This is a genomic window from Phyllobacterium sp. CL33Tsu (assembly GCF_900113985.1).
GTDB classification, from domain to species: Bacteria; Pseudomonadota; Alphaproteobacteria; order Rhizobiales; family Rhizobiaceae; genus Phyllobacterium; species Phyllobacterium pellucidum.
Map to the genome: position 1 here is coordinate 1 of NZ_FORJ01000005.1, position 115343 is coordinate 115343.

General features: G+C 58.9%; 104 protein-coding genes, 1 tRNA gene, 1 pseudogene and 1 riboswitch. Of the genes and pseudogenes, 51 read left to right on the forward strand and 55 right to left on the reverse strand.

Annotated elements, in window-relative coordinates:
- Window positions 1-1821 precede the first annotated feature (1821 nt).
- A complete protein-coding gene (locus tag BM074_RS22810; protein WP_139217686.1) occupies window positions 1822-2052 on the reverse strand; it encodes a DUF6894 family protein in 231 nt (76 codons plus the stop codon).
- A gap of 123 nt (window positions 2053-2175) precedes the next feature.
- On the opposite strand from BM074_RS22810, the gene BM074_RS16950 reads away from it, so the two are divergent.
- Window positions 2176-2499, forward strand: coding sequence for a DUF982 domain-containing protein (locus BM074_RS16950; RefSeq protein WP_091923605.1), 324 nt, complete (start codon window positions 2176-2178; stop codon window positions 2497-2499).
- 63 nt (window positions 2500-2562) lie between these two features.
- Here the strand turns inward: BM074_RS16950 and BM074_RS16955 are convergent.
- Together BM074_RS16955 and BM074_RS16960 are read right to left on the reverse strand one after the other, a co-directional pair.
- Window positions 2563-3658, reverse strand: a pseudogene (locus tag BM074_RS16955) (porin).
- 142 nt (window positions 3659-3800) lie between these two features.
- Window positions 3801-4835 carry a hypothetical protein gene (locus BM074_RS16960; protein ID WP_091923606.1) on the reverse strand — a complete coding sequence of 345 codons (1035 nt, stop codon included), beginning with the start codon at window positions 4833-4835 and terminating at the stop codon, window positions 3801-3803.
- Between the two features lie 1396 nt (window positions 4836-6231).
- Here BM074_RS16960 and BM074_RS16965 point away from each other — a divergent pair.
- Window positions 6232-6786: a phage terminase small subunit P27 family gene (locus tag BM074_RS16965; protein WP_175499056.1), complete on the forward strand. Its 555-nt coding sequence runs from the start codon at window positions 6232-6234 to the stop codon at window positions 6784-6786.
- 696 nt (window positions 6787-7482) lie between these two features.
- On the opposite strand, the gene BM074_RS16970 is transcribed toward BM074_RS16965, so the two are convergent.
- From BM074_RS16970 to BM074_RS16995, 6 genes are all read right to left on the reverse strand, one after another.
- Window positions 7483-8790, reverse strand: a complete 1308-nt coding sequence (locus BM074_RS16970) for a hypothetical protein (RefSeq protein ID WP_091923610.1) — start codon at window positions 8788-8790, stop codon at window positions 7483-7485.
- Window positions 8780-9466 (reverse strand): ParB/RepB/Spo0J family partition protein, encoded by a 687-nt coding sequence (locus tag BM074_RS16975; RefSeq protein WP_175499057.1) that lies wholly within the window; start codon window positions 9464-9466, stop codon window positions 8780-8782. Before BM074_RS16975 ends, BM074_RS16970 begins: the two co-directional genes overlap by 11 nt.
- Window positions 9467-9629: 163 nt before the next feature.
- Window positions 9630-9815, reverse strand: a complete 186-nt coding sequence (locus tag BM074_RS16980; protein WP_091923614.1) for a hypothetical protein — start codon at window positions 9813-9815, stop codon at window positions 9630-9632.
- Between the two features lie 15 nt (window positions 9816-9830).
- Entirely contained in the window at window positions 9831-10286 is a 456-nt protein-coding gene (locus BM074_RS16985) for a hypothetical protein (RefSeq protein ID WP_091923616.1), read from the reverse strand.
- A gap of 16 nt (window positions 10287-10302) precedes the next feature.
- Window positions 10303-11463, reverse strand: coding sequence for a helix-turn-helix domain-containing protein (locus tag BM074_RS16990; protein ID WP_139217688.1), 1161 nt, complete (start codon window positions 11461-11463; stop codon window positions 10303-10305).
- Between the two features lie 248 nt (window positions 11464-11711).
- Window positions 11712-11921: a helix-turn-helix domain-containing protein gene (locus BM074_RS16995; protein ID WP_175499058.1), complete on the reverse strand. Its 210-nt coding sequence runs from the start codon at window positions 11919-11921 to the stop codon at window positions 11712-11714.
- A 139-nt stretch (window positions 11922-12060) separates the two neighbouring features.
- Between BM074_RS16995 and BM074_RS17000 the strand changes: the two genes are divergently transcribed.
- From BM074_RS17000 to BM074_RS17015, 4 genes are all read left to right on the forward strand, one after another.
- Window positions 12061-12738, forward strand: a complete 678-nt coding sequence (locus tag BM074_RS17000; RefSeq protein WP_091923631.1) for a hypothetical protein — start codon at window positions 12061-12063, stop codon at window positions 12736-12738.
- A 1-nt stretch (window position 12739) separates the two neighbouring features.
- Entirely contained in the window at window positions 12740-13966 is a 1227-nt protein-coding gene (locus tag BM074_RS17005) for a tyrosine-type recombinase/integrase (RefSeq protein WP_091923633.1), read from the forward strand.
- Between the two features lie 209 nt (window positions 13967-14175).
- The gene (locus BM074_RS17010) at window positions 14176-14994 is read left to right on the forward strand and encodes a glycoside hydrolase family 25 protein (RefSeq protein WP_091923989.1); all 819 of its coding nucleotides are present in this window, start codon (window positions 14176-14178) and stop codon (window positions 14992-14994) included.
- Window positions 14995-15109: 115 nt separating this feature from the next.
- Window positions 15110-16327: a lytic murein transglycosylase gene (locus BM074_RS17015; protein WP_091923636.1), complete on the forward strand. Its 1218-nt coding sequence runs from the start codon at window positions 15110-15112 to the stop codon at window positions 16325-16327.
- 9 nt (window positions 16328-16336) lie between these two features.
- Here BM074_RS17015 and BM074_RS17020 read toward each other — a convergent pair whose 3' ends face one another.
- Window positions 16337-17563 (reverse strand): type III PLP-dependent enzyme domain-containing protein, encoded by a 1227-nt coding sequence (locus BM074_RS17020; RefSeq protein ID WP_091923991.1) that lies wholly within the window; start codon window positions 17561-17563, stop codon window positions 16337-16339.
- Between the two features lie 180 nt (window positions 17564-17743).
- On the opposite strand from BM074_RS17020, the gene BM074_RS17025 reads away from it, so the two are divergent.
- The gene (locus BM074_RS17025) at window positions 17744-18634 is read left to right on the forward strand and encodes a DMT family transporter (protein ID WP_091923638.1); all 891 of its coding nucleotides are present in this window, start codon (window positions 17744-17746) and stop codon (window positions 18632-18634) included.
- Window positions 18635-19129: 495 nt separating this feature from the next.
- On the opposite strand, the gene metF is transcribed toward BM074_RS17025, so the two are convergent.
- Both metF and BM074_RS17035 read right to left on the reverse strand, forming a co-directional pair.
- Window positions 19130-20056 carry a methylenetetrahydrofolate reductase [NAD(P)H] gene (metF, locus tag BM074_RS17030; RefSeq protein WP_091923640.1) on the reverse strand — a complete coding sequence of 309 codons (927 nt, stop codon included), beginning with the start codon at window positions 20054-20056 and terminating at the stop codon, window positions 19130-19132.
- On the reverse strand, window positions 20056-21063 hold the full coding sequence (locus BM074_RS17035; RefSeq protein WP_091923642.1) for an ArsR/SmtB family transcription factor: 1008 nt from the start codon (window positions 21061-21063) through the stop codon (window positions 20056-20058). Before BM074_RS17035 ends, metF begins: the two co-directional genes overlap by 1 nt.
- Window positions 21064-21190: 127 nt before the next feature.
- Here BM074_RS17035 and BM074_RS17040 point away from each other — a divergent pair, with 127 nt between their 5' ends.
- Window positions 21191-21508, forward strand: a complete 318-nt coding sequence (locus BM074_RS17040) for a DUF2293 domain-containing protein (protein WP_091923644.1) — start codon at window positions 21191-21193, stop codon at window positions 21506-21508.
- Here BM074_RS17040 and bluB read toward each other — a convergent pair.
- A complete protein-coding gene (bluB, locus tag BM074_RS17045) occupies window positions 21441-22202 on the reverse strand; it encodes a 5,6-dimethylbenzimidazole synthase (protein ID WP_091923646.1) in 762 nt (253 codons plus the stop codon). The genes BM074_RS17040 and bluB overlap by 68 nt on opposite strands.
- A gap of 45 nt (window positions 22203-22247) precedes the next feature.
- Window positions 22248-22429, reverse strand: a riboswitch (cobalamin riboswitch).
- 27 nt (window positions 22430-22456) lie between these two features.
- Window positions 22457-23065 (reverse strand): MOSC domain-containing protein, encoded by a 609-nt coding sequence (locus BM074_RS17050; protein WP_091923648.1) that lies wholly within the window; start codon window positions 23063-23065, stop codon window positions 22457-22459.
- 237 nt (window positions 23066-23302) lie between these two features.
- On the opposite strand from BM074_RS17050, the gene BM074_RS17055 reads away from it, so the two are divergent.
- Window positions 23303-23947 carry an MT-A70 family methyltransferase gene (locus BM074_RS17055; protein ID WP_228017962.1) on the forward strand — a complete coding sequence of 215 codons (645 nt, stop codon included), beginning with the start codon at window positions 23303-23305 and terminating at the stop codon, window positions 23945-23947.
- Here the strand turns inward: BM074_RS17055 and BM074_RS17060 are convergent.
- Window positions 23917-24699 (reverse strand): BglII/BstYI family type II restriction endonuclease, encoded by a 783-nt coding sequence (locus BM074_RS17060; protein ID WP_091923651.1) that lies wholly within the window; start codon window positions 24697-24699, stop codon window positions 23917-23919. The two genes, BM074_RS17055 and BM074_RS17060, sit on opposite strands and share 31 nt — an antisense overlap.
- Before the next feature lie 6 nt (window positions 24700-24705).
- Window positions 24706-26355 (reverse strand): energy-dependent translational throttle protein EttA, encoded by a 1650-nt coding sequence (gene ettA / locus BM074_RS17065; protein ID WP_091923653.1) that lies wholly within the window; start codon window positions 26353-26355, stop codon window positions 24706-24708.
- Window positions 26356-26838: 483 nt separating this feature from the next.
- Here ettA and BM074_RS17075 point away from each other — a divergent pair, with 483 nt between their 5' ends.
- The 9 genes from BM074_RS17075 (at window position 26839) to BM074_RS17115 (ending at window position 36041) form a co-directional block, all read left to right on the forward strand.
- Window positions 26839-27795, forward strand: coding sequence for an alpha/beta hydrolase (locus tag BM074_RS17075; RefSeq protein WP_091923657.1), 957 nt, complete (start codon window positions 26839-26841; stop codon window positions 27793-27795).
- A 2-nt stretch (window positions 27796-27797) separates the two neighbouring features.
- Window positions 27798-28985 (forward strand): CaiB/BaiF CoA transferase family protein, encoded by a 1188-nt coding sequence (locus BM074_RS17080; RefSeq protein WP_091923659.1) that lies wholly within the window; start codon window positions 27798-27800, stop codon window positions 28983-28985.
- Window positions 28969-30618, forward strand: coding sequence for a thiamine pyrophosphate-binding protein (locus tag BM074_RS17085; RefSeq protein ID WP_091923661.1), 1650 nt, complete (start codon window positions 28969-28971; stop codon window positions 30616-30618). The genes BM074_RS17080 and BM074_RS17085 overlap by 17 nt, the downstream gene beginning before the upstream one ends.
- Before the next feature lie 92 nt (window positions 30619-30710).
- Window positions 30711-31442 (forward strand): glycosyltransferase family 2 protein, encoded by a 732-nt coding sequence (locus BM074_RS17090; RefSeq protein ID WP_027231937.1) that lies wholly within the window; start codon window positions 30711-30713, stop codon window positions 31440-31442.
- A complete protein-coding gene (locus tag BM074_RS17095; protein WP_027231938.1) occupies window positions 31435-31755 on the forward strand; it encodes a lipid-A-disaccharide synthase N-terminal domain-containing protein in 321 nt (106 codons plus the stop codon). The genes BM074_RS17090 and BM074_RS17095 overlap by 8 nt, the downstream gene beginning before the upstream one ends.
- Complete coding sequence (locus tag BM074_RS17100) at window positions 31752-33455, forward strand: ArnT family glycosyltransferase (RefSeq protein ID WP_244532931.1); 1704 nt, start codon at window positions 31752-31754, stop codon at window positions 33453-33455. The genes BM074_RS17095 and BM074_RS17100 overlap by 4 nt, the downstream gene beginning before the upstream one ends.
- A gap of 150 nt (window positions 33456-33605) precedes the next feature.
- A complete protein-coding gene (locus BM074_RS17105; RefSeq protein WP_139217689.1) occupies window positions 33606-34232 on the forward strand; it encodes a hypothetical protein in 627 nt (208 codons plus the stop codon).
- A gap of 358 nt (window positions 34233-34590) precedes the next feature.
- Window positions 34591-35373 carry a hypothetical protein gene (locus BM074_RS17110; RefSeq protein WP_027231941.1) on the forward strand — a complete coding sequence of 261 codons (783 nt, stop codon included), beginning with the start codon at window positions 34591-34593 and terminating at the stop codon, window positions 35371-35373.
- 38 nt (window positions 35374-35411) lie between these two features.
- The gene (locus tag BM074_RS17115) at window positions 35412-36041 is read left to right on the forward strand and encodes a hypothetical protein (protein ID WP_139217690.1); all 630 of its coding nucleotides are present in this window, start codon (window positions 35412-35414) and stop codon (window positions 36039-36041) included.
- A 13-nt stretch (window positions 36042-36054) separates the two neighbouring features.
- Here BM074_RS17115 and BM074_RS17120 read toward each other — a convergent pair whose 3' ends face one another.
- The 8 genes from BM074_RS17120 to BM074_RS17155 all read right to left on the reverse strand — a co-directional run bounded on the left by BM074_RS17120 (window position 36055) and on the right by BM074_RS17155 (window position 44950).
- Window positions 36055-37374 (reverse strand): UDP-glucose dehydrogenase family protein, encoded by a 1320-nt coding sequence (locus tag BM074_RS17120; RefSeq protein WP_091923667.1) that lies wholly within the window; start codon window positions 37372-37374, stop codon window positions 36055-36057.
- Between the two features lie 107 nt (window positions 37375-37481).
- Entirely contained in the window at window positions 37482-38543 is a 1062-nt protein-coding gene (gene mgrA, locus BM074_RS17125) for an L-glyceraldehyde 3-phosphate reductase (protein ID WP_091923669.1), read from the reverse strand.
- Between the two features lie 147 nt (window positions 38544-38690).
- Window positions 38691-39692, reverse strand: a complete 1002-nt coding sequence (locus BM074_RS17130) for an ABC transporter ATP-binding protein (RefSeq protein ID WP_027231945.1) — start codon at window positions 39690-39692, stop codon at window positions 38691-38693.
- A gap of 28 nt (window positions 39693-39720) precedes the next feature.
- Complete coding sequence (locus BM074_RS17135) at window positions 39721-40782, reverse strand: Gfo/Idh/MocA family protein (RefSeq protein ID WP_091923671.1); 1062 nt, start codon at window positions 40780-40782, stop codon at window positions 39721-39723.
- Window positions 40779-41618 (reverse strand): carbohydrate ABC transporter permease, encoded by an 840-nt coding sequence (locus tag BM074_RS17140; protein WP_027231947.1) that lies wholly within the window; start codon window positions 41616-41618, stop codon window positions 40779-40781. Before BM074_RS17140 ends, BM074_RS17135 begins: the two co-directional genes overlap by 4 nt.
- Window positions 41619-41631: 13 nt before the next feature.
- A complete protein-coding gene (locus tag BM074_RS17145; RefSeq protein ID WP_036814461.1) occupies window positions 41632-42582 on the reverse strand; it encodes a carbohydrate ABC transporter permease in 951 nt (316 codons plus the stop codon).
- Window positions 42583-42727: 145 nt separating this feature from the next.
- Window positions 42728-43987 (reverse strand): ABC transporter substrate-binding protein, encoded by a 1260-nt coding sequence (locus BM074_RS17150; RefSeq protein WP_027231949.1) that lies wholly within the window; start codon window positions 43985-43987, stop codon window positions 42728-42730.
- A gap of 36 nt (window positions 43988-44023) precedes the next feature.
- Complete coding sequence (locus tag BM074_RS17155; protein WP_091923673.1) at window positions 44024-44950, reverse strand: N-acetylmuramic acid 6-phosphate etherase; 927 nt, start codon at window positions 44948-44950, stop codon at window positions 44024-44026.
- A 198-nt stretch (window positions 44951-45148) separates the two neighbouring features.
- Between BM074_RS17155 and BM074_RS17160 the strand changes: the two genes are divergently transcribed.
- The 9 genes from BM074_RS17160 (at window position 45149) to BM074_RS17200 (ending at window position 54055) form a co-directional block, all read left to right on the forward strand.
- Window positions 45149-46036 carry a glucosamine kinase nucleotide-binding domain-containing protein gene (locus tag BM074_RS17160; protein WP_091923675.1) on the forward strand — a complete coding sequence of 296 codons (888 nt, stop codon included), beginning with the start codon at window positions 45149-45151 and terminating at the stop codon, window positions 46034-46036.
- Window positions 46029-46814: a GntR family transcriptional regulator gene (locus BM074_RS17165; protein WP_091923677.1), complete on the forward strand. Its 786-nt coding sequence runs from the start codon at window positions 46029-46031 to the stop codon at window positions 46812-46814. The genes BM074_RS17160 and BM074_RS17165 overlap by 8 nt, the downstream gene beginning before the upstream one ends.
- 20 nt (window positions 46815-46834) lie before the next feature.
- Window positions 46835-47845, forward strand: coding sequence for an SIS domain-containing protein (locus tag BM074_RS17170; protein WP_091923995.1), 1011 nt, complete (start codon window positions 46835-46837; stop codon window positions 47843-47845).
- Complete coding sequence (gene nagA, locus BM074_RS17175) at window positions 47842-48999, forward strand: N-acetylglucosamine-6-phosphate deacetylase (protein ID WP_091923679.1); 1158 nt, start codon at window positions 47842-47844, stop codon at window positions 48997-48999. Before BM074_RS17170 ends, nagA begins: the two co-directional genes overlap by 4 nt.
- 54 nt (window positions 49000-49053) lie before the next feature.
- The gene (pncA, locus tag BM074_RS17180) at window positions 49054-49653 is read left to right on the forward strand and encodes a bifunctional nicotinamidase/pyrazinamidase (RefSeq protein WP_027231955.1); all 600 of its coding nucleotides are present in this window, start codon (window positions 49054-49056) and stop codon (window positions 49651-49653) included.
- Window positions 49654-49860: 207 nt separating this feature from the next.
- Window positions 49861-51171, forward strand: coding sequence for a sn-glycerol-3-phosphate ABC transporter substrate-binding protein UgpB (ugpB, locus tag BM074_RS17185; RefSeq protein WP_091923681.1), 1311 nt, complete (start codon window positions 49861-49863; stop codon window positions 51169-51171).
- Window positions 51172-51236: 65 nt separating this feature from the next.
- Window positions 51237-52127, forward strand: coding sequence for a sn-glycerol-3-phosphate ABC transporter permease UgpA (ugpA, locus tag BM074_RS17190; RefSeq protein ID WP_027231957.1), 891 nt, complete (start codon window positions 51237-51239; stop codon window positions 52125-52127).
- A 7-nt stretch (window positions 52128-52134) separates the two neighbouring features.
- The gene (gene ugpE, locus BM074_RS17195; RefSeq protein ID WP_091923996.1) at window positions 52135-52983 is read left to right on the forward strand and encodes a sn-glycerol-3-phosphate ABC transporter permease UgpE; all 849 of its coding nucleotides are present in this window, start codon (window positions 52135-52137) and stop codon (window positions 52981-52983) included.
- Window position 52984: 1 nt separating this feature from the next.
- The gene (locus tag BM074_RS17200) at window positions 52985-54055 is read left to right on the forward strand and encodes a sn-glycerol-3-phosphate import ATP-binding protein UgpC (protein WP_091923683.1); all 1071 of its coding nucleotides are present in this window, start codon (window positions 52985-52987) and stop codon (window positions 54053-54055) included.
- Window positions 54056-54094: 39 nt separating this feature from the next.
- Here the strand turns inward: BM074_RS17200 and BM074_RS17205 are convergent, their stop codons facing one another.
- The 4 genes from BM074_RS17205 to BM074_RS17220 form a co-directional block, all read right to left on the reverse strand.
- A complete protein-coding gene (locus tag BM074_RS17205) occupies window positions 54095-54877 on the reverse strand; it encodes a MetQ/NlpA family ABC transporter substrate-binding protein (RefSeq protein WP_091923685.1) in 783 nt (260 codons plus the stop codon).
- Window positions 54878-54909: 32 nt separating this feature from the next.
- Window positions 54910-55575 (reverse strand): methionine ABC transporter permease, encoded by a 666-nt coding sequence (locus BM074_RS17210; protein ID WP_027231961.1) that lies wholly within the window; start codon window positions 55573-55575, stop codon window positions 54910-54912.
- On the reverse strand, window positions 55565-56605 hold the full coding sequence (locus BM074_RS17215) for a methionine ABC transporter ATP-binding protein (RefSeq protein ID WP_027231962.1): 1041 nt from the start codon (window positions 56603-56605) through the stop codon (window positions 55565-55567). Before BM074_RS17215 ends, BM074_RS17210 begins: the two co-directional genes overlap by 11 nt.
- Before the next feature lie 581 nt (window positions 56606-57186).
- Entirely contained in the window at window positions 57187-58284 is a 1098-nt protein-coding gene (locus BM074_RS17220) for an NADH:flavin oxidoreductase/NADH oxidase (RefSeq protein ID WP_027231963.1), read from the reverse strand.
- Window positions 58285-58379: 95 nt separating this feature from the next.
- Here BM074_RS17220 and BM074_RS17225 point away from each other — a divergent pair, with 95 nt between their 5' ends.
- Both BM074_RS17225 and BM074_RS17230 read left to right on the forward strand, forming a co-directional pair.
- Window positions 58380-58682 carry an ArsR/SmtB family transcription factor gene (locus BM074_RS17225; RefSeq protein ID WP_027231964.1) on the forward strand — a complete coding sequence of 101 codons (303 nt, stop codon included), beginning with the start codon at window positions 58380-58382 and terminating at the stop codon, window positions 58680-58682.
- A gap of 434 nt (window positions 58683-59116) precedes the next feature.
- Window positions 59117-61456, forward strand: a complete 2340-nt coding sequence (locus tag BM074_RS17230) for a putative bifunctional diguanylate cyclase/phosphodiesterase (RefSeq protein ID WP_036814465.1) — start codon at window positions 59117-59119, stop codon at window positions 61454-61456.
- A gap of 305 nt (window positions 61457-61761) precedes the next feature.
- On the opposite strand, the gene BM074_RS17235 is transcribed toward BM074_RS17230, so the two are convergent.
- The 5 genes from BM074_RS17235 to BM074_RS17255 form a co-directional block, all read right to left on the reverse strand.
- A complete protein-coding gene (locus tag BM074_RS17235; protein ID WP_091923688.1) occupies window positions 61762-63585 on the reverse strand; it encodes an acyl-CoA thioesterase in 1824 nt (607 codons plus the stop codon).
- Between the two features lie 258 nt (window positions 63586-63843).
- Window positions 63844-64644: an inositol monophosphatase family protein gene (locus tag BM074_RS17240; RefSeq protein WP_027231967.1), complete on the reverse strand. Its 801-nt coding sequence runs from the start codon at window positions 64642-64644 to the stop codon at window positions 63844-63846.
- 21 nt (window positions 64645-64665) lie between these two features.
- Complete coding sequence (locus BM074_RS17245; RefSeq protein ID WP_027231968.1) at window positions 64666-65724, reverse strand: ABC transporter ATP-binding protein; 1059 nt, start codon at window positions 65722-65724, stop codon at window positions 64666-64668.
- A complete protein-coding gene (locus BM074_RS17250) occupies window positions 65721-67949 on the reverse strand; it encodes an ABC transporter permease (RefSeq protein WP_091923690.1) in 2229 nt (742 codons plus the stop codon). The genes BM074_RS17245 and BM074_RS17250 overlap by 4 nt, the downstream gene beginning before the upstream one ends.
- An 87-nt stretch (window positions 67950-68036) precedes the next feature.
- Window positions 68037-69065: an ABC transporter substrate-binding protein gene (locus BM074_RS17255; protein ID WP_091923692.1), complete on the reverse strand. Its 1029-nt coding sequence runs from the start codon at window positions 69063-69065 to the stop codon at window positions 68037-68039.
- 194 nt (window positions 69066-69259) lie between these two features.
- On the opposite strand from BM074_RS17255, the gene BM074_RS17260 reads away from it, so the two are divergent.
- The gene (locus BM074_RS17260; protein WP_091923694.1) at window positions 69260-70273 is read left to right on the forward strand and encodes a LacI family DNA-binding transcriptional regulator; all 1014 of its coding nucleotides are present in this window, start codon (window positions 69260-69262) and stop codon (window positions 70271-70273) included.
- Window positions 70274-70286: 13 nt separating this feature from the next.
- Here BM074_RS17260 and BM074_RS17265 read toward each other — a convergent pair whose 3' ends face one another.
- Window positions 70287-71681, reverse strand: coding sequence for a sensor domain-containing diguanylate cyclase (locus tag BM074_RS17265; protein ID WP_091923695.1), 1395 nt, complete (start codon window positions 71679-71681; stop codon window positions 70287-70289).
- 170 nt (window positions 71682-71851) lie between these two features.
- Between BM074_RS17265 and BM074_RS17270 the strand changes: the two genes are divergently transcribed.
- Window positions 71852-72334 (forward strand): cupin domain-containing protein, encoded by a 483-nt coding sequence (locus BM074_RS17270; protein ID WP_091923697.1) that lies wholly within the window; start codon window positions 71852-71854, stop codon window positions 72332-72334.
- A 9-nt stretch (window positions 72335-72343) separates the two neighbouring features.
- Here the strand turns inward: BM074_RS17270 and BM074_RS17275 are convergent, their stop codons facing one another.
- Window positions 72344-72835: a peptide deformylase gene (locus BM074_RS17275; protein ID WP_091923699.1), complete on the reverse strand. Its 492-nt coding sequence runs from the start codon at window positions 72833-72835 to the stop codon at window positions 72344-72346.
- A 158-nt stretch (window positions 72836-72993) separates the two neighbouring features.
- Between BM074_RS17275 and BM074_RS17280 the strand changes: the two genes are divergently transcribed.
- The 3 genes from BM074_RS17280 (at window position 72994) to BM074_RS17290 (ending at window position 77725) form a co-directional block, all read left to right on the forward strand.
- Window positions 72994-75183, forward strand: a complete 2190-nt coding sequence (locus BM074_RS17280; protein ID WP_091923701.1) for a sensor histidine kinase — start codon at window positions 72994-72996, stop codon at window positions 75181-75183.
- Window positions 75184-75839: 656 nt separating this feature from the next.
- A complete protein-coding gene (locus BM074_RS17285) occupies window positions 75840-77237 on the forward strand; it encodes a PAS domain S-box protein (protein WP_091923703.1) in 1398 nt (465 codons plus the stop codon).
- A 92-nt stretch (window positions 77238-77329) separates the two neighbouring features.
- On the forward strand, window positions 77330-77725 hold the full coding sequence (locus tag BM074_RS17290) for a hypothetical protein (protein ID WP_027231976.1): 396 nt from the start codon (window positions 77330-77332) through the stop codon (window positions 77723-77725).
- Between the two features lie 16 nt (window positions 77726-77741).
- On the opposite strand, the gene BM074_RS17295 is transcribed toward BM074_RS17290, so the two are convergent.
- Window positions 77742-78251, reverse strand: a complete 510-nt coding sequence (locus BM074_RS17295) for an arsenate-mycothiol transferase ArsC (RefSeq protein ID WP_091923705.1) — start codon at window positions 78249-78251, stop codon at window positions 77742-77744.
- A gap of 272 nt (window positions 78252-78523) precedes the next feature.
- Between BM074_RS17295 and BM074_RS17300 the strand changes: the two genes are divergently transcribed.
- The 10 genes from BM074_RS17300 to BM074_RS17340 all read left to right on the forward strand — a co-directional run bounded on the left by BM074_RS17300 (window position 78524) and on the right by BM074_RS17340 (window position 87164).
- Window positions 78524-80164: a phosphoethanolamine transferase gene (locus tag BM074_RS17300; protein ID WP_091923707.1), complete on the forward strand. Its 1641-nt coding sequence runs from the start codon at window positions 78524-78526 to the stop codon at window positions 80162-80164.
- A gap of 90 nt (window positions 80165-80254) precedes the next feature.
- Entirely contained in the window at window positions 80255-80917 is a 663-nt protein-coding gene (locus BM074_RS17305; RefSeq protein WP_091923998.1) for a response regulator, read from the forward strand.
- Window positions 80914-82263, forward strand: a complete 1350-nt coding sequence (locus BM074_RS17310) for a sensor histidine kinase (RefSeq protein WP_091923708.1) — start codon at window positions 80914-80916, stop codon at window positions 82261-82263. Before BM074_RS17305 ends, BM074_RS17310 begins: the two co-directional genes overlap by 4 nt.
- Before the next feature lie 124 nt (window positions 82264-82387).
- Window positions 82388-82972: a L,D-transpeptidase gene (locus BM074_RS17315; protein WP_091924000.1), complete on the forward strand. Its 585-nt coding sequence runs from the start codon at window positions 82388-82390 to the stop codon at window positions 82970-82972.
- A gap of 217 nt (window positions 82973-83189) precedes the next feature.
- A complete protein-coding gene (locus tag BM074_RS23365) occupies window positions 83190-83312 on the forward strand; it encodes an ABC transporter (protein WP_113282376.1) in 123 nt (40 codons plus the stop codon).
- Window positions 83313-83471: 159 nt separating this feature from the next.
- Window positions 83472-84122, forward strand: coding sequence for a hypothetical protein (locus BM074_RS17320; RefSeq protein ID WP_051614985.1), 651 nt, complete (start codon window positions 83472-83474; stop codon window positions 84120-84122).
- Window positions 84123-84241: 119 nt separating this feature from the next.
- Window positions 84242-84829 carry a protein-S-isoprenylcysteine O-methyltransferase gene (locus tag BM074_RS17325; protein ID WP_027231982.1) on the forward strand — a complete coding sequence of 196 codons (588 nt, stop codon included), beginning with the start codon at window positions 84242-84244 and terminating at the stop codon, window positions 84827-84829.
- Between the two features lie 10 nt (window positions 84830-84839).
- Complete coding sequence (locus BM074_RS17330) at window positions 84840-85622, forward strand: lipoamide acyltransferase component of branched-chain alpha-keto acid dehydrogenase complex (RefSeq protein WP_027231983.1); 783 nt, start codon at window positions 84840-84842, stop codon at window positions 85620-85622.
- Between the two features lie 91 nt (window positions 85623-85713).
- The gene (locus BM074_RS17335) at window positions 85714-86571 is read left to right on the forward strand and encodes an SDR family NAD(P)-dependent oxidoreductase (protein ID WP_091923710.1); all 858 of its coding nucleotides are present in this window, start codon (window positions 85714-85716) and stop codon (window positions 86569-86571) included.
- A 185-nt stretch (window positions 86572-86756) separates the two neighbouring features.
- On the forward strand, window positions 86757-87164 hold the full coding sequence (locus BM074_RS17340; RefSeq protein WP_228017943.1) for a DUF2147 domain-containing protein: 408 nt from the start codon (window positions 86757-86759) through the stop codon (window positions 87162-87164).
- A gap of 14 nt (window positions 87165-87178) precedes the next feature.
- Here the strand turns inward: BM074_RS17340 and BM074_RS17345 are convergent, their stop codons facing one another.
- The 3 genes from BM074_RS17345 to BM074_RS17355 all read right to left on the reverse strand — a co-directional run bounded on the left by BM074_RS17345 (window position 87179) and on the right by BM074_RS17355 (window position 91312).
- On the reverse strand, window positions 87179-88135 hold the full coding sequence (locus BM074_RS17345; RefSeq protein ID WP_027231986.1) for a S1C family serine protease: 957 nt from the start codon (window positions 88133-88135) through the stop codon (window positions 87179-87181).
- Between the two features lie 149 nt (window positions 88136-88284).
- Window positions 88285-89787, reverse strand: a complete 1503-nt coding sequence (locus BM074_RS17350) for a DUF1254 domain-containing protein (protein WP_244532933.1) — start codon at window positions 89785-89787, stop codon at window positions 88285-88287.
- 73 nt (window positions 89788-89860) lie between these two features.
- The gene (locus tag BM074_RS17355) at window positions 89861-91312 is read right to left on the reverse strand and encodes a DUF1254 domain-containing protein (RefSeq protein ID WP_244532935.1); all 1452 of its coding nucleotides are present in this window, start codon (window positions 91310-91312) and stop codon (window positions 89861-89863) included.
- A gap of 402 nt (window positions 91313-91714) precedes the next feature.
- Between BM074_RS17355 and BM074_RS17360 the strand changes: the two genes are divergently transcribed.
- Window positions 91715-92062: a DUF1344 domain-containing protein gene (locus BM074_RS17360; protein WP_027231989.1), complete on the forward strand. Its 348-nt coding sequence runs from the start codon at window positions 91715-91717 to the stop codon at window positions 92060-92062.
- Window positions 92063-92147: 85 nt separating this feature from the next.
- On the opposite strand, the gene BM074_RS17365 is transcribed toward BM074_RS17360, so the two are convergent.
- Window positions 92148-92224: transfer RNA gene (locus tag BM074_RS17365), tRNA-Ile, on the reverse strand.
- Between the two features lie 144 nt (window positions 92225-92368).
- Complete coding sequence (locus BM074_RS17370) at window positions 92369-93310, reverse strand: sugar-binding transcriptional regulator (RefSeq protein ID WP_091924002.1); 942 nt, start codon at window positions 93308-93310, stop codon at window positions 92369-92371.
- A 328-nt stretch (window positions 93311-93638) separates the two neighbouring features.
- Here BM074_RS17370 and BM074_RS17375 point away from each other — a divergent pair, with 328 nt between their 5' ends.
- Complete coding sequence (locus tag BM074_RS17375; protein WP_027231991.1) at window positions 93639-94391, forward strand: hypothetical protein; 753 nt, start codon at window positions 93639-93641, stop codon at window positions 94389-94391.
- Window positions 94392-94415: 24 nt separating this feature from the next.
- Here the strand turns inward: BM074_RS17375 and ptsP are convergent, their stop codons facing one another.
- The 5 genes from ptsP to BM074_RS17400 are packed head-to-tail and all read right to left on the reverse strand — an operon-like array spanning window position 94416 to window position 99126.
- Window positions 94416-96386, reverse strand: a complete 1971-nt coding sequence (gene ptsP, locus BM074_RS17380) for a phosphoenolpyruvate--protein phosphotransferase (protein ID WP_091923714.1) — start codon at window positions 96384-96386, stop codon at window positions 94416-94418.
- A 45-nt stretch (window positions 96387-96431) separates the two neighbouring features.
- Window positions 96432-96809, reverse strand: coding sequence for a PTS glucitol/sorbitol transporter subunit IIA (locus BM074_RS17385; protein WP_027231993.1), 378 nt, complete (start codon window positions 96807-96809; stop codon window positions 96432-96434).
- Window positions 96810-96839: 30 nt separating this feature from the next.
- The gene (locus BM074_RS17390; protein ID WP_027231994.1) at window positions 96840-97871 is read right to left on the reverse strand and encodes a PTS glucitol/sorbitol transporter subunit IIB; all 1032 of its coding nucleotides are present in this window, start codon (window positions 97869-97871) and stop codon (window positions 96840-96842) included.
- A gap of 20 nt (window positions 97872-97891) precedes the next feature.
- A complete protein-coding gene (locus BM074_RS17395) occupies window positions 97892-98650 on the reverse strand; it encodes a PTS glucitol/sorbitol transporter subunit IIC (protein WP_091923716.1) in 759 nt (252 codons plus the stop codon).
- Between the two features lie 41 nt (window positions 98651-98691).
- Entirely contained in the window at window positions 98692-99126 is a 435-nt protein-coding gene (locus BM074_RS17400; protein ID WP_091923717.1) for a transcriptional regulator GutM, read from the reverse strand.
- Between the two features lie 172 nt (window positions 99127-99298).
- Between BM074_RS17400 and BM074_RS17405 the strand changes: the two genes are divergently transcribed.
- Entirely contained in the window at window positions 99299-99934 is a 636-nt protein-coding gene (locus BM074_RS17405; protein ID WP_027231997.1) for a hypothetical protein, read from the forward strand.
- Between the two features lie 9 nt (window positions 99935-99943).
- Here BM074_RS17405 and BM074_RS17410 read toward each other — a convergent pair whose 3' ends face one another.
- From BM074_RS17410 to BM074_RS17425, 4 genes are read right to left on the reverse strand one after another with little or no spacing between them, the layout of a single operon-like run.
- Complete coding sequence (locus tag BM074_RS17410) at window positions 99944-101296, reverse strand: acetoin dehydrogenase dihydrolipoyllysine-residue acetyltransferase subunit (protein ID WP_091923719.1); 1353 nt, start codon at window positions 101294-101296, stop codon at window positions 99944-99946.
- Window positions 101297-101298: 2 nt separating this feature from the next.
- Window positions 101299-102297 (reverse strand): alpha-ketoacid dehydrogenase subunit beta, encoded by a 999-nt coding sequence (locus tag BM074_RS17415; protein WP_091923721.1) that lies wholly within the window; start codon window positions 102295-102297, stop codon window positions 101299-101301.
- Entirely contained in the window at window positions 102294-103334 is a 1041-nt protein-coding gene (pdhA, locus tag BM074_RS17420; RefSeq protein WP_027232000.1) for a pyruvate dehydrogenase (acetyl-transferring) E1 component subunit alpha, read from the reverse strand. The genes BM074_RS17415 and pdhA overlap by 4 nt, the downstream gene beginning before the upstream one ends.
- 53 nt (window positions 103335-103387) lie before the next feature.
- A complete protein-coding gene (locus BM074_RS17425) occupies window positions 103388-104707 on the reverse strand; it encodes an NAD(P)H-dependent oxidoreductase (protein WP_091923723.1) in 1320 nt (439 codons plus the stop codon).
- A 159-nt stretch (window positions 104708-104866) separates the two neighbouring features.
- Here BM074_RS17425 and BM074_RS17430 point away from each other — a divergent pair, with 159 nt between their 5' ends.
- Window positions 104867-105532 (forward strand): HAD family hydrolase, encoded by a 666-nt coding sequence (locus BM074_RS17430; RefSeq protein WP_091924004.1) that lies wholly within the window; start codon window positions 104867-104869, stop codon window positions 105530-105532.
- Here BM074_RS17430 and BM074_RS17435 read toward each other — a convergent pair.
- Window positions 105522-105812 (reverse strand): hypothetical protein, encoded by a 291-nt coding sequence (locus tag BM074_RS17435; protein ID WP_036815342.1) that lies wholly within the window; start codon window positions 105810-105812, stop codon window positions 105522-105524. The genes BM074_RS17430 and BM074_RS17435 overlap by 11 nt on opposite strands.
- Window positions 105813-105961: 149 nt before the next feature.
- Here BM074_RS17435 and BM074_RS17440 point away from each other — a divergent pair, with 149 nt between their 5' ends.
- On the forward strand, window positions 105962-106693 hold the full coding sequence (locus tag BM074_RS17440) for an SIMPL domain-containing protein (protein ID WP_091923725.1): 732 nt from the start codon (window positions 105962-105964) through the stop codon (window positions 106691-106693).
- A gap of 65 nt (window positions 106694-106758) precedes the next feature.
- Here BM074_RS17440 and BM074_RS17445 read toward each other — a convergent pair whose 3' ends face one another.
- Together BM074_RS17445 and BM074_RS17450 are read right to left on the reverse strand one after the other, a co-directional pair.
- On the reverse strand, window positions 106759-107103 hold the full coding sequence (locus BM074_RS17445; RefSeq protein ID WP_091923726.1) for a hypothetical protein: 345 nt from the start codon (window positions 107101-107103) through the stop codon (window positions 106759-106761).
- A 128-nt stretch (window positions 107104-107231) separates the two neighbouring features.
- On the reverse strand, window positions 107232-107687 hold the full coding sequence (locus BM074_RS17450) for a YcgN family cysteine cluster protein (protein WP_091924006.1): 456 nt from the start codon (window positions 107685-107687) through the stop codon (window positions 107232-107234).
- Window positions 107688-107950: 263 nt separating this feature from the next.
- Between BM074_RS17450 and BM074_RS17455 the strand changes: the two genes are divergently transcribed.
- Complete coding sequence (locus BM074_RS17455; protein ID WP_244532937.1) at window positions 107951-110089, forward strand: OmpA family protein; 2139 nt, start codon at window positions 107951-107953, stop codon at window positions 110087-110089.
- Window positions 110090-110240: 151 nt separating this feature from the next.
- Window positions 110241-110765 carry a TIGR00645 family protein gene (locus BM074_RS17460; RefSeq protein WP_081815992.1) on the forward strand — a complete coding sequence of 175 codons (525 nt, stop codon included), beginning with the start codon at window positions 110241-110243 and terminating at the stop codon, window positions 110763-110765.
- A gap of 87 nt (window positions 110766-110852) precedes the next feature.
- On the opposite strand, the gene rpoD is transcribed toward BM074_RS17460, so the two are convergent.
- Window positions 110853-112880 carry an RNA polymerase sigma factor RpoD gene (gene rpoD / locus BM074_RS17465; protein WP_027233342.1) on the reverse strand — a complete coding sequence of 676 codons (2028 nt, stop codon included), beginning with the start codon at window positions 112878-112880 and terminating at the stop codon, window positions 110853-110855.
- Between the two features lie 304 nt (window positions 112881-113184).
- Entirely contained in the window at window positions 113185-115152 is a 1968-nt protein-coding gene (gene dnaG, locus BM074_RS17470; protein ID WP_091923728.1) for a DNA primase, read from the reverse strand.
- Between the last annotated feature and the right edge of the window lie 191 nt (window positions 115153-115343).

Consider the following 115343-nt stretch of genomic DNA (forward strand, 5'->3'; position numbering starts at 1 on the left):
CCATGATGAAAAGGATATTGGGTTTGGCGTCCTGCGCGTGTACTGCCGCCGTGCCTGCCAAAAGGCCACCGGCAACAGCTATCGCTGCCGTCATGCTCTTCAGTGTCGTTCTCATTCTTCTACTCCCTCGAAGGGCCATTGCAGGATGGCCAAGGCGCTGAAAGGACAAGTTCGACGCAAAACGCGGTGATAGAGCTGACAATGGCGATGTGAGCCACGTGCCGCGCGCGCGTCTCTGTTCCCGGTGGCGTTTTATGCGAGCCGGGCCTGGGAAAAGAATAAAGCTGTCTTCGATCATTCACGCGACGGTGGCAAAGCCCGATACTGCCTTGCGGAGCATTTGTTCGCGCGTAGTCAGCACCATGACGCCGGCGGGGCCGGTTTGGAAGTAATTTACAGTAGTATACGTCTGGCGGACCCATCTTGCTGCCGCTTCGAGCTGGCCTGCCCCAGGTGCGGAACGATTTATCTGCGCATTCCGAAGACCGTGACCTATACGACGATGATCCATTGCAGCCTCTGCGAGACGCCGCTAGGAACGTGGCGTGAACTCGAAGATTCGTTCATTATCCAAGGCGGCTATGACGGGGTATTCGAGATGAAAAATGGCCAGATTGTAAAAAAGGACGACTAGGCTTTGGAAATCGCAGGCGCTTCCCGTTGGCAGCCTGTTGGAACCATAGCGGCATCTGCTTGTTCCTCGTATCAAGCCCAAGGGCTCGGACTTGCGGCCCTCGTCTTGTCCGAGCCCATTTTCATGTCAGATGGTCGAGTTCCGGACAAAGGCGGAACATCATCAATTTTTGGTACGTTTGTGCGCTGCTGACAGGAGCATCCAGGTCGCCGGAGCCCTTGGCTCAATGTCGCCCGCAGCCTTGGGCTCAGACTTGGCGGTGGGCGTACGCTCACCGCCCTTTTCGCATCACTAGATGCCCATTAACGTCAGCGCACAAAACTTAAACCACCCTTCAGAATTAGGAGTATTATGTAACTGCTGGTATCCCACACCCAGTGGGGCTTGGCCAAAGGTATTCTTCCAAGACGCAATGAGGCCAAGCCTCACCTTTCTTAGTCCGCAGAGCACACTGGGAGGGCTGGGACCGCAATACTCAGCGGAGCCCGTCCGTCCCTGTGCTGCGTAAATTGACGGGGGTTTCACAAAACTTACTTGGGCGAATGGCCTATTCTCGCACAGCCCGCAGTGCATTGGTGAGCGTTTCCACCAAAGTGGTGTTGCCCTCTTCGACGAGGATGCCAGCGTCCAATAGCGCATCGAGAAAAGCAGCTCGCGCCTCGCCTGGACTGAAGTGTCCTTCCAAGGCTCCGGTGCAAGTCAGTTTAGCGCGCAGGCAGGCAGGACCTTGCTTGTGAGTCCAATCGTTTTTTAGAAAAGCAAGGGCTTCTCCGACGGAGCTAACGTGTCTAGGTTTGCCGCGTCGAGCAAGCCGGAGGACCAGTGATTGGAATGGGACGTCGTTCATGGACAGGAAACGTCGATATTGGGCGCTGGTTCCTTGTAGCAATCGACGGTGGGAAAGCACTATGCCAGACGATTTGAATGAGCATGGCAATTACCCGCCCCCGAACCAACCATCCCACGTGATGCTTGGCGTGGGGTTCGTCTTCGGCATTGTGTTAATCATGGGGATCCGCTGGTATTTGCGATAACTAAATTCTATTGATTTGGAATCCCGAAATGCGGGTTGACGGCCGGCCCCTACCCATCTCGTCTCGCCATCGTCCCGTAGCGGGCAATCCATAACGTTGAACAACTAGCGAGGAACTACCTTTGGGAAACGTGCGCGGCCATCACCCACCAGGTCATGTCATAACGTCGGAAATGCGCATCGTCCCGATAAGCCGGTTCGTATCGTCATACACATGGACCAGGAACTTAGAAGGATCGGTATTCCTCCCAACAGCCTCACGGATATTGTCGCGAGCGGCTTCTACGGCAGCGAGGATGGCGGCTTCACCGTCGGCACACTCCATATCGACCACGTCAATGGGCAGACCGTCTCCCTCATGATAGGCGAAATGAAAGATTGGCATTATGCCGATGGCTCCTGTTTGAAGTGACCGCAAATCAACAAAGCGTCCAGACAGGCAACTGTTCCCCCGATAATTAATTTGATTGCTTCGGAATCCGGAAACAGCGGTCCTATATTCCCGCCCATGGTTTACGAGGATTACAAGACATTCCAGCGGGTGCAGGTGTTCGGAAGGCAGCCGGGCCAGCTTGTCAGCGTGTCATCTGCCTATGACGCTGCAAGGTTCGTACTCGAGCAGTGGCCGGATGCGACCGGCCCGAAGCACCTAATGGCACGGGAAATATTGCTCAAGTGCCTTGAAGGCAGTTGTTCGGCCGCGGTTGCGCGTGTTGCCCTTATCGAGGCTGCGAGGGAAGCCAGCATCTATATGGAAGCGGAGCCGCTCCGGACCGCATACACGGGCAAACCAGACCCGAAGTGGGGCAAGCGCAAGACGGTACGGCGCTGAAACGCCAAAAAAGCCCGCCAACCGGATAGCCGGCGGCGGGCGAACAAACTATTTGATATTTGCCTAGAAGTTGCGCTGGAAGCGAATGATGCCGCCAAGTGCGTCATCCTCGCCGAAATCGCTCTCTGCCACTTCCTTTCGGTCGCCGCCGAACTTGGTGTAGTCGATTTCCGGCCTTATGAAGAAGCCCGGCACCAGCTCGTAGTTGACGTTGAGTGCGAGAGCCCAGGTGCCCTGCTCTTCATAGGCCGCCTGGCCGTTGATCGTCGCCTTGTCGGTAACCTTGATGGCAAAGCCACCCCAGCCGGCCCAGTCGCCTTCCCACAAGCCGTACCAGTTTTTGTTCTGATTGGTGATGAAAGAATCAGAATCATAGTCGGATTGATAGCCCGCCATGATCCATGGCGGATATTGCATCCGTCAGGCTCACGTCAAGCCGCGCCTTGACGCCGACGGCATCCTGCACGGAATCATAACCGACGACAGCACCAATCTGGCCCCAACCCTGTTGATATTTTACGCCGGCAAGGACATGCGGCATGTAATCGTCGATGACGTAGTCATAACCGTTGAATACCATACCCTGTTCCGCGGCGATGACAGCGGAAAATCCGTTTCCACCCTTGAAGGTGTAGCTGATCTGATTGCTGGAAATGCTATCGGATCCATATTGGATCACGTCGTCCTGAATAATCGTTCCAGCATAGCCGAGCCAGGAGCCGAAGAGGACATCGTTGACGCCCATCTGGAACCCACCCAGCTCGATAAACCCCTGATGCAGCGTGCCTCCGGCGTCGTCGCTGTTTGTATTCTGGAAACGGGTGTCAATAAACGACCGCAGCGTGCCAAGTTCTGTTTCGGAACGCGCGTCAAAACGAATTTCGGCGCGGGTGCGGACACGCCAGGTATCATTTCCGCCTGCACCAACGGGGCCACCGGTAAACACGTTGTCCCCGCCGGAAAACTCGAAGCGCAAGTAACCGTTGACCTTGAGGCATGTTTCGGTTCCCGGGATATAGAAGAAGCCCGCCCCATAGGCATCGCATACCCGGACATATTCAACAGGCTCGGGCTCTGCAACGATGACTGCATCCGCCGCATAGGCCGACGTGGTCATGAGGACTGCACCCGACATTAGAAAAAGCGTCCGAATAGCCATGCGATCCCCTCCAGATTGCCCGGCCGAGCACTTCTGCTTCAGCAGTCGTTGCAGCTTATCCCTTTCAGGTGTCAAGGATCATAACGTTAATCAAAAAATACATCATGTGGCCAAGCTGCCACACTAATCGAAGCTCGCGAGCTCATTTCGGGTGGCCACAATAGGCCAAAGTACAGGTATAGGCCTGGACACCTTGATACGTTGACTGTGCGAGCTGGGTGTCACCGCTTTGAAAAACTATACCGTAGGGTTGCGCCAGCGCCGTAGCCATCGAACCCGCGATGTCGTCTTGAAGCTGAAACAGGCCATGGGGTTGGATATCGTTTTCGTAGCTGTTCGTCCACAAAATGGAACCATCGGCACGATTGACGAGGCGCGTGCTCACCCGAAGCCTCTCGCCCTCGATGCGGACAGCTGCTTCCAGCATAACGGTAGGGTACGGATCGACGATAGTGCTGGATGCAGCACCATCCACGACGATGATTTCCTTGAATTTTGAAAGTTGAGTGAGGACTTCCTCAGTTAATCCCTTCGCGATATTTCCCGAGCGCTGTGTCCCCGAAAGGTCACTGAACGGTCTAACGAGTAATCGAGGAATATGAGGTCCTGTTCCCGTGATCGAAACAGCAGTTTTGCCGGAAAAGCTGGCATGCGAGCGGATAAGATAGCCGCTGGCGGACAGCGCTAAGCCAATAAAGGCGATCGCAGCAAAAACTGGCCACTTGTGAGGCGGTTCGTGCTTCGAAAGAAGCTCTGTTGCCATACCCGTTAATAGTGGAACTTCGACGGTAGGTGTTACTCCACATCTTTGCGAGAAGATGGGCACGTAGCCGCCCTTCGGCATGCTGATGATAATTGGATCATCGCGGCCCGCCACCAGGTAATAATATTCGAGGCCACGCCTGATGAGACTTGCCTGGATGCGGACCACAGGGTCCAGTTGCGCGTCAAAAGATGCGTCGCGCCCCAAGACTTCGGTGGCGATCGAGTAGCCTTTAATGCGGTCGGCACGGCCCGCGATTGTCTCCTCAATCACATATGTCAGTAATCTGCGCGAACGATCGGGCACATCAAACTCGATGCTCGATCGGATTCGGTCAAGTTGCGCCAGGATCTCGGGACCGGTGGGAAGGGTCGCCTCACCATTCGCCGGCAAACGGTTTGTGGTTACGCTCATCCCTTGTCCCCCAAACAAGTAGCAGCCGTTTCCCGTCTTATATCACACAATCTCGGGCTAACCTTCTGAATTGTTGCACGATTGATCCAAGCGCGATCGGCGAAAGGGTTTTGCGGTCACTCCTTGGCAGACCACCGGCAAGCCTTTCCAGCGGCCGGTGTTCAATATGATGTGAATATTCCCCTATTTAAAACGAATTGCTTAATTGAGCACCGCCCTCCCTTGAATATGCTTATGGCTGCCGGCGCTCTTGCCGGTGGTCGTTGCACCGTTTCAAATAGCCCTTTAGGTGGAATGGCCCTTTTCTCACCTCCCGACGAAGGAGAGCTCTCGCAGAAGCGAGCGAGGTCTGGCGGAGCCAATGCTTCTTTTCACACGCCAGACCTCATTGTACGAACAAATATCCTCAATGAGGGTAATTCATCAGAGTAAGGCTCATCGCCGAATGGAAATGGCATGCATCCTGATCCGCTGCACACAAAAGATTTGATCATCATCGCGGTCGGGGCGATGGCGTCCGCGGTCGGTAAAGCAAAGCCCATCTTCGATGCGCCTCCCGTCGGCGCTAGATACTGACTGGGTGTGCCTGGCTATCTGTGGAACACCCGCGAGACCCATTCCAACGAACTGGCGATGCTGACGCCGAGTGCGGTACCCGGCGATTGTGTTCAGCGACAACAAAAAAACCGCCAACCGATCACCGGCGGCGGGCTGTTGTTTAGAAAACTTCGCATCACATTTTTTTAACACGCAGTGCACGCTCTCAGGCATGCACGGAAACAATCGCCCCATCATCGACGAAATTTACGATGATGTCATTGCGGTTCATGCCAAAGCCGCCAAAGAACATTTCGACATACTGACATACCTGATAAACGCTGCAGTAGACGAAGCCCTTAGCCTCCGAGCGGAAGAACGTCCGCCCGATGCAGCGGGACAGCGTGGCTCGGACCGATAGCCTGATGGGTCAGGCCACAATTATTAGACCGCTGCTCGGACTCTCACGCTTTACAAAGACAACCGGGGCCAAACCGCCGTTGACGAAGTGGAGCAGTCCCTAATTGCGATATTATTTCGTCTTTAGCTAATGTTGCTGTCGACCCACATCCCGCAATCGTAATGTGGCGCGCCGCGACAAATTGCGGCCTACCCCCTAACGAACCGATACGACACCCTGTTCCGCTCGACATATACAATACCCGGATAGGTCCAACCCGTTGGCCTGCCATTGGCATTTCGGTTGAACTGACGTTTCCCGAGCTTGACAACTAACGCCTCGTTTACGGTTCTCTCGCAAAGTATGACCGGGGGACGAAAATACGGAACTTCATGGCAATGCAATGTCCACCAATCCAACACCAGTTGTGGTATTGCAATACCGAGAAAGGAGCGTGCCATGGTTGGTCAAAAGGGCAGATCAGGAAGGCCACCGAAGCCTCTCGCCGTCTTGAAAGCGGAAGGCAATCGCGGCCACCGTGCCAAGCTGGATCAAATGGCGGAGCCGCAATCGAAGGGCCAACCAGTCATGCCACCGACGCTGACCAAGCCGCAGGAAGCGCTTTGGTACGAGGTCCTGCGCACCGTCCCCGCCGACGTCCTCAACCGCTGCGACGTAGCGCTGCTCGAAATACTTGTGACGTCTTGGCAGCGCCTGCGTCAATGCAACGCGGCCATCGAGACTACGGGTTTGATCGTCAAATCCAGCCAAGGCGCGGTGGTCAATCCCCTAATAAAGATTGCTCATGCCAGCGCCGCCATCGTGCAGCGCGCCTGTGCTGAATTAGGGATGAGCCCGGTTTCGCGCGCCCGGCTGATGGCGTTTAGTCCCGACGATGGTGAAGATCAGACCTTCATCGATTTCATCTACGGCGACGACTCGGAGATGTGGGTTTCTGAACCGCCTACAAAGCCCATTTCTAAACGGCGCGGCAACGGCAATAAACTCAACTAACCTGCCGTCAATTTAGCGGGTTTTCGAGCGACCGCAGGGGCATCGCGATTTTTCTCGAAAATTCGCGCGCGACCGCCTAAGCCGCTCGCGGTGCCGGGCCGCGAAGTTTGGAGATACCCCCGCCCGGTAATAGCCCACGTGGGCTATCCAAAAATCTGGCCAAGCAAGCTGACGATTGTCAGCACAACGAGCCCCACCAGAATGATCGGGATTGCGATCAACACCCTTTTCAAAAGTTTGCGATCGCGAGAGTCCATAGCAGCAATATAATCGTCAACAGCTATGAAGGCGTTATATGCTTCGCTAAACTCTTAGCGAGTACAGCTCTGCTCGTACTGAGCGCATCTTGTGCCGCTAACGGCAACCAACGAACAGGCTGTAGCGCCCACTATGGCCGTTTCAAAGCAAAACGCGTGTGGTAAGCTCTACTGGCTCGTGGAACGCAATCCGCCCCTGGGGCAACCCGCCGAGTAGCCAAACGTTTGGAGGCGCGGCGGAGCGAATGAAATTTACCATGGTGAGACAAGGCGTCTATCGCATCTCGGACGTCGGGTTTTCGTTGTCCGGCGCGGGTGGTATCATGGTGTTGAGCGCAATGGGTGGCGATCGGTTGCGACTCGCCGCTACGCCCGCTGCGTGGCGCCGCAGCAGGCTTTCTTTAAGACGTTCGGCAACGCGTTCGTAGGCCGTAACGTGTCATTTGCCTTGCCAGCGCCGATAGTGATCCATCTGGTCGAGATAGTCGCGACGACTGTCGAACAACGGCTCTTCTGGCGGTGTCGCCGATTTGGGTTTGGGAAAGTCGTCCAGGTCGTACTGCGGAATGTTCGCGCTGAGTTCGCTTGCAATCTGTGGCCACAATTGCTCCGTGTCGATCTCGATTTCGGCAACAGCGGCCTCGAACGCGTCAAACGCCTCATCATATCGGCTTTGGAAAGCTTCGATATCGTAGTTGGCAAGCACCTCGGCTTCGACAGCATTGATCTCCTGCTGATAGTCATACTCGGCATCGCGGACGCGGGATGCAAGCGTCGGGTCGATATAACGGCAGACTTCATCGGTTACGATGCGCGCCAGTTCACCCGGATGGAGCGCCTCCAAGGCGTCGAGCTCGGTCGCGCCATCACCGAAGCGCTGTTCAAACTTGGCAGCGCGTGTTTCGGTTATTTTAATCGGTGTTCGTGGCAGGAGGTACTTTTCGCATTGCTCCGGGGTAAGAACGATCGGATCGATCGTGATATCGAGACCAAGCTCAGCCTTGCGAATCCAGTACTCGACCTTCCTCGCCAAAGCGACTGGCATCGATCTGCCACCGGGATCGAAATCGCTCACATACAAAATCCGCATTGGCCTGCCGTCTGCAACGGCGCGCTCAACAACTTCCCTTGCCCGAATCTCGGATGTTTCGCCTGTACCAGGAATGAGGTTGAAGCCGAGTTGATTGGCAAGGGGAATAAGGATGTCATTCTGGGTGGACTTTTCGACCCAAACCTCGACCGTGTAACCTTGCGTCGCCTTGAAACCGGAAGTCAGATAATACGGCGATAATATGTCCTGGCGGTTTACATCCCAATTCAGATCGGCACCCGTATCCCCACAGAGAAAGGCGATAGGGCTAGCGGGATTGGGATCGTCTGCGTTGATGATGGGTGGATCGTTGCGATGATCTGCCATGGCACTATCCGGAATAAGCTGCAAATATCTTGCGGCAAGGGAACTGGAGGCGAGAAATTTCCAGTCGTTTTCCAAGTTCAGATACGGCTCGCGGTTCGGCTTCAGGACTGGCTTCTCTTGCGAAACGAGAATGTAATGCAAGCGCCGGATATGCGTGCCAACCTTGCAATTGAAATTGCTCCACAGGCCCGCAAACCATTCAGCACCCTCGCGGCGACTTGGCCTGCCAGCATAGAACGGATCGTTAGCAGGATTTAAGGCAACGAGATCATCGCGGCGGCAACCGATCTCCTCTGCCAGCGCTGCAATGGTGTCATAGTCAATTTTCATGGCGATTTAACTCCATTCCGCGACGGCGGCATTCGGCGAGCAATGCGCTGTCGGTTACCTTGGCAAGCATGCGTTCAACCATGGAGCTGCCGACACCTTCGATTGATCGAGTGCGCTGCGCGATTTTCATGGCAACCGCCTTGCCATTGCGTTCAAATGTCCGCGTCTGCGGAAATTCCGCAGACGTGATCTCCCTCCGAATTTTGGCGACCGTCTTGCCGTCAACGGCACACCGCTTGCCTATCTCGCGATCCGACCATTTCGACCACTCAGGATCACGCAGCATCGCAAGGACCGAGCGACGACGGTCGGCAGTCGTGCGACGCATTCCATGGCTGGCATTCGCGCCAACAGCCCAAAGGATTGCGTCCCGCTTGCTACCGTCACGCACCTCGGCTTTGATGGTTTCCCGTCCAAGCTTCTTGTTTGCCTCGATGCGGTGAAAGCCATCACCCGGCCAATAGTGTGTGCCATCGTGAAAAACGGTAATCGGCGGGAACTCTGCCCCATCGCTCATAGCCTCGGCATATTCGGTGACCATTCCGACATCAATCCCGGCTTCTCGCATCTGCAACTCAGGATCGATCTGGAAAAGTGATATTTCGACGCTGCGCACGCTTTCCATTTTTCTCCTCCCTATTTCCCGACGCCACCACTTCGCCGCGTTCATTTCCACCGGGTTGCCTTGTCGCAGCCGGGCCCGGCTGGGCGGCATTGATCAGCGGGCGGCAAATGCCCGTTCCAGTTTGGTTCTGCGAACCCGCAGCGAATACCGGTCTTCGCGTTCGTCGTCCGATCTGTCGGCAAGGGCGTCGGCTCGGTCCACGAGATGCCGAACCTCATGAAGCACGTCGGATAGTCCTTCCTTGAGCGGTCAGGTTTGCGACCGCGCCACCAAGTTCGATCATTTCCGCCTGCATTGCGGCGAGGCGCATTGCGGTCGCTGTCCGCGTACGTGTAAGTTCGCTTTTGAGGGATGCGAGCTCGTTGGTGATCGTGGCGATGTTGGCGGCGAGTTCCGCCATAGTTCATCGGTTGATTTAGCCATGGTTGCTTCCTTTTGGCAGTGAAGTCTTCCCTCCGGTACTCGTCTGGATGTAGTCGAACGTCAGCACGTCGAACGGCTCGGCGGGTGGCTGCTCGATCAGCTCCTGCTGCTCATCGGCAGCGACGTGGACTCGCCACGGTGTCCGGTCGGCGAGATACTGTTCGACGCTCATCTCGCCGAGTGTGGTTGGTCGGTTAATTGGCGGGTCCAAATCGGACCCGCCAATAGCAGCGTCCGTTTCAGCGATGACTTGGATTCGCCACATATGCCTCTGCTGCATTGCAGCGCATGCCATGCTGGTGTCCACTTCGGATTCAATCAGCGGATCGAGCCAGAGCCGCCATATCGCCTGAAGGTCGTCCTCTGTGCTGGCGGCGGCGAGCGCGGCGTCGAAGGCGTCGAACCACGTTTTGGCACGCTGCTCGTGCGGTAAAAGATTGTCGCTCATGCTGCCTTTGCCTCCCTCAGTGCTGTGTTGCGGTTTCGTCGAGGTCGCGCGCCCACGTTGGTGGCCGCTTCTGCACTGGAGTCACGGCATCGCTATATCGGCTGTAAAAGTGTTGCGTGTGCGCCAGCGGATTTGTGCTCTTCGCGTCGTCCTTGCGCTTCATGCCCTTGAGCGGCACGTCGATATTTGGTGCCTTAGCCTTGTTGGCTGCCTTACAGCCGCCGTGCGCGACAAACGCCAGCGCCGTTTGGATATCGGTTTCGGTGGCAACCTTCACCACGGCCTGCCATTGCCACGCGCGCCAATTGTCCATGGTGACGGCGGCGCGCTCCGGGGATGCTTCGGCATAGGCGGCGACGAAGCCGCGCAGCGCGATGACATATTTCGACGCCACGCGCGGCGGCAGCCGGTTGATACGGCTGTAGATGTCGTTGAGACGCTTGGAGTTGTTTTGTCGGTGTCGCAGACGCGCTCGCTCTGCCTTTTTATTTTTTCTTTCCTGAGCAGCAGCTTCTTGTTTTTCGTCGCGCGCGGATGACGAGCAAAGACGCTGCTCACGATTTTCCTTTCGGATAGGTTCCTTTGGGATAGGTTCAGATTCTTCATTAAGGTTATTCGTGGTTTTCGCACCGGTGGTCGTGTGTGTTTTCGCACCGTTGGTCGTGGTGTTTTCGCCCCGGTGGTCACTCGCACTACCGGTATTTTCACACCGGTGGTCGGCGGTCGATTCAGCCGTATCCTTAGCGTCGCGCGCGTCGCAATCAGGCAAGTGGAAAGTGTAGTAGTTGCGCTTTCCCTTGCCAAAAGGCCGCATGACGGTTCTCGATTGCAAATAGCCTTCATTCCGAAGCCGCCGCATTGCCGAGCGGACACCTTCCGGCTTCATTGCGCATTTATCGCCAACCGTCTCATGAGAAGGAAAACATTCGCCGGTTGCCGAGTTGGCAAAGTCGGCCAGGATACTAAGCAAACGGTAATCGGTAGCCTTCACTTGCCGATCATAGAGCGCGGCTTTCAGGATTATCGCTTTGCGGACTTGGAAGGCTTTTCGCTTGGCATTGTCGTCGGCATTGGACATTACAGGGGCCTTTTGGGTGGCCCGGTGTGTCTTGCCGCAGGTTATCGGAAGGGTTATGCTGCGCCTGCTCTTGGTAAAGCAGACATTTTGTCCCTTCATGATAACCCGCCTTGGTGGCAGACAAACGCCGGGCGGGTTTTCTTATGCGCGATCGGGGCATTCGCGCCCCGTCCGCTCCCGTATCAAAAAAGTACCCTGCGTACGCTGTTACAATTGCCCCGATCTGCGCCAATTGACTTTTCCCGGTCCCCGTACGCTAACTCCACTGACGCTGGTTAAAGCATTGCGGCGGCACGATCTTTCGCCACCTGTTCGTCGCGCAGGCGTGCGCGCTACTTGATCCAGAATCAGGCGAAGATTCCCCTCACCTTCTCGATCTGCGCGGTAGGTATGCGGATCAACTTGCCAAACTCCACCGGTTCAATGGTCCCGTCGGCAATCCACTCACGGACCTTTCTTGGCGAAACGTCAAGTTCTTGGGCTGCCGACTTGATCGTGTGACCGGGACCACGGCGGCGCGCGCCGCGCTTGCGGTCAGCATGACTTGCATGTTCCATTTTGCAGACCTCCTTACATGCGTTAGAGCGACAATAGTCCATATTTTCCGCTTAAACAACTATCTACTTGCGTGAAAAACGGCTCTAACGTAGTTTGCACATATTAGCTCACTTTAAAAGCGTTGGAGAGCATTTAATCATGGCTGAAGACATTTTTTCCCACCTTAAATATAGCGGTATGTGTTATCCCGCTGCGAAGGTGGTCGAGCGCCAAACGGTGCTGTACCGCGATATTCCCGACGACGAACCCGATGCTGAAGAGCAAGTTTGGAAAGTCGCAGTAAGCGGCAATGGCCGCCCCGTTTCTGACGTCAGGCCAAACGGCTGGTGGCGCAGCTTTGCCGAAATCAATCTCGACGACGAGGACGCGGTCACCAATTGGTGTCGGCGTAAGGGTGATCCGTTTAAGCCGGTTATTTACCAACACACCACGACAGCGCGTTGGCCGCTGCTCAAGACCACATTGAGACAAGGCGCAGCATTTTACCGCAACAACCGCAGGCTCAAATCTCCCTCGACGATGGATGGTGATCCTGTAGCAATCAGCGCGGTTCTGAAGGAGCTACTGCAATCCAAGCTGATGCGCGTGCAATACCAACCGAGCGTCGATGAAGCAAACGGCCAGCTCATTATGCGCCCCATGACCGCGACGCTTGCTGCTTTCCTGCTCGCCAGTGCGGCGTACACGATCCACGCAAGGCTTCCAATGGATACCTGCGCTTTTTGTGGCGATTGGTTCCCAATATACCGCGCCGGGACGAGGTTTTGCTCTACCACTTGCCGCGCTGCGTCAAGTCTGGCCAAGGGAGGAGCGTAAAATGGCTTCCGTTCAAAAGCACCAAACGCCGGCTGGCGAACCGCGCTGGCGCGTCTTCTGGACCGTCACAGCACCAGACGGACGCTCGCGGCAGCAAACCAAGACGTTTAAGACCAGCAAGGAAGCCAAGCAATTTGCTGGCAAGATGACCGACCAAGAAGCACTCGGTATCGGCGATGTCGACCGCATGACGGTTGCGGCGTTCTTCAATCAATGGCTGGAAGAAATCGAAAGCCGTGGTGACAAATCACCAACGACGCTTGCCAACTACCGGCGCAACCTCGACCGTCTCTCGGCCTATGTCGGCTCAAAACCGTTGGTGAAGCTGTCTGCCTCCGATCTTGATGCCACCTACACCAAAATGTTGAAAACCGGTGGCAAGGCGCGCGGCACGTACGGCAAGGCAGTGCGGCCTGCCTCGGTGCCGCTGTCGCCGAATACGGTCAACTCGGCGCACCGCATCGTCCACGCCTGCCTAGAAGCGGCGCGACGCAAGAAGCTGATCGGCGTCAATCCGGTCAAGGACGCCACCGCGCCGAAACTGCGCAAACCCAAGGCGCGTGCCTTTACCGACTCCGAGGTGGAACGGTTGATCGTCGCGGCGTTTGCCGCCGAGGAACGCGGACGACTCTATCCGGGAATCGATCTGGTGACGCTGCTCCTTATGACGAGCGGTATGCGAAGGTCGGAGTTGTTGGCAATTGCGTGGGATGCCGTCAGTTTCGAGACGAACACGATCCATATCCGTCGCACTCTCGTCGAGAATTATGACCACCAGCCAATCTTGCGCGACGTCATGAAGACGGAGCAGTCCGAGCGCTCGATCATCATTCCACAGGCGATTATCGAACGGCTGCGCCAGCACAAGGTCCGGCAAGCGGAGCAGATGATGCGCTGGGGTCGGGAATATATGCGCAAGCCATGCGTGTTAGTCTTTCCCGGCTTGGCAGGTCATCCGCTTCAACCGCACCGTTTGACGATCGTTATGCGCCAGATCATGCGCACTGCGAAGGTATACGGCGCGCCTCCGGTCCACGGTTGGCGGCACAGCCATGCCACCTCACTCTTGGTCGATGGCGCGGATATTGTCACGATCTCGAAGCGGCTCGGTCATAGCAAGGTGACGACGACCTTGAATATTTATGCGCACGGCGATCAGGAACGTGATATTGCCGCGAGCGACTTGGCCGGGGCGCGCCTCGCCAAATTAGTGCCGACTACCAGTTGAGAATGTAATCCGCATGTAATTTTTGCTAAAAAAAGTTAGCTGATCGTAAAACTCATCAACTCGTTATCTTGCAAAAAATGGCTAAAAAACCGCACTTTTGGCGAGATAGCCGACAATAGCAGCCTAAATAACCGCATGTTAAGCATAATCGCGCATCTCTAGTGCATGAGCACTGATCCCGCCACGATTCGATGATGGACCGTAAATATATGAAACGACTTGCAGCAGGTTTGCTGACTGTTCTTCTGACCGGCTGCACGACCGTCGACTATGATTTTTCCGATGCCAAGCAGACAAGGCCTGTCCAGCAGATCGCCGCGCCGACAGGCAACGTAAAGGCGCCGCGCTTCGGCGACCGCGATCCGCACGACTGGACCGGAAAGACGCCCTGGCACTATCCGATCCACGGGACGGACATATCGAAATATCAATCTACGGTTGATTGGCAGAGCGTCCGGGCCAGTGGCATTTCGTTCGCCTTCATCAAGGCGACAGAAGGCGGCGACCGAGTCGATGATCGCTTCGCCCAGAATTGGGCCGCGACGCGCGCGGCCGGCGTTCCGCGCGGCGCCTATCACTTCTATTATTTCTGCCGCACGGCCAAGGATCAGGCCAAGTGGTATATCCAGCACGTCCCGAAGGACCCGAGCGCCTTGCCGCCCGTCCTCGACATGGAATGGAACGCCGCCTCGCCAACCTGCAAGCTCCGGCCCAATGCCGCGATCGTGCGTAGCGAGATGAAGGCCTTCATGGACATCGTTGAACGCTACTACGGCAAGCGTCCGATCATTTACACGACCGTTGATTTCTTTGACGACAATGACCTGCGCCAATTCGTGGGCTATCCCTTCTGGCTGCGCTCGGTAGCCGGGCATCCCGACGAGAAATACGGGTCGCACCCCTGGACCTTCTGGCAGTATACCGGCACCGGCTCCATCCCCGGCATGCGCGGCGATGCGGACATCAACGTCTTTGCCGGAAGCGAAAAATCCTGGAAAGAGTGGCTGGTGCGCAACAAGGTGCAATAAAGGGCAAGGCCCCCGCCCTGTTTCGCGATTCTTTGACTTCACCTCAACTGCATATTCGTGCATTAGCAGGGGCATCTGCGCGCTTGGGCGTGCCCGTTAGAACGAGATTTCCCTGATGAACAGACTTTCGACTGCCCTTGCCGCTGCCGGCCTTCTTCTGACATCGAGCGCGTCCTATGCGCTGGATCAGGTAGCGCCTGCGCAGACACCGGCTGAAAAGCCGGCATGCGGCGGCGAACTCGAACCCTGGTTCAACGGCCTTATTGCCGAAGCCCGCAGTGCCGGCGTCGGGGAACGTGGGCTGAACGAGCTGTTGAAGGCTTCGCTTGATGACAAGGTCCTGGAGCGCGATCGCGCACAGGGTGTCTTCAGCCAGACATTCCTGACTTTCTCCTCGCGCATGGTCTCCGATTACCGGTTGAAGCAGGGCGCAGCCAACCTCAAGAAATATGCCTCGACTTTCGCCGAGGCCGAGCAGGAATACGGCGTGCCCGGTCCGGTCATCGCCGCATTCTGGGGTCTCGAGACCGATTTCGGGGCAGTCCAGGGCGATTTCGACACACTGAATGCACTGCTTACGCTCTCATTCGATTGCCGCAGGCCCGAACTCTTCCGGCCGCAACTGATTGCGCTGTTGAAGCTCTTCGACAACGGCGTCGTCGATGCCAAGACGACCGGCGCCTGGGCCGGCGAAATCGGGCAGATGCAAATGCTCCCCACCGACTATCTGGAACGCGGCGTCGATGGCGACGACGACGGCAAGGTCGATCTGAAGCACAGTGCGCCGGACGCGATCATGACCGCGGCCCGCGTCCTGCGCGATCTCGGCTGGAAGCGCGGTGAACCCTGGCTCGAAGAGGTCAAGCTTACCAAGGATCTGCCCTGGGAAAACGCCATCCGCACCAACCGGCTGCCGCATTCCAAATGGTCGGAGTGGGGCGTGACAGGCATGAACGGCCCTCTCGGGCCGGATGATGGCGATGCTTCCCTTCTGCTGCCGATGGGCCGCAAGGGACCAGCATTCCTTTCCTATTCCAATTTCGACGTGTTCGTCGAATGGAACAAATCCATCATCTACGCGACCACGGCGGCCTATTTTGCCACGCGCCTGGCCGGAGCCGGACCGCTGCAGGCGACGACACCTGAAGTCGGGCTCAACCCCGACCAGATGAAGGAACTGCAGAACAAGCTTGCGGCGCGCGGCCACGACATGGGGCCGAAGATCGACGGCGTCTTTGGCATCCTGACGCGCGATGCGGTGAGAGATGAGCAGATCCGCCTCGGCATGCCCGCCGATTCGTGGCCGACGCCGGAATTGCTCGGCAAGCTCTAAAACGAAGCGCTATTGCGGCGGAGCCATCGTTTCGAGGGATGCGAAGCCTTCCGGCTCGCTGCCTTCATCGAAAGCCGTATCGACTTCGACAAACGTGTCCGGATAAAAACCGTTGAAGCGCGTGCGAAGCGATAGGGAATAGGCGCCGATATGGCCGATCTCGATCCAGTCGCCCGTTTCGACGGTTGCCGGTAACCAGAATGGCCGCGACAGGATATCGACGGAATCGCACGTAGCGCCGCAGACGCGGAACGGTACGATCTCCTCCACATCCCCGTGACGCAGCTTCTTGGCAGGATCGGGGATGAAGCGCGCCGGCAGCGTGATCTTGCCCGTCCATGAATCCGACAGCGATGCCCAGATACCGTCATTGATATAGAGGCGCCTGCCCTTGCGCAGGAGCACCCGCACGATGAGCGAGAAGGCGCGAGCGACAATGACGCGGCCGGGTTCGGCCACAAGCGGCAGATCGCCGAAGCCGTATTCCTTGATATCGCCGCGCAGGCGCGACATCAGTTGCCCGAGCGAGGGCATTTCCACATGCTTGCGCTTCGGATCGTGGCCATATTCGGCCGGAAACCCACCGCCAATATCCAGCCCCGCGAGTGGTACGCCGGCGCGATTGCGCACCCAGTCGGCGGAGCGCAACGCATTCTCATAGGTATCGGGATCCTCGATCTGGCTGCCGACGTGAAAACACAAGCCGACCTTGTAGCCGATTTTGTCCGAGCGCTGCAGGAGTTCGATGGCATGTGCCGGCGCCGCGCCGAACTTCTTCGAGAGTTCATAGGCGGCATGGCCCTTGGTTTGCAGACGAACATAAAGCGTAATACTGGCCGGATCGATATCGAGCGCGCGGACGATGCGCGTGATCTTGGCGATCTCGTCCTCATGATCGACGGCAAGGACGCGGATGCCATAGGTTTCGAGAGCAAGGCGAATGTCAGACTGCGCCTTGATCGGATGCATGTAGAGCATTTGCGCGTTAGGGGCCACTTTGCGAACGGCCGCGAATTCGCCGGGGGAAGCCACATCGAATGTGTTGACGCCATTGCGCGCCAGCGTATCGAGAACGAGATCTTCGCCATTTGTCTTCACCGCAAAGGCTGTCTCGCCCGGGAACATTTTCATGAACCGGTCCGCATCCTTGATGAGGACATGGGGACGAAAGCAGTAGACGGGTTGATCGGGCCGTAAGGTAAGCGCTGCTTCACGGGCCGAGGCGAATCGTTGCATCTTGTCGTTCTGCGTCATACGAAACTCTTAGCAAGCGAACGTGACGGACGAAAGTCGCTTCTTGTCCGGCAGGAATCGGGTGGCCTTGATCCTGTTTTGCCGTGAATGTGGAACGCCGGGCAGGCTTCTGGAGGAATTGAAACCTTGTCATCCCAAACCATCGCACCAAGACCCCTTGCCATGACAGGCTTCGCCTGGGCGCAATTGTTTCTTCTCGGCGCTATCTGGGGCGGCTCGTTTTTCTTCGCCCGCATCGCAGTTCAGGTCGTCCCGCCGCTTACCCTTGTGCTCTTTCGCGTCGCCATAGCCGCCCTTGCTCTTCATCTCTATTTGCTTGCACGCGGCATCAATTTCTGGAGCTACCGGCAACACGCGCTCAAATTTGCCGGGCTCGGCCTGCTGATGAACGTCATACCGTTTTCATTGTTGTTCATCGGCCAGACGGCCCTTGGCGCTGGAGTGGAGGCCATCCTCAACGCAACGACTCCGATCTGGACTGTCGTTGTTGCCGCATTTCTGACCGTCGATGAAAAGGTCACCGTCAACAAGATCGCCGGCATCCTGCTTGGCATTGCCGGCATCGTTACTCTCATTGGTCCAGGGGCGCTGACCGGACTGGGCGGACCGCTATGGGCGGAAATGCTGGTGATCGCGGCAACGCTGTCCTACGCCTTTGCGGGCATTCTCGCCAAGCGCTTCAAAGGCGTTCCGCCAACCGTCACCTCCACTGGCCAGATGACCGCGGCGACGTTGATCATGATACCTATTGTCCTGTTCTGGGACGGCGTCCCGCAGGTCGCTACGATCGATGGCGGAGTTTGGGCCGCGATCCTCGGCCTTGGTCTCCTGTCCACTGCCTATGCCTATATCCTTTATTTTTCCATCGTGCAGACGGCAGGCGCGACGAACGCTTCGCTCGTGACGCTGATCGTCCCCGTCAGCGCCATCCTGCTTGGAACAATTTTTCTTGGCGAACGGCTGGCCGCGCATGATTTTCTCGGGATGGGGCTCATCGCGCTCGGCCTGTTGACTATCGACGGCCGCCTGATAACCGCAATGCGAAAACGGTAAAAAACCTAAAGTTTTCAATAAAGCGACATATCCGCGAACGGGCCAATTATGGCTCAATTGTGGCTGAAACGGGCCTCGGCGCCCCGTTAGTGGCAAAAATGCTGCAGTGCAAATATATGCCTCATTTCGGAACATTTTATCGTGATCTCGAAATTTTTTGCCCTGTCAAATGTGTTTCATTTCAGAAACTTAGGTTTATCAGGCAAAAATTTTCTCACCCCGGCGTCATAAGACCGTAATATTTGGGCTTTTTCTGTGGCAAATTTGCGCTATGCTAAATCGGTTAACTGCAGGAGACAAACGATGGGACTAACTCGATCGATGAATGTCCTTATGATCTGTGCAGCGTTCGCATTTATCGGTGCAATGGTCGTAGGACTCATCCCCTGAGTAAATACAAGAGCGCTACGTAGATGGTCTCTGACCGTTAAGTAGGTGAAACATGGAGCGGCCCGATCATGGCAGTCGGGCCGTTTCCCATTTCAGAGCCCGGTCTTATGCCGCGGCCCCGGCCAAACTGGCCTCAACGACATTGCTGCCCGGCCGAATTCCGATGAGATGGCAGATGGCAAAAGCAAGGTCGGCCCGGTTCATCGTATAGAAGTGGAAATCCTGCGCACCCCTTTCGACGAGGTCGACCACCTGTTCGGCAGCGACTGCCGAAGCGACGAGCTGGTGCGTCTGCGGATCGTTCTCGAGACCCTCGAAGCGCTCGGCCAGCCAGTTGGGAATGTGCGTGCCCGCCTTCGAGCAGAAATTCGTCACCTGCGTGAAATTGTGGATCGGCAGGATGCCCGGAAGGATCGGAATATAGATACCGGCACGGCGAACCTTTTCGACATAGCGCTCGTAGAGATCGTTCTCGAAGAAGAACTGAGTGATCGCCCGTGTCGCGCCATTGTCGACCTTGCGCTTGAGCATGTCGATGTCGGTGGCGAAGTCCGGGCTTTCCGGATGCTTTTCCGGATAGGCCGAAACCGAGATATCGAAATCGGCAAAGGCTTTCAGCCCGGCAACGAGATCAGCGCCGTTCTCATAGCCGCCGGGTGTCGGCTTGTAGTGCGAACCGACGCCGCTTGCCGGATCGCCCCGCAGGGCAACGAAGCGCTTGACGCCCATGGCGGCAAACTCGCGCACCACCGTATCGACTTCCTCCTTCGTCGCATCGACGCAGGTAAGATGCGCAGCGGCATTGACGTCTGTTTCGGTCAGGATGCGGTTGATCGTGCGGGCGGTCCGCTCGCGCGTCGAACCGCCGGCACCGTAGGTCACCGAGACGAATTCGGGATTGAGCGGCGCAAGGCGCGTCACCGTCTCCCAAAGCCGTTCCTCCATGACTTCCGTCTTCGGCGGGAAGAACTCGAAGGACACACGGATATTGTGACCGATATCGGGGCGGCGCGATTGGCGAAAGAAACTCATCAGACACTCTCCGTGACGCGGGAGGTTAAATCGGGATCTGCAATCAGCAGGCGCGGGTCGCGTGCCAGCCACAGTTTAACGGTTAGTTTGTTCTTGTCTTTCGGTTCAAGTTCCGTGCTCTCTTCGAGCATCAAACCGGCTTCCGTAAGCCATTCGCGCATCTGCGCATCGCTGAAGCCGAGACGCATATGGGCATGGTTGTCGCGCAGGAACTCAAGTTCGTGCGGAGCAAAATCAACGATGAGCATGCGCCCGCCTGCCCGCAATGCACGTGCCGCTTCGCGGATTGCTTCGGCGGGGTTATCGAGGAAGTGCAGAACCTGGTGGACGGTAACAAGATCGAAGGATTCGCGATCCACCGGCAGGGAATAGACATCGCCATGGCGCACCTGCGCATTGGTAATCCCGTCGCGATCGAGATTGGAGCGAGCAACCGTCAGCATGTCGCGGTTTATGTCGATGCCGACGCCGCGAATATAGAGCGGCGAGAAGAGTTCGAGCAGACGGCCCGTCCCCGTGCCGACATCGAGCATCGCCTGAAACGGCTTGCGGCCGACGATCTTGAGGAGCGCTGCTTCCACCGCGCCATCCGGCGCATGCAAAGACCGGATCATATCCCAGCTCGTTGCATTGGCGCTGAAATAGGCGGCTGCGCGTTCGCGCCGCTGCAACTTCACCGAGGAAAGCCGCTCGAGGTCGCGTTCGAGCAAAGGATCGGAAAAATCGAGGCGGTCGAGCAGCGACCGGGCGATGTCACCGACGATCAGCGAGTCGGCCAGGCGGAAATAAGCCCAGGAACCCTCCTGGTAGCGATTGATGAGGCTGGCCTCGAACAGCAGCTTCAAATGCCGCGACACGCGCGGCTGCGACTGGCCAAGGATTGAGGTGAGATCGGAAACTGTAAGGTCGCCGCGTGACAGGAGCGCGAGGATGCGCAGGCGGCTCGGCTCGGCCGCCGCTTTCAGCGTATCGACCATCAGGTCCAGGTTGAGATTACGCTTGTCCATGCTTCCAATCCTCAAAAGACATAAAGATATGTTTATGTGACAAACGCCGCATAAGCAAGTTGTTTTTGCCGTTGACGACATTTTTTGCCGCGCCTGAAATAGGACGAGAATCGGCTAGGATAGCGGCATGAGCATCGGAACAAACCGCCAGCGCGCCATCAACAAGGCTTTGACACTTCTGCTACCGGCCGTACCCTATTCGGATTCCGAGCCGATCCGCGCCGCCGCAAATGCCCCGCATATGAAGACGCTGCCGCCGCCGATTGCGGTGTGGCTGGCGACGGTCGCCCATGTCCGCCACCAGCACACGGATTACGATGTGCTTCGTGACGACGGTTACGACAAGGAATCGGCGCGTTTCTTCGTGCTGGAAGCGATCAACCGGAAACTGACGGAGTGGCGGGCGACACGCCTGCTTGATCCGGATGAGGATGATCCGAGCTGAGCGTTCCTGGATCATCGCATCCACTCCACCGGCCCCGGAATATGAGTTCATCGAGCGGCAGTCGCTTGCGCCATCCGCGCTGCTCAAGCTCCGGCGCCTGGTAGAGCTCATCCACGTAGCCGACGCAGAGATAGGCGACGATCTCGACATGCGCGGGAATGCCGAGAATTCGGCGCATGTCGGTATCATGGTAGATGCTGACCCAGCCGACGCCGACGCCTTCGGCGCGCGCTGCAAGCCAGAGATTCTGTACTGCGCAGACGGTACTGTAGAGGTCCATCTGACGGTTATGGGTGCGGCCAAGGACGACGCGCCCGCCACGGGTGCGATCGCAGGTGATGCAGATGTTGAGCGGCGCCTTGAGAATGCCTTCGAGTTTCAGCGCAGCATAAAGCGCCTGGCGATCGTCAGTGAACATTGCCCTCGCTTCCTCATTGGCGCGGGTGAAGGCCTGGTGCACCTCCTGCTTGCGCTCGGGATCGCTGATCAGGATGAAATTCCAGGGCTGCATAAAGCCGACCGAAGGCGCATGGTGGGCCGCATCGAGCAGGCGCATGAGCACCTCGTCGGGTATGGGCTTGGGAAGAAACTGGTCGCGCACATCGCGGCGCGTATGGATGGCTTTGTAGACCGCCGCGCGTTCATCTTTGGAAAAACTGTCGGCGGCAGTCGGACCATGGCATTTATCGTGCATTGTTTGCTCCCAACAACGCTTGAAACTCTCGCCGCCGTCCACGCGGTTCGAGCTATGAGGTCCGGCCGGTCTTCTGACTGAGGTTCAACTGAGCCGCGCGCCTTCCGGAAGTTCCGTGGCAAATGCGCGTCCATCCCCCTTACAGCGTTGGGCACGTGCCGGATTTTCACCGGCTTCCCGATTCTCCCGCAACGCTTGCCGCAGGCACCGGACCTGCCTGATCATTCGCCACAATTCCCGGGCGCGCGCAAGCCTCAGGGGCGATAAATCCATTGTTCGGGAATGCGCACATCCACCTTTTCGCCATTGCCGATCGTTCCAGGCTTTTCGACCCAGGCGACGATGCCGCGCATCCGCCGCGAGACCCGAACGAAATCGAGCGCAGTCGCGGTATGGTCGGCCGTTCCCGCATGTTCGCCGATCGAGCGCCCGGCAATCTTGCAGGGCGCGTTCTGGCCGTCGACCTTCAACGTGACACCACCCTCGAAAAATATCAGCGTCCGTGGCGGCAGCATCGAAAGCGACGGGATCCCGTCGATCAGCATGTTGCCGCCGATCCACTCGGCCCTGAGTTCGGCAAGCCCCATGCCGGCTGCAACTTGTACGAGTTCGTCCGGCGCAAGAATCGAGAGTTGCCGCTCGTTACGCATTTCGGTGCCGCGCGGATACCAAGGCTCGCGACCGCCGGATTTCCGCGTCGGGCCGGCATGGAAATCACCGACAATTCCGTCGAAAGTGACGTTGAGTTCCGCTGACGGCGCCGTCACAAAATCGCCGGCGCGTGCCTCGAACAGGCCGCTGACACGCCCACTGAGCTTGCGCGCGGGCAATATCTCGGGGCCGGTTGAAAAAAGGTCGTTCATAAACGCTCCTGAAAATATGCGCCGTGAAAGCCGCCGCATATTATGAAAAACTGCGGGCAACACCAGCGAATATCCCTGATGAATCTGTCAAAAAGAGTCATGAGAATTCGGTGAACTATTGCGGCTCGGCAATACCTTGCGCCTATGGCATGCTATAACCCACTGGAAAGGCGAATCGTCTCCGATTGACAATCGTTATGTGTTCTGCTTTCGTTCTTTTCTCACCGGAGGTTTGTCGTGAACGCTGAAGTTATGGACGCAGCCATAGATTTGGCGAAACGAACCGCAGGAAAGCGTTATCACACCGTCCTTGCCGATCCGCCGTGGCGCTTCACCAATCGCACCGGAAAGGTCGCTCCGGAGCACAAGCGCCTGTCGCGCTACGGCACGATGACGACCGACGATATCTGCGCCCTGCCGATCGCCGACCTGACGGCGCAACCTGCGCATCTCTACCTGTGGGTGCCGAATGCGCTGCTGCCGGAGGGGCTGCGGGTCATGCAATCCTGGGGATTCGAGTACAAGTCGAACATCATCTGGCACAAGGTGCGCAAGGATGGCGGCTCTGACGGGCGCGGCGTGGGCTTCTATTTTCGCAACGTCACCGAAGTCTTGCTCTTCGGGGTTCGCGGCAAGAACGCCCGCACACTGGCGCCAGGCCGCAGCCAGGTGAACTATCTTTCGTCGCGCAAGCGCGAACACTCGCGCAAGCCCGACGAGCAGTACGATCTGATCGAAAGCTGCTCGAAGGGTCCTTATCTCGAACTTTTTGCGCGCGGGACGCGGCCAAACTGGACCTATTGGGGCAATCAGGCCGACGAAGACTACAAGCCGACCTGGAAGACCTACGCCTATAATTCCGCAGCGGAGGCCGCGGAGTGATCGAACGTTACCACCGATGAAGGTATGCCGATAAGGACAAGCGGACACGGGTTTCCGACGCCGCGCAAGACGCGGTCGCGCAGCTTGCGCCAATGGGTCGTCGCCTCGCCGAACTTGTCGCCGACGAATGCATCGACCCATGCTTGCCGGAAGTCGCCGGTACGCTCGGCCCTTGTCAGGATCATTTCGCGCTGACGCCCCGTCGGAACATAATTGAAGCTGTCGAGCTGGCCGAGTTCATCGACAGCCCTTTCATCTGCAAAGCGGCGCAGGATCGTCCGCATATCGTTCTGAAGGCTCTCGCCGCGGGTAATGAGCCCGCCGACGGAGACGGCGCCCTCGGCGTGCAGCCGCTTGAAGCTTTCAAGGTCGCGGTCGAAGAACGGATCCTTGTTGTTCCACTCGATTTCGAGCGCGAACACCGAGCCTTGCGGCCCGAATGCCTTCACGTGGTCGATTTCATGAGAGAGGGAGGCGACCTCCCTTTCCTCATCGAATTCGGACCAGCGCACGGTCTTGCGGACGCGGATATTGCGCTTGCTCCAGCCCCGTTCGGCGAGACCACGGCGCAGACGCTGCGTCAGTCGCGCCTCGCCTCCCCCGCCCGCGACAATTTCGGTGACGGGGATCGTCAGATCGAGCAGGACCGTTTCGAGGTCGTTCTCCGCGCCGGCCATGTCCATGGTGACGATGGCTTCGGCGTGGTGAAGCGCCAGTATATCAAAACCGCGTTCCTTCAGCCGCTCGAACATGCGGCCTTACCGCGTCAAGCGCTTGTAGGTCGGACGCTTCGGATTGACGCTGTCCGGGCCGAGGCGGCGGATCTTGTCGTTCTCATATTCCTCGAAGTTTCCTTCAAACCATTCGACGTGGCTGTCACCTTCGAAGGCAAGGATATGCGTCGCAAGGCGGTCGAGGAACATGCGATCGTGGCTGATGATCACGGCGCAGCCCGCATACTTCTCAAGTGCATCCTCGAGCGCCGAAAGCGTTTCGGTGTCGAGGTCGTTGGTCGGCTCGTCGAGAAGCAGGACATTGCCGCCCGACTGCAGCATTTTGGCAAGGTGCACGCGATTGCGCTGACCGCCCGATAGATTGCCGACTTTCTGCTGCTGGTCGCCACCCTTGAAATTGAAGGCAGAGACATAGGCACGCGAATTCATCTCGTGCTTGCCAAGCTTGATGATGTCGTTGCCGCCCGAAATCTCTTCCCAGACGTTCTTGTCGCCCTTGAGGTGATCGCGGCTCTGATCGACATAGCCGAGATGGACTGTGTCGCCGATGCGGATTGATCCGGAGTCAGGCTTTTCCTGGCCAGTGATCATCTTGAACAATGTCGTCTTGCCGGCGCCGTTCGGACCGATGACGCCGACGATGCCACCCGGAGGCAGCTTGAAGGTAAGGTCCTCGATCAGGACCCGGTCGCCGAAGGACTTGCTGAGGTTCTCAGCCTCGATCACCACCTGCCCAAGGCGCTCGCCTGCCGGAATGATGATCTGGGCGTCGCCCGGACGCTGGTCGTTGGCCGCATCGACCAGTTCGTCATAGGCCTTGATACGGGCCTTGGACTTGGCCTGGCGTGCCTTCGGGCTTGCGGCGATCCACTCGCGCTCGCGCTCAAGTGCCTTCTGGCGCGAAGCCTCTTCGCGGCCTTCCTGCTGCATGCGCTTCGATTTCGATTCGAGATAGGCCGAGTAGTTGCCCTCGTATGGGATGCCGCGGCCGCGATCGAGTTCGAGGATCCAGCCGGTCACATTGTCGAGGAAGTAGCGATCGTGAGTAATGAGCAGAACGGCGCCGGGATATTCCCGCAGGTGCTTTTCAAGCCATGCAGTCGTTTCGGCATCGAGATGGTTGGTTGGTTCGTCGAGAAGCAACAGGTCAGGTTGCGACAGCAACAGGCGGCACAGCGCGACGCGGCGGCGTTCACCGCCGGAGAGCGTGGTGACATCGGCGTCGCCCGGCGGGCAGCGCAACGCCTCCATCGCCATCTCGACCTGCGATTCCAGATCCCAGAGGTTCTTGGCGTCGATGATATCCTGGAGCTTGGCGCCTTCATCGGCGGTCTCGTCGGAATAGTTCATCATCAGTTCGTTATAGCGGTCGAGGATTGCCTTCTTGTCGGCGACACCCTCCATCACATTGCCCATGACGTCCTTGCTGGCGTCGAGGGCAGGCTCCTGGGCGAGATAGCCAACGGTTGCTCCATCAGCAAGCCAGGCTTCCCCGGTGAACTCCTTGTCCGTTCCCGCCATGATCTTGAGGATCGTCGACTTGCCGGCGCCGTTCGGGCCGAGAATGCCGATCTTAGCGTCGGGATAGAAGGAGAGATGAATATTCTCGAGAACTTTCTTGGTGCCATAGGCCTTATTGAGACCGGCCATATGATAAATGAATTGGCGTGCCATAACGCGCGTCACTCCGATGTTCGTATTCGTGTGAATGAAGTTGCGCCGTATTTAGGGGAAAGGCGCTCCGGTGGCAATGCGCGGGCGTTTTATTTCGCGGCCCCGCCCGCACCCAACACTGGTTTCAGATAAAACCTGTCCCAAAATGAGCGAAACCGGGCGCGGATATTTCCGTCACCCGGTTTCCCCTCTGGTGCCGCATTCGGGGAGCGTCCTCTTCTCCCTTGAACGGCCATGTAACTGGCAAGATGGGCAGCTCGATCATCTGCAACAGCGACGAAAGGTCAGAACCCGTTTCTTTCGGAGTGAAGTTCTGCGGCATGTTTTTATCGATTGCAAGTGGTTTTGCAAAAGAAAGTTGCACAAAGATTTGTCTGTTTATTTAATAGGCAGCACCGCGATAATTTGGGCGATATTGATATGGACTTATTCCGCATTGACTAATCGCGCGCCACCCTTTCAATTGCGGGCGGGAGGCTGCGAATGGCATTTAAAGAGGTTGAGACAATACGCACTGCGACGGGGGCCGCGCTTGCCGTTCGGGTCTCGCAGGCAGAAGCGGAGCCACGCGGCATTGTCCAGATTTGCCACGGCGTCAGCGAGCACTCCCTGCGCTATGCCCGTTTTGCGCAGTTTCTAAGCGAAAGGGGCTTTCACGTTTATGCCCATGACCATCGCGGCCATGGCCTGACCAAAGCGCCGGGAGCCCCGGCAGGACGCTTTGCCCAACAAGCCGGGCGCCAGCACGTGCTCGACGATGTCGACGTCGTCAACCACCTCGCCCGTAACCGGAATCCCGGACTGCCACTCATCCTTTTCGGCCATTCGATGGGCGGGCTGGTTGCGCTCAACTATATCCTGAAGCACCCCGAGAATGTCAGCGGGGCCGCAATCTGGAACGCCAACTTTTCAACGGCGTCGCTCAATCGCCTTGCGCTCGGTATTTTACGGGCAGAACGGATGCTCCTCGGTTCCGATGTCCCGAGCATGATCCTGCCAAAGCTTACCTTTCGCGACTGGGGCCGCAGGGTCAAGAATGCCCGCACGGCTTCCGACTGGCTATCGCGCGATCCCGACGAGGTGGATGCCTATCTCGCCGATCCGCTCTCGGGCTGGGACCCGACCGTGAGCATGTGGCGCGACATTTTCGATTTCATGAACGCCGGTACCAACGATGCTCTTCTCGCCACGTTGCGCCGCAACCTGCCATTCAATCTTGTCGGCGGCGCCGAGGATCCGGCCACGGCGAAAGGCAAGTCGGTCAAGGAGCTCGAAGAGCGCCTCCTGCGCCTCGGTTTCACCGGTGTAGAAAGCCGGATCTATCAAGGCACGCGCCATGAGGGCCTCAACGAAATTAACCGTGACGAGATCATGCAGGATTTTGCGTCCTGGGCGCTGCGCGTCGCCCAACATCCAACGAAAGAACTGGTACAAAACTGATCATGCCTGATGCACCCCTCAAAGGTATCCGTGTCATCGAACTTGCCCGCGTACTGGCGGGACCCTGGGCCGGACAAATCCTCGCGGACCTCGGCGCCGATGTGATCAAGGTGGAAAACCCTGCCGGCGGCGATGAGACGCGCGGCTGGGGACCACCCTTTCTCACCAGCAGCGAAGGGGAGAACCTCTCCGCCGCCTATTTCCACGCCTGCAATCGCGGCAAGCGTTCGATTACCGCCGATTTCGCAACGCCTGAAGGACAGGAGACCGTGCGCGCGCTTTGCCAGACGGCAGATGTCGTCCTTGAGAATTTCAAAGTGGGCGGGCTGCGCAAATACGGGCTCGACTATGAAACCCTCAGCGCCGACAACCCCAAGCTGGTCTACTGTTCGATCACCGGCTTTGGCCAGACCGGCCCCTACGCGGCGCAGGCTGGCTATGATTTCATCATCCAGGGCATGTCCGGGCTGATGTCAGTCACCGGCGAGCCGGACCGCGAACCGCAGAAAGTCGGCCTCGCCGTCGCCGACGTCTTCACCGGACTTTATTCGGTGATCGCCATTCAGGCCGCGCTGGCGCATGTCGCCAGGACCGGCGAAGGCCAGATGATCGACATGGCGCTGTTTGACGTCCAGTCGGCCGTCATGGCCAACCAGGCCATGAACTATCTTGCGACCGGCAAGAGCCCGCACCGGATGGGAAATGCCCATCCGAATATTTCGCCCTACGAAGTGGTGCCGACATCGGATGGGCATATGATCCTTGCCGTCGGCAATGACGGCCAATTTGCCCGCTTCTGCTCGATCGTCGGCCTCGATGCGCTGGCAAGCGATCCGCGGTTTCTGACCAACCGTGCCCGCCTCGAACACCGGGCGGAGTTGACCGCATTGATACGCGCCGAAACGGCAAAGCGCAGCCGGGCGGAACTGCTCGAGGCCTGCGCCGGCAATGCCGTCCCCGCCGGCCCCATCAACGGCATTGGCGAAATGTTCGACGACCCGCAGATCGTCGCGCGGCGGTTGCGCCTTGACCTTGAAGACAGCCACGGCAGCACTATCCCTTCCGTGCGCACGCCTATCGTCATGTCCAAGACCCCTCTGCAGTACGAGCGTCCCTCGCCCCGCCTCGGCGAACACAGCGCCGACATATTGAACGAATTGAAGGATATTACCAATGAAAACCGGCGGTGAACTGATCGTTGAAGCTCTGGTCGCCAATGGCGCCGAGCGGCTCTTCTGTGTTCCGGGCGAGAGCTACCTTGCGGTGCTGGACGCGCTCTACGACACCAATATCGGCGTGACGGTGTGCCGGGCCGAGGGCGGCGCGGCGATGATGGCGGATGCTTGGGGCAAGCTCACGGGCAAGCCCGGCATCTGCTTCGTCACCCGTGGTCCAGGTGCAACCAACGCATCACCCGGCATCCACATCGCCATGCAGGATTCGACGCCGCTCATCCTCTTCATCGGCCAAGTACAGCGCGACGCCCGTGAACGTGAGGCTTTTCAGGAGGTCGAATACCGCCGCTTTTTTGCTGACACGGCAAAATGGGTTGCCGAGATCGACGATGCCCGCCGTATCCCCGAGTTTGTCACCCGCGCCTTCGCCGTCGCGACTTCCGGCCGTCCGGGGCCGGTCGTACTTGCGCTGCCCGAAGATATGCTCACCGACAAGGTGGAAGCCGTCGCGGCGCAAGGCTGGCAGCCGGTTGAAACCGGTCCGTCCGCTGCCGTCATCGAGAAACTCGCCGATCTTTTGCAAGGCGCGCGGAAGCCATTCATGATCCTTGGCGGCTCGCGCTGGAGCGAACAAGCGGTTCATTCAATCACGCGCTTTGCCGAAAAATGGCAGCTTCCGGTTGGTTGCTCGTTTCGTCGCCAGATGCTGTTTGATCATCTCCATCCCAATTATGCCGGCGATGTCGGGATCGGCATCAATCCGGCGCTGGGCGCGCGGGTCAAGGAGGCCGACGTTCTGCTCCTCGTCGGCGGCCGTTTCGGTGAAATGCCGTCCTCAGGCTATACGCTGATGGACAGTCCCTACCCCAAACAGACGCTGATCCACGTTCATCCGGATGCGGAGGAACTCGGACGAGTATATCGCCCAACCCTTGCCATAAATGCCGCGGCCGATGCCTTCGCGGCCGTGGTGGAGCACCTTGCGCCACCATCGCACATCAACTGGCCGGGCGAGGCGGAAACGGCGCACCAATCCTATCTCGCCTGGTCGACGCCGCCGCGGACCGGGCCGGGCAAGGTTGCGATGGGGCCGATCATGACCTACCTCGAAAGCGTCCTTCCGGAAGATTCGATCATGACCAACGGCGCCGGCAACTACGCCACCTGGCTGCATCGCTTTCATCGTTTCCGCCGCTTCGGCACGCAAGCTGCCCCGACTTCCGGCTCGATGGGATACGGCTTGCCCGCCGCAGTCGCCGCCAAGCAGCTTCACCCGGACCGCATGGTGGTGTGCTTTGCCGGCGACGGATGTTTCCTGATGAACGGCCAGGATTTCGCGACAGCGGTGAAGTATGACCTGCCGATCATTGTTCTCGTCATCAACAACAGCATTTACGGCACAATCCGCATGCACCAGGAGCGCGAATATCCGGGGCGCGTCTCGGCGACCGAACTCACCAATCCCGATTTCGCGATGCTTGCCCGTGCCTTTGGCGGCCATGGCGAGACTGTCGAAACGACGGATGCTTTCGAAGCCGCATGGCAACGGGCAGTTGCCAGCGGCAAGCCCGCCATCATCGAAATCCGCCTCGATCCGGAAGCAATCACGCCGACAAGGACACTGTCAGACATTCGCGATAAGCGGTGATCAGCCCGGGCGATGCGTGAATTGAGGTATGGCAAGCCGGTGCGTTCAATGTTATGGAGCGCGCCTGATGAGACAATACGAAAGCGTCTGACTTGAGCAATCCGGCAATCACCATCGTTATTCCCTGCCGCAACGAGGCCGCCAATCTAGCCTTTCTCCTCGATGAAGTGGATGCCGCCATGGATGGCCGCAGCTACGAGGTCATCGTCGTGGATGACGGCTCGACGGATACCACCGGCGACGTGCTCGCCGGCCGCATCATGGCAGGCAAGCCGCTGCGCCATGTGCGCCATGACAAATCCGCCGGCCAGAGCGCCGCGGTTCGTTCAGGCGTCTTCGCCGCCAAGGGCAATGTCGTCGTGACCATGGATGGCGACGGCCAGAACAACCCTGCCTATCTGCCGCAGCTTGCCGATGCCCTTCTCGAAGCCGGTCCAAGGACAGGCATCGCTGCGGGCCAGCGCCTGAAGCGAACCGACACCAAGCTCAAGCAGTTCGCCTCGAAATATGCCAATCGCCTGCGCGGTGCGATCCTCAAGGACAACACGCGCGATTCCGGTTGCGGCCTGAAAGCGCTGCACACGCAGATCTTTCGCGAACTGCCCTTCTTCGACGGCTGGCATCGCTATCTGCCCGCCCTCGTCATTCGCGAAGGCTATGGCGTCGTCCATGTCGACGTCGTCGATCGCGAACGGCGGCACGGCAAATCCAACTATGGCATTCTCGACCGCGGCCTGCGCGGCATTCTCGATCTATATGGTGTCTGGTGGCTGAGAAAACGCCGCAAGACCGTCCCAACTATCACGGAGATCAGCCATGGCTGACGCTATAACCAATTGGCTGCACTCGGTATTCGTCGCGCAGTTCGATGCCTGGGTCGTGCTCGGCTTCTTTGCGCAGGCGTGCTTTACCATGCGCTTCGTCCTGCAATGGCTGGCATCGGAACGGGCAAAGCGCAGCGTCGTGCCTGTCACGTTCTGGTTCTTCTCGCTGTTCGGCGGCGCCCTGCTGTTCGTCTATGCCATCGTGCGCAAGGACCCCGTCTTCATCGCCGGACAAGGCCTCGGACTTGTCGTTTACGTTCGCAATCTCTGGCTGATCGCCAATGAGAAGAAAGCGATGACGCAAGACTCGTGAGCGCATTGGCGAGCCACATAGAGACAACGCCTGCCGCCACGACGCCGCGGCGGTTACGCCTGAGCCACTATCTGCTGCTGGTCTTCATCTGCATCGTTTCGTTCGTGCCGGGCATCGCCTCGATCCCCCCGCTCGACCGCGACGAGTCGCGCTATATCCAGGCCACTCACCAGATGGCGGAAAGCGGCGACTATGTCGATATCCGCTTTCAGGACGCCTCGCGCTACAAAAAGCCGATCGGCATCTACTGGCTGCAAAGCGCTGCCTTGAAGCTGACCGGCTTTGACGACAAGGCGCCCGCCTGGGCCTACCGCCTCGTCTCGGTGGCTGGCGCGACCGTAGCCGTGCTGGCAACCGCAACGCTCGGCGCTTTCCTTTTCGGGCAAAGCGCCGGTCTTCTCGCCGGGATTGCTCTCGCCTCGATCGTCATGCTCGGCTTTGAAGCACGCGTCGCCAAGACGGACGCGACAGTGCTCGCAACGGTCGTCATGGCACAGGCGGCGCTCGCCTTCATGTGGATGGCGAGCCGCAGGCAGGCGGCCGAGACCTGGGCACCCGCACTCACCTTCTGGGTGGCGACGGCTGTCGGCGTATTGATCAAGGGACCCATTACGCCTTTCGTCAGCCTGCTCACAATGGCGTCGCTCAGCCTCTACTACCGAGAATGGCGCTGGCTGAAGGGGCTGAAGCCCATTGCCGGCATCATCATCCTGCTTGCGATCGTCCTGCCCTGGCTGATCATGATCACCATGAAAAGCGGCGGCGCCTTCTTCAACGAATCGGTTAACAAGGATTTCCTTTCCAAGGTGGGTGACGCGCAGGAAAGCCATGGCGCACCGCCTGGCTATTTCGCCTTGATCTTCGTTTTCTTCATCTGGCCGTTCGGCGTGCTGGCGGTCCGCGGCGGCCTGCAGGCGCTCGGGCGCTTGCGCGAGGATCCGCGCCTCGCCTTTCTAGTCGCCTGGTACGTGCCGTTCTGGCTGGTGACGGAATTGATCCCCACCAAACTGCCGCACTATGTCCTGCCCGCCTACCCCGCGCTCCTCCTGATTATGGCCTGGGCCATCGACACCGGGGTCGCATCGGGGCCCTATCAGGGCAAATGGCAGATCTGGATCGAACGGCTGACCTTGCTCGGCCTTGCCGCCGCCACGCTGGCGCTGATGGGCGCAGGCCTCGTCCTGCCTTACGTGATGACCGGCTCCTTCTCGCTTCCCGGCATCATCGCCTTCTTTTCAGCGTTCGCCGCAGGGCTCTTCGCCAGCGGCCTCATCCTGAATCACAACTTGAAGGGTGCACTGCAAGCTTCTGCAACCTTTGCTATAATTACCCTCGGACTGCTCACATGGGGCGTCGTTCCTGCCTTGACGCCAATGTGGCTTAGCCCGGCGATCGCCGATGCCTACAAGGGCGCCAAGCCCTGCCCGGACAGCGTTCTGGCCTCCGCCAGCTATGCCGAACCCAGCCTCGTCTTCCTTGCCGGCACGAATACAGTGCTGACCGACGGCGCCGGAGCCGCCCAGCATATTCTTGCCGATCCGAAATGCGCGATCGCAGCAGTCGATGAAGGACAGCGCAACGGCTTCATCGCCAGCCTGCCGGGGGGCGAGAAATCCGTCGCCGCCATCGCCACTGTCTCCGGCATCAACTACAGCAAGGGCCGCCGGACCACGGTGACGTTGTATAGGGCTGCGCCCTAGCCACAACCCTTATCCGGGGATCGCTTAGCCATGTCCCAAAGCCTGCGACTAGAGTCGAATTGATTTTCTGGCCCGGTTTATAGGAACCTATTCCCCGGTTCGCGGAGGGGGAATAAGACCATGACCACAATACGCGATGTACGAAATGCCGTGCGCCCGCTCATCGAGCGCCGCGACGACCTTTTCTCGATGGGGCGTTTTGTTTTCATCAAGCCCGTGCGGCACATCCTGCGCGGTGTCCACTTCGAAAGCCGCCGTGACCCGAAAATATTCGGATCGCGTTTGTCCGTTCAGTCGCTGGTACCGGCGCTGCCGGAGTTCCGGCTGGGCTGGGGGGAGCGATTTTATCCTACTGACGAGGAAGGACGAGTGCTCGGCAGTGGTTGGGACGCTGGTGATCCGGCGATAGTCGCGCAAATGCTCGATACGGCCGAAGAGGTACTGGCGCAATTGCATGCTATCGACACCCTCGACGACTATCATTCATATCTTTCGGGCCTTCAGGTTCCATGGATAGCGTCGCCCACACTTGAACTCAGCGAAGTCATGAATCACGCAATGAAGGGTGAATTCGCCACTGCTTGTGAAAAGCTCGAAAGCAGTGATCGCTCGCTCAAACATTTGAACACGCTAACCCCGCGTTTCCATAAGGCGCTTCAGGCCGAAGACCGCGTCGAGGTCACACAAATCCTGCATGACTGGGAGGCCGCCACGGTCAAAACGTACAAGATCGGCAAGTTCTGGGAGAGAACACCGTTTCCGCTAGAGTTTAGGTAGGTCCAAAAGCCTACGACTAGAGTCGAATTGATTTCCTTTAATGCGTTTGTAGGAATATATTCCCATATTAACGGGGTTTCTTTAAATGCATCGGTCGCCGCGAAACAATTCCAAAGACCTGGATTTACAATGGCAGTTACACGCGAATGACGTTCTCTTAAAAGCCGCACGGCTCGCCTCTCAGGACGGGCGTCATGACGCTCTTTGCCAACGGGTCGCAACAGAACAACGCGTTCTCCGGGCAGAGCTTCTGGAGTACCAGCACCTCTGTCGCAAGTACGACCCCGACCAGCCCCGCGCTCCCGCCGGGACTTCCGGGGGCGGGCAATGGGTAAGCGAGGGCGGAAGTGGATCCGCCGTGGCGGACAAGCAACCTCCGAAAGATCAAGAAACTACGACCTTTCAGGGTATTGCGGCCACCGCCTCGAGCGCAGTTCACGAAGCACAAAAGATCGGAGGCAAAATCGGCCGCGAACTTCCGATTCGCAAACTTCCCTTGATCGGTTCTGCGGTGACACTGCTGTCGGCTTTAAAAGAGCCCGCCATCGAGTATCCGGTTGAAGAAGCACTTCGGCTGTACAATGCGATTGTCGCTGCCGGCGATCCGCACACCATTGCGATAGTATCGGCGCGTGCACGTCAATACGTTAAGGGAGAGTCGGAAGAACGGCTTTGGGCAAGCGTGCTCCAAGCCGACATGGAGACGGTTAAGCAATATTGCCCACGATATCTGGACGTTCAGAATATCGCCAATGATGTAGCAGCCACTATGGGTCCTATCGCTCAATATGGATCGCAACAGAACTATGGAAATCAGTTTCACCTGCTGGCTGCGGGCGAAGTTCAAAAACGTTGGCAGGGCCAATTGTTGCCGGAACTCTTCATGATGGCGCCGCTCGCGGGAGCTTCTGATGAATATTACAAAGTAGGCGTGGGTACCCGCGAAACAGATTCTATCGGTCTGGATGTTTATGAACGCGTGGATGATGAGACAGCTTGTATCTATGACTTCAAGACCGGTGCCCGCAGGTTGCGAACGAGACGGATGAATGATTTTTCTTATTCAAGCGCCAAAACCTTTCCGAAAGTAAAGCGGTTCTTCGTCATTGAGATCAGGCCTTCCGTTGGACCCTTCAGTTAGGAACGACCATGACCACAATTCGCGATGTACGAAATGCCGTGCGCCCGCTGATCGAGCGTCGTGACGACCTTTTCTCGATGGGGCGCTTTGTCTTCATCAAGCCCGTGCGGCATATCCTGCGCGGTGTCCACTTCGAGAGGCGGCTTGACCCGAAAATATTCGGATCGCGCTTGTCCGTTCGGTTACTCGTCCCTGCAACCGCGGAGGTCCGGCAGGGCTGGGGGGACCAATTCTTTCCTACGGATCACCAAGGACAAGTGCTCGATAGCGGTTGGGACGCCGGGGTTCCGGAGATAGTCGCGCAAATGCTCGATACGACCGAAGAGATGCTGGCGCAATTATATGCTATCGAAACGCTCGACGACTATCATTCATATCTTTCGGGCCCTTTATTCCCTTGGGTCGCATCGCCCTCAATTGAACTCAGCGCAATCATGAATCATGCAATGAAGGGTGAATTCGCCTCTGCCTGTGAGAAGCTCGAAAGCAGTGACCGCTGGCTCGATCACGTAAATGGTCTAACCCCGCGTTTCTATAAGGCGCTTCAGGCCGAAGACCGCGTCGAGGTCGCACAAATCCTGCATGACTGGGAAGCAGCGACGGTTAAAACGTACAAGATCGGCAAGTTCTGGGAGAGAACACCGTTTCCGCTGGAGCTTCAAGGCTGAAACCTTAAGTGGCTCAACTTGGTCTGCCGATCAGCGGCCGGCCCACGGAATGGTACTCGAGTCCGGTGCCGTCGAGGTCCTGCCCGCTATAGACGTTGCGCAGGTCAAACAGGATGTTCCCATCCATCAGGCTTGCGACCCGCTTCAGGTCGAGGGCCCGGTACACGTTCCATTCGGTGAGAAGCAGCGTAATCCCCGCCCCTTCCACGGCCTCATAGGCCGACTTGCACCAGTTGACGCCGCTCAGTACCTGTTCGGCGGCGGTGCGCGCCTCCGGATCATGCGCCCGAACTGTCAGCCCCGCTTTCTGCAATAGCGGAATGATATCGAGTGCCGGTGACTCGCGAATATCGTCGGTATTCGGCTTGAAGGCGATGCCGAGGACCGCGACGCTCTTCACGCCATGCTTCTGCGCGGCCTCTATCACCCGCTCCGCCATGGAGCGCTTGCGCTGCTCATTGATCGAGACCACCTGCTCGATCAGCGTTTGTGGCGCGTCAAGCTTGCGGCCCGTGGCGGCATAGGCACGCGTATCCTTCGGGAAGCAGGAACCGCCGAAGCCCGGGCCGGCATGCAGGAATTTCGAACCGATGCGATTGTCCATGCCGATGGCACGGGCGACGTCCTGAACATTGCCGCCGGCCTTCTCGCAAAGGTCGGCGACCTCGTTGATGAAGGTCACCTTCATGGCAAGGAAAGCGTTCGCGGCATATTTGATGATCTCGGCGTTTTCGAGCGTCGTAACGATCATCGGCGTCTCACGCAGGTAAAGCGGGCGGTAGACCCGCCTCATCGCGATCGCACCCGCCTCATCATGCACGCCGACGACCACACGGTCCGGCCGAAGGAAGTCTTCTACAGCAGAGCCTTCGCGCAGGAATTCAGGGTTCGATACCATCGAGAACGCAACGCCCGGCCTTGCCTTGGCGATGCGCGCCCGCACATCGGCATTGGTGCCGACGACGACCGTCGACTTGATGACGATCACGGCATCGGGTTTCATCGCCGCCGCGATCTCGTCCGCGGCTGCATGGATATATTGAAGGTCAGCTTCGCCATCGCCGCGCCGCGACGGCGTGCCCACGGCGATGAAGATGACATCCGCATCGGCAACAGTTGTCGAAAGATCAGTGGTGAATACGAGACGTCCGTCCTTGGCATTACGGTCCAGCAGATCGTCGAGCCCCGGCTCGAAGATAGTGACTTCGCCGGCCTGCAGGCGCTCGATGATCGCGGGGTTCTTGTCGACGCAGGTGACCTGGAAGCCGAATTCGGCAAAGCAAACACCCGATACCAGACCGACATATCCGGTCCCGATCATCGCAATCTTCATTGAAAGGCTCCAATCAGCATAACTCTGGCGCAGACATTTCGCATATTAGCGCTGCGCTGCCAATCGCCTGTGACGCTGCCGCCCCAGGCGATTGCAAATGGCGGGCATCAATCCATTTTGACCGGCTTGCGCTCAGGACCCTTGCGCTCGGCCGAAGCTGCCCAGAGATTGATATTGGCGTCGTTGGCGTAGCTGTCGATTTCCGCGAGCTCCGCATCGCTGAATTCGAGATTGTCCAGCGCCTTGACGCAATCGACGACCTGCTGCGGCTTGCTCGCCCCGATCAGCGCCGTGGTGATACGTCCCTTGCGCAGAACCCACGCAAGCGCCATCTGCGCCAGCGTTTGCCCGCGCTTTGATGCGATGGCGTTGAGCGCGCTTATATTCTTGAGGTTGCGGTCACTCAAAAATTCCGGATTGAGGGATTTGCCCTGCGCAGCGCGGCTCTCTTCAGGAACGCCCTTCAGATATTTGTCAGTCAGCATGCCCTGCGCCAGCGGCGAAAAGACGATGGACCCGATGCCAAGTTCTTCGAGCGTGTCGATCAGGCCGTCATCTTCGATCCAGCGGTTGATCATCGAATAGCTCGGCTGGTGGATGAGGCACGGCGTGCCAAGCTCTTCGAGGATGGCCTCCGCCTCGCGCGTGCGCTTCGAATTGTACGAGGAAAGACCGACATATTGCGCGCGCCCGGACCGGACAATGTGATCGAGCGCCATCATCGTTTCTTCTAGCGGCGTATCCGGATCGAAACGGTGCGAATAGAAGATGTCGACATAGTCGAGACCGAGGCGCTTGAGGCTCTGGTCGCAGCTCGCGATGATATATTTGCGGCTGCCCCACTCGCCGTAGGGACCGGCCCACATATTGTAGCCGGCCTTCGAGGAGATGATCAGCTCGTCCCGGTATCCCTTGAAATCGGTTCGCAAGATTTCGCCGAACGCTTCCTCAGCCGAGCCCGGAGGCGGTCCGTAATTATTGGCGAGGTCGAAATGGGTGATGCCGAGATCGAAGGCTTGACGGCAAATCGCCTGCTTGAGCTGATGCGGTGTGTCGTTGCCGAAATTGTGCCACAGGCCGAGCGAAATGGCCGGCAGCCGCAGACCGCTCTTGCCGCAGCGATTATATTTCATCGTGTCGTAGCGCTTGGTATCCGGTATCCAGCCCATCGTCGTCGTCCTGCCCTGAAGTATTGCAACTCGCGCGTGATTCCGCGCGAGCCGGACTATGGCGCAATACCCCATCGATGTCATGGGCGGATTTGGTGACCCTACCGCCCACAGCGCACTTTTCGGGCTACGCCTCGGCCCGGCGTCTCAGCCCTTGATGGCCTGCCCGTCATTGTCGAAACGATAGGTGCGGCCCGGCATCGGCGTCGCAAACAACGTGCTGTCGACCTCATACTGGTGCTCGCCGAAGAGGCGTACCGTCAGCGGACCGAAATCGGTCTGAAGGTAGATGATCGTATCGGCGCCGAGATGCTCGACATGGATGACCGAGCCTTTCCATTCTCCGGATGTCTTGCTCACATCGATATGTTCGGGCCTTACGCCGATTGTCCTGGCGCCGCTCTGTCCAAGTTTGGTGGCATCGATAAGGTTCATCTGCGGCGAACCTATGAAGCCGGCGACGAAAATCGTCTGCGGCGCATTGTAGAGTTCCATCGGCGAGCCGACCTGCTCGATCCTGCCCTTGTTGAGGACCACGATCTTGTCGGCAAGGGTCATCGCCTCAACCTGATCATGCGTCACGTAGATCATGGTTGCCTTGAGCTGGCGATGCAGGCGCGCGATTTCGAGGCGTGTGTTCACCCGGAGCGCCGCATCGAGGTTGGAAAGCGGCTCATCGAAGAGGAAGAGTTCCGGCTCGCGAACGATCGCGCGGCCAATGGCGACGCGCTGGCGCTGACCGCCCGAAAGCTCTGCCGGGCGCCGCTCCAGATAGTCGTCGAGGGACAGCATCGACGACGCGATCTTGGTGCGCTCCTTGATCTCTTCGGCCGGCTTGCCTGCCTGCTTCAGCCCGAGACCCATATTGTCCCGTACCGAAAGGTGCGGATAGAGCGCGTAGGTCTGAAACACCATGGCGATGCCGCGCTTGGCGGGCGGCGTGTTGTTGACCTTCTTGCCGTCGATCAGAATATCGCCGGAGGTCGCGTCTTCGAGGCCGGCGATGACCCGCAGCAATGTGGACTTGCCGCAGCCCGAGGGGCCGACAAATATGACGAACTCACCGTCCGCAACCTCAAGGTCGATGCCCTTAAGGACGTCGACTTGGCCGAACGACTTGCGGATATTCTCAATCTTCAAAGAACCCAATGTCTTGTTCCCGTTCGTTGATTCTAAATTATAGCTTTACCGGCCTGCCGGTCCGCACGCTCTCATCCGCAGCAAGGCAGACGCTCAGCGAGCGCACGGCGTCACGCATGTGCCGGTCAAGGTCGAGATTTTCGCGGATTGCTTTCAGCACGAAGGCCTGCTCCAGATCGCAGAGTTCCTGGTGCCCGGGTTCCCCGGCCATGTTCAGAAGCTCGTCGGGCGCGGCAAAGCGGCCGTCCTTGCCGGTCTTTGCCGAATGCAGCTTGATGGTCGAAGTCTTCGTATGCGAGTCGATATCGTCGGACTTGGCGTTCTGGTCCATCACGATCGAAACACAGCCATTCGGCGATATCACATCCTTCACGAAGAAGGCCGTCTCAGACATCATCGGACCCCACCCGGCCTCGTACCAGCCCACCGACCTGTCATCAAACAGCACTTGCAGATGGCCGTAATTATACATGCCGGCATCGATCTCATCGGAGAGCCGCACGCCCATGCCGCGCACCTCCGTCGGCGTTGCATCGGTTATTTGCAGCATCACGTCGAGATAGTGCACGCCGCAATCGACGATGGGCGACGTCGTCTTCATCAGCGACTTATGGGTTTCCCACGTCGTGCCCGACGATTGCTGGTTGAGGTTCATGCGAAAAACGTAGGGCCCGCCAAGCTTGCGTGCCTCGCCGATCAATCGCATCCATGACGGATGGTGGCGCAGGATATAGCCGATCACCAGCTTGCGGCCGTATTGCTTCGCCGCTGCAACGACCCGTTCCGCATCAGCTACTGTTGTCGCGAGCGGCTTTTCGACAAAGACGTCGGCCCCTGCCTTCATGGCCGCAACCGCATAGTCGGCATGGCTGTCGGAATAGGTATTGATCGATACGAGGTCCGGCTCGAGGTCGGCCAGGGCAGTCTCGAAGGACGGATGGATCGCGTAGGAAGCAAGTTCCTCCGGCAGCGGCACCACAGACCGGTTCACCAGACCGACGATCTCGAAGCCGGGATTGTTGTGATAGGCGAGCGCATGGCTGCGGCCCATATTGCCGAGGCCGGCAACAAGCACACGGATAGGCTTTTCTGTCGTCATTTGACGGCTCCCGACGTGATGCCGCGGATCAGTTGCCGCGAGAAGATGAGATAGAGGACGAGCACCGGCACGATCGCTAGCGTAAGGGCGGCAAGAACAGCGTTCCAGTTGGTCACGAACTGGCCGATGAACACCTGCGATCCAAGCGTGACGGTCTTCGTCGCATCGCTTGGCGCCAGGATGAGCGGGAACCAGAGATCGTTCCAGATCGGGATCATCGTGAAGACGGCCACCGTTGCCATTGCGGGCTTAACCAGCGGCAACACCAGGCGAAAGAAGATCGAATACTCCGAAAGACCATCGATACGGCCGGCATTTTTCAGATCATCGGAGACGGTACGCATGAACTCGTTGAGGATGAACACTGCAAGCGGCAGGCCCTGGGCGGTATAGACGAGAATGAGCGCTGTCAGCGTGTTGACGAGGCCCGCCGCGACCATACCCTGCAGGATCGCGACCGTTCCAAGGCGGATCGGGATCATGATCCCGAGGGCAAGGTAGAGGCCCATGAGCGTATTGCCCTTGAAGCGATACTCGGAGAGGGCGAAAGCCGCCATCGCGCCAAAGAGCAGCACGAAGAAGATCGATACGGCCGTGACGATGAAGCTGTTCTGGAAATAGAGGACGAAGTCGCCCTGGGTGAGCACCGTATTATAACCGATGAGACTGAACGTTGACGGTGTCGGGATCGCAAGCGGGTCGCGGAAGATCGAGGCCCGGTCCTTGAACGAGTTGATGACGACAAGGAACACTGGAAACAGCGCGATAAGCGTATAGGCTCCGAGTGCGAGATGGACGAGGCCCGTGCGAAGCGGCGATGCGGTTGGTTTTGCCATTTTGGTGCCTCGCTTAGAACTGGTAGCGGCGCATGCGCCGCTGGATGGCAAAGAGGTAGAGGCAAACGCCCGTGAGGATGATGAGGAACATCACTGTCGCAATCGTCGCGCCCATGGACTTGTCGCCGATCTGCAGCTGGAAGCCGAAGAAGGTGCGGTAAAGCAGAGTGCCCAGAATATCCGTCGATCCGTCAGGACCCGCCAGCGCGCCCTGAACCGTGTAGACGAGATCGAAGGCATTGAAATTGCCGACAAATGTCAGGATCGAGATGATGCCGATCGACGGCAGGATCAACGGCAGCTTGATCTTCCAGAACTGGCTCCAGCCGGTGACGCCATCGCATTCCGCAGCTTCGAGAACTTCATCGGGAATATTCAGCATCGCCGCGTAGATCAGCATCATCGGTATGCCGACATATTGCCAGACGGAGATCAGCGAGACGGCGATAAGCGCCGTGCCTGGCTTGCCGAGCCAGGGCGAGAAGATCGACTTCAAACCGACGAGATCGAGGAGAAATGGCGATACGCCCCAGATCGGCGACAGGATTAGCTTCCAGATAAAGCCGACGATGACGAAGGAGAGCAGCGTCGGCAGGAACATTGCCGTTCGGTAGAAAGCGCCGAAGCGCAGTTTTGGCACCGAGAGCAGTGCCGCAAGGGCGACGCCAATGGGATTTTGCACGATCATGTGTATGAGGAAGAAGACAAAATTGTTGCGCAGCGCATTCCAGAAGCTCGCAGCCCAGCGCGGGTCGCCGAAAAGCACGTTGAAATTGCCGAGACCGACGAAAACGCTCTGACCGTCTTTGACATTGAAGAGGGACAGCCGCAGCGTCTCGATGAGCGGCAGGATCATGATGGCGGTATAGACGAGCACCGCCGGCGCCAGGAACACCAGAATGTGCCAGCGCCGCGGCCGCCTGTCGGCGCCCCGATCAACGATTGCTTGTTCGACTGTGCTCATTAAATCAGAGTCCCCTGATATTCTTGGTCACGACTTTTGCGGCGCATGACGGCCGTTCAAACGGATGATAGCGCAAGAAACGCCCAATGTTCCGATAAAGAAATAGCCGGAGCCTCCCTCACGGACGCCCCGGCTGTCGTTTGTTTTACTTGGCCGGCTTGTACCAGCTGTCGAGACCGTCCTGCAGCTTCTTGGCGGCAGCTTCCGGCGTATCGGTGCCGTTGATCACGTTGGCTGATTCAACCCAGGTTTCGTTTTCGAGGTTCGGCGTGCCGCGCGACAGGATCTGGTAGGTCGAGCGGATCGTCGGCTTGCACTTCTCGCGCCAGGAAACGAATTCCTGCGCCAGCGGGTCCTGCATCTTCACCGCAGTCGAGTTCAGGCTGAAGAAGCCCGGCAGCGCATTGGCGTAGATTTCAGCGAATTCCGGCGAAGCGACCCATTCGAGGAACTTCTTGGATTCTTCAGGATGTGCGCTCTTGGCGTTGAGGCCGACACCGATATCGTTGTGGTCGGAGATGTAGCAAGCATCGCCGGCGTTCTTAACCGGCGGCGGGAATGCCCCCATCTTGAACTGGGCCTGCGTGTTGAACAGGCCGATTTCCCACGAGCCGGCCGGATAGATCGCAGCGCGGCCGAGCGTGAAGAGGTTCTGACTGTCCGGATAGGTCTGGGCTTCGAAACCGTCGCCGAGATAGTCCTTCCACTTGGCGAGCACCTTGTAGGGCTCGACCCAATCCGCATCGGTCAGCTTTTCCTCGCCCTTGATTAGCTTGGCGCGGCCTTCTTCACCCTTCCAGTAGGTCGGTCCGATGTTCTGGTAGCCCATGGTCGCAGCTTCCCAGAGGTCCTTGGTGCCCATGGCCATCGGGATATAGGTGCCGTCAGCCTTGATCTTGTCGAGCGCGGCGAAGAACTCTGCCTCGGTGGTCGGGATCGCAATGCCGAGCTTGTCGAATGCATCCTTGTTGTAGATGAAACCATGGATAACCGATGCCATCGGCACGCAGAAAGCGTCCTTGCCGTCATCGGTGGTCCATGCGGCCTTGGCGACATCCGAGAAGTTCTTCATGCCCGAGAGGTCGTTGAGGCTGGCAAGGTTGCCGCGCTTGAACTGCTCGAGCGACTTGTCGAACGGACGGCAGGTGATGATGTCGCCGGCGCTACCCGCATCGAAACGTGCACCGAGAGCCGCGTCATATTCCGTCGGCGGCGTTGGCGCGAACTTGACCTTGATGCCGGGGTTCTTGGCTTCAAATGCCGGGATCAGTTTCTCCTGCCAGATGGCAAGATCGTCGGTGCGCCAGCTTTCGATCGTCAGCGTGGTGTCTGCGGCGTGGGCAAAACCGGCCGTAGCCAGGATGCTCGTCGCCATAAGCAGTGATTTTAAAGTCGTGCTTCCCATTTTAGTCTCCTGTTGCACCCCTTGCGAGCTGTGCCGTTAACGAGAGCCGAAGCTCTCCTTGAGGTCTTTACGACCAATTTCCGAAAGCGACGGGCGAAGCCTCTGTTGATTGCTTTCGAGAATTTCCAATGCTTTTTGCGAACCTTCCGCACCGGCGGCGAGCAGAATTGCCGCCTTGACGGAGCCGCCGCTCGCTTCGAGCAGCCTGACCGCGTCGCCGCGTTCGCATCCCCCCACCGCAGCGACGATTGCGGCCGCGCGGTCGCGCAGCTTGAGATTGTCGGCGGTAAGATTGACCATGTAGCCGTCATGGACATGGCCGAGATGGATCGCCATCAGGGTCGACAGTAGGTTGAGCGCAATCTTCTGTGCCGTGCCTGCGCCCATGCGCGTCGATCCGGCAACCATTTCTGGCGGGGTCTCCAGCGTGATCGCAATATCGGCCTTGTCGAACAGCGGAACGGCCGGATTGTTGGCAATGGCAATGACCTTCATCCCACGCTGTTTGCCAGCTTCGATGGCGGCGAGCGCATAGGGCGTGGTACCGCTTGCCGAAACCGCAATCAGGCAGTCGCCGGCGCCAAGTCCGGCGGCCGCGATGTCCGCGGTCGCTTGGCTGGTATCGTCTTCATAGGAACCGGCAAGACGACCAAGGCTGGCAATGCCGCCGGCAATAAGGATGACGATGCGCTCAGGGGATATCCCGTAGGTCCCGGGGATTTCAAGTGCATCCGCGAGCGCCATCAGGCCGGAACTGCCGGCGGCGGCATAAGCCAGACGACCACCCGATGCGAGGGTATGGGCGGCCAGAGTGGCGGCTTCGGCAATGGTGCCAAGCGCTTGCGATACCGAGGCGGCCGCCTCGATTTGCGCTTCATGCAGCAATTGCAGAACATCTTCCGGCGAACGTTCGTCCAGCCCGAATGCCCTCTCATTGCGCTCCTCTGTGCGGGAAACTGCCACCACTCTCTCCTCGTTGTGATAAATAATGCCAAAAAAATACCACTTGTCCAGCAAATCTTAAAAAATTTCTGTTCAGTCAAGTTTTTCGAGGTTTTTGTTCAATTTATTCAATGATATATGGGAAATGTACAAAATGCGCGAATTAACACTTGGCTATTGGTATTTTATTGGTATTCTACTCGTGGAGGACGGTGAAACGTGAATTATCTCGTGGGAATCGATGGTGGTGGAACGAGCTGCAGGGCGGCGCTGGCCGATGCGGGCGGCCGGATTCTGGCCACGGGCAAAAGTGGTTCCGCCAATATCATGACCGACATGAACACCGCCCGGCTTAATATACTCGGCGCAACCGAAGCTGCCTTCACGGCCGCCGGAGTGTCCACGTCACTTGTCGCTTCTGCGTCTGCTGTCCTGGGGCTCGCCGGTGCAAATGTCGGCGGCAATGGCGCTCAGCTCCAGGCAATGCTCCCCTTCAAGAACGCGCTGGTCTATTCCGACGGTGTCATTGCACTGCAGGGTGCGCTCGGCGATGCGGATGGGACGGTGGTCATTGTCGGCACCGGCTCGGTCTATGTCACCCGATCGGGAGAAGAGATACGTTTTGCCGGCGGATGGGGCTTCAAGGTCAGCGATCTTGGCGGTGGCGCGCGCCTCGGGCGCGACCTGCTGGAAGAGACATTGCTCGCCTATGACGGGTTTCACCCCTCCTCGGCGTTGACCGACGCAGTCATGCGCCGCTTCGGCGGCAATCCGCACCAGATCGTGCAATTTGCCCATTCCGCAAGTCCGGGCGATTTCGGTACATTTGCACCGATGCTGTTCGAATATGCGTCGCTGGAGGATCCGGTTGCCGTCGCGCTGATCGGGCGCTCAGTCCGAAACATCGAAGAAGGTCTTGATGCAGTGATGCCATCGGACGAGAGCCGCCTTTCCCTCCTCGGCGGGCTTGGCTCGCTCTACGGCCCCCTGCTTTCACCACGTTACAAGGCCCGGCTGCAGGAGCCGCTCAACGATCCCCTGACGGGCGCGGTCCAGCTCGCCGTGCATTATTTTTCCGGCGCAGGCGTGGAGCATATGCATGGCTGACGGTCTGATTGACATTCTTCCTTCGCTCAACGAGCAGGCAAGCGGCGGCCCACTTTATGTAAAGCTGCAGCGCCTCATCGAGAACGCTGTGCGCGACGGCACGCTGCGGCCCGGCGACGCCTTGCCGCCGGAGCGCGAGCTTGCGGCGATGGCCGAGATTTCACGCGTCACGGTGCGCAAAGCCGTACAGGGCCTCGTCAATAGCGGCCTGCTCGTGCAGCGGCATGGCTCGGGCACCTTCGTCGCACCGCGCTCGGCGCGTGTCGAGCAATCGCTGTCGCACCTTACCTCGTTCACGGAAGACATGGCCCGCCGCGGCATGGTGGTGCGCTCTACCTGGCTTGATCGCGGTATCTATGCGCCCTCGCCCGAGGAGATGGTCACGCTCGGACTTTCCTCGGGGGAAAAGGTGGCGCGGATCAGCCGCCTGCGCGTCGCCAACGACACGCCCATGGCCATCGAACGCGCTGCACTGTCCATCAACGTGCTGCCGAATCCCGAGTTGGTCACAGTCTCGCTCTATGCGGTGCTAGCCGAAGGGGGCAACCGCCCGGTGCGCGCCATCCAGCGCATTTCTGCGGCCATCTTGAAGGAAAATGATGCTACATTGCTCCAGGTTCCGGCCGGCTCCGCCAGCCTGAATATAGAGCGCATATCCTATCTGGAATCGGGCAAGGTCATCGAGTTCACCCGATCGATCTACCGTGCGGATGCCTATGAATTTGTGGCCGAGCTGAAGCTTGGCGACTCTTCCGAAATATCAGGAGCAGTGCTTTGACGACCAAAACGACCACCCTCATGCGGGAGGAAATTCTTTCCATTCCCGCGGTGACAGAACGGTTCCTCAAACGTTCCCGCGAAACCCTTGTCGCTGCCGGCGCGAAGCTGCGCGAGAAGAACCCGCCATTCCTCGCCTCGATTGCTCGCGGCTCGTCGGACCATGTCTGTTCGTTTCTCAAATATTCGAGCGAGTTGACCGCCGGGGTTCCCGTCGCTTCGCTCGGGCCATCGGTCGCCTCGATCTATGGCGTGACGCTGAAGCTTGCCGAGGCAGCGACGCTCTCAATATCGCAATCGGGCAAGAGCCCGGACATCGTCAGCATGACTCGCGCGGCAAGCGAGAGCGGCGCGCTTACCATCGCAATCACCAACGTCATCAATTCCGACCTTGCCAATGCGAGCGATTTCCCCATCGATATTCTCGCAGGTCCCGAGCGCAGCGTGGCGGCGACCAAGTCCTTCGTCAGTTCCGCCGTCGCCGGTCTGGCGCTCATCGGCCATTGGACCGAGGACAAGAAGCTGCTGACCGCTATCCATGCCCTGCCCGACGCGCTGGCCAAAGCCGTCGAATGTGATTGGTCGCCCTTTGCCGGTGCACTCAAGGACGAAAACTCGCTGTTCGTGCTTGGTCGCGGGCCTTCCCTTGCTATCTCCAATGAGGTGGCATTGAAGTTCAAGGAGACGAGCGGGGTCCACGCCGAGTCATACAGCGGCGCGGAAGTCATGCACGGGCCGAAGGCCATTGTCGGCAAGGGCTTCCCCGTGCTGGTTCTGGCGGCGCGTGATGCTGCCGAAGATTCGCTTGTTGAAGCGGCGAACCGCCTCGCCGAGCAAGGCGCGGCGGTGTTCCTCACCTCGTCAAAGCCGTCGAAGGCAACTGCGCTGCCCTTCGTCGCCACATCGCACCCACTCACCGATCCGCTCGCCCTGCTTGTTTCGTTCTATGCCTTCGTGGAAGGATTTGCCCGCAGCCGCGGCCTCAATCCCGACGAACCACCGCATCTGCGCAAGGTGACGGAAACGATATGAGCACCGCCTACGCATTGACGGGCGCCGAGATCTTCGACGGCGCGAACTGGCATAGCGACGCGGCGCTCGTCATCGACAAGGGCGTTGTCTCGAGCATTTCCGACGCCGCCCTGCCGGACGATATCCGCCGTGTCGAACTCGACGGCGGCAAGCTGGTGCCCGGGTTTATCGATATCCAGGTCAATGGCGGCGGCGGCGTCCTTCTCAACGACGGTCCGAGTGTCGACGTCATCCGGACGATCTGCGATGCGCATTTCGCCTTCGGGACGACCGCCCTGCTGCCGACGCTGATTACCGACACGCCCGAAATCACCGCGGCGGCGCTGAATGCCGGCAAGGCTGCCGCGCTTGACAAGGTGACGGGCTTCATCGGACTTCATATCGAAGGGCCCCACCTTTCGGTATCCCACAAAGGGACGCACGACCCGAAGCTCATCCGGCCCATGGAGGATGCCGACCTTGTCGCGCTTATCGAGGCGGCACAGCAATTGCCTGTGCTCCTGACCACAGTAGCGCCTGAGACGGTTCCCGCCGACAAGATCAAGGCTTTGACCGACGCCGGCGTCATTGTCAGCCTCGGCCATAGCGGCGCGTCCTACGAAGTCGCCCTCGCCGCTACGGAAGCCGGCGCGACCATGGCGACACATTTGTTCAACGCCATGAGCCAGCTTGGCCATCGCAGCCCCGGAGTCGTCGGTGCTGCGTTGCAGTCGGGCGAGCTTTCCGCCGGTCTTATCGCCGACGGGTTCCACGTCGACAAGGCATCGATGGCAATTGCCATCAGAGCCAAGCAAGGGCCGTCGCGCATTTTCCTCGTCACCGACGCCATGTCGACCATCGGCACCGACATCACCGCGTTCACACTGAACGGGCGCCGGATAACCCGCGCCGGCGGACGTCTGACACTCGACGACGGAACGCTTGCGGGAGCTGACCTCGACATGATCTCAGCGGTGCGTTTTGTGCACAACGAGCTTGGTCTGCCACTGGAAGAAGCCTTGCGGATGGCCTCGCTCTATCCGGCGGAGAGCCTGCGCATCGACCACCATTACGGTCGCCTTCTGCCCGGTTACATCGCCAACATCGTGCATCTTGACGATCGGCTCGACGTCAATCAGGTATGGATCGACGGCGATCTGCATTACGCGCGTTGACGCGGCTCGCCGATTGGTCATACTTGAGTTCTTCACGAGACATTGGAGATGAATATGGCCAAGGACGCGTTGATCGTCGTTGATGTTCAGAATGATTTTTGCCCGGGCGGCGCCCTCGCCGTTGAAGGTGGCCACGAGATCATTCCGATCATCAACAAGCTGATCATGCGCTTCGACCATGTCATCCTGACGCAGGACTGGCATCCCGGCGGTCACTCGAGTTTCGCTTCGACCCATCCGGGGAAGGCACCTTTCGAGACGGTCCCGATGTTTTACGGCAATCAGACGCTGTGGCCCGATCACTGCATCCAGGGCAGCGTCGGGGCCGAATTTCATGCCGAGCTGGAATGGACCAAGGCCGAACTCGTCATCCGCAAGGGTTTCCGCCATCATATCGACAGCTACTCGGCCTTTTACGAGAACGATCGCCAGACCCCAACTGGCCTCGCCGGCTATTTGCGTGACCGGGGGATCACCAATGTGACCTTTGCCGGACTTGCCACGGACTACTGCGTGGCCTATTCCGCGCTTGACGCCGTGGAGCACGGCTTTGCCGCCGATGTTCTGCTCGATGCTTGCCGCGGCATCAATCTCGGCGGTTCGCTGGCCGCCATGCTCGGTGAAATGCGCAAGGCCGGCGTCACCCTCGTCTGACCATAGCCGGCAAATAAAATCATCGGCAGACGCGCCCCGATCCCGGGACCGCCCCGCAGCCTCGACTATCGCCAGCGAATGAACAGCTGCGCATTTTTTCCACAGGCGGAACCGGACAAGGCACATTACTGTTGTCTGTCTGTCACATAATGGAGATACTGGCATCAAGCGCACTATAGATGACGCCTTCGTCCATGGGAGATTGAGATGACCTATCGTATTACCTCGTTGAGCCTTGCATTTGGCCTTGTCCTTGCCTCCTCCACCGCATCCTTCGCCGTTACCGAAATCAGCTGGTGGCATGCAATGACCGGCGCCAACAATGAAGTTGTCGAGACGCTGGCTAAGGAATTCAACGCGAGCCAGGGCGACTACAAAGTTGTTCCAGTTTTCAAGGGAACCTACCCTGAAGCATTGAATGCCGGCATCGCCGCATTCCGGGCCAAGCAGGCCCCTGACATTCTTCAAGTATTTGACGCCGGTACTGGCGTGATGATGGGCGCGGAAGGCGCGGTCAAGCCGGTTGCTGACATTCTTTCCATGGGCGGCTCGAAGTTCGACAAGAGCCTGTATCTGCCGGGCATCGTCGCCTATTATTCCAAGCCTGACGGCACCATGCTGTCCTTCCCCTACAACAGCTCCTCACCGATCCTGTACTACAACAAGGACGCCTTCAAGAAGGCTGGCCTCGATGAGAACAATCCGCCAAAAACCTGGACGGAAGTGTGGGACGCCGCCAAGAAGATCAAGTCCAGCGGCGCAGCGTCTTGCGGCTTCACCTCGACCTGGCTCACCTGGATCCAGACCGAAAATTACGCGGCCTGGAACAATCTGCAGTGGGGCACCAACGAAAACGGTATCGCCGCCACCGATGTCGAGTTGAAGATAAACGCGCCGACCTTCGTCAAGCACTTCCAGGAGATTGCCGACCTCGCCAAGGATGGCACCTTCCGTTATGGCGGTCGTACCTCCGAGGCAAAACAGCTGTTCACCTCGGGCGAATGCGCCATCTTCACTGAATCGTCAGGCGGCCTTGGCGACGTCGTGAAGTCCGGCCTCAATTTCGGCACCGGCCAGCTTCCCTACGAAGCAGGTGCGCAAGGTGCGCCGCAGAACACGATTCCGGGGGGCGCCTCGCTTTGGGTCTTCGCCGGCAAGTCGGACGAGCAATATAAGGGTGTAGCCGCTTTCTTCAATTTCCTGTCGAAGACCGATATCCAGGCTCGCCTGCATCAGGTCTCGGGTTATCTGCCGGTTACGATGGCGGCCTATGAGGCAACCAAGAAATCCGGTTTCTACGACAAGAACCCGGCGCGCGAGATCCCGATCAAGCAGATGCTGGGCAAGGCTCCTACGGAAAATTCCAAGGGCGTGCGCCTCGTCAACCTGCCGCAGGTACGCGATATCGAGAATGAAGAGTTCGAGAACATGCTAGCCGGCAAACAGACGGCGCAGCAGGCGCTCGACAATGCCGTCAAGCGCGGCAATGCAGCGATCAAGCAGGCGCTCGGCCAATAAGCCCTTCCGTCTGAAACCCGGCCGCAAGCCCTTGCGGCCGGGATTTCCTTTAATGTGAGGCATTCATGGCATCGTCCAACAACGTGACGTTTCCCAACAAGCTCCTGCCCTATTTGCTGCTGGCGCCCCAGCTTGCCATCACGCTCATCTTTTTCTACTGGCCGGCATCGCAGGCGATCTATCAGTCCGTCCTGCGCGAAGACCCCTTCGGCCTGTCGACACAGTTCGTCGGCCTCGGCAATTTCAGGCGGGTCATCAGCGATCCCAACTATCTGAATTCGCTGCAGGTCACGATCGTCTTTTCGGTCGCGACGACGCTGATCGCCATGACGATCGCGTTGCTTCTCGCCGTCATGGCCGACAAGGTCATCCGTGGCAAGAACATCTACCGCACGCTGCTCATCTGGCCCTACGCCGTTGCGCCCGCCATCGCCGGCATGTTGTGGCTGTTCCTGTTTAACCCATCGATGGGGACGCTCGCCTATCTCGCCCGCTCCGCCGGCTATAACTGGGACCCGCTGCTCAACGGCAACCAGGCGATGGTTCTGGTTGTTTCCGCCGCGGCATGGAAGCAGATCAGCTACAATTTCCTGTTCTTCGTCGCCGGGCTGCAATCTATTCCAAAATCGCTGATCGAGGCTGCCGCCATCGACGGTGCCGGCGAGAACAAGCGGTTCTGGACCATCGTCTTTCCGCTCCTTGCCCCAACGACGTTCTTTCTTCTCGTCGTCAACACGGTCTATGCCTTCTTCGACACGTTCGGCATCATTCACGCCGTGACCGGCGGCGGTCCGGGCAAGGCAACCGAGACGCTCGTCTACAAGGTGTACAATGACGGCTTCGTCAATCTCATCCTCGGCGATTCGGCGGCGCAGTCGGTCATCCTCATGATCATCGTGATCGCCTTGACGGCAATCCAGTTCCGCTATGTCGAACGCAAAGTCCATTACGGCTGAGGTGACCATGATCCAGAACAACCCCATTGGCCGCCTGATTGCACACTTCGTTCTCATCCTTGGGATCGTCGTCGTCGCTTTCCCGATCTACTATACATTCGTCGCCTCGACGCAGACGCTGCAGGAAATTATCCGGCCGCCGCTTTCGCTGCTGCCGGGCGGCCATTTCTGGGAGAATTATTCTTCGGCCCTGTTCGGCGGTGTCGGGCGCATCGGCGGCGTCGGCGTTGACCGCCTCCTCTGGAACACGGTTGTCATGGCGCTTGGCATCGCCATCGGCAAGATCGTCATCTCGCTTCTTTCGGCATATGCCATCGTGTTCTTCCGCTTCCCCGGCCGCATGTTCTTCTTCTGGCTTATCTTCATCACACTGATGCTGCCGGTCGAAGTGCGCATCCTTCCGACCTACAAAGTCATGGTCGATCTTGGCCTCATCGATACCTATACGGGGCTTACTTTGCCGCTTATGGCCTCGGCGACCGCGACGCTCCTGTTTCGCCAGTTCTTCATGACCATTCCAGGCGAACTCGTCGAGGCGGCGCGCGTTGATGGCGCCGGCCCCTGGCGATTCTTCAAGGACATTCTGCTGCCGCTATCGAAAACCAACATTGCGGCGCTGTTCGTTATTCTTTTCATCTATGGCTGGACGCAGTACCTCTGGCCACTGCTCATGACAAATCGCAACGACATGTCGACCATCGTCGTCGGCCTGCGCAAGATGATCTCCTTCGCCGACGCCGACACCGAATGGCATCTGGTGATGGTTACCTGCATTCTCGCCATTCTCCCCCCGATCCTCGTCGTCGTCCTGATGCAACGCTGGTTCGTGCGCGGATTGGTCGAAACGGAGAAATGAAATGGCAAGCGTGGAATTGACCAACATCCGCAAGGTCTATGGCGGCGGCGTCGAGGCGGTGAAGGGCATCAATATCGCCATCGACGACGGCGCGCTCTGTGTGCTCGTCGGGCCGTCAGGCTGCGGGAAATCGACCTTGCTTCGAATGATCGCGGGTCTCGAAACGATCACCGAAGGCGTGCTCAAGATTGAAAATTCCGTGGTCAACGACCTTGGCCCGGCGGAACGCGACATCGCCATGGTGTTCCAGAACTACGCGCTTTATCCGCACATGAAGGTCTACGACAATATGGCCTACGGCCTGCGCAATCGCGGCATGCCGAAGGGTGAGATCGACAAGCGCGTCCGGGAAGCAGCGCAGACGCTCGAACTCGGGCACCTGCTTGAGCGCCGCCCGCGCGAACTTTCCGGTGGTCAGCGCCAGCGCGTCGCCATGGGCCGCGCGATTGTCCGCAATCCGAAAGTGTTCCTGTTCGACGAGCCACTTTCCAACCTCGACGCGAAGCTGCGTGGCCAGATGCGCGTCGAGATCAAGAACCTGCAGCGGCAACTTGGCGTGACCAGCGTTTATGTCACCCATGACCAGCTCGAAGCGATGACGCTCGCCGATATTCTCGTCGTGATGAATGGCGGTGTCGTCGAGCAGATCGGGGCGCCGCTCGACATCTATGAAAAGCCGGCGAGCACCTTTGTTGCGAGCTTCATCGGGGCGCCGCCGATGAACCTTGTTCATGTTACAGCAAACAGTGCCGGTCTTCTCCTCAAGGATGGCACCCATATCGGCGCTGAGGGCCTCGCAATTCCAGCCGAGGGAGCGCAGATCGGCTTCCGGCCGGAAGATCTCGAGGTTGCGGCCGGAAGCCAGCAACATATCGGCGGGTTGCTATTGGACCTGACCGTTCGCGGTGTCGAGCCGGTCGGTGCGGAGAGCTATGTCTACGGCAATATCGGCGGCGACAAAGTGGTCGTGCGGGTGGCCGGGCGATCCGTAGTCGAGCCAGGCGATCATTTGCGGGTGATCGTCCCAAAGGAAAAGCTCCACCTGTTCGACGCCAAGGGGAAGCGCATCTGAGGCGAGGCACCTCCTTTTGGGAGATGCCTATTTAGTAAATTACCAGCTGGGAACAGCTGCACCCTTGTACTTGTCGAGGATGAACTGCTTGACCGGATCGGAGTGGTAGGACTCGATAAGCGTCTTCACCCAGGGCTTGTCCTTGTCGGCCGTGCGAACCGCGATCAGGTTGACGTAAGGCGCCTTTTCACCTTCCTTGAGGATGGTGCCGTTCATCGGATCGAGGCCAGCCTCCAGCGCGTAATTGGTGTTGATCGCTGCCGCATCCACATCGTCAATCGAGCGCGGCAACTGCGCGGCGTCGAGCTCGACGAACTTGAAGTTTTTCGGGTTCTCGGCGATATCGTTGACGGTGACCTTCAGACCGGCGCCTTCCTTCAGCTTGATCGCGCCCTTGTCGGCGAGGATCAGCAGAGCCCGGCCGCCATTGGTCGGATCGTTCGGAATGGCGATCGTCGCACCATCAGCGAGTTCATCGAAGCTTTTGACCTTCTTCGAATAAACGCCCATCGGGAAATTGACCGTGTATGCGACATCGACAATGTCAAACTTGCGATCGGCGATCTGATTGTCGAGATAGGGCTTGTGCTGGAAGGAATTGGCGTCGAGCTCGCCGTCGTTCAGCGCCTGGTTCGGCACGACATAGTCGGAAAACTCGAAAATTTCGATATCGAGGCCCTTCGGCTTGGCGATCTCCTTGACCTTTTCCATGATCTGCGCGTGCTCGCCCGGCGTGACGCCGATCTTGATCGTTTCGGCCCAGGCGCTGGATGCACCCAGAACAGCCGCGAAAGCGGCGGTGGCAAGAAATCTCTTCAACATTTCTAACTCCTGTCTTTTGAAGAATAACAAGCTCAGCGCGGACGCGTGCGCTTGTCGAACTGGCGCGCCAGCCTGTCGCCGGCGCTTTGGACGAGTTGCACGAGGACGATGAGAACAACGACGACAACGGCCATCACATCGGGCATGAAACGCTGGTAGCCATAGCGGATGCCGAGGTCGCCAAGTCCGCCGCCGCCCACGGCTCCGACCATGGCCGAATAGCCGATCAGGCTGACGACGGTGAGCGTCAAGGCCGAGGCGATACCGGGGCGCGCTTCTGCAAGCAGAACCTTGAATACGATCTGTATCGGACTTGCGCCCATGGCGCGGGCAGCTTCCGTCAGTCCGGGATCGACTTCGCGGATCGCCGTCTCAACGAGGCGGGCAACAAAGGGGATGGTCGCAATAGTCAGGGGAACGATCGCGGCGCTGGTGCCGATGGAAGTCCCCGCCACAAGGCGCGTGAACGGAATGATCGCGACGACGAGAATGATGAACGGCGTCGAGCGGGTCGCGTTGACGATTGCGCCCAGCACCTTGTTGACCGAGGGCGCGGGAAAGAGTTCGCCGCGCCCGCTCGTGGCCAGAAACACGCCGAGCGGAATGCCAAACAACGAGCCGACGAGACCGGCAACCGCAACCATGTAGAGCGTCTGGCCCGTCGCCTTGACGATAAGCGCGATAATATCAGGCGACATAGCCAACCACCTCCGATGCCAAGCCATGTTCGGCAAGGAATTGCCGCGCCTCGGCGATCTTCGCCGCGTCGGCGCGCAGCGAAACGACGAGCATGCCGAACGGACGCCCGGCGATTTCGTCCACGGCCCCAGCCAGAATGTTCACTTCGATGCCAAGATCGCTGCCAAGCCGCGCCAACATTGGCTCGGTGGCATTTTCGCCCTTGAAGATAACGCGTAATATCGTGCGCGAACCATCATGCGGTTCGCTCGACATCCGCTTGGTCAGAAATTCGGGCAGGCGCATGCCCGCAAGACCGCCAAGCAATGCCCGGGTCGTTGCATGGGTATGGCCGGTAAAGACGTCGAATGTCGGCCCTGACTCGACGATACGGCCGCCGTCGATCACTGCGACATGGTCGGCGATCGTCTTCACGACCTCCATCTCATGAGTGATCAGCAGGATGGTCAGGCCGAGTTCCTTGTTGATCTTCCGCAGGAGGTCGAGAATCGAGCGCGTCGTTTCCGGATCGAGCGCCGAGGTCGCCTCGTCGGAGAGTAACAGCTTCGGCTCGGTCGCAAGCGCTCTGGCAATGCCGACGCGCTGCTTCTGTCCGCCGGAAAGTTCCGATGGATAACGGTCGCGCTTGTCGGAGAGTCCCACGAGCTCAAGGAGCGGCGTCACCCGCTTCTCGATGACTTGCCTGTCCACACCCGCGATTTCAAGCGGCAACGCGATGTTGTCGAAGGCAGTGCGCGACGACAGCAGATTGAAATGCTGGAAGACCATTCCGATGGCGCGGCGCACGGAGCGCAGGTCCTTCTCGCCTAACCCCGCAACATCAACGCCGTCGACAAGCACGCGGCCGGCGGTCGGCCTTTCCAGCCCATTGACGAGGCGGATCAAGGTCGACTTGCCAGCGCCGGAACGACCGATGATTCCGGTCACCGACCCGCGCGGCACGACAAGGTCAACATTGTCGAGCGCGACCACTTCGTTGCTGCTGCGGCCGGCCGCGAAGCGTTTGGAGACCTGCTCGAATGCGACCATCGGTTTGGCTTGCGTGGCCGGCTCATCATTTGCCGCCACGGCAACCGGGCCCTTAGCCCTGTTTTTCACAATTGCCATGTTCATTTGCGGTGCTCGCACACCCGCCCTGTTGCCTGTTTGCGACCGTCTATACAGACCATCTGCAATTTTCGATAGAGGTTGGACACGGGCATGAACATTTCAGGTTGAGCGACCAGGCAGGTTGGAATGAGATGGCGCGGCATTTGCCGGTGCCCGAACATAAGCAAAGGCCGCCTCAGACGACACGAAGCCTGTTTCATATTTTGGCAGGTTTCAGGATTCGCATTCTAAAACAACCGAACGGCCTGCTGCTTTCAATTCGCGAGAGCGGGAGATCGGCGGCCCGGAACTTGGCAACGGCCTTGTTCTCAAAACCTGGGGGACATCGCTTCGGTTTCGCCGTTTGGCGAAACTCCCAGACGGGCTGGCGAGGCACAGTCCGGGTCAACTCAACTTCCAGAAAGAGAGGGACGGGCGAAAGCTCGTTCCTCTCCCAGAAGCCTCGCTCACGACACTGCGTTTCCAAGCATCCCAGGAATTATTCGCAGAGTTCGCAACGCCTATGCCGCCCGATAGCGATTGAGCCAATGCGCATAGGGCGCTGGCAGAATCCAGGCAGGCTTTTCTACGCCGAGTTCCGTCGCTGCCTTGTACGGCCAGTGCGGATCGGCGAGCAATGGGCGCGCCAGCATGACGAGATCGACCGAACCATCACGGACAAGTCCCTCAGCCTGTTGCGGCGTGCTGATGTACCAGGAAGTCGAAGCCGGCAACGCCGTTTCGCGGCGCACGCGCGCTGCGGTGGGACCCAGGAACGCCGGTCCCCAGGGAATATCCGCCTTGCCGAGGGAGAAGCCGATGCTGACATCGATGAAATCGAGCCCTTCCGCCTTCATCTGCTTGATCAGCTCAATTGCCTCGCCCAGGGTTTCCTCGTCATTGCCGTCAAACTCGATGACGCCGAGACGCGCAGCGAGCGGCAGGTTTTCCGGCCAGACGGCGCGCACTGCCTTCAGTGTCTCAAGCAGGAAGCGGCTGCGGTTTTCAAAACTGCCGCCATATTCGTCGGTGCGCTGGTTCGAGTGCCTGGAAAGGAAGCTCTGCGCCAGATAGCCGTGGGCGAAGTGCAGCACCAGCCATTGAAAGTCGCTCGCCAGCGCGCGCTTGGCGCTATCGACGAATGCCTGCTTGACGCGTTCAATATCGGCCTTGGTCATCTCATGTGGAACTTTGTTGAGGCCTCCGCCATAGGCGATCGGTGATGGCGCGATTGTTTCCCAGCCACGCGGATCGCCGGCCGGGATATGGTCGTCGCCTTCCCAGGGCCGGTTCGCACTGGCCTTGCGCCCTGCATGACCGATCTGGATTCCCGGAACCGCACCAGCATCCTTGATCAACTGCACATTCGGTGCAAGGGCAGCGGCTTGTTCGTCGTTCCACAGACCCACGCAATTCGGGGTGATCCGCCCTTCAGGCGAGACCCCGGTTGCCTCGACCACAACGAGACCTGCGCCACCGCGCGCGAGCGACCCGAGATGCACGCTGTGCCAATCGTTGACGAGACCGTCATTGGCGGAATACTGGCACATGGGCGATGCAGCGATGCGATTGCGCAGCGTGACGTCCTTGAGGGTGAACGGGTCAAAAAGCGATGCCATATATCATTCTCCAATCTGGCTTGCCGAATTTCTTTGATAGTTCGATAATATTCGAACAATAGCAATACACAAAATTTTGTGGTACTTTATCGGCCATGAGACAGTTCCGTCATCCATCAGTTTCCGAATTGCAGGTCGAGTCAGTTCTATATGCCCTGAGCGACCCGGTGCGCCTCTCCATAGTGCGGCAACTTGCGCGCGAGGGTGAGGCGACATGCGCGGCTCTTGACGGCGGGCGCCCCAAATCCAGCATGTCGCACCATTTCCGGGTGCTGCGCGAGTCGGGCATCGTCCACACCCGCAATGATGGGACGTCACACATGAATACCTTGCGCCGAGACGATCTGGACAGCGCTTTTCCAGGACTGCTGGGGGCCATTCTCTCCGTCCCGCGCTGAACAAAATGATATTTCTGCGAACAAAGGTCTATAATTTATCAGACCTTGGGGCGGCCGAACTTCATCGGCGATCAAATGACCAATTATTAATGAAGTACACGCGAATGCTTACAGCCAGTTGTGTTATCTCACTATCGCGACGCCAGCCGCCCATCGACGCGCTTCGAAAATACAAATCCAATCAAATGGAACATTCTACAATGTTATACTTATATAATTGATAGCTATACCAAATCAATATGAAATAGTACTCTTTATAATCGGAAACGCGTATTTAATCATATACGACTTGAAAAAATCATCTTAATGAAAATGTACTATGAGGCGATAAAGACATTGGTAACTATTAAAAAAAATGCTAAGTACATTAACGAATGCCGAACGTAAAAAATCTAACATGGGGAATTACGAACTCACGTATTTGAGGGCTTTGCGTGTCGTCCAAGTTCCACACAGTTGACGCGATCCGATCGATCTTCGGAATGCGCGGCGCCATAAATCCGGCAGTCAAACGCCGTGTTTATGCCGAGCAGATGGACGTCGCCCTGCGACTGGCGCCATTCACGGTGCTTGTTGCGATGTGCGTGGTATTTGTCGTTGCCTATGTCTTCTGGAATCTCGGACCCCGCCCGTATCTCGCCGGTGTCGCGACGGTGGTGGCGCTGTTGACCGTTGGTTCGCTGTTCGCGTGCACGCAATGGTACAAGCTGCCGAAGGTGAAAGAGCTTGGCTTCGATGCCATCAAGTATCTTATTATCGTCTCGGCGCTCTACGGTATTTGCCTCGCCAGCATACCGCTTATGCTGTTCCTCGACGCCGACCCATATCACCGGTTGTTGATCGCCTGTACTGCGGCGGGTCTCATGGCCACGGGTATCGGTGTCGCGGTCGTGCCGCTTGCGGCAATCGCCTATTCCGGCACGATCATCACGGGATCCTTCTTCGCACTCGCCTCCACCGGCGAAGATTTCTTTCTGTTCATTGCAATCCTGCTCGCGTTCTACGCGCTTTTTATCCTGTTCACGATCGTGCACATGAGCAACCTCATCGTCATGCGCACGCTGGATCAGATCAAGGTTGAACAGCAGAAGGAAGTCATCAGCCTCCTGCTCTACGATTTCGAAGAGAATGCCAGCGACTGGATCTGGGAAACGGATGCTGACCTCAAGCTGCAGCACACCTCCCCCCGCCTTGCCCAGATCGCCGCCAAGACGACGAAGGAATTGCAGGGCATGCCCTTCGCGCAACTTTTCAAGGTCGATCAGTCGCATGCGGAAGAAGCGACGCAGGTCGGTTCCATCTGGCAGGCCATTGAAAACCGCACCACATTCCGCAACCATATTCTCCCGGTCAATATTCGCGGCGAGACACGCTGGTGGTCACTGACTGGCAAGGCCATATTCGACAATGCCGGCAAGTTTGTCGGCTACCGCGGCGTTGGTTCCGATGTGACGGCTGCCAAGCAGTCCGACGACCAGCTTTCCTATCTTGCCCGCTACGATGTGCTGACCGACCTGCCGAACCGCACGCTGTTTACCGATCAGCTCGGCCAAGCGACCAAGGACCTCGAGAAAGGCCTGCGCAGCTTCGCCGTATTCTGCATCGATCTCGACGAGTTCAAGACTGTCAATGACAGTTTCGGTCACGGCATTGGAGACCAGTTGCTAAAGCAGGTGGCCGACCGGCTGCGAGGCACCTCGCCAGCCACCTACACGGTGGCACGCCTTTCCGGCGATGAATTCGCGCTGCTTGCGCGCGGAGCGGATCAGGCAGCGGCGACTGAACTTGCCGAACAATTGGTGCAGAGCATCTCCCAGCCCTTCTGGATCGATGGTATCCAGATCAACATTCACATCAGCATCGGTATCGCGATAGCGCCGACCGACAGCGTCAACGACATCATGCGCTGTGCTGACCTTGCGCTCTATCGCACCAAGAACGAGGGCCGCAACAGCTACCGGTTCTACGAAGTCGAAATGGATGCACGCATCGAGGCAAAACGCGCCCTAGCCATGGATTTGCGCGGGGCGTTGGCCCGGCAGGAATTTATCCTGCATTTCCAGCCCATCGTTTCGGCCCAGACGCTGAAGACAGTCGGCTTCGAGACACTCTTGCGCTGGAAACACCCGGTTCATGGCTTCATCTCGCCAACGATCTTCATTCCGATCGCGGAAGAATCGGGCAATATCATCCCGCTTGGCGAATGGATCATCCAGGAAGCGTGCCGCATCGCCGCCGGTTGGCCGCAGGATATCCACGTGGCCGTCAATATTTCAGCGATCCAGTTTCGCCATTCCGATCTCGCCTCGATCGTTCGCGACGCGCTCAGCAAGAACAACCTCAAGCCGAACCGTCTTGAGCTTGAAATCACGGAATCGGTCTTTCTCGAAGCCAACGTCGCCGCGATTTCGCTGCTACGCCAGTTCCGTGCCATGGGCGTCAGCATCGCGCTCGACGATTTCGGTACCGGCTATTCCAGCTTGAGCTATCTGCGCAAGATGCCGTTCGACAAGATCAAGATCGACCAGTCCTTCGTGCGCGATCTGCCGCACAATCGCGGAAGTCTCGCCATCATCCGGGCGGTGATGGGCCTAGGCGCCAGCATGGGCATGAAGATCACCGCCGAGGGCGTCGAAACCCGCGAGCAGCTCGCCTGCCTGCAAAAGGAAGGTTGCGACCAGGTACAGGGCTTCCTCTTCAGCCCCGCCGAGCCCGTGGAAAAGACCTTCGAGCTCCTCACGTTCGACAGCGAGCGCTACCAGGTCGCAAGCTGAGCAACGCGATCGTTAAGCTTCCCGCTAAGCATTCCCTGTTTAGATAGAAACAGTTCTGTTTCCCGGATGGTGAGACAATCCACGCGGAAGGCAGCAAAGCCGATGTTCACGCATCGGACAAAGGCACCTCGGAAAGTTGCAGGAACCCAACTGGCAACCCGGAGGTCGGGACCGACCTCTCCCCCGGTCGAATAGGAACAACCCACCCGACGACACTGAGCTCGTTACCCTTCGGAACTTGCATTCTCAATTGGAACGAACAAAGCCAGCAATGGGACCCTTGGGGCTATCCCAGGATAATAACGTTAAGCCTGCCGCTTTGCCTTGACGTCCGCGATGTTCGGCCGGTGGTTGGGTGACAGGCGCGAGTCTTTCGGCCAATAGGCAAGGAAGCCCTTGATCACTTCGCCCGGAATATCCAGTGGGCTGTAGTTCTCCCGATCGACGAACATCAGCGATTGCTCGCCGTGGCCGAGCAGGCCCTGTGTTGCACTGTGGATCTCATGTTCGAGCGTGACGAACTTGCGATTGTGCCTGGCGATCTTGATGCGCACGCTGATCTGCTCGAACTCCTTCGATTCACGCCGGTAATCATGAGTGAACGAGCGCGTCAGGATATAGAATCGCGTCGTCGCCAGGTCGAAATCCGGCATGCATACATTGAAGAAAAGTTCGCGGGCCTTGCCAACCCAGCGCACATAGTTGGCGAAATAGACGTTGCCGACCGAATTCGTATCGTCATAGGTGGGAATGAGCTGCATGACGAACCATTCGCCGTCGAACCCATGCGAAGGCGACATCTCATCGCCCTGGGCGACAGGCGTGCCAATCGGCGAAGGCGACATCATGCGGATTGGCTGATCGACAATCTCGACCGGTATCGCCTTCGAGGCCGGACCGAATATCTCAATGATGACGGGAAGCGCGCCGATCAAGCCGATCAAAGGCGAAAGGGCCAGGAATTCCGGTATTGGCTGGACATAACCGATTACGAAGATAACCGCCGATCCGCAGCCGATCAGAAAGCTCAGGACCGGATCAAACTTCGGCTTCGCGCCCAATGCCTCACAGGCGAGATTTGCCGCAGCGCTCACGAAAAGCGTCGCGAACGGCATCATGAAATACATGAGCGAGAAGTTCGCGGGTACGGCCGTAAAGGCAACCCAGACAGCACCGATCAGCAGCCAGAGCGGCGAGGAAGCAATCCCATCGGGGATAAGGGCCAGCAGCGGACTGTTGCTGCGCATGTTCTTGCCCTTCAAGAACCATGCCGTCGCGCAGTAGTAGCTGTCGACAGTCGAGGCGAGAGCGATCGTCGTCCAGATGACAAAGGCTATGGCGAGGTAGGACTGGCCGTTTTCGGCGGCGAGTACCGTCGCTGCCGATACGGCGCCCTGCGCGCTCGGCAAGCCGTCGATGGAAAGAATGCTGCCGATCGGACCGACTGCCGATGCCGTCAGGGCGTTCAGAAACAGAAAGCCGAAGAATATGAGGGCGCCGACGCCATAGGCGAGGCCGACGTTCCCGCCTTCACGCTTGATTGTGACTGCGCGCTGCCAATGCTGGATATCGAGCCAGGGCCCGAGCAGGAAGCCAATGATCGTGGGCAGGACCAGGCCGTAGAAGCGGCTGTCGAACTGGGCAAGCGGCACGCCGGGATAGGTAGAGGTTTCACGCAGGCCAACAAGAAGAACGATCCCAGCGGAAACGCCGACGACCGTATACACGATGTGCAAGAGTTTGATCTGCTGCAGCGTCAGCGCGTGGCCGATGGCGCAGGCAAAGAGCAGCAGCATCGCAACACCGATCGACGAGCCCTCGCCGACGATCGGCTGCCAGAGATAGGCCACGAACCCGAAAATGGTGACCACCAGCGCCGCCATCTGGAACAGCAGGAAAACGCCCGCGTAGCGGCCCTCTATGTCCTTCATGATCTGGTCTGGCGAGCGCTTGGTGCGCCCCAGGATAAAGCCGAACAGCCAAAGGCCCGCGACATTGGAGATGGCAAAGCCGAAGAATCCGAGCCAGCCATAGGTGAGGGTCACGTGGATCGAATAAAAGAACCCCAGACCCCATAGCCAGGACAAGCCAATTGTTGGCGCCCACAAAAGATTCCGCACGACTGTCATGACTATCCAGCTTTAAAAACGCAACTCTACAGCTTCAAACTTTAGTCGATGTTATTCGCTCGGATAAGTCAATGATCGTGCTTGTTGTGGCAACTTGGAGAACCAGAATTTCTTGTCCTGTTCAGCGAAGCACCATAACGACCCGGCGGTAATGTCGACCGGGTACAGCATAGGATCCATTAGTGTCAAAATCGTTGCAATCGATCTCGGCGGAATTCGCGTATGGGCTGCAGTGCCTCGCGGGATTTTGAGCGAGGGCTAAAGCCCGGCGATTGCCCGCAGGTCGTCCACGGCGCCCTCGGCGGCGGCAAGCACCGGCGATCCCTTGGTCAACGCTTCGCCTTGAACCGGGAAGGGGTGATGCCAGCCCCCCGCCTCCTTGACGAGGCAATAACCCGCCATGCAATCCCACGCATGCATATAGGGCTCATAGTAGCCGACGAGGCGTCCGGCCGCGACATAGGCGAGCATCAGCGCGCCCGAACCGTTGCGGATGAAATTTCCCCCGGCATCGAGCAGCCGCTCCACGATCCCCGCCAGCGCTGCTGGCGCGACGTGACTGTTGGCTCCAATGCCCGTCACCGCATTGCGGACGGTCCGGTCGGAGCCGAGTTTCAACGGTCGGCCGTTGAGGGTAGCGCCGAGCCCTTGAGCCGCAGCGTATAATTCGTCGTTGCACGGGACATGAATGACGCCTATCGCGATCTCTTCTCCTGCAAGGACGGCGATGGAGACGCACCAGGTCGGCATGCCGTTGACGAACGGGCTCGTGCCGTCGATCGGATCGACGACCCAGGTGAAACCGGAGGCTCCCGCGCTCAGGCCATGTTCCTCGCCGAGGATCGCATCTTGCGGAAAAGCGGCTGCGATTTTTTGGCGGATGAGATCTTCAACCTCGCGATCGGCGATCGAAACAACGTCATGCGGATCGGCCTTGGTCTCGATCACAAGCCGTTCCCGCGCATTGAAGTAGGCAAGAGCCTTCGCTCCGGCCTCTGCGGCCATTGTCTTGGCAAGGGCAAAGCGAGCCTCAAGCTCCGCTTGGGTATGCGATGTCATGTCTTTCCTCGGTACGAGCGATCAGTTGTTGATAATGGCGATTCCGCGGTGATGGAAGCCGATGCTCACATTGGTCGCCGGTGCAAGATTCCTGTCGATTGCCGGATCGACGACGAAAAGCGTTCCGGCTTCGGTTTCAACCTCATACTCGACGTGGTCGCCGAGATAGGCAGCATGGCGGATGCTGCCCGGAAATGCCGCCTCCTCCGCCGCTTCAAGTGTAATGGCATTGGGGCGTACGGCAATCCTGGCCGGCCCGGGACGCGCGCTGCGCGCCGGCACCCTGTGTTCCAACCTGGCGACACGGATGATCGCCTCTGTCCCGTCATTGCCCAGCACCTCGCAAGGCACCACGTTGGCCTCGCCGATGAAATCGGCGATGAACGACGACGCCGGCGCCTCGTAGAGTTCGCGTGGCGATCCCTGCTGCGCGATGACGCCATCCTGCATCACGATGATACGATCGGAGACCGCGAGCGCTTCTTCCTGATCGTGCGTCACGTAGACGGCCGTAAATCCAAGCCTTTGCTGAAGCTCCCGGATCTCCGTCCGCACGCGGCGGCGAAGGCGCGCATCGAGGTTGGACAGCGGCTCGTCAAGCAACAGGACCTGTGGCTCGAGCACCAGGGCGCGGGCAACGGCGACGCGCTGCTGCTGTCCGCCTGAAAGCTCTGCCGGCAGGCGCTGGCCGTATCCGGCGAGACCGACCTGCGTCAGCCCCTCTTCCGCCCGTTGCCGCGCTTCGCTCTTCTTCATCCCGGATGACTCGAGCCCGTAGGCGACGTTCTCGAGCACCGACATATGCGGGAACAAGGCATAGGATTGGAAGACCATGGAGACGTCGCGCTCATTGGCGGGGAGCATCGTTACGTCCTTGCCGCCGATGAGAATGCGCCCCGAAGTCGGGTGCTCGAGACCGGCCAGCATGCGCAGCGTCGTCGTCTTGCCACAACCTGACGGTCCCAGCAGCGTCACAAGGGTTCCCGGCTCTATATCGAGCGACAGGTCGTGAATGGCGGTGAAGCTGCCAAATTGCTTCTTGACGTTGGTAAAGACGACTGACCCGGTACGATTGTTCATGGCGTGGCCTTTTCTTGCGGCACGGCGGCAGGAACGAAGGCGGTGGCGACACGATTCTCGCGCCGCAGCCGGCGTTCCCCGACGAGAAGTTGGAAACCGGTGATTATGACGATCATCACCACGATAAGCATAGACGAATACGCGACGGCCACGCCGTACTCGCCGTTTTCCACGAGGCCGACGATATAGGACGTAGCCATATTGTACTGTGCACTTACCAGGAAGATGACCGCGCTGATCGAGGTAATGGCCCTCACGAACGAATAGACGAGAGCGGCTACGATTGCCGGGCGCAGCAGCGGCAGGATGACCTTGCGGATGGTGCGGAAGCTCGTCGCCCGCAGGGTCAGCGACGCCTCGTCGAGGCTCTTGTCGAGCTGGCTCATCGCGGCAACCCCGCCGCGTACGCCCACCGGCATGTTGCGGAAGACGAAACAGGCTATCAGGATCAGGGCGGTGCCCGTCATCTCAAGCGGCGGCAAATTGTAGGCCATAACATAGCTGATGCCGATGACGGTCCCGGGGATGGCAAAGCTCATCATTAGGGCAAATTCAAAGACGCTGCGTCCGAAAAAGCGCTGGCGAACGATGAGATAGGCCGTGAGCAAGCCGACAGCTGCCGTGAGCGGCGCGGAAATCAGCGCGATCTCCATCGTCGTCCAGAACGAATTCCAGGCAACGCCGGTCCAGGCGATGGCGCCATTCTCGAAAGCGAACGAAAAGGCGCGCTGGTAATGTTCGAAGGTCAAGGTGTTGTCGAGACCCCAGGTCCGGACAAAGCCGCCAACAAGGATCATGCCATAGACGACAAGGGTGAACAGCGCCCATGGGATGACGATGGCGTGGACCCCGATCGACAGGGAACGCGGCAGCGCGATGTGCGCACCGGAGTCGGCCTTGCCGGTAACAGTGGCGAAACTCTTGCCCGCGAGCCAGAGACGCTGTGCCAGGAATGCCGACAGCGTAAAGACCAGCAAGATGATCGCGAGGACAGCGGCGCGTGAAGGATCGTTTTGAGAGCCGACGACGGCGAAGAAGATTTCCGTCGAAAGCACGCCGTGGCTGCCGCCGAGAACGAGCGGGTTGCCGAAATCCGCCATGCTCTCGATGAAGCCGATGAGGAAGGCATTGGCGAGGCCCGGCTTCATAAGCGGCAGCGAAATCCGCCAGAAGGTGCGCCAGCGGTCGGCGCGCAATGTCTGCGACGCCTCTTCCATGGAAGGACTGACCCCTTCGACGACGCCGATGAGGACGAGGAAGGAGATCGGCGTAAACGAAAGGACCTGCGCGATCCAGATGCCAGTCAGGCCGTAGAGCCAGCGGCCGGGCTCAACACCGAAGATATGCGAGATTTGCTGGGTCACGACCCCGGCACGGCCGAACAGAAGGATGAGCGCGAGGCCGATAACGAACGGCGGCGTGATAATCGGCAGGATCGTCAACAGGCGCAGGCCTCTTTTGAAGGGAAAGCGGGTACGCGTTGCGACAAGTGCGAAGCACAGTCCGAGAATGGTGGATCCCGAGGCGGTGAGGACCGCCAGAAAAAAGGTGCGCCAGGCAATGCCGCAGCGATTTCCGCCCACGAGGCAGTCGAGGCTCCATATTGATGGATCCTGAATGTTTCGGACAAAACCGGAAGGATCGAACGACCCGTCGAAGCTCTGGAAAGCGCCGACAAACATGCTGCCGACCGGATAGAACACAAAAATCGCGACAAGGAACACGAGCAGCGTAATCGACGCGACCACGAAGGCATCGCCGCGAAGAACGCCGCGTTCGGCAAGGCCAAAGGCGAAAAAGAGAACGAGTGCCAAAGCCGTCAATCCGGCGCCGGCGCCCATGGATGGCTGACCGTCCGCCAGCGGTCCGAACAGCGTCTCGTTGATCGTCCACGACCAGCCCGTATATCCAATCGCAAGGCCTTGCCAGACAAGGAAAAGGATGCCGGCGCCGCCCGCTGCAATCAACAGGTTCGAACGAAGCGCCGAGACCCTCAAAAACCTCGCGGCAATAGCCACGGCGAAGATCAAGGCAATCAGCGCCAGGTTCCAACGACCGAATTCGAAGGCCTGCAAGATGCCGGGTGCTTCGGCGGAACCCGTCGGAAAGTTCTTGAGCCAACTCAGCCCATAGAATCCCGCCTCGATCCTGTACCAGGGCACGAGGACAAGCCCTGCGAGCCCGATGCCGAGCGCAATGTTCAGTCTCCGGTCGCTACGCTCCATCACGCCACCCGCTCATCCCAGACTCATGCTTTTATGGACCATATGTCCGGATAAGGCCGGACATATGGTTGACAAGGCGAAGGTAGATCAGTTCGCGCTCGCGCCGATCTCCTTATCCCAGCGATCCAGCAGTTCCTTGCGCTTGGCCGGGTCACCATAGGTCTTGAAGTCGTAATCGATGAGCTTGATGTCCTCGAATTTCGGTGCTTCGGGTGGGACCGTCGCCGACTTGTTGGATGGCAACTGGAAGGACTTGGCATCCTTCATGTGCGACTGCACATCGGCCGTCAGGGCCCAGTCATACCACTTCTTGGCGGCATCGAGATTTCGTGCGCCCTTGATGATCGACATCGAGCCGATTTCGTAGCCCGTGCCCTCGCAGGGAGCCACAGCCTTCACCGGGAAGCCCTCGGCGATCTGTGCGACGGCATCGTGCATGAAGACCACGCCGAGCGCTGTCTCGCCGCGTGCTGCCGCTTTCACCGGAGCCGAACCCGACTTGGTATATTGGGAAACATTGGCGTTGAGCTTCTTCAGATAGTCGTATGCCTGGTCCTCGCCCATGATCTGCACGAGCGACGCAAGCGCGGTGTATGCCGTGCCTGACGAATTGGGATTGGCGATCTGAATTTCGCCCTTGTAAGCAGGGTCGATCAGGTCCGACCAGCACTTTGCTTCCTTGAGGCCCTTCTTCTTGACGATATCGGTGTTGTAGCCCCAGCCGAGCGCGCCGGCATAAACGCCGACCGTCCTGTATCCCGAGCTTTCCGCCTGTTTCTTAGCCCAATCCTGCAATTGATCGAGCATGGGCGACTTGTACTCCAGCGTCAGCCCTTCGGATGCCGCCTGCAAATGCGGATCTCCGGTTCCAGCCCACCATATGTCGGTCTTGGGATTTCGGGCTTCGGCACGAATTTTGGCATAGGTCTCGCCCGATGACAGGCGCACCATATTGACCTGGATACCGGTTTCTTTTTCGAACATGCCCTTCATCAATTCGCAGATGACGACGTCGGCAGAGCAGATCAGGTTGAGATTATCTGCGGCGCGCACTTCGGTTGGCATGACTTGCAGGCCCACGGCGAATGCAGCAGCAATGGCGAATACAGAACGCATATCTTTCCTCCCTAGAAAGCGGCACCTCCATGCCGCACGCCATTTTGCAAGCGTGTGCAAAACTTTCACGAGCGCGTCCGATCTGTCAAGGCGGCTCATCAATTATAACCTTTAAATGTTTTGAATGAGGGAGATTGCGAAGGCGCGCAATCGCGTGCAAACTGCGCCGCAGAACTGAAATATGGGTCCTTTGCTTGAACAAGACGTTCGTCAGCGCCGACGATGTGGCAAAACGCGCGGGCGTGTCCCGCTCGGCTGTATCACGCACCTTTACCCCTGGGGCAAGCGTCTCGGAAGAAACGCGTCAGCGTGTCATGCAGGCAGCCGAGGCGCTCGGTTATCACGTCAACCAGTTGGCGCGCGGCCTCATGCGCAGCGAGAGCGGCATCGTCTGCCTCGTCGTCTCCGAAATGGACACGCCCTATCGTGCCCGCCTCGTACGCGCCCTTACCCATGAATTGCAGTTGGCCGGCAAGATCTCGATGCTCATCAACACCGACCGGTCGGACGGAAGCGTCGATACCGCCCTGCGCCAAACACTTCATTATCGTGCGGATGCATCGATCCTGCTGTCCGGGCTACCCGACAAGGCGATCACCAAACTCTGCCTCGATAGCGGCCAACGCATCGTCCTGATAAATCGCGACGATGAGATCGAGGGGCCGTTTCGGATCAACCTCGATGATGGAGTGGCGGCGCGGGTCGCGGTCAGTGCCTTCCTGCGTGCGGGCTGCCGCCGATTGGCTTTTGCAAACTCGGCCGTGGGAACACCGAGCCTTATGGCACGCGAACAGGGCTTCGTGGCAGCGGCGAGCGACTTTGGCCTTGATGTAACTGTCGTTCGGCACGGCAACACCGTCTATGAAAGCGGAAGGACAATCGGCAGGACGCTGTTTTCCGGCCTTGAGCCTCCCGATGCGGTGTTCTGCGTCAACGACCTCATGGCGTTTGGCTTGATGGACGCGGCGCGCCACGAATTTGGCCGGCGCATTCCTGACGATCTTTGCGTTGTCGGCTTTGACGATATCGAGCAGTCAGGATGGTCATCCTACGCCCTGACGACCTTCACCCAGCCCGTGGACGAGATCGTCAGAAACAGCATTGCCTGGCTGGTCAACGGCGACGGTGCCGCAAGCAGCCGCTCTGCTTCCCTCCATGCCCCGCTTATCTGGCGGAAAACCATCAGGGGCACGCATGGAAACGGATAGAGCCAACGCCAGGCTAGCTGTCAGACGTCCCGGCGATGGTCAATCGCGCGCGGCCACGATGTTTGGATTGGTAGAGCGCACCATCGGCAAGATTTAGCAACTCTTCCGGCCCCTGCGGCTTGAGGCCCATCGGGGGATCGAACATCGCCATGCCTATGCTGACGGAAATTGCGCCCTGAGGACTTGCGGCATGTTCGAGTTTCATAGCCGCCACGGCGTCGAGCATCGCGCCGGCGATTTCGGCGGAAGGTTGAAGCGCCCGTCCGGGAATAAGCGTCGCAAACTCCTCGCCGCCGAAACGGGCGACCGAACCGCCGTTCTGCTTGGCGACCTTGTTCAAGGCGCGCCCCACCTGGATAAGGCATTTGTCACCGGCAAGATGCCCGTAGAAATCATTGTAGGCTTTGAAATGGTCGATATCGACCATGAGAACTGCCAATTGTTCCGCAGTCTCGCTGGCGCGCTGAAATGCACGCTTCAACACGTGGTTGAATTTGCGCCGATTCGGCAGATTGGTCAGATGATCGCGCTCGGACTGGTTACGGAGCTTGCGGTTTGCTTCGAGGAGTTTCTGCTCCAGCGCCATGCGTTCGCGGACCATGGCCGAGAGTTCCGCCTCAACCCGCTTTTGCGCCGTAATATCGACGCTCGTTGCCAGCAGTCGCAGCGGGGAACCGTCGGGCGCATATTCGACAATCTTGCCGCGGCTCAATATCCAGATGTCACCGCCATCCGGACGCGATACCCGGTAGGTTGCTTCGAACCGCGCCTTGCGCCCGCTGAGAACGTCTTCAAAAGCTTCGATCGCCCGCTCCTTGTCGTCGGGATGAACGATATCCCACGCCACGCTTTCGCTCTCATGTCCGGCAGGATCAAGGCCGAGCAGCGCCCGATACTGCGGCGAGCGCCACACCCGCATCGTCGCAATATTCAAATCCCATATCCATTGTCCTGCACTCTCAAGAGCGTAGGAGGTGCGCAACTCCACCTGTTGCAGCCGTTCCGCAATATCCTTCAGGTGGGTGATGTTGGTATAAGCGACCGAAATGCCGGCGAATTCGCCAAGATCATTGGTGACGGTCGCCGCAGCAACCATGAACGATTCGCCGGTGACTTCGATCTGTGCGTCGGAAATCGAACCGCCGGAGAGCGCAGTGTTGATGGCTGCGCGCAGCAGTGATGCGTGGTCTGGAACGACGTCTTCCACGGACCGGCCCACGGCATTTTCGCCGGCAATGCCGAAGATACGGGAAAACCGGTCGTTGACCGTGACCAGAAAACCTTGACGATTGACATAGCAGAGCCCGACGGGAACCTTGTCATAGACTGCTTCGATCTGCAGCAGACGGTCGCTTCCGCGCTCATCGCCTCGGTCAAATGGTGCGTTTCGCGATTTGCTGATTGGCATCACTCAGGTATCCGACCACTACGAGATTGCCTCGCAGCACCCCTACCTTGGCGAGCGGAAGGCCAGACCGTCAAGGCAATTACTGCAATTTGAGGTTAATTAATTGTACCGAGCAACGGCTGGTGCACCGCTGCCAAGATGATTAAGCTTGCCACGAGCGGAGAAGAAACATGGCGACAGATCACACCCACGAACATGATCACCCCATCGATTGGCGCGAGCACGGCGTCAAGGTTATCCCCGGCGATTCTCTCGACCCGAACACCGCGCAGACGCCTGGCATGAACCGCGCTGCAGCGATCGATCGGGCCCGGGCGGGGGCAGAGAAAATCTGGGCCGGTACCGTCACCATTCACGCCAATGCCAAGACCGGTGCACATCATCACGGCGACCTTGAAAGCATTATCTACGTGGTCAAAGGCCGTGCGCGCATGCGCTGGGGCGAGCGGCTGGAATATGTCGCCGAAGCCGGTCCGGGCGATTTCATTTTCGTGCCGCCTTACGTGCCGCATCAGGAAATCAATGCGAACGCGGACGAAACGCTGGAGTGCGTGGTGGTCCGCTCCGGTCAGGAGCCGATCGTGGTCAATCTCGACATCGATCCGGTGGAAAAACCGGAAGGGGTTGCATGGATCGATCCCATCCATCGCTGAGCGGCTGAATCAGCCAAGCCGCTTCAACTTATCGAACCGCTTGACGAGCCGCTCGCGTTTCAATCGCGACAGGCGGAAAATCCAGAACATGCCGTCCAACTGATCGATCTCATGCTGCAGGCAAGTGGCAAGCAGACCACTCGCCTCTTCGCTCAACATGTTCCCGGCGAGATCCTGATAGCGCACGCGGATCGTGGCTGGTCGCTCGATCTCGTCGGAGATGCCCGGCATCGACACACTGCCCTCCTCCCGCCGCGCAAGATCGCCTGACGACCATTCGATTTCCGGATTGATGTAGAAGCGCGGCGGACCGGACTCGATCACGACGAGACGCAGTGGCACGCCGACATGCGGTGCCGTGATGCCAATGCCGGGGGCAGCACGCATTGTAGCGAGAAGGTCCTGCGCCAATTCTTGCGTTGCCTCGCCGAAATCTGCAATGCGGTCGGCGGGCCTTCGCAAGGCTGGATCAGGGAATGTCAGGATTGGCCGAATCGCCATGAACATGCTCCAATGTGCGAACGCGACAGCGTGTCCATCCTGTTGCCTCAATTCCCGCCGAGGAAGTAAGCTTTACAAGCGTCGTCGCTACCGATAATCGACAAGGAAACCATGCGGCCATCCCTGCACTGTTGCGGAGGGCCCAACGAGGCGATTGAATGCCCGCCAGCAAGACGATAACCAAGCCGCAGGTGCTGCCGCGAGGAGCCGTGATCATAACGCTCCTCGTCCTTGCGACGATGATCGTCTCGTTCTTGGTCATGATGGGCATAACCAATATTTCGCCCACCAAACAGACGACCCAGCTGATCATTGCGGCCAATGCGGTATCGATTCTTGTCCTGATCTATTTGTCCTATGCGACGCTGAAGAAGCTCTTTCTGTTCAAGAGCAAGGCAAAGCACAACGACCTTCACACCAATGTCGCGATGATCTTCGCCTTGATCGCCTCGATACCGTCGATCATCGTGGCCTGTTTCTCGCTCATCGTCCTCGATCAGCGAATGGATTCGTGGATCAACAACCAGAACAACCAGATCATCGACATGTCGATCAAGGCGGCGCAATCCTACACGGAGGACAACGCCCAAAGCCTGCTGACGACGACGCTGTCCATGGTGATCGATCTGGACCAGCGCCGCATGCTCTATAGCCTCGACCGCGGCGCCTTTTCGGACTGGCTCACCTACGACGCCGGCCGCAACAATCTGCTCGGCGCATCCCTGGTCAAATCGGATGGGGAGGTTGTGGTCGCGGCCAACCTCATCAACGATCATTCCCTGCCGGACGCCCCGATCGAGGCCCTGCGAAGTGCCGCGGGCGACAAGCCGGTTCTGATACCGCCGGGCGACACCAATCTCGTCGGCGCGGTGATCAAGACGCAGGCACTCCCCGATCTCTACCTCTACACCATTCGCTCGGTCGATCGCTCTGCGCTCGAAAATATGCGGGTGATGACAGACAACAATGCCGAGTATCAGGCACTGGCAAGCAACCGGTCCACCACACAGATCGCCTATGCCTTGCTGTACATCGAACTCACCCTGCTCTTGCTGCTCACCGCTGTGTGGAGCGGCATTGCTGTTGCCAATCGCGTCGTCCTGCCGATCCGCCAGCTGATCGGCGCTGCCGAAGACGTCGCGACCGGAAATTTCGACGTTTCCGTCCCCGTACGCGGTTCGGATGGCGATATCGGCTCTCTGTCGCACACGTTCAACAAGATGGTCGAGCAGTTGAAAACGCAGCACAGCGACCTGATTTCGGCCAAGGACGAGATTGACGAGCGGCGACGGTTTACGGAAGCGGTCCTGTCCGGCGTCACCGCAGGCGTCATCAGCGTCAACAGCGAGGGGATCATCGCCGGTCTTAACCGACCGGCCGAACAGATGCTGGCGGCCGACGCATCGCAGGCCGTTGGCCAGAGCCTCGGCCTTATCCTGCCGGAAATCGGCGCCGTCTTCGACGTGGCGCGGGATAATGGACGTTCATCCAGCCGCAAGCAGATAAGCATCACCCGCAGCGGTGTCGCGCGTTCGTTGAACGTACAGATCACGCGCGAAGACGCCGACATCAAGAACACCTCATATGTGGTGACGGTCGATGACATTACCGATCTCGTCGCCGCGCACCGCTCGTCCGCCTGGGCGGATGTAGCGCGCCGGATCGCCCACGAGATCAAGAATCCGCTGACGCCCATCCAGCTTTCGGCGGAACGCATCCGCCGTCGCTACGGCAAAGTCATTGTCGAGGATCGTGCGGTATTCGACCAATGCACCGAGACGATCATTCGCCAGGTTGGCGATATTGGTCGGATGGTCGATGAATTCTCCGAGTTTGCTCGTATGCCCAAGCCGCAGCTGGCGGCAACAGATATTCGCACTGTATTGCGCGATGCCTCGTTCCTCGTCGAGATCAGCAACAATCAGATCAAGTTCGAACATGAGATAGCCGACGAACCGCTGGTCGGCAATTTCGACAGCCGCCTGCTCGGCCAGGCATTTGGCAACATCATCAAGAATGCATCCGAGTCCATCGAGGCGGCGTTGCAATCCGGCGCCGTCGAGACCGGCTATATTCACGTTCGCGCAAAGAGTGCAGGGGCTTCCATCACCGTCGAGGTGCTCGACAATGGCAAGGGCCTTCCAAGCGAGAACCGCCACCAGCTTTTGGAACCCTATGTGACGACGCGCGAAAAAGGGACCGGCCTCGGGCTTGCCATCGTCAAGAAGATCGTCGAGGACCATGGTGGGCATCTCGAAATGCTCGATGCGCCGGCTAATTTCCACGGCGGTCGGGGCGCCCTCGTCCGCATGGTTTTTCCGCGCCTGGCCGAGGCAGCTGCCGCCTGAAGACCGCCAATATCGGAATCTTTTCATTCGCTATCAAAATGTGATTATCGCCATTGCAACACAAATTGAACGCCTAGATTGAAAGCGCTATAATCCAAAACGTTGAGACCGGAATGACGGAATTAAGCCTTCTGCCACGCCGGTTTGGACAATGATCATGACAATTTGAAATACAAGCTGGAAGCCAAAATCAGCGGCGGTTGTTCGTGATTTTTTTGAGAACGGGCCGGTTTACCGGTTTTGCTCAGGAGGATACAGGGCGATGATGTTGCGGCATACAAAGGAAAACGGCGATATCGCCAATTGGATGACCTGCTCGATCTGCCTGTTCGGCGCTTTGGCAGTTGCAGCGATCATCCTGGCGATCTGATCCGGATAACATCCGGTTGGTTGTGGTTTGCGGCGCAAGTCGATTGCGCCTATCATTTTGTGCGGGTCAGGTTTCCTTGGAAACCTGGCCCGTATGGCTTTGTAGGCCGCGGCGCATTTGAATCTCGGGCGATTTCGCTGCCCTCCAGACGAGGGATAAACCATTTTGATCGGTACGATTGATGGAACCAATGCAACCATAAATAGTTTAATGTGCGCGATTGACCGGAAGTCTGCTCTCCAGCAGGCGCTTTCGCGACGAGACATAATGTTGAATTGGGGAAATCGTGGACATTCCACAAAGCAATTTTGCGGCTTCTCTCGAAGCACTGCACGGATTGGACAGCTACAGCCGGGACTCGATCGTCATGGAGTTGCCGGTGGCCGTGTATACGACGGACAAGTCCGGCATGCTTACATTCTATAACAAGGCGGCGGCGGAACTTTGGGGCCGCATGCCTGAAATCGGCAAGGAACGCTGGTCTGGAGCGCTGCGCCTGTATTGGCCGGACGGAACGGCGATGCAGCACGATGAATGCCCCTTGGCGACGACCTTGCGCGAGGAGCGCGAGGTGCGCGACGTCGATGCCATCGCGGAGAGGCCCGATGGAAGCCGCATCGCTTTCATGCCGTTCCCTGTGCTGCTGCGCAACAAGCAAGGGGAGATTGTCGGCGCGCTCAATATGTTGCGCGACATCACTGAACAGAGACGCGACGAAGCGATGGCCGAACGCCTCGCCGCTATTGTTGAATCGTCCGACGATGCGATTATCAGCAAGGATCTTTCGGGCATGGTCACGACGTGGAACAAGGCGGCCGAGAGGATATTCGGCTACACCGCCGAAGACATGATCGGCCGATCTATCACGACAGTCATCCCGCCCGATCGGCTATACGAAGAACCCGGCATCGTAGAGCGCGTACGCAACGGCCAGAGGATTGATCACTATGAGACAGTCCGGCAGCGCAAGGACGGCACGCGCATCCATGTCTCACTCACTGTATCACCTGTAAAGAACGCTTCCGGACGCGTGGTCGGTGCATCGAAAATCGCCCGCGATATTACCGACAAGAAGGAGAGCGAAGAGCGAATTTTGATGTTGATGCGGGAGGTAAATCACCGCGTCAAGAACCAGTACGCCGTCATTCTTTCGATGATCCGCGAAACCAGCAGCCGTACAACCGATGTCGTCGAATTCGAACAGCAGATCCGCGAGCGGATCATGGCACTTGCCCGGTCTCACGATTTGCTGGTTCACGCGACGTGGCGCGGAGCGACGCTTTCCGACCTTTTGCTTGAGCAGATCAAGCCTTTCGGCGACGAAAACCGGCTTACCATGACCGGACCGTCCATGGTTCTGCAACCCAACGCCGTCCAGTATCTCGGGATTGCATTCCACGAACTGGCGACCAATTCTGCGAAATACGGCGTCTTCTCCTCGGAAACCGGTGAGATCAATGTGGACTGGTTCGTTGGCGACGAGGGCAAGACCTTCTACCTCGCCTGGACCGAAACAGGCGGGCCACCGGTCAAGCTCGGCCGCACGCGCGGCTTTGGCAAGACCGTTCTCGAGCGGATAACGCCCTTGTCGCTGGGCGGCGAAGGCATGCTCGAACAGTCCGTCAATCGCATTGTCTGGACAGTGCGTGCGCCCATGGAGAATATCCGGGCAGCTTCCGTCTAACCAGGCGTCTTCACCCCTTTTGATTAGGTCGGCACGCTGGAAAGAGGTTGTGGGCGCGTGTATCCTCCGCTGCACAAAAATGGGGGACTACAATGCCGAATATTTCTCAACTCTTCTTCAAGTCTGCCGTCATCTGGTTGCTGATTGGCATAGCCGCCGGCCTGCAGATGGGAATGTCGGGCAATCACACGGTGATCGCGGCCCACGCCCACATCAACCTGCTCGGATGGGTCACGAGCGCCATTTTCGGCGGTTACTACGCACTCAATCCGGCCAAGGCAGCCAAGCGATTGGCCTTCGTCCATTATGCCGTTTACATGCTCGGCCTTATCGTGATGCTGCCGTCGCTTTACTTCATGGAGCGTGGGAACATGCAGCTTGAGCCGTTGGTCGGGATAGGTTCGATGGTTACTTTCCTTGGTGTCCTGATCTTCGCGGTCGTGATGTTCTCGCGCGAGAGCGTGGCTGTCCGCCAAGCCCGCGCCTGAGAAAAGTCGGATCGGCTCAGGCCGGTCCGACGGATTTGCCGATCTCATCGACATGATGCTGGATGCTGAGCCGATCCAGTGACGCAAGCGGAAGATTGACGAATATCTTCAGGCGGCGGTCGAGTTCGCTCATCATGCGGCTGAACGCCTGCTTGCGCTCCCAGGGTTCGCCTTCCGAAAGGAGCGGGTCGGGGCATTCCCAGTGCGCAGTCACGGGGACGCCCGGCCATTCGGGCATGGCTTCGCCATGGGCCCCATCATGCAGGGTGAAAACGAAATCGAGTTCACGGGCCCCTTCCAACCCAAATTCGCTATAATGCTTGGGACGCAGGCCTTCGACCGAAAAGCCGGTCTGCTCGAGCAATTCGCGCGCTTCAGGGTTTATTTCTCCATCAGGGTCCGTTCCGGCGCTGTAGGCGACGAAATGCGGCTTGCCCAGCCGATTGAGCAGTGTCTCGGCAACGACGCCCCTGACCGAATCGCGATGCGAAAGAAACAAGACATGAAATACTTTATCGTCGCCCATCGCTCACTCTCTCCAAATAAAATGCACGTAGTACGCATAATGCTGCAGTAATGTGACAGCCGTTCAACAACGGCCAGCGCTGCGATCGCACGTCACCAGACCCATGTTTGCAGCCCTCCAAACCGCCTGATCGGATCTGACAACGGTTTAACGCCGCGGTTTTTTAATTGCTGCGTTCAGGTTGGTGTCAGGAAACCAGTGAATGCCCCTCCTTTCGAAGAGCCTGGACAGAACCGGCTTGCGCATCAACCAGGAGTGCGGGGTAGTTCACCTTGTCAGTTACAACGCGTCAATTCGACAGACGTCTTGCACGTCCGAAAATCGGAAGCGTTCCGCTCACTATCATAACCGCAGTGTTTATTCTCGCGTCCGCGAACTGGACGTTCTGGGAGAAATCAGCTGCCTATCTGCACGGTCAGCCGGCCGCCCTCGCATTTCTGGTCGTTGGCATCGCTTGTGGATATGTAGCGCTCTTTCTCGCTTTCTCGGTCAAGTTCGTCATCAAGCCTGCCCTGATCTTCTTCGTGGTCGTCAGCGCGCTTGGCGCGTGGTTCATGGATCACTACGGCGTCATAATCGACGTCGAAATGCTGCAAAGCGCCGTGGATACCACCAATGCGGAGGCCGGCCATTTTCTGAACATTCCGTTTGTCCTTCATATGATCACATACGCGTTGATCCCCTCGGCAATCATCGCCTGGCCGCGTATTGTACATCGACCCTACCTTCAGAAATTGAAGTGGAACCTTGCGGTCATCGTGCCTGCGCTCCTCGTTCTGGGCGTCGCGGCCCTGATCAATGCCAGCACCTACATGTCGCTGATACGTGAACACCGGGATTGGTTCGGAACGCTCAATCCGCTCGCCCCGATCGTGAACACCGTGAAGCTTGCGATCCGGGAGACCAAGGACAACAACATTATCGTCAAGCCGCTTGGCCAGGACGCGCACGTGGTTGGGCCGGCCGCCGGCACGCGCAAGCCGCGCGTCACCATAGTCATTGCCGGCGAAACCGCGCGCGCCGAGAGCTTTTCGCTTGGCGGCTATGGCCCAGATACCAATCCGGAACTCGTCAGGCAGGACATCACCTATTTCAGCGATACGTCGAGCTGTGGCACGATTACGTCGGTTTCGCTGCCCTGCATGTTCTCGCAATTTACCCGCAAGGAATATACGCATCAGAAGGGCATCGAGAACGAGAACCTTGTCGACGTACTGACGCACGCGGGCATCAATGTCGAATGGTGGGACAATAATACGGGCGACAAGGGCGTGGCGGCCCGCATCAAATCCCAACAATTGTTCAAGTCGGATGATCCGAAATTCTGCAAGGGCGGCGAGTGCCTAGACGCAATCTTCCTCGACCGCCTCGATGCGTGGCTCGACAGCGTCAAGACCGACTCGGTGCTCGTCATGCACCAGTTGGGGAGCCACGGCCCCGCCTACTATCTCCGCTATCCGGATGAGTTCCGGCGCTTCACGCCGGACTGCAGGACCGCCGAATTTGCCAAATGCTCGCGCGAAGAAATCATCAATGCCTATGACAACTCAATCCTCTACACCGATCATTTGCTGTCCACAGTGATCGACCGCCTCAAGGCGCGGGAGACACAAATTTCGCCGTCCATGATCTACATGTCCGACCATGGCGAATCGACCGGCGAGTTCGGCCTCTATTTGCACGGTGCACCCTATATCGTCGCCCCGTCACAACAGACCCATGTTCCCTACGTATTGTGGCTCGGCAAGGACGAGAAGGCGCAGATCGACGGCGCGTGCTTGCAGAGCGAGGCGGTGAAGAAGCAATCGCACGACAACCTCTTCCACACGGTGCTCGGGATGATGCATGTCGAGACGTCGGTCCATGACAACGACCTCGATACGCTCGCCCCCTGTCGCAGCGGAACGAGTTGACCGAGGGCAGCAGCCCAAAACTTGACTTGAAAAGGTTTCCCGCGCGGTCGATCCTGTGAGCAGGAAAAATCGCAGAAGGGAATGAGGCATTTGCGGGTCCTTCTTGTTGAAGACGACGCGACTCTCGGGGCGGCCGTGCGCGACCACGTGATGCACGGCAATCACGCCGTCGACTGGATGCAGCATCTGGAAGACGCAAAGGTGTCGATGCGCGTAACGAACTACGATCTCGTGCTCCTGGACATCAGACTACCGGACGGGAACGGGGTCGATTTCCTGACAGAGCTCAGGGCCAACGGCGACGCGACGCCGGTGATAATCCTTACGGCGCACGACCAGATTTCCGAGCGTATCCGCGGACTCAACGCCGGCGCAGACGACTATCTCGTCAAACCCTTCAATCTCGATGAATTGACGGCGCGCATGCATGCCGTGGCGCGGCGCCATTCCGGACGCCCCGACGAGGTCATACGGCTCGGCTCGCTGCACATTCACATCGCCGACCGCAGGGTGACCTCGGCCAACCAGGAGATTACGCTTTCAGGGCGGGAATGGGCGGTGCTCGAACGGCTGCTTGCCCGCATTGGCGCCATCGTTTCAAAAGCGCAGATCGAAGAAACGCTCTATGCGTTCGGCTGGGAAATCGAAAGCAATACCGTCGAAGTCTATATCAGCCGCCTGCGCAAGAAGCTCGGGCGGCAATATGTGGCAACTGTGCGGGGCGTCGGCTACCGGATTGAAGGTCGCACATGAAACGCTATGGCATGACGCGCCGCCTGATCTTGTCCCTTACGGCTACGCTCATCGCGTTCTGGCTCATTGCGGTAACGGCCGGCGTCCTCGTCATGCAGGATGAATTCGGTGAAATATTCGACAGTTCCTTGAAGGAAACCGCGGAAAGACTGACGCCGCTCGTTGTCGACGATATCCTGCAGAGCGATACCACCGTGGTGCCGAGGCGTTTGCAGAATCTGACGGCATCTCCAGAATCAAGTTATCTCACCTATCAGGTCAGGGACGCGAAGGGGGGCGTCATTCTGCACTCGGAAGACATCCCGCCAACGCCATTTGCGGCCCCGCTCAAGCGAGGATTCTGGGAAAACGACGCGGCGCGCTTCTACACGGTACCGGCAGTCAACGATACGATCTTCGTTCAGGTAGCGGATGACAATACGCATCGCGAAGAAGCGGCGCTCGAGGGCGGGCTTGCCCTGTTGCTTCCCCTCCTCGTGCTTATTCCGGTCGGCATATTCGTCGTCTGGTTCGTCGTTCGCCTGTCGTTGCGGCCAGTCAACGAGTTGCGCGAGGCCATCGCCAGCAAGGATGGCGGCAACCTTGCTCCCATTGCTTCGATCGCCCTCCCCCGCGAACTGCAGCCGATCGTCCATTCCGTTAACCGGCTGCTGGCGCGATTGCGTTCCACACTCGCGGCCGAACGGGAATTTACCGCCAACAGCGCGCACGAACTGCGAACCCCCCTCGCCGGCGCACTCGCGCAGACGCAGCTCTTGAAGAAACACGTTCGTAGCGAAGAGGCCAAATCACGCACCGTGCACATCGAACAGTCGCTCCAGGAGTTGAGCGGACTTGTCGAAAAGCTCATGCAGTTGGCCCGGGCCGAGGCTGGGCTCGGCTCTGCAGATGAGATGGTTGATCTCGCAAAGGTCCTTGACGTGGTGGTCGCTGATTTTCAGCGCGCAAGCACAGCGCCAGATCGCATCAACTATGTGCGCGACGCGGGCGCTAAGCTCAAGCGCCGGATAAACGAGGATATCTTTGCCATTGCGCTGCGCAACCTGATCGAAAATGCGCTTCATCATGGACATCAGAACGAGCCTGTGCTTGTGCATCTCGAAAGGGGCGGCAAGATTCGCATTGCCAATGGCAGCCCCATATTGGGCAAGGAAGAGATTGTGCGAATCCAGAAACGCTTCAGTCGCGGCGAAACCTCCCGCGGTTCAGGGCTTGGCCTTGCTATCGTTATCGCTCTCGCAGCACAGATGAACGCGACCTTGAACCTGTTGTCGCCGGCAACGGGTCGCAGCGACGGGTTCGAAGCGGTTCTGACGTTCAACGGCGACAGGGCGGAAGTTGGCTAGACCTGTTGATTCTCGGCATCAGGAGCCGGCTATTCTTATCAGCCACAACCAAGGTGACTTTGCCGCCCGTTTCTGGAATGCTAGGTTGCAGAAGTGGCGTCGACTCCTTTCGAAGCAGGTGGACATGAACGATGTGAAGATTGCTCGCCGGGGACTGCTAATGTCCGGCCTGGCACTGATGGCTGCGGGTTGCACACCCATTTCCTTTGCCTACCCGGTCGGCGGAGGCGGCTCCTACTATCTCGAGCCCCGTCTGCGGCGCCAGCGCGTTGCTTATACGGGAGGCGAAGCGCCAGGTTCGCTGGTCATCAATACGGATGAGCGCTACCTCTATGCTGTCGAGGGCGACGGATCTGCGATGCGCTACGGCATTGCCGTCGGCCAGGAAGGGCTCACCCTCAAGGGACGGGCTGAAGTTGGTCGCAAGCAGGAGTGGCCTTCATGGACGCCGACGGCCAGCATGATCCAGCGCAAGCCACGCCTTGCTCAATATGCTGGCGGTGTTCCCGGCGGCCCCGAAAACCCGCTCGGCTCGCGCGCCCTCTATCTCTACCAGAACGGCAAGGACACGCTGTTCCGCGTGCATGGGACCAACGAGCCGTGGTTGATCGGACAGGCCGTTTCGAACGGCTGCATAAGATTGACCAATGAGGACGTTGAGTATCTCTACGATGCCACGCCCGTTGGTACGCCGGTACTCATTATCTAGCGGCTTCCACCAGGGTTTTGACATGGACAGCATAAGTTTGGGACTGCATGCTTTGCTGTCCCAAACGCTGCGGAATGTCGACAATCGGCAAATTAACCCTGATGTGGCAAATCGGACACTATGCCAGTGATTCCGGCACCTTACCCTAGCGTTCATTACTATTTATGGTAGCATGACATTGTTGGCCTACTCGCCTTTGAGGAGAAAGGATTGTCACATGAAGAGAATTCTGATCACTGCAGTTGCCGTGATGACGGTCGCCAGTTTGAGTGCCTGCGGGTCAATCGGTAAGGGCAAAGCCCCGCCGCCTGAGCCAGCTCCGGCTGTAATTACCAAGTAATTGATTCGCTCGTCCGCATGGGGGAAGTTTCACGCGATTCTTTCCCCATCGGCACGTGATTCGGGCTGAACGCGTCTCACGGTTCCAGGCGGTCATACATAGAATTATAGTAGGCATGTTTTGCCTTCATGCCTACGCTCTTCGGAGTTCAGGAAAGATATGGCGCTGTACAGTGGTCGTCTGTCGGTTGCGGTTCTGTTTGCTGTCGCAGTAGCAGGATGTGCGCCGGATGCTGCAATTAAGCCGAATGTCGTGTCCTATAATAATACGGGTTCCGTGGGTGCTCCGCCTTCCACGTCCGCCCAGGGCACTACAACACGAACGTTACCGCAGGCCCAAGGGCCTTATTACATCGAGTTCCGTTCTCGTTACGCACTTAGCTACGGTCATACCTACGTTATCTTCGGGCGGCTCGACAAGTCGGGACGCGTGCTTGATCGCGAGGTTGCGGGTCTTCATCCGGCCTCCAACAGTGCTGTTCCCTACGTGCTTGGCCACTATATTCCCGTGCCGGCGGAAACCGGGGCGAGCGATGGCGACCTTGACGACAGATACAGGTCCGCTAGCTGGCGTGTCACGCTGAGCGAGGCCGAATACACCAAAGTGGTTGCGTTTATTCACGATCTGCAAAAGCGGTCCCATTACTGGCAAGCGACAGTGTATAACTGCAACGCATTCGTTGGTGAAATCGCCCGGTCCATGGGTTACAAGACGCCCGGCATCTGGCTACGCCCCCAACAGTTCGTGACGCGGCTGCGCGAGATGAACGGCGGACCGAATGCCGTCGGATATACAGGACCAGCAGGTTAGATTTTGAGAGGAGCGCATTGTTCCAGGGTCTCGCGGCCCACAAAAGTCGTGGCTGTTGCCATTCGTGCGGCTTATGTTGGCCGGGATCGCAGAAAAGGCGCCAGTGACCTAGCGTGAACATGTCCATTGCCTCAATCGGCGAAATCATATGGGTGCTCGGCATCGTTGCCTGGTACGTGATTCGCTATCCGTTCGAGCGCCGGGCGCGGCGGGTTCAAGTCACGCGCAATGCGCGCACCCTCACCGACAGGATGGGGCTTGGCATCGCATTCTTTGGCCTTGCCATAGTCCCCGGCTTCTACGTGGCGACAGGCATTCCCAAATCCGCCGATTATAGCCCCTACGCCTTCGCGATCGTCCTCGGAGCGATCACAATGCTGCTTGCATTGTGGGTGTTCCGCAGGTCGCACAAGGAGCTCGGCCGCAACTGGTCGATCACGCTGGAGATACGCGAAAAGCACAAGCTCGTCTCATCGGGGCCCTATGCTTTTGTCCGCCACCCCATGTATACGTCGTTCCTTCTCATAGCGCTTGGTCAGGCGTTCCTGCTGGCGAACTGGGTTGCGGGCCTTGCCGGCCTCGTTGGCTTTTCGATCCTGTTTTTTCTGAGGGTAACCAAGGAAGAGCGTATGATGCTGGAGAATTTCGGCCCAGAATACCGCGACTACATGGAAAGGACGAAGCGACTTATCCCTTATCTTTATTAGAGGTCACAATATGCGAGGCCGAGCCCTCAAGCTTTCAGCGCCCCGGCGCCTGGTGAACGACCTCATGCGGTTCTCGATCGCTGTACCAAGGGTGACCGTACAGCGACAGATGAATCTTGGTCCGCTGTTGCGGGCAAGGATGTCGCAAAGCATCAAGCCTTCCTGGACCGTTCTTTTCCTGAAGGGCTATGCGCTTCTGTCACAGGAAACGCCGGATCTGCGCCGTGCCTATGTCAAATTGCCATGGCCGCAACTTTATGAATATCCGGTCAGCGTCGCATCCATTGCGCATGAGCGCGACTATAATGGCGAACAGGCGGTCCTGCTCAGCCGGATCAAGGACCCGGAGCACCGCTCGATCCCCGAGCTCGACGCCTCGATCAGGGACGTGCGCTCGCGGCCGGTGCTTGAAGTCAAGGAGTTTCGGCGTGCCTTGAAGATTGCACGTTTGCCGGGCCTTATCCGCTGGCCGATGATGTGGCTTGGTCTAAATATCGGCCGGCAGCGGCCGAATTACTTTGGCACGTTTCAACTCTCCGTCTATTCCGGCCTCGGCGCCGAATCGCTCAATCCGCTGACCCCCCTGACGACGATCTTCAACTACGGCCTGATCGGCGAGGATGGATCGGTGACCGTGCGTATTCATTACGACCACCGGGTCATGGATGGAGCCAACGTCGCCCGCGCACTGGAGCGGTTCGAAGCCATCCTCAACGGGGCTGTGGCTGACGAGGTAAAGCAGCTTGCGCAGGGTGGCGTCGTTAAAGTACTGCGGGAGGACCGAAGCCAGTGACATCCACGCGCTGGCTTCTTGTTGAAGCGATGAAAAGAATGAGTTGGGAAGGTGCCGAAGCTGCCCCAAGGGTGGTTTCGCGGGCAATGACATGAATTCACAGGCAGATTTGAGACCCGCGGTTGTCGTCATCGGGGCGTCTGGCGGCATAGGCCGCGCCATAGCGCGCGTGGCAGCCCGCGATGGCGGACCGGTTGTCCTCACTGCGCGTTCGATCGAGGGATTGAACGCCGCCGCGGCAGAGGTGCGCGCCGCGGGCGGCGAACCCTTCACCCTGGCGTTGGACGTGCTCGCCATCGACTCGACCACGCAGGTTGCGGAATTCCTGGTGAGCAACGGGCTTTATTGCGATGTGCTCGTCAACAGCGCCGGTTATGGCCTGCGCGGCGCAGCGATTGGTCTTCCCATGGACGATCAACTCGGCATCGTCGACCTGAATATTCGTGCCCTTACCGAGCTCACCCTGTATTTCCTGCCGCAGATGGTGGCCCGCAAGCGTGGCGGCGTGATCAATCTGAGTTCGGTGGCAAGCTTCACGGCAGGGCCCTACATGGCGCTGTATTATGCCAGCAAGGGTTTCGTGCGATCGTTCTCGCAGGCGGTGCATCAAGAAGTGCGCCGGTCCGGCGTCACCGTCATGTGCCTTGCGCCTGGTCCGGTGTCGACGGAATTCTATGCAACGGCCGGGGCGAGACATGCCTCGATCTTCACGCTCCTGCCCATGCTCGACGCCCAATACGTCGCCGAACAGGCGTGGCGCGGCTTCAGGTCGGGTCGTCGGATCGTCATTCCAGGGCTGTCGGCCAAGCTCGCCGTCTATGCGGCAAGGCTATTGCCTGCAAGCTTGCTCTTGCCGCTGATTGCCCGCCTGCAGCGCAGCGGCAATGATCCATGCCCCTGCGGATCGGGCAAGAAATACAAGAAATGCCACGGCGCGCGCCGTAAATAGCGGCCGAAACCGGCGACCAAGGCCGCATTTCCCCTGCGACAATAAAGTTAGCCCGCGAATGGATTTTCGCGTTGCCGTGCCCATTCTTGCCGAAATTCTGGTGTAACGGCTGACTCAACACGAAAACAGAGTGCGCGTCATTCAACGCGCTTCACATGACAATTTTTGGACTGGAGAGACCCTTGTTGAACGCAAGACAAGCCCTTTGCGCCCTTCTCATGGCCGGTGCGCTGACGACTGCGGCGATGGCCGAAGCACAGGAAATTGCAGGGACCTATGTGAATGAGACCGGCCGCACGAAAGTGAAGATCAGCGACTGCAACAGCGGCGTTTGCGGGACGATCGTGTGGATGAACCAGCCGGTCAACGACATCAATAACCCTGATGCGTCCAAGCGTGACCGCCCGGTTGTCGGCCTGCAGGCGGTGTCGATGAAAGCCACCGGTCCCGGAACCTATGCCGGAACGCTCTACGATCCGGAAACCGGCAAAACCTATTCCGGCAAGGCAAAGGTTGCCGGCAACGCTGTGGAGCTCTCCGGCTGTGTTCTGGGTGGCCTCATCTGCAAGTCAGCTACCTGGCGTCGCGACTAGCGCTTCAGCCGCCGTTACGGCCGGGCAAGCGGTACCAGAGTGCGCTTTTCCAAGCGGCCCGCGACGTTAAAGATCAGAACCTCGGTCTCTCTGCCGATCGTCTCGCTGTGCATCAGGCGGACGATGTCATCGACGCCGCCGACAGGCTTGCCGTCGATCGCGAGAACGAAATCGCCTTCCTTGAGGCCACCGAGTTCGGCCGGCCCTGCAGGCTCGATGCGCCGGATGCGCACCGACGTTGCGAGGCTCGTCCCCGCTTCAAGCGCAATCCTACGCGGAAGTTCGATCGTATCGCCGGCGATGCCGATATAGGCGCGCCTGACGCGTCCGTAGCGAAGTATCTCCGACACCACGAAGTTTGCGGTATTCGAGGCGACGGCAAAGGCAATGCTCTGCGCGCCCTGAATGACCGCCGTATTCACCCCGATCACTTCACCTTGTGATGAAACCAGCGGCCCACCGGAATTGCCCGGATTGAGCGCAGCATCCGTCTGGATGACGTCATCCATCAGCCTGCCGCTCGCGGCTCGCATCGACCGGCCCAGCGCCGATACAATGCCGGCCGTCACCGTCCATTCGAAGCCGAGCGGATTGCCGATGGCAATCGCAATATGGCCCCGGCGCAGCAGCTTCGAATTGCCAAGGCGCGCCCAGGCTTCGCCGCTCGTATTGGCCCGAATCAGCGCGATATCCGTGTCGACGTCGCTGCCGAGCACGGTGCCCTCGGTGACGAACCCGTCCGGCCGCGTGATACGAACGTGCCCAGTATCGCCGACGACGTGATTATTGGTGATGATTAGCCCGTCGGGCGAAATGGCAAAGCCCGAACCGTGGCCAGCGCGACCGCCTATACGCTCGATGCGATTGACTGCAGGCCCGACGATATCGACCGCCCGCGCTATCGATTGTGAATATGCATCCGTCAGCGCGCCGTCATCGACGGGCGCAATGTCCTTGTCTATGTAACCCATCATTGGATCCTCGAGCAGCGGCGACCATCGCCCCTGCCGCCAGCGGATCCATCGCATCGGATGGACCCGTCAAGGCATCGTTGTAATCCAATAAATGGATAGGCCGCACGGAACGTTCAAGGTTTGGATATCCGCGCGGCTCGCCCGCCTTACAATGGAACCAGATCGTCAGGCTTCCACGTCTGGTCGTAGAACGTCTGGTCTGTTCCGTAGAGCCGCACGGCGACAAGAAACGCACGCTTTTCCAAGGTCTGGATCCAGTTGCGTTCCGGCGCCTGCGCCGGTTTCGTCGGTCCAAGATAGAGTTCCACCGACCCATCGGGATTGGTCTCCACCTTGTCGAACTGGTTGCGCGATGGAAAGGCCTGGCTCGTTTCAGGCATGGTGCCATCATGCGGGTTATAGACTGTCACCGCCCAATAGAGATGCGCCGGGATCTTCGGTGGCAACCGCAGGCGATAACTGCGGCTACCCTCCAAAAGCTCGCCCTTCGCGTCGCGGAACGCGATCGGATATTTCGAGCCGAGCCCAACAATATCCGCCACCATGGCGGGCGCCGAGGAATAGGCTGCCTGGAAATAGGCGGCACGGCTATCGAGCGATTGATAGCTCGACCCGAAGAAGGCGTCATCAACGCCGCCCCAGCCATTCACATAGTGCCGGTCCGAGTAGTAGGGCGCATTGGGGAGCCCTTCGGGCGTGATGCGCAGCGCGAAAATCGTGCGCGCCGCGGTCTCGACCGCATTTGTCAATATTTCCTTGCGCCGTGCATCCGGCGCGAAGGGCTGGCCCTTGATGATGCCGATGCTTGCGAGCATACCGCGCGTCACCGGATCGAGGCTTTCGGCCGGCTCGTAATCGATAAAGGCCTTCAGTTTTTCCCAATAGGCGAAATCGGTCGGATACATCATGTTGACGCGTACCGGCGACGCATTCGGAAACTCCATGCGCGGACGGTTGCGCTCGAGACTGTAGAGCGGGTAGACCCGACTTCTCTCGGCCGTCGCCACCGCGACGGTCGTGTCCGGACCATCAGGGCCAGGCGCAAGCACCGTGCGGAAGAACAAGAACACATTGTACGTTCGCGAACGGAAGGCGAAATAGCCCCCCGGAACCTGGTCGTTGTAATCGGGCGGCAGGAGCAGATAGAGCCCGCCCCCGGCCTTGTCCGGTCCCGCCGCACCGACATCGGTCAAGGTGCGCTGGAAGAAATCCGTGAACATGCCGATGACGTTGGGCGGCGCATAGACGACGAGCGGACCCGTCTCCTTCAGGTTGAGATAGCTCATCGAATAGACGACATCGCAGTTCGGCGTCGGCACCAGCGTCTTGGCGTTCATGCGATCCTTCCAGATCGGCAGCACGTTATAACCCTTGCCGAACGTCGCCTCCGAACCATCGCGCATGCCGATCACGTTGAGTGTCGGCAAAGTGAGCATATAGGACTGGATGGCACGCTGCGTGAGCAGATCCTCGTAGAGCTTCTTGACCGTTGCGTCACTCGGCCAGGCGCCGTGATCGAGCTGTTCGACGAGGGGGGAAACAACCTCTGCTTCCGCCGATTGCGGCAGCGCCTGCAGCGCCGCGAGCGCGCCGCTGCCGAGCATGAGGTTGCGGCGGGATATTAAATGTAGGCCCTGTTTTGAAACCATGGTCGTACCTCAAATTATGCCGTGCAATATGTTCTTGCCCGGCGATGTTGTAATCTTGGTCCTGTCTTCAAATTCATTTTGCCTTGAGCACCGGTGGCGGCGACCAGCTATTGTCCATGATTTCGGCCTTCGGCGAATAGGCGCGGATAAACAGTTCGAAATCGCCCTTCGGCGCCGGCAACCAATTGGCGGCCTTGTCGCCAGCAGGCTTGCCGTGCTGGACATAGATCGTCAGCGAACCATCTTCGCCATAGACGAGATCCTTGTTCTTGGTGCCGAGCGAGAAGCGGTTGATCTCGTTGGGTGCAAAGAAGTGCTCGGCATCGTAGAGCGTCAGCGACCAGAACCCGTCAACGGGCGGGAGCTTCCCCTTAGGGAAGGTAACGGTGTAGGCATGCTCGCCGTTGAGACGTTTCTTCTGCGAATCGTATTCCTGGCCGAAATAGGCGGATTCGCGCCGGGGATTGACGAAGATATTGGCCTTGGCAGCCGCAGCGCGGCTGAAGTAGTCGGTGCCGAACTCGGCGCCGTTCATCGGCGCGACCCAGTCATTGCCAACCGGCACGCCGGCATAGGAATAGCTGTGGATCTGCTTCATCAATTCCTTTTCGGTCTCGATGGCGGTTTCCTTCAGCGTAGCTGCCACCTCCGGATTCTTCGACGCGGCCTCGAGCAACGAACCGAACCAGGCGTAAAGCGCCTCTTCGCCTGGCTGCGGCGGCACTTCCTTGAGGATCAGCGGCAACTCCTCGAAGAAGAGCTCGGGCTTGACCCACTGGGTCTCGCCGCCGGCTCCCGCCTTGCCGCCGGCAGGATCGGCAAGCACCGGTATCTTGCTCCAGTCCTTGGTCTTCATCTTGCCGTCGAATTCGCTGAGCGGATAGGTCATGATCTGGCTGATGAGAGGCTGGATCGCGGCACGATCTTCCTTGGTGTCGTCGAGAAATGCGCGCGGAATGATGTAGGCGAGATTCGTCGGCGAGCGGAAGACGCCGGAAATTCCTGAAGGCACGTCGCCTTTCCATTCCGGCCCGACGATCATGTAGAAGCCGGGCTTGCTGCCATAGAGCTTGCCCATGCCGCCGATCGTGTCGGTGCGTTGGTTTCCGAGCTGGTAGACCCAAAAGCGGTCGCCGAAATCCGGCACCTGAAAGACGATCGGTTCCTTTTCAAGCGCAAATATACCGAAGCCGTAGACGACGTCCTGGTTGGGCGTGGCGACGCCGCGTTCCTCGGGCTTGATGTAATCGGTCAGCATGGTCACGCGGCCGATCGGTCCGACAGGCAGGATGCCATCGCCCAGGCCATTATCCGGCACTTTGGAAAATACCATCTGGCGATTGTGCATGTTGACCATCGGCCAGCCCCAGAGATAGGCGATGCGCGCCATGTCCCGCACATAGGCTTTCGGAAGGGTTGTGCCGGATATCGGGCCCTTGGGGATTTCCTGGCTGATCTCCGGAACAGCCGGCGACTGGGCGAATGAGGAGACCGGAAAGACTGCAATCGATGAAGCTAAAATCAAAGTGCGTAATGAAATAGACCTGGTTGAAACCTGCATCTTGCTACCCTTTTTCCAACGTTTCCTGTCCGCGCCGAAACCGGCGCAGATAACATGCCGAACCTAACGATCCCCGACGATAACCAAAGTACGTAACAGTAACAAAATGCTGCAAAAGCGTATTTTCGCTCCGCATGCACGCTCCGGCAGACAGCCTCATCGGACCGTGAACTTTGGTCATATTTTTCTCAAGAGAAGTTGAACAACATTACACGTAATTAATTGTTTTCATGACGTTTTAGGGCGTAACGTCCTCTAACCGGCACGGTGGGTGCCGGTATGGGGACGGGACGAAACGGGTCCTTGTCTTGAACAATTGGCAAAGGCTCTTCTCGGTCTCGTCCGGCATAGATCAGGAGGAGATAAATGATGAAGAAATTGCTTCTGGTAATCTCTGCGCTGGCATTGACAACAGGCCTAGCCTCAGCCCAGGGACAACGCACCTACACCTCCACGGTAAAATCGGTTAGGGCCATGCACAGCCCCGATATGTTCAGCACGACAGGGACGATCGAATGGGTCAGTCCGCAATCCAGGACGGTGCAGCTGACGACGGGTACAAAGTACCAGTTGCCGGCAAATGCCGATTTCCGGGGCATCGCCGCCGGCGAGAAGGTGCGCATCACCTGGAAGGGCCAGGACCCCTATAATACGTCCTTCGGCAACGGTGAATCGGATGAATTCCACGCTGCGAAGATGGTGGTGGTGCACTGATCAATCGACAAGGGTTGAGCGGTGGTCGGACGGCCCTAAAGGCCAACGGCCACCGGTCGATCTGGGAGTGTTTGGAGGAAGAAAATGGTGGGCCCGGAGGGACTCGAACCCCCAACCAAGCGGTTATGAGCCGCCGGCTCTAACCAATTGAGCTACAGGCCCCACCTGAAAATCGAACGTGCCGGGCAATGCCCGTGTTCGGTCCCGCGATCAATAACGGGAAAAATTGACAAAGCAATCCCCCCAAAGATCTTAAGTCCATAGCGCACCACCGAATTCCCCCGAAAATGCCATGGGGTCCGAAGCTCAGCGCTTCTGCATCTCCTGTTCGGCCAAGATCAGGAGCCGCCGCGCACTCTCTTCGTCGGTGATGAAGACCGTCGGGCGAATGAGCGCCATCGCGCCATAAAGCGCCCTCACCTTCTCCTTGCCGCCGGAGGTCAGCACCCGTACCGGCACCCGCTGCACCGTATCAATGCCGACCGACATAACGAGATCATGGATCGGATGATCGACGAGCTTGCCTTCCTTGTTATAGAAATGAAAGAGCAAGTCGCCCACCGCGCCGCGCTCGGCGAGCGAGGCCTGGTGGCCGGCGTTGAGAAAGCCGATGTGATAGGGCGTGCTCGATGCTGTTTCGATGGCACCGACGCTGAGGAGCACAAGGTCCACATCCTCGGCCATCTCGAAGACGTTCCTCAGCCCGCAGCGCTCGATAAGGGCCGTCTTGGTTTCGATGCTGTCAACCATGGCGGGGGCCGGAATAAGATAGCCATCGCCTTGAAAAAGCTGGGCAAACTGCCAGGCGAATTCCGCCGGGTTGAAGCGGCGCGGCTGGCTGATGCCGCCGAGCAGCGAGATCACGGTGAAATCTTCGAGCGCCTTGGCTTCGAGGTAGGACAGCGTGTTGAGGAGCGTGCGTCCCCAACCGACGCCTACCCGCATGCCATTGGCAACGACGTCCGACAAATAGTCGCCCGTGGCTGCTGCAATCGACGGGATCGGGTCATTGTCCGGATGAGACAGCGGCGCGATGATGACGCGTTCGAGGCCAAACTGCTTCTCGACCTGCCGCTCCAGCGAAATCAGATCGGAAAGATAGCCTTGAATGCCGATCTTGACTTCGTTGCGGGCACGCGCTTCGGCCAGCATGCGCACGATGGTGACGCGTCCGACGCCGAGAATTTCGGCAATCTCGTTTTGCGTCATCTGCTCGATATAGTACATCCAGGCGGCGCGCATACGCATCCGGCTGATCTTGGTGTCGGGCTGCCCGAAATCCACCGGCGCCTTCTGGGGGTTCGCAGGCGCACCATTTGTTCGTTTGCGTCGATCGGCCACTCGTCCCCCTTTTAACCTACGATTGTCCTGCCGCTTCCGCGACAGAAATCTGCATTCTCTACATAAGCGCCCCGCTGCCGCTTTTTAAGCCGAAGCACGGCATAACACCTTGAATCTGCGCATAGTGCTTGCCAAAAATCGATACAGATTTTGGGGTTATGCGCTAGAATGTCATTTAGCAAGGCATCAAAAACGGATAGGAACTCTTATCCACGTGCGAGCAGAGGCTGCGATCATGATTCGTGATATCTCGAGCGACATCGTCGTCAACCTGAAAGACCGGTTGCGGGACGTACGCCACCTGATCCGGTCGAGCCGCCTCGATGCGAAGCCGCATGCGCAGGACCTGCCGGATATGTTGTTCGGCCAGGCCGCCCGCGTCATGGACAAGGCCTTCACCACGGCCGAAACGATTTCCATTTCTCTGGTCTCGCAGGATCCCGCGGCGCACAGGGCGACGATCGAAGCCCGCAGCCTTGATGCATATTTTCCGGCCAGTGCCGGCAAGGGCGAGGCGCTGTTCCGGCGCGATGTCTATTACCTGACCAAGCGTATCTTCAGCATATTGGGCTCGGACAATCCGCTTATTCACGAGGCGACGTTCGCCGCCGTCCACGCGACGATGAGCCGCCGCCATGCCCATCTGCTGCTCGTCGCGCGCGAGGGGGGACTTGCCGAAATTGCCGCTGCCTGCGCCGTGATGACCGTCGAACTGCAGACGCAATATGACGCCGCTCCCACTGCCTTTCCGGCGCATGTTTCCGCCAAGCCCGACCGGCGCACGCAATATCTGTGCTTTGCCGCAATCGCGCTCGCCATAGGTGTTGCGACCTATGTCGAAGTGGAGCCCTGTGACGAAAAACTGGTCGAAAGTACCCTCCTTGCTTTGCAGGCGCGGCAGGAAAAGTTTGGCGCGGCCATTGCAAATGGCAACCCCGAAGCGGCCCTGTCGAGCCTTTATGCGTTTCTCATGCCGCATCTTCCGTAAGCCTGTACTTACGGAAAATGTTGGTCAGGCCGCCGCGCCAAGATCGAGCACGCATTTTTTTGCACGCTGGATCGAAGACGGACTCATGCTGAGCTCGGTCAGGCCCATGTCGAGGAAAGCCGGAATAAGATCGGCGCGCCCGGCAGCCTCGCCGCACATGCCGACCATGATCCCGGCCTCCACTGCCGCCTTGGCCGTAAGCGCGATCGCAGCCATGACCGCCGGGTGAGTGACGTCGTTGAGCTTGGCCACCGTCGGGTTAAGCCGGTCGGCGGCCATGATATATTGCGTTAGGTCATTGGTGCCGATGGAAAAGAATGCAACCTCGCTGGCCAGCATCGGCGCTACGAGGACGGCTGCAGGCGTCTCGACCATGATGCCGAGATCGAAAACGGCATGGTCCCTGCCTTCGGCCTTGAGTTCTGCCGCGCACTCGTCAATCAGAAGGCGCGTCGCGCGCACCTCGTCGACACCCGAAACCATCGGCAGCATTACCTTGATATTGCCATGGACGGCCGCCCTGAGCAGCGCGCGCAACTGCGGCTTGAACACGTCCGGGCGATCGAGGCACATGCGGATGCCGCGCCAACCGAGGAAGGGATTCTCCTCGACAGGAAAATCGATCCCTGAAATGGGCTTGTCGCCGCCGATATCGAGCGTGCGCACGATCACCGGATAGGGCGCGAAGGCCTTGGCGAGCGTGGCATAGGTTTCGGCCTGGAGGTCTTCGGACGGCAGATGGATATGGCGCATGAACAGTAGCTCGGTGCGGAAGAGGCCGACGCCCATCGCTCCCGCTTCCTGCGCGGCCTCGATTTCCTCGAGCGAGCCGAGATTGGCCGCGATCTCGATGACAGTGCCGTCGGCACGCTTTGGCGTTACGTCCTTATAGGCCTTTAATGATTGCTTCACGGCCTCGGCCTTGGCAATCTCGTCGTGAAACCGCCTGGCGGTCGTTTCATCGGGGTTGGCGAAAATCAGTCCACTATTGGCGTCGAGCGCGACTGTGTTCGCGGTTTCGAGCTCGTGCACGGCGTGGCCAAGGCCAAGAACGGCCGGAATGCCATGAGCGCGGGCAATGATCGCGACATGCGACGTCGCGCCGCCATGACCGCAGATCACGCCGGCAATGCGCTTGAGCGGGGCACGCGCAAGATCCCAGGCGCCAATATCCTCGGCGATAAGAATGGCGCCCTCCGGAATTGCTTCGAGATTGGCGTCATCCTGGCCGAGAAGCGCCAGGCAGATTTGACGGCCAACCGCATTCACGTCGTCGGCGCGGGCGTTGAGATAAGGATCGTCCATGGCAGCAAAATCGTCGGCGATCTTCGACGTCGCGCCGATCGCAGCCGAGACGGCATCGATGCCGCCAGCGACGAGGGCCGCGGCTGCCTCGGTCAATTCTTCATCGCTGGCAATGTCCTTGAGCGCAGCGATGATACCACGGTCGCTCTCGGCGAGATTGGATGCGGCGAGCGAGCGTTCCATACGCTCCTGAACCGTGGCAAAGGCTTGCCGCAGCCGCGCCGCCTCGGCGGGGATTTCGTCGTGGCCCAGCATCCGGTTTTCCTGCTTGATCTCCTGCGGGAAAAAGCCGAAGGCGGGCCCTATGGCAAAGCCTTCGCTCGCAGCAACGCCGCGAATTCCCCCCTGGATGGAGACGGGAGCGGGAGCAGCAACCTGTTCCTTGCGCGGGGCAACCTCCACCGGCGTCGGCGCGGCGCCCTCCTCTCCCGTACCCGACAACGGGTTTTCGAGGTAGCCGATCAGGGCTTCGATCGCTTCGATGGCATCGGCGCCAGTCGCACGAACGGTCACCTCCTCGTTTTCCTTGACGCCGAGCAGCATCAACTTGACCGAACTCTTGGCGCTGACCGATTTCTCCGCCTTGACGAGCTCTATGTCCGCCTCGAAACTCTTTGCGAGTTTGACAAAGCGGGTGGCTGGCCGTGCATGCAGTCCGTCATGCACTCTGACGATTGTCGAGCGTTCCATTCGTTCGTATCTCTCTGTTACTCGTTTGTGGTCGGGCCCTTGCAATTACCCGATGGTAATCGTCGTACCGACTGTCAGGGCTGAAACCAGTTCTTCCGTATCGATTTCCGAAGCACAGATCTCGCCAGGTCGCTCGACCCGGTCCGATCCGTTGAATGTAATAACGACGTGCCCGATGTCCTTCACCTTCTGCCAGGCATAGTCGCCGATGCCGGTGATGGTGGCGGAGACATTGCCGATCTTGATGGGCGCACCTACGGGTGGCGTCTCTTCGGAGGCCGGCGTCTCGACACTGTGCAGGATCGAAACTTCGGCGAGTTCGGGCGGCGCGCCATCGGCAAACAGGATGACGACGCCTCCTTCCGCGAGGTCCGCCACCTCAGGCCCAACGGCTGTTACCCGTGTTTTCAATAGGACTGACATATGGCGAACCTCTTCTTCTGTTGGTCGATCTTAGAATACGATCAGGCTGACAACCCAGGCGATCAGCACCGAGACGGGACCCATGATCTGACGGCTGATCAAGACCGCAGGCACACCGATTTCGATGGTTTTAGGCTTGGCCTCACCAAGGGCAAGACCAACGGGAACGAAGTCGCAGCCTACCTGCGTATTATAGGCAAACAGCGCCGGCAGGGCCATGGCGGGCGAAATCGTGCCATTGGCGATCTGCGGACCGATGATCGCCACGCCGATCACCTGCGCAATGACCGCGCCCGGCCCGAGAATGGGCGAGAGGAACGGCAGGCCGCAGATGGCGGAGATGATCAGAAGACCGATGATGTTGTTGGCGAGCGGTCCCATGGGCTGGGCAAGAATGTCACCGATGCCCGTGTAGAGAATGAGACCAATGAGCATGGTGACGAATGCCATGAACGGCAGGACGTTGCGAACGACCTGATCGATGGTGCGGCGACCGGCATTGAAGAAAATGCCGACGACACGTCCCATGGCGCGGCCGATCGTGCTGATAAAGCCGATCAGGCCACCCTCGCTCGATTCGCTTGCACCGGTGCGGCTCGACATCGAAGCGGCGAGTTCCGCCGGTGTGGGCGGCGATGCCGGTCCCGATGTGGAGGCAGCACCGGCAACGGCGGCGGGCTGCGAACCATCGGCAAGCTCGATATTGCCTTCCTTCACGCCGGACACATAGATGTCTTCCGTGATGAACTGGGCGAGCGGACCCGCCTGTCCGACCGGTGTCAGGTTGACGGTGGGGATGCGCTTGCGCGGATAGACGCCGCAGCGGGCGGTGCCGCCGCAATCGACCACGACCACGCCCATTTCGCCTTCGACCGGCGGTGCCTTGAAGCCGTCGACCGCTTCACCACCGGTGAGTTCGGCAATGCGACGCGCAACGGGATGAATGCCGCCACCCGTAACCGAGACCACCTTGTTGCGTTGCGGCGTCAGCTGGATGACGAGCGGGCCACCCCAGCCGTTCGATCCCCTGGAAATCTTTACTGCCTTGTATGTCTTTGACATTTTCCTGCTCCCACCCCGAATTAAAGCTCGATGCCCTGGCGACGCGCCATAATGGCGGTGATGCGCTCAGTGAGCATGCCCTTGAGCAGGATGACGATCAGACCAACAAGCGCGTACCAAATAGCAACGTTGATGTGATAGCCCGTGGGAACCGCGCCCTTCTTCTCCAGTTCGAGAAGCGCGACGAGAATGCCGCCCCAGACGAAATATTCACCAGGATTGATATGCGGGAAGAGGCCCAGCGGCGGATGCACGTAAGAAACCGCGGCGTCGTAGAATGCGGGCTTGTACTTTTCCTCGAGGAACGAGCCGAAGGTATAGGCCATCGGATTGGTGAGGAAGAAGACCGAAAGCACCGGAAGAACCGTATAGCGGGTCAGGGCAATCTTGCCCGCGCCGCGCGCGATACCATGGACCCGTTCTTCGCCGACGAGTTCGGTCAGCGCGTAGAAGGCGGTCATCAGCACGACCAGGGTCGGAATGATGCCCGTAACGAAACCGGCAAAGACCTCGCCGCCCTTCTGGAAAATACCGATGAAGTATTTGCCGATATTGGCAAGCCAGCCAAGCTGCTCTTCCTGCTGGACGTTCTTGAGCCTGTCCTTGAACTGCTCGACCGAGATATCGCCCGTCGACTGCGCGAGAACGACGAGGTCGTTGCCCGCATGCTCGACGGCGTGCTTGCCGTGCAGCGCCGCGTCCGCGACCATCGTCCCCGCCACAGAAATGTGGTGCGCGGCGATGTCGGCATGTTGCGCCAACATTGTTAGAATTGACATGTTCCCTCTCCTCCTTACCGACCGCGACAAGCGGCCGTCCCTTAACCGTTGACTGTCCTGATTCCCGATAGGCCCGGCTTGGGCGGATCCGCCCTCGCCCGATCTATTTGTTCAATTGCCCGCTCTGCCGCCTTGGCCAGAGCCGGATCACCCAGGCCGGACATTACCGGGTCTGTACGCAGCGCACTGAGCGAGATGCCCTCGAACTCTTCACGCCGCTTGAACTTCGCAAAAACCGAACGGCCGCTCATGACGAGAAAGCGCTGGATCGTCAGGTCGCGCGTGACAACGATGAGGACGATCACGCCCTTGCCAAGGCGGCCACGCACATTGCCGGCGCCAACGAATCCATCATTGTACTTGGAGGAGATTCCCTTCATGACATCAGTGTAATGCCGCATCTGATACCAGACGCCTAACGACTGCAACGCCCACAAGAATCCGAGGGCCAGCAATCCCCATTGCCACATCGCCATGTAATCAACCTCCCTACGCCCGACCGCCAACATATGCCATGATCGAACGAAAAAATATAGAACATTTGTTTTTCGTAATGTCAATATGTATGATTTTCACACCCACCAAAATCTTGGCTGGGGATGCATGAAAACCTGCAACGTGGTAGCATCGTCGCGAAAGTGAGAGCACATGGATTTTCTGTTTCGGGATGAACTCGTCCACACGCCGGATCTGCGGCATCGGCTGCGGCGGCTGCGGTGGTTTCGCATGGCTTTCCGCAAGAATGCCGCATTGATCGCCGACCACTACGGCTACCAGTTCAGCATCGACGAGACCAAGCTCACCCGCGCCTTCCTCAACTGGATCGAGACGGTCGAGCAGCAGAAGTCGTTTGCGCGTATCGACCGCAAGGATTTCATTATCTTTGCTGCAGGACTGGTCCTCAAGGAACTGATCACCGAAGCGCCCGCATCGGTGTCAGCCAAGGCTCAAGGCGGCGCTGCGGCAAAAACCGAAATGCAGGATATCATCGCGTTCTGGCCCGAAGGTTTTCTATATACCAACTTCTGCGTCGGTGCGATCGCGGCCATCCATGAGCAGGAATTTGGAACCGCTGCACGCATCGACGATTGTGCCGACGATCTGCGCACCTGGTGGTCTTATCGCGAGAACGTCGAGGAGATGCCGGGCTATGCCATCGCCTTCCTCGACAAGTTCCTTGGAGCCGAGCCCAACTGGGTGATGCCCAATCTCGCCTCCGCCCGCGGCGCTATCCGCCGCGCGATGGTCGCATCAAGAAACGATCGCCACGCGATCAGCGAGTGAGACCCGAAATCAGCCGGCTGACCGGCTGACCTCGGCGAGAATGCGCATGACCTTCTCGCGCTGTTCGAGCTGCGGCATGTGGCCGGTGCCGGCAAAAACATGCACCGCAATCTCGCCCGGCAGCCCCGCTGCATGGCTTGCCGGTATGACACGGTCGGCCGCGCCGAAGATCACACGCACCGGGATGAGCAGACTGGCGAGGGTTTGCCTCGTGTCGATCACCTGCGTTCCGTCGGCAAAGAAGCGATCCGCCACCTGCTGCTGCGCCTCACGCAGCGCCGTGTCCTGCGACTGTGCCAGTGTGGCATTGACGAAAGGCTTGGTCAGCAGGCTTTCATCCTGGACAAGCTGCTTCATCCACGCGACGAGGCTCGCCTCGCTGCGCGCCCGAACGAAACCGGAAAGGAAGCCGCCATTGATCTCCGGTCCGAGCCCCGCAGGCGATATAAGTGTCAGCGCACGCACATCGAGATTGTTGCGTGCTGCGACCTCCGTTGCGACGGCGCTGCCGAACGAATGTGCCACGAGGATGACGGGGCCCGAATGATACGCAGCAACGGTCTGCTCGACGAGATCGGCGATGCCGTCGAGATCGTCCGGTATGGCGCGGGTCGAACCGCCATGTCCCGGCAGATCGATGGCGAGGACTGGATTGTCGAGCGTGCCGCCGCCAAGCATCGGCCGCCAGCTATTCAGATCGGAGCCAAAGCCATGGATGAGAACCACCGGTGCATGTCCAGCACCCTTGCCTTCACGCAGCCAGACCGCGTTGAGCGGGGCTTCGCCTGTTGCCTGCGCAGTCCGCGCCGGTGCAGGCAGTGGCGATGGTGAAGGCGCCTTGGCCGACGCTCCATCCAATTTGAGCGTACTTGCATCAACATCCTTCTTCTGGATACGGCCCTTGGGGCCGGATCCCTTGAGCGAGGCGAGGTCGATACCGGCCTCGCGCGCAACACGGCGCGCCAGCGGCGTGGCGCGGACGCCATTGGTTTCGGCAACAGCAGGCGTCGCCGCAATGGGTGCAGCCTGAACCGGCGCGGTTTGGGCGGGTGCTGCAGCCGGCTTTTCAGACGTATCAGGCTTGCCTGCATCGGCTTTTGCGGGGGTAGCCGCGTAGGCTTCACCCTCGCCATAGATCCAGGCGACTGCCTGCCCAACCGGCACGGTCGTGCCCTCCCCGGCCTTTACGTCACGCAGTATCCCGGTCGAGGGAGCGTCGACTTCCATGGCCGCCTTGTCGGTTTCGATCTCGAACAGAAGCTGGCCCTTGGAAACGTTGTCGCCTTCCTTGGCATACCAACGCGAAATCTGGCCGCTTTCCATATCCATGTCGACCTTGGGCAGGATCACTTCGACGGGCATGACTAGCGTACCCCTTTGGCGAGATCGCGGGCGCTCGCAATGATGCCGGGGACCTGTGGCACCGTCGCTTTTTCAAGGTCGGGATTGTAGGGTATCGGCGTTTCGGCGCCACCGAGACGCACGATCGGCGCATCGAGATAATCGAAGGCTTCACTCTCGGCGATCATGGCGCTGATCTCGGCGCCGACGCCCAGCGTCTTGACGCCCTCGTAAACGCACATCAGCTTCGACGTCTTCTTGACGCTGGCGATGATCGTAGCCTTGTCCATTGGCCGCACGGTGCGCAGGTCGATTACTTCAATGTTGATGCCTTCCTTGGCCAGCACCTCGGCAGCTTCAAGTGCCTTGTGCACCATGATGGCCGTGGCAACGATGGTCAGGTCCGTACCTTCGCGCACGATAGCGGCCTTGCCGATCGGTACGGTATAGTGACCCTCAGGAACCGGTCCCTTCATCTTGTAGAGGAGCTTGTGCTCGAAGATCATGACCGGGTCCGGATCCTCGATCGCAGCGAGCAGCATGCCCTTTGCGTCGTATGGTGTAGCCGGCTGGATCACTTTCAGGCCTGGAACGTGGCCAAGCCATGCCTCGAGGCTCTGGCTGTGCTGCGCGGCAGCGCCTGTGCCGGAACCCGCTGGAAACCGCATCACCAGCGGCACAGAAACCGCGCCGCCGAGCATGTACCTGATCTTTGCCGCCTGGTTGACGATCTGCTCCATGGCGAGCGCGGCAAAATCGGAAAACTGGAATTCGAAGATCGGGCGCATCCCGGTCAGCGCCGCACCGACCGCGACGCCGGCGCCGCCAAGCTCCGAGATCGGCGTATCCATGACCCGGTCTTCGCCAAACCGATGAACGAGATCGCCGGTTACCTGGAAGGCGCCGCCATAGACGCCGATATCCTCGCCCATGAGGAAAACACGCTCATCCGCCTCCATGGCAATCGCCATGGCTTCCTGGATGGCCTGCGAATAGCTGAGTTCGCGAATGATCTCGTTCATTGAATATCAACCGTATAAACGTCGCGGGTAAGATTGTTCAAATCGGGCGACGGACTGTTCTTGGCAAATTCGATGGCTTCGGCGATTTCCTTCTCGGCGTCGGCGCGGATCGCCTCGATTTCGCCATCGGTAACGAAGCCGAACTCTTTCAACTGCTCCTGGAACAGCAGGATCGGATCGCGGTTGGTGATCCAGTCCTCGATCTCCTCCTTGGTGCGGTAACGGTTGCGGTCGCTCTTGGAATGGCCGCGATGCCGGTAGGTCTTGCACTCGATCAGCGTCGGGCCTTCGCCGCGGCGCGCCCGCTCGACAGCCTCATGCGAGGCCTCGGCAACCTCGGAAAGGTTGTTGCCGTCGACAATGACACCCGGCATGTTGTAGGCCACAGCCCGGTCAGCGACATTTGCAACCGCTGTTGAACGCTTGGTTGAAGTGGACATACCATAGCCGTTGTTTTCGCAGACGAAAACGACAGGTAGTTTCCAGACTGCCGCCATGTTGAGTGCTTCGTGGAAGGCACCCTCATTGTTGGCGCCATCGCCGAAGTAGGAGATGACGACCTTGCCGTTCTTCTGCTTCTTGGCGGAAAGAGCGGCGCCGACGGCGATCGGAATGCCGCCGCCGACGATCCCGTTGGCGCCGAGATTGCCCTTGGATACGTCGGCAATATGCATCGAGCCGCCACGGCCCTTGCAGTAGCCCGTTTCCTTGCCGAAGAACTCGGCGAACATTTTCGATACTTCTGCGCCCTTGGCGATGCAGTGGCCATGGCCGCGATGCGTCGAGGTGATCATGTCGTCATCGGAAAGCGGCAGCGAGATGCCGACGGCGCTTGCTTCCTGGCCGATGGAGAGGTGCATCGTCCCGTGGATGAGGCCGCGTGTATAGGATTCCTCGGCCCCCTCCTCGAAACGGCGGATGAGGTACATCTTGCGCAGCGCCTCCTTCAGCTGTTCCGGCGGATAATGCCGGAATGCGAACGGAAGATTGCTGCCATCGTCCTTCAGTTTGGCATTTGAACTTCTGGCGGAAGCCATTTCGGCGCTCCTTGTCTGATAGTGGCTGGCGTACGAATCTTGTTGCTTCTCGCTCACGCGCCGTAGACGAGCTTGTCCTGGCGGGCGCGCAGTTCGACGATCTTCGAGCCTGGCACCGGCGCGGCATTGGCGCTGGTAATGAGTTCGCCCTTGCGGATCGGCGCCGTGACGGTGCCGCCCTGCAGAAGTCCGCAGGGGATCGCCCCCGCTTCACGCGCTTCCGCCGCGGTCATGATCCAGGCGCGGTAGCAATATTCGCCGATGGCATCGAGCTTCTCTCCGGGCTGCATGTCCTTCTTGGCGACGGCGCAGACCTCGGCAACGGGCTTGGCCAGCGGCACCATGTCGGGCTTGCCGTAAAGGACGACACGGGCGCAGGTCAGCGGTACTTCGAGCGAAGTCAGGTGATAGGGCCGGTGGAAGGTGAAGTACGGGCCCTTGCCCATCTTCAGGTCTTCCATGCGCTCGGAAATGCGCGGATGCGACATGTCGGCGACGACGAAGACGCCGGGGGCAACGCCCTTGCCGATCGAATAGTCGACGACGCCGACCCGTGAGAGCACGCCGCCATCCTTTTCCGGGATCAGCGTCTTCGACAGCTGGTCGAGCGTTGCCGCCGGACCGTGCATGCCGGGCTTGTCGGGCACGAGCCCGGTGGCATTGGCGATCGCCGCCATCTCCACCATGGTCTTCGAGCCGTCGACGAACTCGACCAGCATGCGCACGTTCATGTGCCGGCGTTCGGCTTCCTCGGCATAGTCGTCGGGAATGGCGTCGATGTTGAGCGGGTTGTTCTTGCCCTTGCCGGCGGCGACGATCGGATGGCCCATGGCCGAGACGAATTCGATGAGTTCCATGCACGACGACGGCTCGTCGCCGGCGCCGAGCGAATAGGTGACGCCGAGCCGGTCGGCCTCGCTCTTCAGATAGGCGCCGATGGTCACGTCCGCCTCGACATTCATCATCACGAGGTGCTTGCCGTGCTCCATTGCCCGCAGGCCGATCTCGGCCCCGACCGCCGGGACCCCGGTCGCATCGATGACGACGTCGATGAGGTCGTTTTCAAGGATGAGATTGGCATCGTCGGTGACGGCAACCTTGCCGGCCTCCATCGCCGCCGTCAGCGCCGCGGCATTGGTGACCTCGCGGCCATGGCCGCTCTCCTGGTAGGCGATGTCGACGGCTTTCAGCGCATTCGGCAGCTTCAGTTCCGAGATCGCGCCGATCTCGATGCCCGGCATGTGCGCCACGCGCGTCACGATATCGGTGCCCATCTCGCCCGAACCGATCAGCCCGATGCGGATCGGCCGCCCGGCATCCGCCCGCGCCTGCATGTCTCGCGCCAGTCCCGTCAGTGCAACATTGCTCGCCATAACGCCTCCCTCAGCGGTCCCCGCCGGCTTGTGCGGAGCCTTTCAAATTACAATCATCGAATATTGAACATTTGTATTTTAGTCAAGACCTATGTGCATTATAAGAGCAGTAAAGATCGATCATTAAGATGCCCGGAAGGGCCAACAACGAGGATGGAAATGCCGCAGAACCAATTCGAACTGGTGATCTTTGATTGCGATGGCGTGCTTGTGGACAGCGAACCGCTCGCGGCGCTCGCCTATCGCAATATCTATGGCCAGCAGGGCCTCTCGCTGCCGGATGGCACGATCGCGCAATGCATCGGCCTGAAACAGGCCGACATCATCGCCCGCGTCGCTGAACTCACGGGTTTGCAGCTTGCGGACGGAGCGGAGACCGGTCTCTGGCCGGAGACGAAGCGCATCTTCGCAGAGTCGCTGCAGCCGACACCGGGAATCGTCTCATTTTTGGAAGGCCTCGAAACGGCGCACTGCGTTGCCTCCGGCTCGTCGCTCGAACGCATCCGCTTCAGCCTCGAAATCACCGGGCTAGCACGCTTTTTCGGCGATGCCGTCTACAGCTCGTTCATGGTCAAGCGCGGCAAGCCTGCGCCCGACCTTTTCTTCCTTGCCGCCGAAAAGATGCAGGCCGACCCAACCAAATGTGTGGTCGTCGAGGATTCGCCCTTTGGCGTCGAGGGTGCGGTTGCGGCCGGCATGACCGCGATCGGCTATACCGGGGGCACCCACACCCATGAGGATCACGCCCCCGCGCTTATCGCAAAGGGCGCTTCGGCCGTGTTTTCCGACTGGAACGCTATCGGCGCGTGGATGTCTAATCGTTGAAGCGGCGTCCCTCACGTTCGGGGTCGCGCGCAATTTCCAGTTCCTCCTCGTCATCAGGCAGCGCTTCGTCGCTGTTCTGATAGGGATTGTCGTCATCTTCCTCCGATACCTCGCCGGCATCTTCCGGCTCGACCTGACGTTCGCCGAGGATGGAGAGTTCGTCATCCGCGATGACATCGTCGTCGACGATCTCGTCCCGGTCGAACGACTGCGGGCCGGACGTTTCGGTCTCGGGCGATTCGTTCCTGCGGGGCTTTTGCTTGGGCTCTGTCCAGTTCATCGTCAAAACTCCTCTGACATTTGCTTGGTAACGTTCAGGATGCCGTTTGGATGCACAAAACCTATCCTGTTCAAAAGTTTTGTCTTTTGCCCTAATCCACCCATAATCACCTGCGACGCAGCAACGTCACTTCATCTGGGGAGTTATCCATGACATCGAAAATCCTGACGCTGGCCCTTGCAGTAACCACCATGGTCGCGGTGCCTATGGCTGCCTATGCCGAGGACGCGCCGCGCCCGCGTATCACGGTCACAGGTGAAGGCGAAGCCGCTGCTGCGCCCGACACCGCGATCCTTTCGCTGGTCGTCATGCAGGAAAAGCCAACAGCCCGCGAGGCGCTGACCGCCAACAATGAAGCCATGGCGAAGGTACTCGACGCCATGAAAAAGGCCGGGATAGCCGAACGCGATCTGCAGACCTCCGGCTTTAGCATCGACCCGCGCTATGTGTTCCCGGAAAACAACAATAACCAGCCGCCCAAACCGCCGTCGATCGTCGGCTATGCCGTGTCAAATTCCCTGACGGTGCGCGTACGCGACCTCGCGAAGGTCGGCGACATCCTCGACCAGTCGGTCACGCTCGGCGTCAATCAGGGCGGCAACATCACCTTCACCAACGACAAGCCGGACACAATTCTTGAAGAAGCGCGCAAGAACGCCGTTGCAAATGCCGTTGCGCGCGCAAAGACGCTGACTGCCGCGGCCGGCGTCGAACTTGGCCGGGTCATCGAAATCAACGAACAGAGCTTCAGTCCGCGCCCGGTTCCGATGGCGGCGCGCGGCAAGATGATGGCGATGGATGCGGCATCACCCGTTCCCGTTGCTACCGGCGAGAACACCTACAACGTCAATGTGAATATGACGTTTGAGCTTAAGAACTGAGTTCAACGTAGAGCGGAAATAAAAAAGGGTGCCGACGGGCACCCTTTTTCATTGTTATGTTACGCTTAGCGGACGACCGGGCAACCCGGCGCGCGGGCAAAGACGACTGCCGTGCGGTAGCCGCGCTTCCAGCCGGCGACGCGAACGACATTGCGGTTGACGACGACGCGGGTGTTATACAGGCCCATGCGGCTTGCCTTGCTCGCAGCCTGTCCCGGCGTGCAGGCGGGAGCCGGCCGATAGGGCGGACGGTAATAGTCGCGGCGATAATAATCGACCTTCACCAGCGGCGAAGCGCCATCCGTCATTGGTGCTGCCGTGATCGGCGCTGCTGAAGCGGCATTGACGCCGAGAATTGAACCAAGGGCGATGGTCGCGGTAACAGCCAACGTTTTGAATGAAACAGCCATTTGGCGTTCTCCTGTTTTTGTGTCCGGGATGGGGGGAATTTCCAAGCTTACTGGAATCCGGACAGGAGCGCTTTGTTCCACATTCGATCTGAACAATTCCTCAACGGAGCATTCACATTCGGTTTATCTCAGTCGGATTCTTCGAGCGTCATCATGTGATCGAAATAATCCTCGTCGCTCTTCATTTCATGATCGTAGGCGGTGACCTTGCCGCGCACTGATATCCCGGCCTCGTGCACGGTTTCCCGGCTTCCGGATACGAGCGGATGCCACCAGTAGAGGTCGCGTCCCTCGTCGATCAGGCGATAGCCGCATGTTTCCGGCAGCCAGTCGACGGTGCGCACGATTTCGGGGGTCAGGAAAACGCAGTCGGGGACTTTGGCCTTGCGGTGTACGTAATCCGAACATTGGCAGGTGCCGGCATCGAGCAAGGTACAGGCGACGGTAGTGAAATAAATCTCTTCGGTGTCTTCGTCTTCGAGCTTGTGCAGGCAACAGCGGCCGCAGCCGTCGCACAGGCTTTCCCATTCGGAGCGGCTGAGCTCATCGAGGATCTTTGTCTTCCAGAAGGGTTCAGAGGGCATGCGCTGAAATACATCGCCAGCCGGGCCACGTCCATTCTTAAAACATGAATGCCAGATGAACGGCGCCTTCATGGGGGATACAGGCGCAAGCTGCAAACGTGGGTTCGATCAGTTCGGTCAACGTCGGACCGGCGCATTGCCACGGGCAATGAAAACTGAAACGAAGATCGCAATGGTCAAGCCGTTGCCACAAACCGGAACAAGGTTGCGATCGCGAACTTTTGACGTGTTTCAACAAGAAGGAACGCGAGACAGGGATGACAATGAAACGTACAGCGCTCTTTTTTGCTTCAACAGCAATTCTCTTTTCCTCGCCTTACGCCATGGCGGAACAGCCGCCGCTCAACCGCCCCTATATTTCCTCCAACTCCAACATGCCGGTGGTGGTGGCGCAGGCCGAACAGCCCGCGCCCGCACAGGAGGACCCGGCACAGGAGGAATTGAAGCGCAAGGCGGCGCAACAGGCTGAAGAGCAGGCCAAGCAACAGGCAGAAGAACAAGCCAAGCAGCAAGCCGAAGAAGCCAAGCGGGCTGCACAAGCGGAAGCCGAAAAGGCCGCCGAGCAGCAGAAAGCCATTGAAGAGGAGGCAAACCGAAAGGCTGCGGAAGCCGCGAAGGCTGCAGAGGCTGAAGCTGCCAAGCAGGCGCAGGAAGCCAAGCGCGCCGCTGAAGCCGAGGCGAACAAGGCCGCCGAACAGCAAAAAGCCATAGAAGAAGAAGCAAAGCGCAAGGCGGCCGAAGAAGCGAAGGCCTCGAAGGCCGCCGCGGAACAGGCGGCAGAGGACGCAGCGAAGGCCAAGCGCGACGCCGAGGCTGAGGCCAACAAGGCAGCCGAGCAGCAAAAAGCCATAGAAGAAGAAGCGCGAAAGAAAGCCGCCGCCGAAGCCGATGCGGCAAAGGCTGCTGAAGGCGAAACCGCAAAGCAGGCCGAACAGGCAAAGAAGGCAGCCGAGCAGGAAGCTGCAAAGGCGGCAGAAGCCCAGAAGGCCGCCGAAGAAGAAGCGCGCAAGAACGCCGAAGGCACGCAGAAGGCTGCCGACAAACAGGCCGAACAAGCAGCGGAAGACGCCAAGAAGGCTGCTGATGAAGCAGCCAAACAGGCCGCGCCCGCAACCGAGGCACCCGCAACGGCCGAGCAGCCCGCGACGCCCAATCAACCCGCGGCTGAAACTGCGCCCGCCAAGCCGGCTGACGCCGCGAGCGGCCAGCCGGCAGCACCAGCGCCTGCCGAAGCCGCGAAGCCGGCACCGCAGGAAGCCTCACCCCTCCCGGCCAATGCCGCGCCGGTGCTTGACAGCGACAAGCCCGCTCCAGCGGCGGATGCAAAACAGAAGGGCGGCAAGCGCGGCAACAAGGCCGAGCAGGCCGGCCAGCCTCCAGCACCAGCCGAGCAACCGGTCGCCCAGCAACCAGCGGCACCCGCCGGACCGCCGCCGAAAACCGATGCCGACGTGCAGCAGACGATCGCACCCGTCAAGATCGAGCCCGTGCTCGTCGAAAAGGGCACCCGCACCAAGCAGGCGCGGCGCGACGAGCGGCCGGGCGATGTGCAGGTCATCAAGCAATATGACAACCGCGCCATAGTCGAGGTCGACAACAATATCTTCGTTGAAAGCTCCGACCGCCCGCGCATGAGCCGTAACGCCCAGGACGTCTATTATGAAGACCTGCCGCGCCGCCGCACCCGCGAAACCATTGTCCGGGAAAATGGCGTGCAGATCGTTACGATCCGCAACCGCTACGGCGATGTCATCCAGCGCTCGCGTATTACCCCGGATGGTCGCGAAGTGCTGCTGACCTACGCTCCGGATTATGACCGGGAGGAGCGTGTTAACTGGCGCGACCCCGGCGACGACCTGCCGCCGCTGCGCCTCGACATTCCGGTGCGCGACTACATCCTCGATGCCGAAGAGGCGCCGGAAGAAGAAGTCTATGACTTCTTTGCCCGCCCGCCGGTCGAGCGCGTCGAACGCATCTATTCGGTCGATGAGGTCAAGCGCTCGGCGCGCATCCGCGACAAGGTGCGCCGCGTCGATCTCGACACGATCACCTTCGCCTTCGGGTCGGCCGAGATCGGGGAAGACCAGATCACGCGCCTGGATAGCGTCGCCAAGGCAATGGCGCAGACCTTGAAGAAGAACCCGGCCGAGACCTTCCTGATCGAGGGCCATACAGATGCGGTGGGTTCGGACCAGGCAAACCTCGTTCTTTCCGACAAGCGCGCCGAATCGGTGGCGCAGGCGCTCACCAACGTCTTCGACATTCCGCCGGAGAACATGGCAACGCAGGGCTATGGCGAGCGCTACCTGAAGATCAGGACGGAATCGCCCGAGCAGCAGAACCGACGGGTTGCGATTCGCCGCATCACGCCGCTTGTCGCACCGGTCGCCAGCAACAATTGATTGCAAGGAGACCGTTAAAGCAAAAAAACCCGGGCGATTGCCCGGGTTTTTTGTCGCTGCGGGTTGAGTTCGCAACATCGATTGCTATGTGTTGGCTGAACCCCTGGAGCATTTATTGGCTGAGCCCAGTTCGAGAAATTGGACCCACACTATGAAACGCATTGAAATACTTGTCGAAAATATCATTCTCGCCTCGCGTTGGCTGCTGGTGGTTTTTTACCTTGGCCTCGCTCTCGCGCTCGCAATCTATGCATTTTCGTTCGCCGGTAAGCTGATCGATTTCGTAGCCAAGGTCACCGTACTCGACGAGACCGACACAATCCTCAAAATGCTTGGCCTGATCGATGCCGCGCTGGTCGCGAGCCTCGTCGTCATGGTTATCATCTCTGGCTATGAGAACTTCGTGAGCCGCTTCGACCAGGCGGACGAGGTGCACTGGCTCGGCACGATAGACGCCGGATCGCTGAAGATCAAGGTTGCCTCGACCATCGTTGCCATCTCGTCGATCCACCTGCTCCAGGTCTTTCTGAACCTGACGCAGTTCTCAACCTCGCAACTGACCTGGTTTACGCTGATCCACCTGACTTTCGTGTTCTCCGCGCTGTTTCTTGCCTATATCGACAAGCTCATGGTGAAGGACAAGGGCGAGAAGAAGTCCGACGAGCCTTCGCTTTAGCCCAACAGCTTCCGCTAACACCCCAAAAACAAAACGGGATGGGTTTGCACCCATCCCGTTTGCATTTCTAACAGCTTTATACGCGGCTCAGCTGTCCAGGAACGAACGCAGCTTGCGCGAACGGCTCGGATGCTTGAGCTTGCGCAGCGCCTTTGCCTCGATCTGGCGGATACGCTCGCGCGTTACCGAGAACTGCTGGCCGACTTCTTCCAGCGTATGGTCAGTGTTCATGCCGATGCCGAAGCGCATACGCAGCACGCGTTCCTCACGCGGCGTAAGCGAAGCGAGAACCCGCGTCGTCGTATCGCGAAGGTTGGCTTGAATGGCGGCGTCGATCGGCAGGAGCGCATTCTTGTCCTCGATGAAATCGCCGAGATGCGAATCCTCTTCATCGCCCACAGGCGTTTCGAGCGAGATCGGCTCCTTGGCGATCTTCAGCACCTTGCGCACCTTTTCCAGCGGCATGGCAAGCTTTTCGGCAAGCTCTTCCGGCGTCGGCTCGCGGCCGATCTCATGCAGCATCTGGCGCGACGTGCGAACGATCTTGTTGATCGTCTCGATCATATGCACCGGAATGCGGATCGTGCGGGCCTGATCGGCGATCGAGCGGGTGATCGCCTGACGGATCCACCAGGTCGCATAGGTCGAGAACTTGTAGCCGCGGCGATACTCGAACTTGTCGACCGCCTTCATCAGGCCGATATTGCCTTCCTGGATCAGGTCAAGGAACTGCAGGCCGCGATTGGTGTATTTCTTGGCGATCGAAATGACGAGACGCAGATTGGCCTCGACCATTTCCTTCTTGGCCAGAGCGGCCTCGCGTTCGCCCTTCTGCACCTGATTGACGATGCGGCGGAATTCCGAGATCGAAATGGCGGTTTCCTGCGCCATGTTCTGGATTTCCGTGCGAAGGTTCTTGATCGTGTCCTTCTCGTTCTTGGTGAACTCTTTCCAGCCACGGGTCGTCAGGTTCGAAACGGCCTTCAACCAGTTCGGATCGAGCTCGTTGCCCTGATACTCTTTCAGGAAATCCTCGCGACGCACGCCATAGGATTCGGCAAGGCGCAGCAGGCGCCCTTCGTTTTGCACCAGGCGCTTGTTGATGTCGTAAAGCTGGGCAACCAGAGCCTCGATACGGTTCTGATTGAGCGAAAGCGACTTCACCGCCTTGATCAGCTGGTCCTTGAGCTCCTTGTAACGACGCTCCTGGCTCGGCGAAAGCGAACCCGAGGCGGCAAGGCGGTTCTCGACCTGCTGGTCCTGCAGCTTGCGCAGCTTCTTGTATGTATCGGCGATGACATCGAGCGTTTCCATGACCTGCGGGCGCAGTTCGGCTTCCATCGCGGCAAGCGACAGATTGGCCTCGTCATCCTCGTCGTCTTCTTCCTCGACCGGAGCGTCGCCACCGACATTGGTAATGTCGTCATCGTCGCGCGAGCGGCGCGACTTGTCGTTGCCGCCTGCGGGCCGTTCTTCTTCAACGCGTTCGATGACCGGAGCCTGCTTGGCTTCCGGACCGGCATAGGTCGTTTCAAGATCGATGATTTCGCGTAGCAGAATCTTCGACTCGTTGAGATCCTCACGCCAGATGATGATCGCCTGGAAGGTCAACGGGCTCTCGCAAAGGCCGGAGATCATCGTCTCGCGGCCCGCTTCGATGCGCTTCGCGATGGCGATTTCGCCTTCACGCGACAGAAGCTCGACCGTGCCCATCTCGCGCAGATACATGCGGACGGGATCGTCGGTGCGGTCTGTCGGTTCCTTCTTGGTCGTCGTCGGAGCTACGGCGGTGCCGGTCGCATCGGCAAGCTCACGGGCATCGCTCTCTTCATCGGCGCTGCTGTCGGCTTCCTCGGCGTCTGCGTCCTGCTCGTCATCCTCCACGACATTGATGCCCATGTCGCTGAGCATCGCCATCGTGTCTTCGATCTGCTCGGAAGTGACCTCTTCGGATGGGAGAACTGCATTGAGTTCGTCCATCGTCACATAGCCGCGCTTCTTGGCGAGCTTGATCATCTTCTTGACAGCGTCATCGGAAAGGTCGAGAAGCGGACCGTCCGGCGCGCCCTCGCGCTCGACTTCTACTTCCTCGTTTTCCTTTGCCTTCGTTGCCATATTCTATATCTCCAAGCGGCCTTCGCCTTGTTCATGCATGGTGGAACGGTGCGGCGGCACCCCGGTTCCCCTGCACCATCAAGCTATTGAATGTTCGAGTAGTCGAAATCCTGTTAATGTCGGATTAACCTTGTTATCCCGGTGATGGCGAGCACATTGGATATTTGCCGCATTTGCAGGATTTTCTGCTGGACCCGCAAACATCAACGCAATATCTACAATTCCGCGCAATCTGATTCCGTCATTATTGACCCACGTCAACCCCGACTCAACTGATTCGCGGTAAAAAAGCGAATCAATTCGGTCAAAACCCCTTGCCCGACCGTCCCGAGGGTATTCCGAACCCTTCGATCAGTGCTTCGGTTGCCTGCGCACTTCGGATGGCATTCTGAATATCGAGCAGCCGGTTGAGATTTTCGTCGGTGGCTTCCGTAGCCAATGCAGTTTCAGCGACTTTCAGCTCCTTATGTAGGGTGCTGGCGCGCTGATGCAAGTGAATGGCCTGTCTTAAAGCTTCAAGCGCGTCTTCTTCCGCCGCCTCCGCCGTCGCCGTCCACATGCGGGCGCGCCTTACCAGCGCTTCCAGCGCCTCGATCAGCGCGCCGTGGCCGGTCTCGGTCATCGCCTTGCGCATTTCACGTCCGTCCGCCACGTGATGTTCGGCCATGGCGTTCAGCATCGCGGTATGGAAGCACTTCAGATCGGAATGGGTGAATTCAAGCCGCACGATCGTCTCGAAATCATCCTCAATAAGCCGGGGATGGTTGAACAATGTCATAAGGATTGCGGTCTCGCGCAGGGGAAGCGTAGCGGAGCTTGTCTTGACGAGAACCGAGCGCGCCAAACTTTCCGATACGGCGAGCCGCCCATTGGGAGCCCCTCGCCCCCGCTGGCCATAACCGGCCTGCGGGCCAAAGCTGTTGCGGTTGCTTCCCGGCTGTCCGGCCCCGCGACGCTCATTGCCTCGCGTATTGGCGCTGAAAAACTGCTGGATCCGGTCGCGAACGTCCTGGGCATAATGGCGGCGCACATTCTCGTCACCGATAAGGCTCGTCATCTGCTTCAGCCGCGCCTCGAGTTCGGCGCGCCGTTCGGGCGTGTCGAATATGCCGCCGCTCGTTTCGCGCGCCCACAGCATGTCCGCGAGCGGACGTGCATCATCGAGCACGGCCTGGAATGCCTGCGGGCCGGACGCCTTGACGAGATCATCCGGGTCCTTGCCCTCCGGCAGCACTGCAAAGCGCAGTGAGCGTCCAGGCTTCAACGCCGGCAAGGCGAGATCGATCGCCCGGTGCGCTGCCTTGATACCGGCATTGTCGCCGTCAAAGCAGAGGACAGGCTCGGGCGACATGCGCCAGAGAAGATCGAGCTGATCCTCGGTCAAGGCCGTGCCGAGCGGCGCGACCGCCTGGGCAAAGCCAGCCTGCGCCAGCGCAATAACATCCATATAGCCTTCGACGGCAATCACGGCTTTTGCCGGTTGCCCGCCTTGCGGCTGCGCCGCCTTGCGAGCGCGCAGCGCATTGAACAGGACCTTGCCCTTGTGGAAAAGCTCGGTTTCGTTGGAGTTCATGTATTTGGCAATGGCGTTCGGCGTCAGCGCCCGCCCACCAAAGGCAATGATCCGGCCACGCAGATCCTCGATCGGGAACATGATGCGGTCGCGAAACCGGTCGAACGAGACCGGCTTGTCGTCGCCATAGACGACGAGGCCGCAGGCCTCGATCTGCTCCTTCGTCGCCCCCTTCAGTGCGAGATGTTCTTTCAGCGCATTGCGGCTTTCCGGCGCGTAACCAAGGCGGTAGGCATGCTGCGTTGCCGCGCTCAAGCCCCGATCGCGCAGATAGGCGCGCGCCTTGGCACCGCTTGCTGCCTGCAACCGCTCCTCGAAGAATTGGGTCGCCATTTCCATGACGTCATAGAGAGTCGCGCGTTTTGCCTCGCGAATCTCTGATTCAACGTCGCGCGCGGGCATCGGAATGCCCGCCATGTCGGCGACACGCTGCACGGCCTCCGGAAAGCTCAACCCCTCGAGTTCCGTCAGAAAGCGGAAATGGTCGCCGGTCACCCCACAGCCAAAGCAATGGTAGCGGCCCTTGCGGTCCTCGCAATGAAAGCTCGGCGACTTCTCGCCATGGAACGGGCAGCAGGCCCAGAAATCGCCCTTCGGCGCATTGGTCTTCTTGCGATCGAACGAAACCCGCGTGCCGATCACGCTGGAAATCGGTACGCGTTCCCTGATCTCATCGAGAAAGGATGGCGAAAATCGCATGCTGCTCTTCGTTCGTCAGATTGTAAGCAAGGTCGGATCGCTGCGAACCCGATGTGCAGACCATACTGCAACAAATAAGGTTTGGGCGGAAGGGCGGCAACCCCGTCATCCCCTGTTCATCGCGTTATGATGATTCGGTTTGAACTTTACGATTTTGCGTAGCCGGCAAAACTTCTGCCGGGGCGACACAA

What these genes read in the sequence shown, in the direction of transcription:
- BM074_RS22810 (WP_139217686.1), bottom strand. Translation starts at nt 2,052, where the DNA reads ATGCCAATCTTTCATTTCGCCTATCATGAGGGAGACGGTCTGCCCATT.
- BM074_RS16950 (WP_091923605.1), top strand. Translation starts at nt 2,176, where the DNA reads ATGGTTTACGAGGATTACAAGACATTCCAGCGGGTGCAGGTGTTCGGA.
- BM074_RS16960 (WP_091923606.1), bottom strand. Translation starts at nt 4,835, where the DNA reads ATGAGCGTAACCACAAACCGTTTGCCGGCGAATGGTGAGGCGACCCTT.
- BM074_RS16965 (WP_175499056.1), top strand. Translation starts at nt 6,232, where the DNA reads ATGGTTGGTCAAAAGGGCAGATCAGGAAGGCCACCGAAGCCTCTCGCC.
- BM074_RS16970 (WP_091923610.1), bottom strand. Translation starts at nt 8,790, where the DNA reads ATGAAAATTGACTATGACACCATTGCAGCGCTGGCAGAGGAGATCGGT.
- BM074_RS16980 (WP_091923614.1), bottom strand. Translation starts at nt 9,815, where the DNA reads ATGGCGGAACTCGCCGCCAACATCGCCACGATCACCAACGAGCTCGCA.
- BM074_RS16985 (WP_091923616.1), bottom strand. Translation starts at nt 10,286, where the DNA reads ATGAGCGACAATCTTTTACCGCACGAGCAGCGTGCCAAAACGTGGTTC.
- BM074_RS16990 (WP_139217688.1), bottom strand. Translation starts at nt 11,463, where the DNA reads ATGAAGGGACAAAATGTCTGCTTTACCAAGAGCAGGCGCAGCATAACC.
- BM074_RS16995 (WP_175499058.1), bottom strand. Translation starts at nt 11,921, where the DNA reads ATGGAACATGCAAGTCATGCTGACCGCAAGCGCGGCGCGCGCCGCCGT.
- BM074_RS17000 (WP_091923631.1), top strand. Translation starts at nt 12,061, where the DNA reads ATGGCTGAAGACATTTTTTCCCACCTTAAATATAGCGGTATGTGTTAT.
- BM074_RS17005 (WP_091923633.1), top strand. Translation starts at nt 12,740, where the DNA reads ATGGCTTCCGTTCAAAAGCACCAAACGCCGGCTGGCGAACCGCGCTGG.
- BM074_RS17010 (WP_091923989.1), top strand. Translation starts at nt 14,176, where the DNA reads ATGAAACGACTTGCAGCAGGTTTGCTGACTGTTCTTCTGACCGGCTGC.
- BM074_RS17015 (WP_091923636.1), top strand. Translation starts at nt 15,110, where the DNA reads ATGAACAGACTTTCGACTGCCCTTGCCGCTGCCGGCCTTCTTCTGACA.
- BM074_RS17020 (WP_091923991.1), bottom strand. Translation starts at nt 17,563, where the DNA reads ATGCAACGATTCGCCTCGGCCCGTGAAGCAGCGCTTACCTTACGGCCC.
- BM074_RS17025 (WP_091923638.1), top strand. Translation starts at nt 17,744, where the DNA reads ATGACAGGCTTCGCCTGGGCGCAATTGTTTCTTCTCGGCGCTATCTGG.
- metF (WP_091923640.1), bottom strand. Translation starts at nt 20,056, where the DNA reads ATGAGTTTCTTTCGCCAATCGCGCCGCCCCGATATCGGTCACAATATC.
- BM074_RS17035 (WP_091923642.1), bottom strand. Translation starts at nt 21,063, where the DNA reads ATGGACAAGCGTAATCTCAACCTGGACCTGATGGTCGATACGCTGAAA.
- BM074_RS17040 (WP_091923644.1), top strand. Translation starts at nt 21,191, where the DNA reads ATGAGCATCGGAACAAACCGCCAGCGCGCCATCAACAAGGCTTTGACA.
- bluB (WP_091923646.1), bottom strand. Translation starts at nt 22,202, where the DNA reads ATGCACGATAAATGCCATGGTCCGACTGCCGCCGACAGTTTTTCCAAA.
- BM074_RS17050 (WP_091923648.1), bottom strand. Translation starts at nt 23,065, where the DNA reads ATGAACGACCTTTTTTCAACCGGCCCCGAGATATTGCCCGCGCGCAAG.
- BM074_RS17060 (WP_091923651.1), bottom strand. Translation starts at nt 24,699, where the DNA reads ATGTTCGAGCGGCTGAAGGAACGCGGTTTTGATATACTGGCGCTTCAC.
- ettA (WP_091923653.1), bottom strand. Translation starts at nt 26,355, where the DNA reads ATGGCACGCCAATTCATTTATCATATGGCCGGTCTCAATAAGGCCTAT.
- BM074_RS17075 (WP_091923657.1), top strand. Translation starts at nt 26,839, where the DNA reads ATGGCATTTAAAGAGGTTGAGACAATACGCACTGCGACGGGGGCCGCG.
- BM074_RS17080 (WP_091923659.1), top strand. Translation starts at nt 27,798, where the DNA reads ATGCCTGATGCACCCCTCAAAGGTATCCGTGTCATCGAACTTGCCCGC.
- BM074_RS17085 (WP_091923661.1), top strand. Translation starts at nt 28,969, where the DNA reads ATGAAAACCGGCGGTGAACTGATCGTTGAAGCTCTGGTCGCCAATGGC.
- BM074_RS17095 (WP_027231938.1), top strand. Translation starts at nt 31,435, where the DNA reads ATGGCTGACGCTATAACCAATTGGCTGCACTCGGTATTCGTCGCGCAG.
- BM074_RS17120 (WP_091923667.1), bottom strand. Translation starts at nt 37,374, where the DNA reads ATGAAGATTGCGATGATCGGGACCGGATATGTCGGTCTGGTATCGGGT.
- mgrA (WP_091923669.1), bottom strand. Translation starts at nt 38,543, where the DNA reads ATGGGCTGGATACCGGATACCAAGCGCTACGACACGATGAAATATAAT.
- BM074_RS17135 (WP_091923671.1), bottom strand. Translation starts at nt 40,782, where the DNA reads ATGACGACAGAAAAGCCTATCCGTGTGCTTGTTGCCGGCCTCGGCAAT.
- BM074_RS17140 (WP_027231947.1), bottom strand. Translation starts at nt 41,618, where the DNA reads ATGGCAAAACCAACCGCATCGCCGCTTCGCACGGGCCTCGTCCATCTC.
- BM074_RS17145 (WP_036814461.1), bottom strand. Translation starts at nt 42,582, where the DNA reads ATGAGCACAGTCGAACAAGCAATCGTTGATCGGGGCGCCGACAGGCGG.
- BM074_RS17150 (WP_027231949.1), bottom strand. Translation starts at nt 43,987, where the DNA reads ATGGGAAGCACGACTTTAAAATCACTGCTTATGGCGACGAGCATCCTG.
- BM074_RS17165 (WP_091923677.1), top strand. Translation starts at nt 46,029, where the DNA reads ATGGCTGACGGTCTGATTGACATTCTTCCTTCGCTCAACGAGCAGGCA.
- BM074_RS17170 (WP_091923995.1), top strand. Translation starts at nt 46,835, where the DNA reads ATGCGGGAGGAAATTCTTTCCATTCCCGCGGTGACAGAACGGTTCCTC.
- nagA (WP_091923679.1), top strand. Translation starts at nt 47,842, where the DNA reads ATGAGCACCGCCTACGCATTGACGGGCGCCGAGATCTTCGACGGCGCG.
- pncA (WP_027231955.1), top strand. Translation starts at nt 49,054, where the DNA reads ATGGCCAAGGACGCGTTGATCGTCGTTGATGTTCAGAATGATTTTTGC.
- ugpB (WP_091923681.1), top strand. Translation starts at nt 49,861, where the DNA reads ATGACCTATCGTATTACCTCGTTGAGCCTTGCATTTGGCCTTGTCCTT.
- ugpA (WP_027231957.1), top strand. Translation starts at nt 51,237, where the DNA reads ATGGCATCGTCCAACAACGTGACGTTTCCCAACAAGCTCCTGCCCTAT.
- ugpE (WP_091923996.1), top strand. Translation starts at nt 52,135, where the DNA reads ATGATCCAGAACAACCCCATTGGCCGCCTGATTGCACACTTCGTTCTC.
- BM074_RS17200 (WP_091923683.1), top strand. Translation starts at nt 52,985, where the DNA reads ATGGCAAGCGTGGAATTGACCAACATCCGCAAGGTCTATGGCGGCGGC.
- BM074_RS17205 (WP_091923685.1), bottom strand. Translation starts at nt 54,877, where the DNA reads ATGTTGAAGAGATTTCTTGCCACCGCCGCTTTCGCGGCTGTTCTGGGT.
- BM074_RS17210 (WP_027231961.1), bottom strand. Translation starts at nt 55,575, where the DNA reads ATGTCGCCTGATATTATCGCGCTTATCGTCAAGGCGACGGGCCAGACG.
- BM074_RS17215 (WP_027231962.1), bottom strand. Translation starts at nt 56,605, where the DNA reads ATGGTCGCATTCGAGCAGGTCTCCAAACGCTTCGCGGCCGGCCGCAGC.
- BM074_RS17220 (WP_027231963.1), bottom strand. Translation starts at nt 58,284, where the DNA reads ATGGCATCGCTTTTTGACCCGTTCACCCTCAAGGACGTCACGCTGCGC.
- BM074_RS17225 (WP_027231964.1), top strand. Translation starts at nt 58,380, where the DNA reads ATGAGACAGTTCCGTCATCCATCAGTTTCCGAATTGCAGGTCGAGTCA.
- BM074_RS17235 (WP_091923688.1), bottom strand. Translation starts at nt 63,585, where the DNA reads ATGACAGTCGTGCGGAATCTTTTGTGGGCGCCAACAATTGGCTTGTCC.
- BM074_RS17240 (WP_027231967.1), bottom strand. Translation starts at nt 64,644, where the DNA reads ATGACATCGCATACCCAAGCGGAGCTTGAGGCTCGCTTTGCCCTTGCC.
- BM074_RS17245 (WP_027231968.1), bottom strand. Translation starts at nt 65,724, where the DNA reads ATGAACAATCGTACCGGGTCAGTCGTCTTTACCAACGTCAAGAAGCAA.
- BM074_RS17250 (WP_091923690.1), bottom strand. Translation starts at nt 67,949, where the DNA reads ATGGAGCGTAGCGACCGGAGACTGAACATTGCGCTCGGCATCGGGCTC.
- BM074_RS17255 (WP_091923692.1), bottom strand. Translation starts at nt 69,065, where the DNA reads ATGCGTTCTGTATTCGCCATTGCTGCTGCATTCGCCGTGGGCCTGCAA.
- BM074_RS17265 (WP_091923695.1), bottom strand. Translation starts at nt 71,681, where the DNA reads ATGCCAATCAGCAAATCGCGAAACGCACCATTTGACCGAGGCGATGAG.
- BM074_RS17270 (WP_091923697.1), top strand. Translation starts at nt 71,852, where the DNA reads ATGGCGACAGATCACACCCACGAACATGATCACCCCATCGATTGGCGC.
- BM074_RS17275 (WP_091923699.1), bottom strand. Translation starts at nt 72,835, where the DNA reads ATGGCGATTCGGCCAATCCTGACATTCCCTGATCCAGCCTTGCGAAGG.
- BM074_RS17280 (WP_091923701.1), top strand. Translation starts at nt 72,994, where the DNA reads ATGCCCGCCAGCAAGACGATAACCAAGCCGCAGGTGCTGCCGCGAGGA.
- BM074_RS17290 (WP_027231976.1), top strand. Translation starts at nt 77,330, where the DNA reads ATGCCGAATATTTCTCAACTCTTCTTCAAGTCTGCCGTCATCTGGTTG.
- BM074_RS17295 (WP_091923705.1), bottom strand. Translation starts at nt 78,251, where the DNA reads ATGGGCGACGATAAAGTATTTCATGTCTTGTTTCTTTCGCATCGCGAT.
- BM074_RS17310 (WP_091923708.1), top strand. Translation starts at nt 80,914, where the DNA reads ATGAAACGCTATGGCATGACGCGCCGCCTGATCTTGTCCCTTACGGCT.
- BM074_RS17315 (WP_091924000.1), top strand. Translation starts at nt 82,388, where the DNA reads ATGAACGATGTGAAGATTGCTCGCCGGGGACTGCTAATGTCCGGCCTG.
- BM074_RS23365 (WP_113282376.1), top strand. Translation starts at nt 83,190, where the DNA reads ATGAAGAGAATTCTGATCACTGCAGTTGCCGTGATGACGGTCGCCAGT.
- BM074_RS17320 (WP_051614985.1), top strand. Translation starts at nt 83,472, where the DNA reads ATGGCGCTGTACAGTGGTCGTCTGTCGGTTGCGGTTCTGTTTGCTGTC.
- BM074_RS17325 (WP_027231982.1), top strand. Translation starts at nt 84,242, where the DNA reads ATGTCCATTGCCTCAATCGGCGAAATCATATGGGTGCTCGGCATCGTT.
- BM074_RS17330 (WP_027231983.1), top strand. Translation starts at nt 84,840, where the DNA reads ATGCGAGGCCGAGCCCTCAAGCTTTCAGCGCCCCGGCGCCTGGTGAAC.
- BM074_RS17335 (WP_091923710.1), top strand. Translation starts at nt 85,714, where the DNA reads ATGAATTCACAGGCAGATTTGAGACCCGCGGTTGTCGTCATCGGGGCG.
- BM074_RS17345 (WP_027231986.1), bottom strand. Translation starts at nt 88,135, where the DNA reads ATGGGTTACATAGACAAGGACATTGCGCCCGTCGATGACGGCGCGCTG.
- BM074_RS17350 (WP_244532933.1), bottom strand. Translation starts at nt 89,787, where the DNA reads ATGGTTTCAAAACAGGGCCTACATTTAATATCCCGCCGCAACCTCATG.
- BM074_RS17360 (WP_027231989.1), top strand. Translation starts at nt 91,715, where the DNA reads ATGATGAAGAAATTGCTTCTGGTAATCTCTGCGCTGGCATTGACAACA.
- BM074_RS17370 (WP_091924002.1), bottom strand. Translation starts at nt 93,310, where the DNA reads ATGCGTATGCGCGCCGCCTGGATGTACTATATCGAGCAGATGACGCAA.
- BM074_RS17375 (WP_027231991.1), top strand. Translation starts at nt 93,639, where the DNA reads ATGATTCGTGATATCTCGAGCGACATCGTCGTCAACCTGAAAGACCGG.
- ptsP (WP_091923714.1), bottom strand. Translation starts at nt 96,386, where the DNA reads ATGGAACGCTCGACAATCGTCAGAGTGCATGACGGACTGCATGCACGG.
- BM074_RS17385 (WP_027231993.1), bottom strand. Translation starts at nt 96,809, where the DNA reads ATGTCAGTCCTATTGAAAACACGGGTAACAGCCGTTGGGCCTGAGGTG.
- BM074_RS17390 (WP_027231994.1), bottom strand. Translation starts at nt 97,871, where the DNA reads ATGTCAAAGACATACAAGGCAGTAAAGATTTCCAGGGGATCGAACGGC.
- BM074_RS17395 (WP_091923716.1), bottom strand. Translation starts at nt 98,650, where the DNA reads ATGTCAATTCTAACAATGTTGGCGCAACATGCCGACATCGCCGCGCAC.
- BM074_RS17400 (WP_091923717.1), bottom strand. Translation starts at nt 99,126, where the DNA reads ATGGCGATGTGGCAATGGGGATTGCTGGCCCTCGGATTCTTGTGGGCG.
- BM074_RS17405 (WP_027231997.1), top strand. Translation starts at nt 99,299, where the DNA reads ATGGATTTTCTGTTTCGGGATGAACTCGTCCACACGCCGGATCTGCGG.
- BM074_RS17410 (WP_091923719.1), bottom strand. Translation starts at nt 101,296, where the DNA reads ATGCCCGTCGAAGTGATCCTGCCCAAGGTCGACATGGATATGGAAAGC.
- BM074_RS17415 (WP_091923721.1), bottom strand. Translation starts at nt 102,297, where the DNA reads ATGAACGAGATCATTCGCGAACTCAGCTATTCGCAGGCCATCCAGGAA.
- pdhA (WP_027232000.1), bottom strand. Translation starts at nt 103,334, where the DNA reads ATGGCTTCCGCCAGAAGTTCAAATGCCAAACTGAAGGACGATGGCAGC.
- BM074_RS17425 (WP_091923723.1), bottom strand. Translation starts at nt 104,707, where the DNA reads ATGGCGAGCAATGTTGCACTGACGGGACTGGCGCGAGACATGCAGGCG.
- BM074_RS17430 (WP_091924004.1), top strand. Translation starts at nt 104,867, where the DNA reads ATGCCGCAGAACCAATTCGAACTGGTGATCTTTGATTGCGATGGCGTG.
- BM074_RS17435 (WP_036815342.1), bottom strand. Translation starts at nt 105,812, where the DNA reads ATGAACTGGACAGAGCCCAAGCAAAAGCCCCGCAGGAACGAATCGCCC.
- BM074_RS17440 (WP_091923725.1), top strand. Translation starts at nt 105,962, where the DNA reads ATGACATCGAAAATCCTGACGCTGGCCCTTGCAGTAACCACCATGGTC.
- BM074_RS17445 (WP_091923726.1), bottom strand. Translation starts at nt 107,103, where the DNA reads ATGGCTGTTTCATTCAAAACGTTGGCTGTTACCGCGACCATCGCCCTT.
- BM074_RS17450 (WP_091924006.1), bottom strand. Translation starts at nt 107,687, where the DNA reads ATGCCCTCTGAACCCTTCTGGAAGACAAAGATCCTCGATGAGCTCAGC.
- BM074_RS17455 (WP_244532937.1), top strand. Translation starts at nt 107,951, where the DNA reads ATGAAACGTACAGCGCTCTTTTTTGCTTCAACAGCAATTCTCTTTTCC.
- BM074_RS17460 (WP_081815992.1), top strand. Translation starts at nt 110,241, where the DNA reads ATGAAACGCATTGAAATACTTGTCGAAAATATCATTCTCGCCTCGCGT.
- rpoD (WP_027233342.1), bottom strand. Translation starts at nt 112,880, where the DNA reads ATGGCAACGAAGGCAAAGGAAAACGAGGAAGTAGAAGTCGAGCGCGAG.
- dnaG (WP_091923728.1), bottom strand. Translation starts at nt 115,152, where the DNA reads ATGCGATTTTCGCCATCCTTTCTCGATGAGATCAGGGAACGCGTACCG.